Genomic DNA, 105,153 nt, shown 5'->3' with positions numbered 1-105,153 from the left:
GGCCGGGGTGGGGGTCGCCTTGCTGGCGCTGGCGGGGTTCCTGCGGTCGCCGGTCGCGGTGGGGGCGGTGGTCGTGGCGGCGACGGCGGGGCGGGCGGCCGGCGCGGCGGGGGGCGCGGCGCTGGGGTACGCGGGGGCGCCCGCGTTGTTCGCCTACGGGGCGGCGGCCGGGGGCGCCGTCGTGCTGGTCCACCGGTTCCGGGAGCGGCTGGCGGCGGGAGACCGGGCGGACGACGCCGTGCGGACCGCGCTGGAGCGGACCGGTGGCGTCATAGCGACGACCTGCGCGGCCTGGGCGGTCGCCTGCGCCGCGCTGCCGCTGGTCGACGCGGGGACCGGGGGGCTCGGCCCCGCGCTCGCCGTCACGGCGGCGGCCGCCGCCCTCGTGCCGCTCACGCTGCTGCCCGCCCTGCTCGCCGTACTCGGCGACACCCTGGCGTGGCCGCCGCGCCGGCGCCGCGGCGGCGACCCCCCGCCCGTCACCGCCCGGCTCGGCCTGTCGGTGGCCGCCCGCCCCCGCCCATGGACGGCCCTCGCGGCGTCGCTCATCGCCGCACTGCCCGTGACCGGCGTGCTGCTGACCCGGTCCCCCCCACCGTTGGTGGTCGTCGCCGTGGCCGGGGTACTGACCGCGCTGGTCCTGGCGCTGGCCCTGCGCACCCTGATCGCGCCGGTCTACATCACGGCGGGCGCGCTGCTGGTCGCGTCGGGCGCCGGCACGGTGGCCGTGACCCCGCGCGGCCAACTGACCGTCTTCTTCTTCACCCTGGTGACGAACGTCTGCGCCGCCCTGCTGATCCTGGCCCGCGTACGCGAGACCACCCGCACCGGCCGCGCCCCCCGCACCAGCGCGTCCCTGTCGGTCAAGTACGCCGGCCCACCCGCCCTGGCCGTCCTCCTGGCATCCGGCGCTCTCATCGCCGGTACCTACGACCTGCTCTCCGCCGTGATGCTCACCATCGGCGGCACCGCCCTGGCCCTGATCATCGTCCCCACACTCACCACGCTTCTCGGCGAACGCGCCTGGTGGCCCGACACGCCCCCACCTCCCTCCTCCGCGAGACGCGAGGCCGGTGGGGGCGCCTTCGTGAGGTGAAGGGCCCCCGGCGGGGACGGGCCAAAGGGGTGGGTCAGTTGTTGTTGCCGGCGAGGAAGGCCAGGAGGTCCTGGCGGGTGATCAGGCCCACCGGCTTGCCGTCGTCGAGGACCACGGCGGCGTCGGCCTTCTCCAGGGCCTCGATGGCGACGGACAGGGGCTCACCGGAGCCGATGGTCGGCAAGGGGGCGGACATGTGGTCGGCGATGGGGTCCTCGGCCTTGACGCGGCCGTGGTAGAGCGCCTCCAGCAGGTCGCGTTCGACGATGGAGCCGACCACCTCGGCGGCCATGACGGGGGGCTCCTCCTTCATGACGGGGAGCTGGGAGACGCCGTACTCGCGCATGATCGCGATGGCGGTGCTGACGGACTCGTGGGGATGGGTGTGGACGAACTCGGGGAGGCCGGGGCCCTTGCGGCCGAGGACGTCGCCCACCAGGGCCTCGTCGCTCGTCGTGGTGAGGAAGCCGTAGTCGGCCATCCAGTCGTCGTTGAAGATCTTGGAGAGGTAGCCGCGGCCGCCGTCGGGGAGGAGGACGACGATCACGTCGTCGGGGCCGGCTTCGGCGGCGACGCGGAGGGCGGCCACGACGGCCATGCCGCAGGAGCCGCCGACCAGCAGGGCTTCCTCGCGGGCCAGGCGGCGGGTCATGCCGAAGGAGTCCTTGTCGGAGACCGCGATGACGCGGTCGGCCACGGTGGTGTCGTACGTGGCGGGCCAGATGTCCTCGCCGACGCCTTCCACCAGGTACGGGCGGCCGGTGCCGCCGGAGTAGACCGAGCCTTCGGGGTCGGCGCCGATGATCTGCACGCGGCCGCCGGAGACCTCCTTGAGGTAGCGGCCGGTGCCGCTGATGGTGCCGCCGGTGCCGATGCCGGCCACGAAATGGGTGATCCGGCCTTCGGTCTGCTCCCAGATCTCCGGGCCGGTGGAGTGGTAGTGGCTGGCCGGGTTCTCCTCGTTGGAGTACTGGTCGGGCTTCCAGGCGTTCGGCACCTCACGGGCCAGGCGGTCGGACACCGAGTAGTACGAGTCGGGGTGGTCGGGGGACACCGCGGTCGGGCACACCACCACTTCGGCGCCGTACGCGCGCAACACGGCGATCTTGTCGGCGGCCACCTTGTCCGGCACCACGAACAGGCAGCGGTAGCCCCTGTTCTGGGCCACGATGGCCAGCCCCACCCCGGTGTTCCCCGAGGTGGGTTCCACGATGACGCCGCCGGGACGCAGCGCGCCCGAGCGCTCGGCGGCCTCCACCATGCGCAGCGCGATGCGGTCCTTCACCGAACCGCCGGGGTTGAAGTACTCCACCTTGGCGAGAACCTGGGCCGGCAGTCCCGCCGTCACCTTGTGCAGCTTGACGAGCGGGGTGTTGCCCATGAGCTCGATGAGCGAGTTGTGTACGCGCACCGGGAATGTCTCCTCGATCACATGAATTGCAAGATTTGCGAGCTTGGTCGCCTAGCCGGCCGGACTGGCGAAGCTTGGTGGCTGTTCCCCGGCCGTTCAACTCCTCACCGTACCGTCACGACTACGACAGCAGCGGACATGTCCCGCGAGTCCCGCCCCCGTCCACCCGGAGGAGCGGCGACCATGGACGACGGACCGCCGGGGGCCCCCTGAGGAGCCCGGCCGCCACCCCGGAAAGCATCGAGGCGGCACGGGGCGAAGGATCTACTGGTCACCGTGGAAGGACTGACGAAGGAGATGTGGACGCCGGGAACCGCGCGAGCGGCCCGCCGGATCGCGACAGCCGCCGCCGTGGGAGGCGGCGGGGTCACCGCGCTCGGCGTGGCGGTGTACGGGCTGCTCCAAGTGGAAGCGTTGATCGCACGCAAGTCCATCGGCACGAGGTACGGCATGGACGGCCCGCCGGCCGACGGCCTGTACGGCGAGTGGCACGACCCTCGCGACCCGGGTGATCCGGGCGCGGAGGCGAGCCGCCCCATCAGGCTCGTCATGCTGGGCGACTCCACGGCCGTCGGCCTCGGTATGGACGGCCCTGAGACCACCCCGGGCGTCGTGATCGCCCGCGGCCTGGCCGAGGTGTCGGGCCGCCCGGTGAAGCTCGGTGTGCACGGCCGGTCCGGCTCGGTGTCCGCCGATCTGGTCTGGCAGGTGGACCGGGCGCTGAAGGCCGAGCCCGACGTCGTGGTGATCTTCGTGGGGGCCAACGACGTGACCACCAAGACCAAGCCCGCGCACGCCGTGCGGCACCTGCAGAAGGCCGTGCGCCGCCTGCGGGAGGCCGGGGCGGAGGTGGTGGTGGGCACCTGTCCCGACCTCGGCACGGTACGGCCCATCGGCCAGCCGTTGCGGTGGATGACCCGCGTGTGGAGCCGTCAGCTCGCGGCGGCGCAGACCGTGGGCGTGATCGAGGAGGGTGGACGCACGGTGGCGTTCGCCGACCTGCTCGGCCCGGAATTCGCCTCATATCCCGGCGAAATGTTCGGACCCGATCGTTTCCACCCATCTGCCAGAGGTTATGAACGCGCCGCACACGCGGTGCTACCGTCTGTATGCGCCGCGTTGGGGCTGCGGCCGGAACCGCAGCCGGAGCGCGGCGAGGGATCGCAACCGATTTACCTCGCGGCGGCCATCGCCGCGGAGGAGCCCGGCACCGAGGTCACCGCGGCCCGCGTCGCCGGCCGGGCGACCGGCCCCTACGGAAGATGGGCCACGCTACTTCGCCGACGGCCGGGAGCGATGCCCCACGGCGCCTAGATCCGGTCACACTCCGCGACGGGGTCGTCACTTTCTCCCCGCATTGGAGTGGAATGCCCGTGATCCGGCCTCTCGCGACACCGGTCGTCGCGCTCGCGGCCACCCTCGCCCTCGCCGGCTGCTCCGGCAGCGGGGCGGCCGCCGAGGCGCCCCGACCGGCCTGGCACAACACCGAGGTGAACGCCGTCAGCCGCGCCGCCGTGGCCGCCGGGGTCGCCGCGGTGACCTCGATGAAGCCGGACGGCACCCTGGAGACCGTCGCGCTCGACCTCACCGCGGGCCGCGTGTCGTGGCGGCGGCCCGCGACGCTCGCCGGGCGCCTGCCCGGCATGGGCGTGCCGCCGCCCGCCGCCGTCCAGACGGCCGGCGGGCAGGGCGTCGTGGCGGCCGCCGCCCCCGGGGGGCCGGGCGGCAAGGAGGCCCTGCTGGTGGCCACAGACGCCCGCACCGGGCGTGAGCTGTGGACCCGCCCGGTGCGCTCGACGTTCGGCCCGCAGCGCTGCGGGCCGTACCTCTGCGTGTCCGAGCACACCGCGCTGGCCGGCGCCCGCATGGTGGTGCTCGACCCGCTCACCGGCGCGGCGGTGTGGCGGCTGCCCGGCATCGCCGAGGCCGAGTGGTCCGACGCCTCCCGGGTCGTGGTGCTGCGCCTCGCCAAGCACCCCGCCCTGTCCGCGCACGATCTCAAGACCGGCAAGACGATCTGGGAACTGCCCGTGGAGCAGGCGCTGGCCCCCGGGGTGGACATGTCCGGCGGGTGGTCGTTCGGCGCCGCGGGCGGCGACCTGATCGGCTACGTCGCCCCGTACACCAGCCCGCGCACCGGCCGCGCCTCGACGTTCGGCGTCTTCTCGGTGCGGCTCGCCGACGGCACGGTCAACTGGCTGCGTCCCTCGGTCGTGCGTGTCTACCCGAGCGGCAGCCCCGGGTTCGCCCCCGTCGTGCGCCCGGTGGACGAGCAGGGCCGGTACGGCGGCTTCGCCCGGCTGGACCCCGGCTCGGGGCGGGTGCTCGGGCAGATCACCGCCGACCAGGTGCCCGGCACCGGCTGGTGGCTGGCGTTCCCGCGCGACATGACGCGGCTCGGTTTCCTCAAGCCGAGCCGCCCCGGGGCGTCCTTCGAGCTGGCCTCGGGGCGGCCGGTGCCGGTCGCCGGTCAGCGCGGCTGGTCGTTCTGCGTGACCGATCCCAAGCCGCTGGCGCTGGTCAAGGAGACCCAGGGTTTCTACCCGGTGGCGTCGCTGTGCGAGTTCGACCTCGCGACGGGCGCGCGGGCGGCCTCCGGCGCCGTCCCGCCGCAGTGGTTCACCGGCAGCCAGGACGGCTGGCGGTTGTGGCGCGACGAGAAAGGCGGCCTGCACGCCGTCAGGGACGCCGCGGGCACCACACCGGGCATGTACGGCTGACCCGCGCCGCGGGCGAGTGGCGCCTCCTGCCGTCGCGACGCGGCAGGGGGCGCCTGTGCTGTAGTACAAAGTTCTGTTTCTGGCGGCCCCGGCCGTGGTATCCGCACTACGGCGCGGTAACCTCCGCAACAGGGAGCCTGCCACGAACCCAGGAGAGCCAGATGCCCGAGGCAGTAATCGTCGCGACCGCACGTTCGCCGATCGGCCGAGCCTTCAAGGGGTCGCTCAAGGACATCCGTCCCGACGACCTGACCGCTCAGATGATCAAGGCGGCGCTGGACAAGGTGCCGCAACTCGACCCGCACGACGTCGACGATCTCATGCTGGGGTGCGGCCTGCCCGGCGGCGAGCAGGGCTTCAACATGGCCCGGGTGGTCACGGTGCTGCTCGGCCTGGACGACGTGCCCGGCACCACCGTCACCCGCTACTGCTCCTCCTCGCTGCAGACCACCCGCATGGCCTTCCACGCCATCAGGGCGGGCGAGGGCGACGTGTACATCTCGGCCGGCGTCGAGACCGTCTCACGGTTCGCCAAGGGCAGCAGCGACTCGTTGCCGGACACCACCAACCCGCTGTTCCTGCGGGGCAAGGAGCGCACCGACGCGCGGGCGGCCGGCGGCGCGGCCGAGTGGCACGACCCGCGTGAGAACGGCGAGCTGCCCGACGTCTACATCGCGATGGGCCAGACCGCCGAGAACGTCGCCCAGATCAAGGGCGTCAGCCGCCGCGAGCAGGACGAGTTCGGCGTGCGGTCGCAGAACCTCGCCGAGAAGGCCCTCGCCAACGGCTTCTGGGAGCAGGACATCACCCCGGTGACGCTGCCCGACGGCAGCGTGGTCGGCAAGGACGACGGGCCGCGGCCGGGCACGACGTACGAGGCCGTGTCGCAGCTCAAGCCGGTGTTCCGCCCGGACGGCACGGTCACCGCGGGCAACTGCTGCCCGCTCAACGACGGCGCCGCCGCGGTGATCGTGATGAGCGACGTCAAGGCCGCCGAGCTCGGCATCACGCCGCTGGCCCGCATCGTGTCCACCGGCGTCACCGGCCTGTCGCCGGAGATCATGGGCCTCGGCCCGGTCGAGGCGTCCCGCCAGGCGCTGAGCCGGGCCGGCATGTCCATCGACGACGTCGACCTGGTCGAGATCAACGAGGCGTTCGCCGCCCAGGTGATCCCGTCCTACCGGGAGCTCGGCATCGACCTCGACCGGCTCAACGTCAACGGCGGCGCCATCGCCGTCGGGCACCCGTTCGGCATGACGGGCGCCCGGATCACCTCGACCCTGCTCAACGGCCTGCGTTTCCACGACAAGACGATCGGGCTGGAGACGATGTGCGTCGGCGGCGGCCAGGGCATGGCCATGCTGCTGGAGCGCCTGAGTTAGGAGGCTCAGCCCATGTAGTCGGGGCCGGCCCGCTTGATGTTGATGCGGACCAGCACGTTGCGCTGCGTCCGCATCGCCTCGCGGTACTCGTCCCAGTTCGGGTGCTCACCCGAGACCGCGCGGAAGTACTCGACGAGGCCCTCTTCGGCCTCCGGCATGGGGATCACCTCGGCGACCCCCTCGATCTGGACCCACTCCCCGAGGAACGCGTCGACCATCACGCACAGGGAGACGTCGGGGTTGCGGCGGAGCTGCTTGGCCTTGGCCGCGCTCTCGCGGGTGCTGACGACGGCGTAGCCTTCGGCGTCGATGCCCACGACCACAGGGGACATCTGCGGGTGGCCGTCGGCGCGCCAGGTCTGAATCACCGCGCGGTGGTTGTTCCTGATGAAATCACGGGCCTTGTCGAGATCCATGTGCCCATGATGACCGATCATCCGGCAGAACAGCGCCCACGCCACTGGGCGGCGTGGGCGCACTGGGGTGGGCAGGGGCTACAGGAAGCCCATGCGGGAACGGCGGTTCCGCTCGTGCTCGATGACGATCGCGGCGGCGTAGCCGTGGGTGAGCCCGTGCTCGTCGGCGAGCCAGTTAGCCCGCTCGTCACACCGTAGGAAAGCCGGGCCGTTGTCGATGGCTTGGAACCACTCTGGGAGTGCGCGTCCGGTGATGTCCGGAACCCTGGCGATCAGTTTGTTCTGCATCTCCGGTGAGTGGTTCAACGACATGGGCACCTCCATGAGTGAAGCCTCTTTGGGACGACACTGCATCACCGAGGCTCCGATGGCAAGCCCCAAATGGCCAGCCTTCTCTTACAAAACGTAGATCGTCGGTGGCGGAGCGTGCGACGACCAAAGGTTCACCTGGGTCCCGGCAAAGCGTGTGCCCCGCCGGGGACCGGCGGGGCACACGGTATGCCAGAGTGGATGAGGCCCGAAATCAGCCGTTAATCGTTGTTGAAGAAGTAGCTGAGGAAGCGAAGGATCTCGAGGTAGATCCAGACGAGGCTCACCGTGAGGCCGAACGCCATCAGCCAGGAGTACTTCTCCGGCACGCCGGCCCGCAGGCCCTGCTCCACCGCGTCGAAGTCGAGGAGCAGGAAGAAGCAGCCGAGCAGGATCATCGCGATGCTGAAGATCCAGCCGAGCGGGCTGTCGGTGCGCAGGCCGAGACCGCCCGGCACGAAGAGACCGAAGATCAGGTTGAGAACGATCAGGCCCATGGCGGCGAACGCCGCCCCGATGACGAACTTGGTGAACTTCGGCGTGGGCCGGAAGATCTTCAGGGCGTAGACCGCCAGCACGCCGCCGAACGCCACCATCGTGCCGAACGCGGCGGCGATGACGATGCCGTCGAACGCCGTGTTGTACAAGCGGCTGATCACCCCGATGGCCACGCCGTACGAGACGGAGTAGCCGAGGATCAGCACGGGGTTGGTGCTCTGCCGGAACGAGACGATCAGGCCGAGCACCAGGCCGACGATCACGCCCGCGACCGCGAAGCCGATGCCCAGGTTGAAGTACCAGGCGAGGGCCGCGGAGAGCACCAGGGTGCCGAGCGTGATGAAACCGCGGACGACGACGTCGTCGATCGTCATCGGCCGCGCCGCCGTCGGCGGGGAGTACGAGGGCGCGTCGTACATGTCTCGCAGATGCTGCGGGCTGGCCATCGGGCCCGCCCCGTACTGCTGGCGGTTGTTCTGACCCAGCCGGCCGATGACCGGGTTCCTGCTCTGCATCACTGCCTCCACTGCGACCTGCGATCAGCCTGTTCGGTCGAGTCGGTCGAGCCGCACAGGGAGTGCCGCGAGTTTCCTTAAGGATTACATCAGCCGCGGCCACCCGGAAGGAGCCGGCCGCGGCAGGCCGCCGGATGATCGGTCCAGCGGCACCGGATACAACGAAGGAGTCCCGCGAGGAGTTCCGAGGCCCCAGATTGCGTTTCGGTCACTTCGCGACGGCCACGGCCGCGCGGGGCGGCGGACCCTCCGCGAGGGCGGTCCGCCGGACGTCCGGAAGCGCGGGGACGGGGGCGCCCCGGGAAGGGCTCAGGCGGGGCGGCGGGGACGGGGCGGCGTCCGGGGACGTGGGGGATGAGAGGACCCGGCCGATATTCACCTCTACGGAGGAAATTTCCCTATGTTCGGCGATAATCCGTTTTTCACTTACTAGCGCGGGATTAGCGGAGGACTCACTTACTGGCAGGGGCACACCCAGGGAGGGCCGGATCGGATCGGCACGGAATGGTAACGATTTCCCCGGGACAGGGAGCAACCAGGCGCTTGACCAGCGGAGAACCCCTGCGATAAAGCCTGACGGGGTGTGCTGAACCATCGAGGATATCGGAACTTCAGGCGAGATGTGCGGCAGGGCGTTTCTTTAGACGGCCGAGGGTGCCCCCGGTGGGACTCGAACCCACACTGGAACCCTTTTAAGGGGTTTGCCTCTGCCATTGGGCTACGGGGGCGCCGTAATCATACGTAACGGACCACACTTGCGTAACGGGTCAGAGCCCACGTCTACCGACTTCTGTCTGTAGTCCGCTGGATAACGATATACGGCGCGTGCCCCCACGACTCGGGCAATGAACAACAGACCGCTCAAGTGGCCCATTTTTCTCCGCGCCCCCCGTTCCCCCGTGCTTCCCCTTGTAAGGCCTCCGACAGAACAGTACGGCCCGCGCCACACGGCGCGGGCCGTACCCCGTCCCGACGGCGTCCCCTCAGCCGGTCGCGGCGGCCGCGCGGAACTCGTCGCGCGGGGTCTCGATCTCGCCGAGCGAGACGGTCTCCCGCTTGAAGAACAACGCGAGCGTCCAGTCGGCCACCACCCGCACCTTGCGGTTCAGGGTGGGCACCCGCGACAGGTGGTAGGTGCGGTGCATGAACCACGCCGGGAGGCCGTGCAGCTTGACGCCGTAGACGTTGGCCACGCCCTTGTGGAGGCCGAGCCCGGCCACCGACCCGGCGTACTTGTGGCGGTAGGTCTTCAGCGGGCGGCCGGAAAGGTGGCGCACGATGTTCTCGGCGAGCACCTTGGCCTGCCGCACGGCGTGCTGGGCGTTCGGCGCGCAGTACTTGCCGGGGTTGGTCACGTCCGGCACGCCCGCCACGTCGCCCGCGGCGAACGCGTCGTCGGTGCCGGCCACGGTGAGCTGGGCGGTGGTCTTCACCCGGCCGCGCTCGTCCAGCGGCAGGTCGCCGGCGTTCACCACCGGGTTGGCCTTCACGCCGGCCGTCCACACGATGGTGGCCGACTCGAACTCGTCGCCGTCCGACAGCTTCACGAGCCCGCCGACGCAGGACTTCAGGAGCGTCTGCATCTTCACGTCGATGCCCCGGGCGCGCAGTTCCTCCAGCGTCCACAGGCCCATCTCCGGGCCGACCTCCGGCAGGATGCGGTCGCTGGCCTCCACCAGCACCCAGCGCAGGTCCTTCTCGCTGAGGGTGCCGTAGTACTTGACGGCGTCCCTGGCCATGTCCTCGAGTTCCGCCAGGGCCTCGACGCCGGCGAAGCCCGCGCCGACCACCACGAAGGTGAGCGCGCGGCTCCGTACCCGCTCGTCGTCGGTGGCGTCGGCCCGGTCGAGCATGCCGAGCACCCGGTTGCGCAGGGCGATGGCCTCGCCGACCGACTTGAACCCGATCGCGGCGTCCGCCAGCCCCGGGATCGGCAGCGTGCGCGACACCGAGCCGGCGGCCATCACGATGACGTCGTACTCCAGGTCCATGGCCGGCCCGACGAGGGGCTGGAAGGTGACGGACCTGTTCTCGTGGTGCACCTTGGTGACCTTGCCGTTGAGCACGCGGACGCCCGGCAGCACGCGCCGCAGCGGCGTGACGACATGACGGGGGGACAGGTTGCCCGCCGCCGCCTCCGGCAGGAAGGGCTGGTAGGTCATGTAGGACTGCGGGTCGACGATGCTGATCCGCACCTTCCCGGACCGCAGCTCCCGCCGCAGCATGCGCTGCAACCGGAGCCCGGTGTACAGCCCGACGTATCCGCCGCCGACGATCAGGATGTGCTTGGCCTTGTGGTTCACGTCAGTGCCCCTTCGCGGCATGGTCGCTTGTGAAACCATTCACAAGCTTACGTCACGTACAAGCCTCGGGGCCAATCGGATATTCCTGATTTGGTCGATCAACGGGCCAGGGCCGCGGCGCGGGTGAAGACCGCGTCGAGCATCGGCGCGGTGACCCGGCCGGTGAAGGTGTTCTGCTGGCTCGGGTGGTAACACCCGAGCAGGTGGACGGCGGCGCCGCCGAGGCTCAGCGGGACCTCGGCGCCGTGACCGAAGGGCGGGCGGGTGCGGGGTAAGGCGTACCCGGCGGCCCTCAGCGCGGGCCAGACGGCCTGCCAGGCGTAGCCGCCGAGGCAGACGACGACCCGCAGCGACGGGGCCACCAGCTCCAGCTCACGCGCCAGCCAGGGGTAGCAGGCTGCCCGCTCCTGCGGCGTGGGCTTGTTGGCGGGCGGGGCGCAGCGGACGGCGGCGACCAGGCGGGCGCCGATGAGACGCTGGCCGTCCCCGGCGTGCGTGCTGGTGGGCAGGGCCGCGAAGCCGGTGCGGTGCAGGGACGCGAACAGCCAGTCGCCGCTGCGGTCCCCGGTGAACACCCGCCCGGTGCGGTTGCCGCCGTGCGCCGCCGGGGCGAGCCCCACCAGCAGCACCCCCGGCGCGTCGTCGCCCCACCCCGCGATGGGCCGCCCCCAGTACGTCTCGTCGCGGTACGCCCGCCGCCGGACGTCCGCGACCTCCTCCCGCCATTCGACCAGGCGCGGGCAGGCCCGGCACACCGACTGCCGCGCCGTCAGCTCCCCGAGCGTGCCGCTGGCCCGCGCCAGCTCCCGCACGTCCTCCGGGGTCCGCGCCACCGGGGTGCCAGGACCGGCCGGATCCTCCGGCCAGCCACTCCCAGGTGGGACGAAACTCACACCGCCCCCACCCGGACCGCCTCCCGGCGGACGGCCCCCACCCGGCTCTCCCGGCGGACGGCCCCCACCCGGCTCTCCCAGCGGACGGTCCCCACCCGGCTCTCCCGGTGGACGGCCCTCCGGCGGGTGTCCGGGCTCGTCACGACGGGGACTCCTGGCCGAGGCCGCGGGCGATGCCGTCGAGGATGTCGTGCTCGCTGACCAGCACGTCGTCGAAGCCGAAGCGCCGCACGACACGGTCGAGGATCAGCGCGCCCGCGCCGATCACGTCCACCCGGCCGGGGTGCATGACGGGGATCGCCGCGCGCTCGTCGTGCGTCATGGCGAGCAGCCGGCGGGACACCGCGTGGACCTCGGCCGCCGGCACGCGTGAGCCGTGGATGCGGGCCGGGTCGTAGGCGGACAGGCCGAGGGCGATGCCGGCGACGGTGGTGACCGAGCCGGCGAGGCCGATGAGGGTGCGCGCCCGGGACACCGGCACCTCGGCCGCCACCCGATCCAGGGCCGCGTCGATGTCCGCGGTCGCCGCCGCCACCGCCGCGCCGGTCGCCCCGTCGGAGAAATGGCGCTCGGTGAGACGTACGCACCCGATGTCCACCGAGATGGCGACGTCCACGTCCGCGGTGCCGAGCACGAACTCGGTGGACCCGCCGCCGATGTCCACCACCAGCACCGGCGGCGCCGCCCCGGTGAGCCCGGCGGTGGCGCCGAGGAAGGACAGGTGGGCCTCCTCGGCCCCGGTGACCACCTCGGGCCGCACGCCGAAGATCTCGCGCACGCCGTCGGCGAACTCGGCCCGGTTGCTGGCGTCCCGCGTGGCGCTGGTGGCCACCACCCGCACCCGGGTCGCGCCGTGCGAGCGTACGAGCTTGGCGTAGCCGCGCATCGCGGTGAACGTGCGTTCCAGGGCCTCGGGGGCCAGCCGCCCCGTGCGGTCCACCCCCGCGCCGAGGCGCACGATCTCCATGCGCCGCTCGACGTCGGACAGCTCACGCCCGGCGAGATCGGCGATGAGCAGCCGCACCGAGTTGGTCCCGCAGTCGATGGCCGCCACCCGCGTCATGCGTCCTCCTCCGGCTCCCCGTGCGCCACAACGGGCACGCCCTGCACGCAGGGCCCGTCCTTCCACCAGTCGGGCAGCGCGTCCAGCGCCTCCCGGCCGAGCGGATTGCTTCCGGGCACCGCCAGCTCATGCCCCACCAGGGCGTGCAGACACTTCACCCGGTCCGGCATTCCGCCCGCGCTCTGCGTGCCGCGCGGCAGCGGCTCGACCCCCTGCTCGGCCGCCGCCCGGTCCCGCCGGGCGATGTAGTCCGCGTGCGCGGCGGCGTACGCCTCGGCGAGGGCCGGGTCCCCGGCCAGCCGGTCCCGCATGTCGGCCATCATGCCGGTCGACTCCAGCGTGCCGATCGCCGAGGCGGCCCTCGGGCACGTCAGGTAGTACAGGGTGGGGAACGGCGAGCCGTCGGGCAGCCGCGGCGCCGTCTCGACCACGTCGGGCAGGCCGCACGGACAGCGGTGCGCCACCGCGCGCAGCCCCCGGGGCGGCCTGCCGAGCTGCCGTTCCACCGCGGCCGCGTCGGCCGGATCCATCATCTCGCTCCCGTCACGGGGCGGGTGTGCGGCCCGCCTCCACTCGCCGCCCGTCCCCGCGGTCGGCGGCCTCGATCGACTCCCACAGCGTCTGGTACCACGGCGCCTTGGCCCGCGGGGTCGCCCCCGCCTTCGGCCGGCCGGCCTGCCGCGCGGGGTCCCGCACGACGTAGCACTTCTCGCCGGTGCCGCAGTAGTGCAGCCGCAGCCGGGCCTGCTGCCGGATGTACGCGGGATCGTCCAGCTGCTTGCTGCGTTCCGCCAGCTCCGCGAGGTCCTTGAGCGCCTCGGCCTGCTGCCGCTCCAACTGGGCGATCTGGCGCCGCTGCGCGACGTACTCACGGATCGGGTAGGCGAGGCTCATGGCGATGGCGCAGACCACGACGGCGAGGATCGCCGCCCGGCCGGTGAGCTGCGGACGCTTCTTCATGCTCCTCCCAGGGTCGGTACGGCCCGCGCGCCGGGGTCCGGCGGCGCGGGCCGCAGGAGGAACAAACTAGCCCTGGAAGCGCGGGAAAGCTCCGCGACCCGCGTAACGGGCGGTGTCATCGAGGAGTTCCTCGATGCGCAGGAGCTGGTTGTACTTGGCCACGCGGTCCGAGCGGGCCGGGGCGCCGGTCTTGATCTGGCCGCAGTTGGTGGCCACCGCGAGGTCGGCGATCGTGGTGTCCTCGGTCTCGCCGGACCGGTGGCTCATCATGCAGCGGTAGCCGCTGCGGTGGGCCAGGTCGACGGCGTCGAGGGTCTCGGTGAGGGTGCCGATCTGGTTGACCTTCACCAGCAGCGCGTTGGCGACGCCCTGCTCGATGCCGCGGGCCAGCCGCTCGGGGTTGGTGACGAACAGGTCGTCGCCCACGAGCTGCACCTTGCTGCCGAGGGAGTCGGTCATGGCCTTCCAGCCCGACCAGTCCTCCTCGTCCAGCGGGTCCTCGATGGAGACCAGCGGGTAGGAGCGGACCAGGTCCTCGTAGAAGGCGATGAGCTCCTGCGCGCTGTGGCCCTTGCCGTCCAGGGTGTACACGCCGGCCTCGTGGAACTCGGTGGCCGCGACGTCCAGCGCGAGCGCGATGTCGGTGCCCGGGGTGAGGCCGGCCTTCTCGATGGCCACGAGGATCAGGTCGAGCGCGTCGCGGTTGCTCGGCAGGTTGGGGGCGAAGCCGCCCTCGTCGCCGAGGCCGGTGCCGTAGCCCTTGGACTTGAGCACGCTCTTGAGCGCGTGGTAGGTCTCGGCGCCCATGCGCAGCGCCTCGGAGAACGTGGACGCGCCGATCGGCGCGATCATGAACTCCTGGATGTCGACGTTGCTGTCGGCGTGCGCGCCGCCGTTGAGGATGTTCAGCATCGGCACCGGCAGCACGTGGGCGTTCGGGCCGCCGAGGTAGCGGAACAGCGGCAGGTCGGAGCTCTGGGCGGCGGCCTTGGCCACCGCCAGGGAGACGCCGAGGATGGCGTTGGCGCCGAGGCGGCCCTTGTTCGGGGTGGCGTCCATGTCGAGCATCGTCTGGTCGACGAAGCGCTGGTCGGTGGCCTCGATGCCGAGGATCTCCGCGGCGATCTCGTCGGTGACGTTCAGCACGGCCTTCTGCACGCCCTTGCCGCCGAACCGCTCGTCGCCGTCGCGCAGCTCCACGGCCTCGAACTGGCCGGTGGACGCGCCGCTCGGCACCGCGGCCCGGCCCTCGCTGTCGTCGTCGAGCAGGACGTCCACCTCGACGGTGGGGTTGCCCCGGGAGTCGAGGATCTCGCGGGCGGTAACAGCCTCGATCGCAGCCACGAAGCTCTCCTAGAAGATGTCAGGCCGGGGGCGCCCCCCGGTCACCGCGCCATCGTGCGCGATGTGGTTTTGGATGTTTTGCCGCACGAGCCTATCGGGACCCGCGACGTGTCACGCGACCGCTCCCCACCCGGGTACGTTATCGCAGCTCGCGCCGCCTTCCGTCACCCGCCGGAGCCGCGCGAACGCTCCCAGGCGCGCACCCGGTCGCGGTAGTCGCGGGCCGCGGCGCGCAGTTCGGCCTCGGGGTCGAGACCCGCGGCCCTGGCCCGGCCCACCAGGTCGAACAGCTCGCGGCCGACGCCCTGGCCGACGGCGCGGGCCAGCGAGGACGGCACGCCTGCCCGCTCGGCGCGGCTCTGCAGGCCGTTGGCCAGTGACAGGGCGGGCTGGCCCATCGGCACGCCGTCCAGCAGGGACTCCCAGCCCTTGGCGGCCCGCTCGGCGGCCTTGATGGTGTCCCAGTTGTCGCTGACCTCGTCGGCGCCGCTCACGGCGGTGCCGGAGAACACATGGGGGTGGCGGCGCACCAGCTTGTCGACGATGCCGGCCGCCACGTCGTCCACGTCGAAGCCGCCCTCGTCCGGGGGGCGCTCCTGGGCCAGGCGGGCGTGGAAGACCACCTGGAGCAGCAGGTCGCCGAGCTCCTCGCGCAGCGCCGCGTGGTCGCCTTCCTCGATGGTCTCCAGGACCTCGTAGGCCTCTTCCATGAGGTACGGCACCAGCGACTCGTGGGTCTGCTTGCGGTCCCACGGGCACGAGCGGCGCAGCCGGTCCATCACGGTGACCAGGTCGAGCACGCGCGAGCCCGGCAGGTCGTACGACCCGGGGACCACCTCGATCACCGGCGGCTCGGGCAGCGCGAGCGCGGCGTGGCCGACGGCGCGCATGAGGGCCTCGTCGCCCTCCGGCGAGGCCAGCCACACGACGTCGCCCTCGGTGCCCCGGCGGGCGAGGGCGGCGGCGTCCGGCGTCACGACCTCGACGGCGACGCCCTCCTCGGCGAGGTACGGCAGCGCCGGATGATCGGGCGTGCCGGTGAGCACCGGGCCGTCCTTGAGCACCGCCCACGCCCGGCCGCTGAGCAGGCCGGGCGCCACCCGCGGCGAGGTGGTGACAAGGACGAGCGTCACGAGCCCGACTGGCCCGACTGGTCGGGCTGCCCGGCGGCGGGGTCCTGCGGGTTCGGCGGCTGGGAGGCCGGGGTGCCGAAGCGGTTGCTGTCGACCAGGCCCTGCTGGAGGTTCCACTCGCCGAAGCGGTGGGAGACCGCGACCGGGATCTTGTCCATCTGCTCGAACAACTTCTGCTGCGCGACCTGCGTGGAGGCCTGGTCGCTCAGGTTGGCGCCGAACTTCTCCAGGGACCGCTGGTAGATCACCGCGGTGCGGATCCAGTGGCGGGTCTCCGACGGCGGCACGCCACGCGTGAGCGCCGCGGGGCCGATGCGCTCGAGGCCGCCCTGCTCGGCGATGAACTTGTCGACGTCGCCCTCGGTGACCGTGACGCCGTTGAGCGCGGCGAACTGCTCGAACTGCCGGAAGTTGATCAACTGGAGCAGGACCGCCTTCGGCACCGACTCCATCTGGAGCTGGCTCTCCGGGATCTTGGCCTTCTGCAGCGCGGCACGGTACTCGGTGACGTCCGCGGTCAGCTCCTTGGAGGTGATCCGGGCGTCGCCGACCGTGGCCGCCGTGCCGACCCCGACCGGGGACGAGGAGCAGGCGGTCAGCGCGACACCCGCGGCCACCGCGGCCAGCAGCACGCGCACAGCGTTCGACTTCACGTGAGGTCCCTTCAACAGACGCGGGTAACTCTACTCAAACCCGCGAGTGGGGTCACCGGCCGTACCCGGGGCGCGGCGATCACCGTCCGGCCACCGGAGCGGGCTGGAGGAACATGGCGTCCACCAGGTCGCCGCACCACGTGAGCAGCTCCAGATCGTGCAACGGGCGGCCGCCCACCGGCTTGGTCTTCGGCACCGGCACCAGCAACGTGCCCGCGGCGGCCTTGTAGACCGCCTTCGGGTAGAGCCGGTCCAGCCGCACCCGCTGCGAATCTTTCAGGTCCACCGGGGCGAACCGGATGTACTGCCCCTGCAGCGCGACGTCGGTCAGCCCGGCCCTGCGGGCCCGCACCCGGAAGCGGGCGACCTCCAGCAGGTTGTCCACCTCCTGCGGCGGGCGGCCGTACCGGTCCACCAGTTCCTCGTGCACCGCCGTGATGTCGTCGTCGCCGCCGACCGCCGCGAGGCGCTTGTAAGCCTCCAGGCGCAGCCGCTCGGAGGTGACGTAGTCGTGCGGGATGTGCGCGTTGACCGGCAGCTCCACCTTGACGTCGGCGCGTTCCTCGACGACCTCCTCGCCGGCGAGCTTGGCCTTCTGCTCCTGCACCGCCTCGGCCATCATGCGCACGTACAGGTCGAAGCCGACGCCCGCGATGTGGCCGGACTGCTCGGCGCCGAGGATGTTCCCGGCGCCGCGGATCTCCAGGTCCTTCATGGCGACGTACATGCCGGCGCCCATCTCGGTGTGCTGCGCGATGGTCGCGAGCCGCTCGTGCGCCGTCTCGGTGAGCGGCGCCTCCGGCGGGTACAGGAAGTAGGCGTAGCCCCGCTCGCGGCCCCGGCCCACGCGGCCGCGCAACTGGTGGAGCTGCGAGAGGCCGTAGTTGTCGGCGCGGTCCACGATCAGGGTGTTGGCGTTCGGGATGTCGAGGCCGGACTCGACGATGGTGGTGCTCACCAGCACGTCGTACTCGCGCTCCCAGAAGCCGACCATGATCTTCTCGAGCTGCGACTCGTTCATCTGGCCGTGCGCCACCGCGACGCTCGCCTCGGGCACCAGCTCGCGCAGCCGCGCGGCCACGCGGTTGATGGACGACACGCGGTTGTGCACGAAGAACACCTGGCCGTCGCGCATGAGCTCGCGGCGTACGGCCGCGGCGATCTGCTTCTCGTCGTACGGGCCGACGAAGGTCAGGATGGGGTGGCGCTCCTCCGGCGGGGTGAGGATGGTGGACATCTCGCGGATGCCGGTGAGGCCCATCTCCAGCGTGCGCGGGATCGGCGTCGCGGACATGGCGAGCACGTCCACCTGGGTGCGCATGTGCTTCATGGCCTCTTTGTGCTCGACGCCGAAGCGCTGCTCCTCGTCCACGATGATCAGGCCGAGGTCCTTGAAGCGCACGTCGGGGTTGAGCAGCCGGTGGGTGCCGATCACGATGTCCACGCCGCCGTCGCGCATGCCCTCCAGCGTGGCGCGCACCTCGCCGTCGCTCTGGAACCGCGACACCGGCCGCACGACCACGGGGAAGCTGGCGAACCGCTCGCCGAACGTCGAGAGGTGCTGCTGCACCAGCAGGGTGGTGGGCACGAGCACCGCGACCTGCTTGCCGTCCTGCACGGCCTTGAACGCCGCGCGCACCGCGATCTCGGTCTTGCCGTAGCCCACGTCGCCGCAGATCAGCCGGTCCATCGGGATCGAGCGCTCCATGTCGCGCTTGACCTCGTCGATGGCTTCGAGCTGGTCGCCGGTCTCGGCGTACGGGAAGGCGTCCTCCATCTCGCGCTGCCACGGGGTGTCTGCGGCGAACGCGTGGCCGGGGGACGCCATGCGGGCGCTGTAGAGGCGGATCAGCTCGCCGGCGATCTCCTTGACGGCCTTGCGCGCCCGCGACTTGGCCTTGGCCCAGTCGGCGCCGCCCATGCGGTTCAGCGTGGGCGACTCGCCGCCGACGTACCGGGTGACCTCGTCGAGCTGGTCGGTCGGGACGTACAGCCGGTCGCCCTTGGCGTACTCGATCACGAGGTACTCGCGGGTGGCGCCCTGCACCGAGCGCTGCACCATCTCGACGTAGCGGCCGACGCCGTGCTGGGTGTGCACCACGTGGTCGCCGACCTTGAGCTGGAGGGGGTCCACCATGTTGCGGCGGCGGGACGGCAGACGGCGCATGTCCTTGGTGGACGCCTTCTGGCCCACGAGGTCCAGGTGGGTGAGCACGGCGGCCGTGGCGGAGACGAAGCCGTGCTCTATGCGGCCGGTGGTGACGTGCACCACGTCCCTGCCGGGGGCCTCGTCGAGGCCCGGCACCAGGCGGGCGGCGACGTCCACGCCGCGCAGCAGCTCCACGATGCGCTCGGCCGGGCCGTGGCCCTCGCTGAGCAGCACCACCGCGCGGCCGTCGCCGAGCCAGCCCTTGATGTCGCCGAGGGCCCGCTGGGTGTCGCCGCGGTACGACTCCACCTCGCGGGCCGTGAGCTCCACCCGGTCGCCCCGGTCGAGCGCGTCCTCGTCGGCGGGACGGCCCGTGCCCTCGCCGTCGGTGGCGGCGAACGGCGCGATGGTCCACCACGGCTGGCCGAGCTCGCGGGCGTGGTCGCGCACCTCGCGCAGGGTGCGGAACGCCGCGGCGCCGAGGTCGATGGGGGCCTCGCCGCCCGCGGCGGCGTTGATCCAGGACGCTTCGAGGAACTCCTGGCTGGTGGCGACCAGCTCGACCGCACGGCCGCGGATGCGCTCGGGGTCGCAGACGAACACCGACGCGCGGGCCGGGAGGTGGTCGATCAGGAGCTCCATGCCGTCCACGAGGGCCGGGGCGAAGGCCTCCATGCCCTCCACGGGGATGCCGTCGGCGAGCTGGTCGAGGATCTCCTTCAGCGCCGGGTAGCGCTCGGCGAGATCGTCGGCGCGGGCCCTGACCTGGTCGGTGAGCAGCAGCTCGCGGCACGGCGCGGCGAACAGGCCGTCCTGCGCGACCTCCAGGGAACGCTGGTCGGCGACCTTGAACCAGCGGATCTCCTCGACGGTGTCGCCCCAGAACTCCAGGCGCAGCGGGTGCTCCTCGGTGGGCGGGAAGACGTCGAGCAGGCCGCCGCGCACGGCCACCTCGCCGCGCCTCTCCACCATGTCCACCCGGTGGTACCCGCCGGCGACCAGGTTGTCCACGACCTCGTCGAGCTCGGCGTCGTCGCCCGCCCGCAGGCGTACCGGGGTGAGATCGCCGAGGCCGGTCACCAAGGGCTGCAGCACGGCGCGGATCGGGGCCACCACCACGCCGAGAGGGCCCGCGGCGGGGTCGCCCGGCACCGGGTGGGCCAGCCTGCGCAGCACGGCGAGGCGCTGGCCCACAGTGTCGCTGCGAGGGGACAGCCGCTCGTGCGGCAGGGTCTCCCAGGCGGGGAAGACCGCGACGGTGTGCTCGCCGACGAGGCCGGTGAGCGCGGCGGCGAGGTCCTCCGCCTCGCGGCCGGTGGCCGTGATCGCCAGCACCGGCCTGTGCCGGGCCAGGGCCGCCACCGCGAACGGGCGCAGAGCGGGCGGCGCGATCAGGTCGATGTCCTCCCCGGTGCGTTGCAGCACGCCGGCGAGGGGTGGTTCGGCCACGACAAGGTCGAGCAGTCCGGAAAGACTCATTTCAGAAATGCCCCCACAAGGTCACGCTCGCCTCTGCTCGCCTCGCGGACGGCCTGGTACGGCCGCGAACGTTCCACGTGGCGACTTGGCCGCGCGCCACCGGCCGGCCACAGCGCAGGGGCGGCACGCGTGATCCCCGGGTCCGTCGGACCGCCGGGGCTTCCTCAAGGCTACTTCCCCACGGACCGCGCCACGCCGTGAACCACCTCTCCGCCCGGCTCTCTCCCCCATCTATTGAAATAACGCCACATTACGGGCGGGCCGCTGGAGGGCCGCCGCCGACCGCGTATGGTAAATCCCCTACAGAGAGAATTTCACTGACTACCCTGTGTACATGTCTGAGGTTCGATGGTGGCCCTCCACCCAAGGCGACGTGTTCAGCCTGCGCGTCCGCGAGCTGTGGACCGAGCACCTCGGCCGCCGGCTCGACATCCTCATCGCCGGCTGCGGCCGCGGCGACACCATCGACCTCGACCGCGTGGAGACCCGCGTCACCGGCATCGACGAGGACCTCCCGCGACTGCGCGAAGCCGTCCACGCCCGCACCGACCTCGACGCCCGCTTCCTCGGCGACCTCCGCGCCGCCCCCCTGCTCCCCCGCACCTTCGACGTGGTCCACGTGGCTTTCCTGCTGGAACGCGTCCGCCACGCCGAGCTGGTCCTGGACCGCATGGTCAACGCCCTGCGCCCCGGCGGCCTCCTGCTGATCCGCATGCGCGACCGCACCACCGCCTACGGCTTCTACGACCGCCACCTCCCGCGCTGGGCCCGCCGCCTCCTGTGGCCCCGCCTCGCCCCCGCGGGCGCCGTGGGCCCGCTCCCCGCCATCTACGAACAGGTGGCCTCCCGCGAGGGCATCCACTCCTACTGCCTGATGCGCGGCCTGATGATCGCCGAGGACTACTCGGCCACCAGCGGCCCCGCCCTGAGAGGCCCGCACGCCCCCCTCACCCGAGCCGCCTGCCGCGTCCTGTCCAAACTCACCGCGGGCCGCCTCCCCACCACCCACGACGAAATCACCCTGATCATCCGCAAACCCCAAAACCACTTCGCCCGCCTCATCTGACCCCGAGCGCCAATATCCTGGGCCGGTGGCTGATCTGGAGTGGACTCCGGGCGAGCGGGAGCTCGCTGATCTCGAGTTGCTGGTGTCCGGTGCGTTCGCGCCGCTGACCGGGTTCATGGGGACGGCGGACGCCGTGTCGGTGGAGGAGACCGGGCGGCTCGCGGACGGCACCCCGTGGCCGGACGCGATCACCCTTGAGGTGCCGGACGATCATCCGGTGGCGGTGGGGCAGGAACTCACGCTGCGCGACCCCGAGGGAGCCGCGCTCGCGACGCTGGCCGTGACGGAACGGTCGCACGGGCTGGTGGCCGGGCCGGTGACGTCCCTCGGCGCGTCGGAGCACGGGCCGTTCGCGCGGCTGCGCCTCACCCCCGCGCAGATCAAGGAGCAGGCCACCGGGCCCCTCCTCGCCGTCACCATGCGAGGCCCGCTGGACGACCTCGACGAGATCACCGCCACCGCACGCGAGCTGGACGCCACCGTCCTGCTCCTCCCGCTGGCGTACGGCGAGCGCGGCCCCGCCGTGGTCCGCGCGGCGCTCAAGGCCCGCGACCGCCTGCCCGCCGGCACCCTGCTCGCCGCCGTCCCCCTGGCGCCCCGGGAGCCCGAGATCGACCTGGAGCTGCGCGAACACATCGCCACCGCCTACGGCGCCGAGGACCACATCGCCGCCCCTGAGCCGGTCACCCTTCCCGGCCCGCCGCACCGCCGCGGCGTCGTCGTCTTCTTCACCGGCCTCTCCGGTTCCGGCAAGTCCACCGTCGCGAGAGGCCTCCGCGACGCGCTCCTGGAGGACGGCACCCGCGCCCTCTCCTACCTCGACGGCGACGAGGTGCGCCGCCTGCTCTCCAGCGGCCTCACCTTCTCCAAGCAGGACCGCGACCTCAACATCCGCAGGATCGGCTTCGTCGCCTCCGAGGTCGCCAGGCACGGCGGCCTGGCCATCTGCGCCCCCATCGCGCCGTACGCCGCCACCCGCGCCGAGGTCCGCCACATGGTCGAGGCCGTCGGCGCGGACTTCCTCCTCATCCACATCTCCACCCCCCTGGAGGAGTGTGAGCGCCGCGACCGCAAGGGCCTCTACGCCAAGGCCCGCGCCGGCCTCATCCCCGAGTTCACCGGCATCTCCGACCCCTACGAGGAGCCGGAGGACGCCGACCTGTCCATCGACACCACCGGCGTCCCCGTCGGCCACGCGGTCGACTCGGTCCTCGCGCTGCTCCGCTCGGGCGGCTGGCTGCGGTAGATCCGGCCGGGAATGATCGCCCCGTCCGGGGCGCCGACGCACGATGATGGATTCATCCCATGCGCGCACAGCGGCAGGACGGACGGATCATGATCGATTCGAATGGACCGACCCTCCATGTGCTCCCCGCCGGAGACGGCGACCCGGAGGAACTGGCGGAGCTCACCGGCGATCTCCGCGGCGAACTGCTCGACCTGGACGATGTGCTCTCCGCCGGACCGCCCCCGCCGGAGGACGTCCCGGGCACCGCCAAGGGCTTGGGGGCCGTGGTGGGCTGGCTGGTGGTCCAGCTCGGCACCCTGGAAGGGCTCCGGGCCGTGGTGGACGCCGTCCGGAGCTGGGTCTCCCGCAGCGGCAGGACCGTGGAGATCAGCATCGACGGCGACACGCTCAAGCTCACCGCCGTCACCGCCGAGCAGCAGCAACGGATCATCGATGCCTGGCTCGCCCGGCACGCCGCCCCCTGACCCGTTCGGGGGTCCCCGCCTGGCCCTGATCGTGGCCACCATGTCCCACGACGACCCGGCGCTGCGCCGGCTGCGCGCCCCCGGCCGGGACGCCGCCGCCCTCGCCGAGGTGCTGGCCGACCCCGGCGTCGGCGGCTTCGCGGTCACCCCGGTGATCGACCGGCCGACGTGGGAGATCCGCCTCGCCGTACAGGACTTCCTGCACGACAGGAGCCCCCGGGACCTCATCCTCGTGTACCTGTCCTGCCACGGGCTGCTGGACGCGTACCGCCGGCTGTACTTCGCGGCCACCGACACACGCAAGGACCGCCTCGCGGCCACCGCCGTGGAGTCGGTGTGGCTCATGGACCTGATGGAGCACTGCCGGGCCCGCCGCCAGATCCTCGTCCTTGACGCCTGCTTCAGCGGCGCGTTCGCCCGCGGCGCCAAGGCGGCAACCGGGGCCCTGGACCTGCGGCACCGCTTCCTCGGCGAAGGCCGCGGCCGGGTGGTGCTCACGGCGTCCACCGCCACCGAGTACTCCTTCGAAGGGGAACCCCGCGCCGAGGCCGGCTCGGTCTTCACCGGCGCCCTGGTCGAGGGCCTGCGCACCGGCGCCGCGGACCTCGACGGCGACGGCCTCGTCACCGTGGACGAGGCCTACCACTACGCCTTCGACCAGGTGCAGGCGTCGGGAAGCCCCCAGACGCCGCAACGCTGGCTGTACGGCGCCGAGGGCCACATCGTGCTGGCCCGCAGCCCCGCCGGCCCGAGACCACAGAAGGCTCCACCGTCCGCCCGGCACCAGGACCCGCCGCCCCCGCCCGGCCGGCGCGTGGGGCGGCGGGGCCTCTCGCTGATCGCCGCCGGTGCGGTGGCCGCCGGGGCCGCGATCGCCTGGTCCCTGAACGGCCTCCCCGGCGGCGCCGCGCCCACGTCCACGCCCGCGCCGAGCCGGAAGGTCACGCCGAACCCGGTCGACACCCGTACCCGCACCATCACGTGGGAACTGCTCCCCGAGGCGCCGCCCGTCACGGGCGAGGTCAGGTACACGATCGACTTCACCCGCTCCACGACCGGCTGGGTCACCGGTCGCGCCGGGATCGGCACGGCGCGCCGGTCGGAGGGCGGCCTGCGGGTGCACCCCACCCAGAACAAGCAGATCTTCACCCTCCCGGTCCCCGGGCCGCCCACCGGCACGCGGGCCGAGCACATGACGTCCGTGACCCGGTTCCACTCCGGGCAGGGCGCGTGGGGGCTGTGGTGCCGGGGCGCCGAGCCCGGCGGCGGCGCGCGGTACCGGTTCCTCATGAGCCACTCCGGCGCGGTCGGCGTCTTCGCCGGGACCGGCTACCGCGACGGGACGGGCTTCTGGACGCTGAAGGGCATCGACCTGAACCGGCCGGTCGAGCTGCGCGCCCGGTGCGCGGACGTCTCCGGGAACGGCCCGGTCCGGCTGGAGTTCGCGGTCAACGGGCGTACCGTCCTCACCCACCGGCCGGCGACGCTCCTCGGCCCCGGGTACTCCGGCATCGAGACGTGGGGCTTCAGCGACGTCGCCGGGCCGACCGCCGAGGTGACGTTCCGCGGGCTGAGGATCGTCGGCTCCTGAGCTCAGTGGTCCGGCACCGGGGTGGAGCTGAAGTACGGTGCGCGGGCCAGCTCGGTGAAGGCGTGGGCGGCCGCCGGGGTGGGGTCGAAGCGGGTGTCGCCTCGCGGGGCCCGCGGGGAGTCGAAGTAGACGAGGGCCTTGATCTGAGGGTAGCCGCGGATCTGGCGGCGGACGGAGTTGAAGAACGTGGTCTTGAAATCGTGGTCGTCCTGGCGGGGGAAGACGCCCCACTCGGCGACCATGATGGGTTTGCCGGGGAAGCGGGTCTGGGTCCAGCGGTAGAAGCCGGGCCATCTCGCGTGGTCGGGGCGGACCTTGTCGATCAGGGTGGCGAAGTCGTCCACCCGGTGGTCGGCGTAGGGGTCGACACCGATCCAGTCGACCACGTCGTCGCCGGGGTACAGGCGCTCGAACCACGGCTTGGCGGCCCAGTTGGGGGCACCCATGTACGTCATGACGGTGACGGCGTTCTTGACCCCTTGGGCGCGCAGGCGCAGGACGACGTGGCGGTACATGGCGGCGTAGTCGTCGGCGGTCATGCCGGAGCCGGGGCGGGGGCGTACGTCGTTCTCGGGCTCGTGGTGGACGGTGAGGAAGAACCTGCCCTGGAGGTGGCGCCTGATCGACGCGGCAAGGCGGTCGACGCGGCGGTCGACGGCGCCGGCGGCGATCTCGGCCCAGGTGTGGCGCAGGGACGGCTTCCAGTTGACGAGCAGCAGTCGCGTGCGGGCCAGGCGGCGCTCGGCCGGGGTGGGGAAGGCGTCGCCGCCGCGGTGGTAGACGTGCACGATGTCGGCTTTGCGGCCCATGCGCTCCTCGGCGGCGGCGAGGGCCTCGGCGGGGGGCAGGCCGCCGAAGACGTCCGGCGCGACGCCCCACCAGGCGCCGCAGCTCGGGATGAGCTTGGCGGTGGCGGCGCAGCCGGGGGCGCCGCCGGGGATGTTCGCGGCGGTGACGGGTGGCCGGTCGGCGGCGGTGTCCCGGTCGGGGCGGATGGCGGCCATGGAGTAGGCGAGCAGGCCGCAGGAGGCGAGGATCCCCGCGCCGAAAACCCATATTCCCGTCACTTTTCGCAAGGCGGCCAAACCCCCTTATGCCGTTTTCCTGGATGGCTGGTAATCACCTTCCCACTAACCGGCACGGGAGTGGGGGAAACTCGGCATCCTTGCGATGAGCTGGGCATCCGCAATTATGGAAATGTCCGTGTATAGGCGTGTGAGGTGACCGGTATGGGCTCCAGGTAAAAGCCGGTATCGGGCCCCCGGACGTGCCACCGTGCCTATAGTTCTCTCAATCCCTTGCCGCCCCGAAACACCCGAGTACCCCCCCGCCGAGCGGGCCGGCACGATCCAGTTCACCGAGAGGCACGCCGAATCCATGAGCCAGCCGGCGCCGGCCACCGCCCGCCCCACGGCCGACATCGGGCCGATGCTGCTGCGGCGGCGCGCGGCCGTCGCCGGGTGCCTGATCGCCGGGCTCTGCGGCGGCGGGCTCGCGCTCGCGGCCACCGCGCCGTCCTACGTCGCGACCGCCGAGGTGCTCGTGTCCCCCACCGGCGTGCAGGACCAGACCAACCCGGTCACGCCCCGCCAGCGCGAGGCACTCAACCTGGACACCGAGGCGCATGTCGCCCGCTCAGCGGTGGTGGCCGCCCGCGCCGCCCGCCAGTTGAAGAGCGACGACCCCACCGCCCTGCGCGAACAGGTCACCGTCACCGTGCCCCCCAACTCGGCCGTCCTCACCGTGTCGTACACCGCGGGCGACCCGGTGAGCGCCGCCGCCGGCGCCCAGGCGTTCGCCAGGGCCTACCTGGCCCAGCGCGCCGCCACCGCCTCCCAGGCACTCACCGCCCAGGTCAAGGTCCTCGCCGCCAAGCTACGAGAGGCCAACACCCAGTTGTCGGCCACCATCGGCGCCCTCCCCCGCCTGCCCGCCGGCTCCACCGACCGCGCGATCGCCGTCCAGCGTCAGAACGTCCTGAACCGCCAGATCCTCACCCTCACCGCCAAACACGACGCCCTCAGGACCATCGCCGTCACCCCCGGCGTCATCATCACCGACGCCCGCCCCCCCACAGCCCCCACGGCCCCTCGCCCCCCGCTGTACTTCGGCACCGGCCTCTTCCTCGGCCTGCTCACCGGCGTGAGCGTCGCCATGATCCGCGACCGCTTCGACACAAGACTCCGCACCGCCGCCGACGTGGAGCGCCTGACCGGCCTCCCCGTCCTCTGCGAAGGCGAGAACGCCCGAGAACTCCGCGAACTGGCCATGGCCGTGGCCGCCCACCTCCGCGACGGCGGCGAGCTCCTGGTCCGCAGCGTCACCCCCGGCACCGACCCCGAACCCATAGCCGACGACCTGAGAGTAGCCCTGACCGGCCTGGCCCCCATCTGGGTCCGCACCGACCGAACAGCCCGAGCCGACGCCGCCCTCCTCCTGGTGGAGACCAAGGCCGCCCGGGCCACCCACCTGTCCCACGCCCTCCGCCAACTCCGCCGCACCGCCACCGCCCCCCTCGGCGTGATCCTCCTCCCCTCCCACCCCGAACTCCCCCACACCCAACCATGACCCTCGACCCCCCGACCCGCCCCTTCCCCGCTCCCGCCTCCGCCCCGGCGAATGGAGAAGCGAGCACCAGGCCTTCCAGGCGAAGCCACGCGGACCACGACTGGGAGACGGGCCCCTGGCCGCCCGGCCAGGGGCCCGTGGATCAAGACCGGGAGGCGGGTGCCTGGCTCCCCGGTCGAGGTCACATGGACCTGGATCAGGAGGTGGTCCCCTGGCCGCCGGGTGGGGGTCGCGTGGATCGGGGCGTGCTCGGGCTCTCCCCCTCCTCCCCCCTCCCGCCACCCGCCGTCAGGCGGGGGGCAGGGAGAGCGGCGTGGCCCATCGCGGCGCTGGTGGTGGGGTATCCGGTTTGGTGGGCGCTGGGGTTCGGGGGGCTTGCTGTCGTGGTGGTGGCGGTGCCTATGGGGGTGGTGCTGGTCCGGCGGCGGCCGGTCGTGGTGCCCAAGGGGATGGGGTTGTGGTTGTTGCTGGTGGCGGGGTATCTCGTCAGTGCGGCCATGCTCGGGGAGTCGCCGCCGGGGACGTACGGGGAGTTCGGGGCCGGCCGGCTGATCGGGTACGGGATGCGGCTCGTGCTGTACGTGTCGCTGGTGGTCGTGGTGCTCTACCTGGCGAACCTCTCCGAGAGGGAGCTGCCGCAGCGGACGCTGGTGCGGATGATGGGGGGGTTGTTCCTCACCACCGTGGCGGGGGGGCTGCTCGGGGTGCTGGCGCCGCGGTTCGAGTTCACCTCGCCGGTGGAGATGGTGCTTCCGGACTGGATCAGCGGGAACCCGTTCGTCCAGAACCTGATCCATCCGACGGCCGCGCAGACGCAGCACGTTCTCGGGCACGCCTCACCGCGGCCGGAGGCGCCGTTCGAGTGGGCGAACGCGTGGGGGGGAAACTGCTCGGTGCTGCTCGTCTGGTTCGTGGTCGGGTGGTGGGTGTACGGCGGGCCGGCGCGGCGGGTGGTGTGCGCCGTGGTGGTCGCGGTGGCGGCCGTGCCCGTCGTGTACTCGCTGAACCGGGGGTTGTGGATCGGGCTCGGGGTCGCGCTGCTGTACGTGGTGGTCCGGGGCCGTGCCCGGCTGGCCGCCGGGGTGGTGCTGGTGGCGGTCGCGGGGGTGCTGGCAGGCCCGCTCGGGTCCATCGTGGCGCAGCGGCTGGACAGCCCGCACAGCAACCAGATCAGGGCGTTCACGGTCGCGGCCACGGTGGCGGCGGCCACCCACTCGCCGGTGATCGGGTACGGCAACACCCGCAACGCTCACGGCAACTACCGCACCGTCACGACCGGCAAGACGGCCTGGTGTCACGAGTGCGGCCATCCCCCGCTCGGCAGCGACGGGCAGTTCTGGCTGCTGCTGATCACGCAGGGCTTCACGGGAGCACTGCTGTACGTCGCGTTCTTCGCGGGGGCGATCCGCCGCTTCTGGCGCGACCGCACACCGATCGGGCAGGCGGGCACGCTCGTGATGATCCTCGCGCTGCTCTACATGTTCATCTACGACGGCCTGATCACCGCCCTGACCCTGTACCTCATCTCCTTCGCCATCCTCTGGCGCAACGCTGGGGAGCACCGCCCATGAGCGACTTCCGGGCGCGGCTGCGCCACCTGGACGAGGTGACGGCCCTGCTGTACCCGCCGTCCGCGGGCCCCGGCCGCGCGGCGTACGCCATCGTCCCGTCCCGGCTGCTGCCCCGCCGCCTGGTGCCGCGGTCACGCTGGCTGCCGGGGCGGCGCCGGCTCCCGCACGGCCCGGGCACCATCGAGGGCCATCTCGGCGAGGTGTTCGGACGGCGCGTCCGCGTCGTGACGTACGTCCGCCCGGCCCGTCGCGCCAACCGCAAACCGGTGCTGGCCGCGTTCGGGACGGAGGGCGACCTGCTGGCCTTCGTGAAGGTCGGGCACACCGAGTGCTCCCGGGCCCTGGTACGGCACGAGAGCACGACCCTCACCATGCTGGCCACCGCCCCGCTGCGCACCGTGGTGGCGCCCACCGTGCTGTACCACGGCCTCTGGCGGGACATGGACGTGCTGGCCCTGGCGCCCCTGCCCGTCACCCGCGCCCGGGTACGGCCCGCGGTTCTGGCCCGCGCGGCCGAGGAGATCGCCCGGCTCCCCGCCGGCGACGCGTTCTGCTGGCACGGGGACTTCGCGCCGTGGAACATGGCCGCCGCCGCGGACGGACGCCTGCTGGTGTGGGACTGGGAACGCTTCGGCACCGGCGTGCCACTGGGCTTCGACGCCCTGCACCACTTCTTCCAGCGCGCCCTGCGCCGCATGCCGCCCCGCGTCGCCGCCGAGGCCTGCGTGGCCCAGGCGCCACGCACGCTGGAGCCGTTCGCGGTGCCGGCGCCAAGCGCCCGGCAGACGGCCGTCCACTACCTGATCACCCTCGCGGACCGCTACGAACGCGACGGCCACCAGCCACTCGGGCCGCCGTCCGGGTGGCTCACCCCCGTCGCCGACAACCAGGAGGTGTTGTGGTGACCACAAGCCCTGCCCGTGCGGTGCCGGTCTCCGTGGTGAAACGGTCGGCGCACGCCGTGGCCCAGGCGGCGGGGCGGCTCACCGCCGGGGCGCGGGTGACGCCGTCCTTCCTGATCGTCGGGGCGCAGCGCTGCGGCACGACCTCGATGTACCGGGCACTGGCACGGCACCCCCTGGTGCTCAAGCCGAACCTGCGCAAGGGGGTGCACTACTTCGACATGGCCTACCAGCGGGGGGCGGCGTGGTACCGCGCGCACTTCCCGCTGGAGGCGACGGCCCACCGCCTGGAGCGGCGGTACGGCATGCGTCCGGTGGCGTTCGAGTCGGCGCCGTACTACCTGTTCCACCCGCACGCGCTGACCCGCGCCGCGCGGGACCTGCCGGGGGTGAAGCTCATCGTGCTGGTCCGCGACCCGGTCGAGCGGGCGTACTCGGCGCACGCCCACGAGTACGCCAGGGGTTTCGAGCCCGAGCCGTCGTTCGAGCGTGCCCTCGCGCTGGAGGAGGAACGGCTGGCCGGGGTCGCCGAGAAGCTGGCCGAGCAGCCGTACGCCGTCAGCCACGCCCACCGACACCACGCCTACCTCGCCCGGGGCCGGTACGCCGAGCAGCTCGCGCGGGCCGAGGCGCTGGTGGGCCGGGACCGCGTCCTGGTCGTCGACAGCGGCCACTTCTTCGCCGACCCGGAGCCGTCGTACGACCGCGTCCTTGAGTTCCTCGGCCTTCCCCGGCTCGGCGACCCGCTCTTCGAGCGTCACAACGCCCGCCCCCGCCCGGCCCCCCTGCCCGCCTCTCTGCGTGCCGACCTCACCGGGCGTTTCGCCATATGGGACCACCGACTGGAACTGTGGCTGGGCACCCGCCCGTCATGGCGTCCCTGAACGCCACGCACGGCACCGCGTCCCGCTGGGCGCGGGGTGGTGCGGCCGGGGTGGTGGCGGCGGTCGCGGGGGCCGGGTCGCAGTTCCTTCTCGTGGTGGTCGTCACCCGGGCGGCGGACACCCACACGGCGGGCGTGCTGTTCACCACCACGACGTTGTGCCTGATGACGGCCACCGTGCTGCGCCTGGACGCCGGCAACGGGCTCGTCTACTTCCTGGCCCGCTCCGGCGGCCCCCCGCTGCGGGTGGCCACGGGGCCCGTGCTGGCGTGCTCGTGCGTCGTCGCGATGGTCGTGTACGGCTGCGCGGACGGCGCCGCCCGGCTGCTGCTCCCCGATTCGCCGGGGGTTCCCGCGGCGCTGCGGGTGCTCGCCGTGGCCCTGCCGGTCGTCACCTGCGCGGACGTCCTGGTCGCCGCCACCCGGGGGTACGGCGTGATGCGGCCCACCGTGCTGCTCAGCGGGGTGCTCCAGCCGGGCGGGCAGCTCCTGCTGGTCGGGACGGCGGTCGTGCTCGGCGCGCCGCCCTGGCTCCTCGCCGCGGCCTGGGCCCTGCCGTACCTGCCGGTCCTGCTCCTCAGCGGGCTGTGGCTGCGCCGCCACGCCCCGGGTGCCGGCTCCGCGCGGGAGTTCTGGCGGCACACCGCGCCGCGGGCGGTGGGCGGGGCGGTGCAGGCGGTGTTCCAGCGGCTCGACATCGTGGTCGTCGCGGTGCTGGCCGGGGCCGGGCAGGCCGCGGTGTACACGGCGGCGACCCGCTTCAAGGTGGTGGGGCAGCTCGTCAACCAAGGGCTGGCCCAGGCCGCCCAGCCGGAGCTGGTGCGGGCCATGGCGGACGGCGACCTGCCGCGGGCCCGTGAGCTCTACCAGGGCACCACCATCTGGCTCGTCGTGCTCACCTGGCCCGTCTGGCTGGGCTACGCGGCCCTCTCCCCCTGGCTGACGGCGGTGTTCGGCGAGGAGTACCGGCACGGGACGGCGGTCGCCCTGGTGCTGGCCGCCACGATGACGGCCGCCACCGCCGCCGGCATGGTGGACGTCGTGCTGATCGCCGCCGGTCACACCGCGGCCAGCATGGGATGCGTCCTCACCGCCGTCACCGTCACCGTGGCCGTCGACCTGGCCCTGATCCCCTCCCACGGCGCCCTCGGCGCCGCCCTCGGCTGGTCGGCCGGAGTACTCACCAAGAACCTCCTCCCCCTGCTCCACCTGTCCCGCCGCTACGCCCTGCGCCCCTTCGGCCCCCACACCCTGCCCGCCCTGCGCTCCTTGAGCCGCCGCCCCGACCCGCGTCCCTGGAAGGACGGCCGATGACCGTACTGGTGACGGGCCTGCCCCGCAGTGGCACGAGCTGGGCCGGGGCGATGCTCGCGGCGGGCGGCGCCGCGGTGTACGTCAACGAGCCGCTCAACCCGCAGCGGCCCCCCGGCCGTTCCCCCGGCGTGCTGAACGCCACCGTCGCGCACCGCTTCCAGTACATCTGCCGCGACAACGAGGAGCCGTGGCTGCGCGCCTTCACCGACACCGTGGCCCTGCGGTACCGCTTCGCCGCCGAGGTGCGCCGCAACCACCGGCCCCGTGACCTGGCCCGCCTGCTCAAGTACGGCGCGGCGTTCACGTACGGCAGGCTGCGCGGCAGGACGGCCCTGCTTGACGACCCGTTCGCGTTGTTCTCCGCGGCGTGGTTCGCCGAGCGGCTGGCCTGCCGGGTGGTGCTGCTGGTCCGCGACCCGGTGCCGTTCGTCGCGAGCTGGCGCCGTCTCGGCTGGCGGGTGCGCTTCACCGACCTGCTCGACCAGCCCCTGCTCCTGCGCGACCACCCCCACGTGGCCGCGGCCCGCCGGCTGAACGGCTCCCCCGACCACCTGGCGAGCATCGCGACCCTGTGGACGCTGGCCCGCACCACCGCGCACACCCTGGCGGGCCACCCCGGCATCAGGGTGGTCCGGTACGAGGACCTCGCCAGCGACCCGGTCCCCGCCTACCGCGACCTGTACGCCTGGTGCGGCCTGCCCTGGACCCCACGCGCCGAGCGTCGCGTGCTGCACGCCTGCACCGCGCCGTCCGGGAGCCGGGACACGCCGTTCGCGTGGACCGGCCTGTCCCGCACGGCCTACCGCCCGATGAACTCCCGCCAGGCCGCGACCGCCCGCCCGGGCAACCTCACCGCGGCGGAGGTCGCCCGGGTGCTCGCGCTCACCACGTAAGAACGCCTGATACGGGCCAGCACGGCACCGGCCAGCATGCACAGGGCGAACGGCAGGTCGTGCACAAGGTACCGGCGGGCCAGCCGGGCGGGCTCGGCGGCCAGGCGGAACAGCCACTCCAGCCCGGCGCGCCGCATCCACTCGGGTGCCCGCCGGACCGCACCGGCGGTGAAGGCGATGGCCGCACCGCAGCCCACGAACCACGTGCCTGGCAGGTCGGCGCGCAACGTGGCGATCAGCCGGTCCTGCTTGGGGAACCCGAGCCCGACGAACACCAGCCGCGGCGCCGCCGCGACCAGCGCCGTGCGGACTTCACGCACCCCCTCCGCTGACGCCTCGAACCCGTACGGCGGGGCCGCGACCCCCGCGATCCGCAGCCCGGGGTAGCGGCCACGCAACACCTCGGCGGCGCGGCAGGCCACCCCGGGTGGCCCGCCGAGCAGATAGATGGGCATGCCGGCGTGGGCGGCGGCCTCCGACAGCGACCAGATGAGATCGGCACCGGTGATGCGCTCAGGCACAGGAGCCCCGATCAGCCGGGACGCCCACACCAGCGGCATGCCGTCCGGCACAGCGATCTCGGCACCTGCCACGATGCCCCGCACGGCGGGGTCGCGGGCACAGGTGCGGCAGATGTCCACATTGGGGGTGACCACGTGCCCACCCTCGCCACGCAGCGACGCGACGACGACCCGATCCACCACCTCCTGCGCGGTGAGCCGGTCGACCATGACCCCACCGACCCGCACCCGCGTCGCGGTGGACCGGGGGTCGTGCGGCATCCCGGTGAGCGTTCTCTGCGACATCAGATCCCGTACCCCCAGATGTGCAGCCGGTGGAGAACCAGACGGGCGGGCAGGCCCAGGGCGACCGCCATCGCGATCGGCACCCGGGGCTCGCCCCGGCGTGTGGTGAAGGCCCGCAGTGCCCAGCGGCCCGCCTCGCGGCGGTGCCCGAGGGCCGCGTGCAGGAAGGCGAGCTGCCCGTACACCCGGGCCGCCCCGCGTGCGTCGCGGGCCAGGGCGGGATGCCGGGCGAGCATCCACTCAAGGCCGGCGATGCGTTCCGCCCAGCGTGTCACGTACGCCGACGCCCCCCAGCGCACCCGCACCAGGGGCCGGTCGACGTACACCAGGGGCCGCCGCCCCGCGGCCCGCAGCGCGAGGTCCCAGTCCTCGTTCTGCCCGCCGGGTGCGCTCTCGTCCGCCCACACCACCCCGCGCCGGAACAGGAACGTCGAGGAATGCACCATCACCATGCGCGACCGCGTCAGGTCCCCCTGCGTCACCCGGGACGCCCCCGCCAGCCGCACCACCCGCCGCCCCCCGTACTCGACCTCGATGGCACACCCGCAGAACTCACCCCCCGGCTCCTCACGCAGCGCCGCCACCTGCGCCACGAGCTTCCCCGGCAACCACACGTCGTCGTCGTCGCAGAACGCCACCAGCTCGGTGTCCAGCGTCGCGATGCCGGTGTTCCGCGCTCCCGGCAGCCCAGGGCTGAACCGGTTGGCCAGCACGACGACCGCCCCGTCCCTTCGAGGCGACTCCCCGTCCCTTGGAGGTGACTCCGCGTCCCTTGAGGGCGACTCCGCGTCCCTTGGGGGCGACTCCCCGTCCCTTGAGGGCGACTCCCCGTCCCTTGGGCATGACTCCGCGAGCTGCCGCTCCACCGCCGCCACGTCCCCGCCGTCCACCACCACCACGACGGACAGCCCCGGGTATCCCTGCGCCAGCACCCCGCGCACCGCCTCGCGCAGCATGGACGGCCGGTCGCCCCGGGTCGGCACGACCACCCCGACGGCCGGCGAGCTCATCGGCACCCCGAGGCAGGCACGCCCGGCGGCAACCAGGGGGGCGACACGGCACCCGGACCGCGCGGGTCACCGGGCCGGTAGCCGTAGCGGATCATCAACGGCCAGGTCAGCGCGGTGACGAGCCACCGGTGGTGCCGGGGCAGCCGCTCGCACCACGTGTCGTCCCGCCGCAACTCCAGCGGCCCCGCCGTGAAGCGCATCGGGTTCCCCGAGCAGGTGTGCGCCACCGACAACTCGGCGACCCGGTGCCCCGCGGCGGAACGACCGGAAGGCTCCCCGCAGGACCCGGCCGGCACCCCGAGGCGTGCCAGCAGCGGGACCAGCACGGCCGGCGGATCGGCCAGCAGGTCCTCGTACCGCACCCGCACCACCGCGCCGTTCCGCAGCGCCAGCAACTCGAACGCGAGGTTCTGCACCACCCAGTGCACCGCCGTGCGCCACGGCCGCCACCGCGTCATCGGCGCCCCGTCCTCAGGCCGCCGCACATGCCGCCGCCACGAATGGGCCACCGCCCGCGGATCGCGCACCACGTGCACCACACTGAGATCGACCACCGGCGACGTCAGCAAGCAGAACGCCAGCGAGGCATGCTTGCTCGAATCGACCACCACCGGCCGCGCCGACACCTGCGCCGCCGCCTCGTACACCCTGGAATACGCCCGCGTGTACCCACTGAGCCCCGGATGCCGCCGCCGCGCCACCAGCGCCGGAATCCGCCGCGTCCGATCCACCCGCCGCCGCAAGGTCAGCACCCGATCCGCCAGCCCCGGCGACCACCCCCCGAACGCCCGCATCCCCACCCGCCGCCAGAACGCACAAGCAGTGAACGGCTCCCCACACCCACAAGGCTCCCGCCCCAACACCCCCCGCTCCCAGAGATGCACAACCTCCCCCAGCGGCGCCACCCCGGGAAACTCCCCCAGCAACCGCTCCAGCAGGGTCGTCCCACTACGCCCCAGCCCACCAATGAAGATCACCCGAACGGCCACAGACCGACTCCCAGAGGCGACGCCGAACACGAAACGTTGCGACCATATCGCGGAGAGTAATCAGCGGGTGCCTGAACGGTAAAGGATCTATCTTTCGCGGCGCGTCAAGCTGTCCCGCAACGCCCGCAGCCCCGCGTCGGACCCTGACACCCGCGCCACAAGCGCGTCCCGTCCCGCGATGATCGCGAGCGCCCGCCCCGTAGGCTCCCCGCATTGCAGCCAGTACGTAGGCTGCCGCCCCGCCGTACGAAGCAACGCCTCACCAAGCGGAACGTCCCAACTCGCCGACCACCCGCAGACCAGCAGCGGCGCGGCACTGAGCACCCGGTCGAGCAACGCGTCCACCACCGGATGGTAGGTGTGCAGAGCAGAGGCGCTGTCACGGATCGCGAGATCCCGATAGTCCCCGTGCAACTTCACCACCAGCCCGGTCTCAAGCTCGGCGCCTGCCATGCCTTCGATGTCATAGACCGCCCGGACCACCACCCCCGCCTCCGCGAGCGCACGCTCAAGCAGCCGATCGAAGTTGGTGGTGAGAAACGGCCCAGCCATCCCCCACCCGGCCATCTCAGCGAGCACCCGATGCGCAGGCGTAGGCCCACCCCCCTCGAACAGACGCGGAGGCAGCGAAAGCCCGCCCCCCGCCCCTCCCTGCACCATGGCGAAGTAATCGGGGAACCGCCCAAACCTTCCGACATACCAGGCAACCGGATCGCTCCCGGCGTCCTCACCACACTCGGCGGCGATACGACGCAGCAGCTCCTCCCCGGTGGCCACTCCCGCGGAGTGGGACGTCCCGGCCCCCGCGAGCACGGCCACCGGCCGGGTGGACGAACGGATGCCGTCCGCCAGCGCCTCGATGGGCGCCGTCCTCATGCGCCGTGCCGCACGCCCGGCGCGCCGGCGCCATGTGCCACGAAGCTCACCGGGAGTACCACGCGCGCCGCAGGCCCGCCAGCCTCGCCGCCAGGGTGTCCACCTCGGAGTTCTCGGGGAACGTCACGCGGTCCCACCAGGACGGGGCGGACTGGCCGGAGACTCCGCCGAGCACGCCGCCCGCGATGGCGGCCACGGTGTCGGTGTCGCCGCCGAGGGAGACGGCGTACGGCAGGGCTTCGGACAGGTCCGTCGAATGACGGATGACGTGGACGACGGCGGCCACGGTCTGCGCGGCGTCGAGGGTGACGCCGGCCGGCGGCGGGGTCCAGGCGCCGTCGGCGGCGCGGCGGACGTCGTCGAACTCGGGGCGGCCGAGCCACTCGGCCTCCGCGACGGCGGCGGGCAGGATGGCGTCGGCCGACTCCAGCGCCCAGGTGGCCATCGCGGACGCCACGCAGGCCGCGCCGATGGCGATGGGGCTGGGGTGGGTGCCGCGGGCCAGTTCGCGGACCAGGGCGCGCCGGCGGTCGGGGTCGGTGGCGGGCACGATCCAGCCGGCGGGTGTCATGCGCATGGCCGCGCCGTTGGTGGCACCGTCGGCCGGGTCGTCGGACGGCTCGGGCAGTTCCCCGGTCTCGGCGAAGCGCGCCAGCGACCGCCGGGTGGTGGGCCCGATGCCGCGGATGGTGTCGGCCGCCTCCGCGAGCCGCCGGGTGAACTCCTCGGCGGTGGGACGCCCGGAGGTGTCGGCTAGCAACCGGCTCACCAGCAACATCTGCCCGGTGTCGTCGGACGTCGCCCCTTGAGGCCACCCGTGCGCGGCGGGCAGCTCGAACAGCCGGTCCCGGTCGACGTCCTCCGGCGGCCCGCCCTCCCACGGCACCCCGAGCGCGTCCCCGGCGACGAAGGCCCGCATGGCGGCGGCGACGCGCCCGGCGTCCGGCACCCGGACCTCCGGGCAGCGCACGTACAGGCTGTCGAAACCCTCGGTCTCGATGGTCCGCCGGGCCCGGTCGGTCAGCTCCATCGCGCCAACGTGGTCGCCGCGGGCCTGCCGCACGCGGGCCAGCGTGACCTGGCCGTGCGCGATGTCGTACGGGATGCGGCACCGCTCGAAGCCCTCGATGGCGGCCTCGGCCAGCTCGCGCGCCTCGTCGAGGTCACCGGCCAGCACCGACGCCTCGGCCTGCCCTCGAAGGATCTTGGAGAACAGCAGGTCGTCCCCGAGGTCGCGGGCGATCCGGGCGGCGTCGGTGAAGTGCGTGCGGGCTTCGGCCAGCTCGCGCATCTGCAGCGCCGCGAGGCCGAGCCCGTTGGTCGCGTTGGCCACCCCGCCGATGTCGGACACCTCGCGGTAGATGGCGAGCGCCGCGGCCTGCCCGGCCCGCGCGTCCACCGGCCGGTCCTCCGCCTCGGCGACCACCGCCTCGTTGACCCGGATGACCGCCTCGACGGACTTGTCCCACTGCTCCTCGGGTAACGTGTCCAGCCGCCGCTGGGCGAGGGCGAGCTCCGACTTGGCGGTCTCGATGTCGCCGCCGAAGAAGCTCAGGCGGGCGATCAGCGCGTGCCAGCGCGCCGAGTCGTTGGCGTCGCCGTCCGGCCCGACGATGGCGAGCCCTTCCTCCGACAGCCGGGTGCCCTCGGCGAACCGCCCGAGGAACAGCCGGAGCTCGGCGGCGCGGAACAGGAACGGCAGCCGCTCGGCGCCGCTCCCCGAGCGCTCCAGCGCCTGCTGGGACAGCTCGTAGGCCGCGCCGAAGTCGCTGCGGGCGAAGGCCAGGTCGGCGCGCAGCAGCAGCGCGTACGGCGCGTCCGCGCGCAGGCCGTCCAGCAGCCGCTCGGCCTCGCCATGGTTGCCGAGCGCGATCTCCGCCTCGGCCGCGAGGTACGTCATCGCCTCTGCGTCGGCCTCGGTGGGCGCCTCGATGTCGGCCATCAGCGTGATGAGCGAGCGGCACCGGTCGTACCGGCTCTGGTCGAGCGCGGCGCACATCTCCTCGCGCCACATGCGCACGCCTTCGGCCGCGTCCAACTGGGCTTCGTGGTAGATGCGTTCGAGACGCGCGCTGAACCCGTCGGCTTGAGACACGGTCCGATAGTAGTCCGCGAGCGCCCGGTGGGCCCGGAGGAGAATGTCAGGGGCGACCCGGCGCAGCGCCCGCCGCAGCAGCAGATGGATCGTGAACCGCTCCCCCTGCGGCGACACGAACGAGAAGTTGACGAGCCGACGGAACGTCTCGGTGTCGGCGGGGAACCCGAGGCCGGCGCCGAGCCGGTCGAACAGCTCCCGGTCGAACGCCCGCGCGGCGGACGCCGAGACGATGGCCAGCTCCAGGTCGCCGCTCACCCACTGCATCAGCCGCGCGGCCAGCTCGCGTTCCTTGGCGCCGAGTTCGTCACTGGCCACGAACCCCTCGGGCCGCAGCGGCACACCGTGACGTTCGGCCGCCAGCGCGACGTCGGCGCTGAGGCCGAGCAGCAGCGGGTGCACCAGGCCGGCCTCCACCGTGGCGTACCGGATCAGCGCGTCGCGCAGCTCGGCGGCCCCGACGCCGGCCTGCACCAGGTACTCCTCGGCGAACTCGGCGTGCAGCGGGCCGAGCGCCGTGACGGCCACGAACCGGTCCGGGATGGGGTCGGTGAGCGCCTCGGCCCAGCGGGGATGGCTGCGTGAGGCGACCCCGATCACCAGCCCGTCGTCCAGCGGAAGGCGCCCGGCGAGCTGGCGGAACCAGCGCGGCCCGCCGCGGTCGGCGAACCGGGCGGCGCCGTGCTCGCCGGTGAGCGCCTCGAAGGTGTCGAACAGCAGCACGATGCGGCCGGGCCCGCCGCGTTCGGTCAGCGCGGCCCGCAGGTCGGCGGCGAACAACCGGGGCAGCGCGGCCATCAGGTCGGGGTCGGGCGGCAGCCGCAGCACCTCCTCGATCACCTCTGGCGGCACGCGGCGGCGCAGCCTGCGGCGGCTGAGCAGGTCGTCCATGCGGTCGCGCATCACCTCGACCAGGGCGGTGCCGACCTGGAAGACCGGCAGGGTGAGGAAGGTGTCGGCGATGGTGGCGGCGACGGCGATCTCCGAGCGCGGGAAGTTGTCCTCGATCAGCCTCCTCACGTCGCCGCCGGACTTGTGGAGGTACGCCACGGCGGCGAAGTCGAACCGGGGCGTGCGGACGTCGAACTCGGCGAGCTGCCGTTTGAGCAGGAACAACGCACCCATGGCTTCTTGGGGCCGGGTGCCGTCGAACGGGGTGGTGCTGAAGTCGAGCAGCGCGACCGGTACCCGCACCGCGCCCGGGGCCTGCCCCAGAGCCTCGACGAACAACTCCGGCGGACGGCCCTTGACCTCGGCCCACTGCGCGTCGGGCAGCTTGACGCAGCAGTGGTCGCGCAGGTGGCGCAGCAGGGCGCTCTTGCCGTTGCCGCCGACGCCGACGTAGAAGGCGATGGTGCGCTGCGGCGGCGTCGCGTGGATCCGTTCGGCGAACTCGCGGCTCAGTTCGTACCGGTCGGCGAACAGCCGGGCGCCGGCTGTGCCCTCATGGCCCAGCTCATCGAAGATCGACATCTGGCCACCCCTGGGGTAAGAGGCAAAGCAACCGTCAAGGAAGTGTATTGACGATCACCCGGAAAGGCACGGCCATGCGTGTCCTGTACGTCCGCCCCTACACGCACCGGGACACCGGCCGGGCCGTCACCGCGAGTGACAGCCTCGGATTCAACGTCACCTGCGCCGACGCCCTGCAGGCGGGGCTCACCGGACGAGGGGTGGAGGTGACGTCCGTGACGGGCGGCGGCGAGGGACGGACGGCTTGGGTCGGCGAGGTGCTGACCGCGTTCGAGCGGCAGCTCACCATGCGCCCGCCGGACGCGGTGCTGGCGTTCCACGCGTTCTGGCCGTTCACCGTGGAGCTGCGGCGCGTCATGGACGACGCCGGGTTCGGCGGGCCGCTGGTCACGTACACGCACGGCAGCCACTGGGACCCGACGGACCTGTTCCGCTTCGAGCGGTACCCGCGCCTGGCGTGGGCCGACCTCGGCAATCTGATGTGCGCCGACCGGGTGCTCGTGGTCAGCGAGTGGATGGCCGCCACGATCGCCGCCGAGGTGCGCGCCGCCGCGCCGTCCGCCGCGGCGGAGTTGGTGCCGCGGCTGCGCCGGGTCGGGCTGCCGCTTGACCTGCCGCGCATCGACGCGGCCCGGCGCCCCGAGGATCCCGGGGCGCCGGTCGTGGTCTTCAACCACGCGCCGGTCGCCGCCAAACGCCCCGAGGTGTTCTTCGAGCTGGCCGCCGAGCTGATGCGCCGTACTCCCGCCCGCGTGCTGGTCACCCGGCGCTTCCCCCCGGCATCCGCCCTGGAGCGGCTCGACCCGGCCCGGGTACGGCTCGGCGGCGACCTGCCGATCGACGACTACTACGCCGCCCTGTGGGGCGCGCACCTGCAGGTCAGCACGGCCACCCACGAGAGCCTCGGCGTGGCCACCCTGGAGGCGATGGCCACCGGCACCTGCTGTCTGCTGCCCCGCGTCGGCGCCTACCCCGAGATCACCGACCCCGACGCCCTGTACGGCGACACCGGCGAGCTGCTGTCCCGCCTGGTCGAGCTGGTCGGACACCCGGAGCCGCGCCGCGACCTGGCCGCCCGGCAGATGGCCCGCACCCGGGCGGCTTACAGCCCCGAGCGGGTCGCCGCGGCCGTCCACGAGGTACTGCTGGAGGTCGCCCGGTAGAGGCCGTGCTCACGGATGTAGGCCTCGACCACGGACGGCACCAGATGGCCGATGGACGCCCGGCTGCGTACCAAGGAGCGCACCAGAGTGGAGGACACCTCGGGCACCGTCAGGTCCACCGGTGTGACCGCTCTGTGCTGAGCCGGCCGCGGGTGGCCGTGCCGGGCGCACACGACGACCTCGGCCAGCTCGAACAGCGCCTCCGGCTCCCGCCAGCCCCCGATACCGGCGTAGGAGTCCGCGCCCATGACCAGGAACAGCCGCGCCCGGTCGCCGTACCACCCGCGCAGGTCCCGCAGCGTGTCGACGGTGTAGCTGGGCCCCGGCCGGTCGATCTCCATGCGGCTGACCCGGAACCGGGGGTCCCCCGCCGCGGCGAGCGCCACCATGGCGTGCCGGTGCTCGCCCGAGGTCTCCGGCGACGATTTGTGCCACGGATCTCCTGCCGGGACGAACAGCACACAGTCGAACGCCAGGGCGTGCGCGACCGCCGCGGCCTTGGACAGATGCGCGTTGTGGATGGGGTCGAACGTGCCGCCCAGAATGCCCAGGCGCAGGAGATCTCCGTCAATGTTTGGAATTGTTAATCGAGACGTTCATCCGGACAAGGGGCTCTTTCTCCTCACGTCCGGGACAGGTGCCGGGTGATCGCCACCCACCGCTGCCGCACGTGAGCAGTGACAGGAAGTGCCCGGTGGCCTCCAGCCAGTACGCGACGCCACAGTAGATGACCGCCTCGCTCAGCCGGCGCTGGTCGCGTCCAGCAACATCCCCCGCACTCCGGCCCGGCCCTGCAGCCAGGTGAGTTCCCCGTCAAGCACGTCAAGCGGCAGCGTCACCGCCGACAGCACCGCGGCGAGGAGCGTGTGCCCGGGGGCGATGAGGACGGCGATCGGGACGTGACTTTGCCTTATCTGGTCCGCGCATGACGTTCGCCGCTCTGGGGCCGGGCATCTCCATGTCAGGCCCGGTCGGTCGCCGAAGGGAGATCACCATGACGTTCCGTCTTCCTGACTCGTGCGAAGCCGGGCCACGGCCCGCCCGTACCCGCGTCGCGGTGCTGTACGGCGGGCGCAGTCCAGAGCACGCCGTCTCCGTCGCCAGCGGGCGCGCCGTGCTGGACGCGCTGAACCCGCGGGTGCACGACCCCCTCCCGGTGCTCATCACCGCCGAGGGCCGCTGGACCACTCCCGGCCACAGCTCCGCCGTCGTGCTCGACCCCTCCACAGGGGAGTTCCTGCGGCACCGCCCCGGCCGGCCTGGGTACTCCCTCGGCCGGCCCGACGTCGTCTTCCCCGTCCTGCACGGCCCCATGGGTGAGGACGGCACCGTGCAGGGGCTGCTGGAGCTGGCCGGCGTCCCGTACGTCGGCTGCGGCGTGTTGTCGAGCGCCGCCTGCATGGACAAGGAGTGGAGCAAACGAGTGGCGGCCGCGGCCGGCCTTCCCATCGCCCCGTACGTCGTGCTGGACGGCCCGCGGCCACGCGCCGAAGGCCTGCTGGCCCGCTTCGGCGCACCCGTATTCGTCAAGCCGGCCCGCTGCGGCTCCAGCCTCGGCGTCTCCCCTGCCACCGACCCCGCCGAGCTGGACACGGCCATCAGGGTCGCGTCCGCCTACGACATCAAGGTCATCGTGGAGGCCGGTGTGCGAGGCATGGAGGTGATGTGCGGCGTGCTCGAACTGGCCGGCGAGCCCGTCGCCAGCCCGCTGGCGGAGATCGCTCTGGACGGTGCCGCGTTCTTTGACTACGCGGCCAAGTACGCGGCGTCGCGGCCGCAGTTCACCGTGCCGGCGCGGTTGGACCACGACACCACGCGCAGGGTGCGGGAGATGGCGGTGGCGGCGTTCCGGGCTCTTGGGTGCCGGGGGCTGGCGCGGGTCGACTGTTTCGTGAGTGGTGAGGGGGAGGTGGTGCTCAACGAGGTGAACACCATGCCGGGGTTCACTTCGGGGTCGTTGTTCCCGCAGATGTGGAAGGCGGCGGGGTTGTCGTACCCGGAGTTGATCGACCACCTGATCAGGTCGGCGCTGGGCTCGCCCGCCAGTCTGCGGCCGGCCGCCTGAGTCACACGGTGGTCTGGGCCAGGCGGTAGCGGGACGGGGGGATGCCGTAGCGGTCCACGAAGGCCTGCCGGAGGGTCTCGGCGGTGCCGAAGCCGCAGCGGGACGCGATGGCGGCCATGGGCAGGGAGGTGGAGGCCAGGAGGTGGGCGGCGGCCTCGGTGCGGGCTCGGCGGACGTAGCGGCCTGGGGTCTGGCCGAGGTGTCTGAGGAACAGGCGGGTGAGGTGGCGTTCGCTGACACCCGCGTCCGAGGCGAGGGTGGCCGTGGTCAGGTCGGCGTCCAGGTTGGCGGCGATGTGGTCGACGACGCGTTTGACCAGGTCGTCGCTGAGGGGTGGGGGTTCGGTGAACATGCTCATCTGGGCCTGGTTGCCGGGGCGCTGCATGTACGTCACGAGCTCGCGGGCCACCTGGCGGGCGAGGGCGGCGCCGTTGTCCTCCTCGATGAAGGCGAGAGTGAGGTCGATGGCGGCGGTGACGCCGGCCGCCGTGGCGACGTCGCCGTCCCTGATGAAGATCGGGTCGGCGTCCACGCGGATCTCCGGGTGGCGCTCCGCGAGGGTGCGGGCGTACTTCCAGTGCGTCGTGGCCCGCCGGCCGTCGAGCAGCCCTGTGGCCGCCAGCACCGCCGCCCCCGTGCAGACCGACGCCACCCGCCGGCTCTCCCGCGCCAGCCGCCGGACATGCCCGACGACGACCTTGTTGTCCGCCGCGTCCTCGTACCCGATGCCCCCCGACACGATGAGCGTGTCCAGCGGCCCCGTGACCTTCTCCAGGGCCTGCTGCCCCTGCAGCGTCAGCCCGGTGCCGCACACGATGGGCCGCCCCGACGGCGTGGCCAGGGAGACGTCGTACAAGTGCCTGCGCGCGTAGTAGTTCGCCACGATCAGCGGCGACGTGACGCACGCGATGTCCAGTAACTCCGCCGCGTGGTACCCGACCACGACCACCCGCCGTACCGTCATGCCCGAGACCGTATGTCAGAAGGACGGGGATCCCAAGTATCCGGACTTACCTGACTTCCTTACCTAGGCGCTCCACCCGCGCGCCCGGACAGTGGACCCATGACCGACATGACGCTCCCCCCTCAGGCCCGCAGCTGGCGCCGCTTCGCCTTCCACTACGTCGAGATGATCATCGCGATGTTCGTCGGCATGTTCGTGCTGGACCTCGGGTGGTCCGCCTTAGGCGTGAACCTGTCGTACACCGCCGACCCCGAACTGGCCTACCTGCTGATGGCCTTCAACATGTCGGTGGGAATGGCCGCGTGGATGCGCGTCCGCGGCCACTCCTGGCTCCCCGTCCTGGAGATGTGCGGCGCGATGTTCGTCCCGATCGTGCCGCTGTTCCCGCTCCTGTGGGCGGACGTCATCGACGGCATGACCGTGATGATCGTCTCCCATGTCGCGATGTTCCCGTTGATGCTCGCCGCGATGCTGTGGCGCCGCGACGAGTACACCCACGCGCACCACTGAGCCGCTAACAGCCCTTCAGATGCCCGACGAAGGCCACCCACGCACCCGAACCGACCACGACGGCGGGCCCCCCGGGATCCTTACTGTCCCGCACGGCCCGCCGTCCGCCGTTCAGGGCAGCCACCTCGACACAGTTGCTCCCGTCGTCGCCGGAGTAGCTCGACTTGCGCCACTGCGCTGCGGCGAGTTCCTCGTTCACGTGGACCATCTCCGCGTTGCCTCCCTGATCATGTCGCTCGACTCGTGCCGGGCCAGTGCGTCCACCCGGATGAGGTCGTAACGGAGCGCTAAGTGCTTCACCTCGTCTGAGCGGACGCTCACCCGGTCCTCCGTGCTCTGCGACTCGATATAAGCCGCAGGCGGGGTTCCCTTGGGCATGTCCGCGACGACGAAACCACCCATCAACCCAACCACGCTCCGCGCCTTATGCGGTAGCACCTGTAGGGATATATGGGGGTTTTCGCCCATTTCGAGAAGGTGCGCAGACTGCGCCTTCATGATCTCCATATCGGCGATGGGACGGTGGAGAACGCCTTCGTCGAGAATGACCCAGAGCAGTGGCGGCATCGGCCGCTTCAAGATGTTCTGCCGCTCCATTCTGGCCGCGACATGCTCCTCCACCTGCTGGGGCGTGACCGCAGGGCCACGGCTCAATATCGCCCGCGCGTAGTCCTCCGTCTGCAGCAGACCGGGAACCATCAACGGCTCCCACATCCGCAGGGCCTCCGCCTCGCGTTCGAACTCCAGCCAGGGCCGGAACCATCGCGGCAACTGCGCCGCCGCCCGGTTGAGCCGGTCGAGCAGCCCGGTCAAGGTGCTCCCCAGCCCCAGCGCCTCGTCCATGCGCCGCGCCAGATCAGGAGTGGGCCCCCGGTGACCGTTCTCGATCATGCTGAGCTGGCTGATCGACAGGTGCACCGCCTCACACAGCCGCCGCTGCGTAAACCCCTGAGACAACCGAAATTTCCGTAATTCCGTACCAAATTGCAAACGCGGCGATACGGACGGATCAGGCTCAAGGGGGACGGTCATCACCCGGCTCCTCTCTCGGGCTCGGCACGAACTCACCGCCCATCATCAGGCAGTTCGCCATCCCCCGCGACCGAGTCCACACAACTGTGAATGAAATGCGAACCCGGAAAGCCATTCCCCTTCCCCCTCTATTTGCGACCGTGTGATGGCCACCGCCGAACCCATCCACAATTCCCCGGGAAAGGCTTTCCATGACCCCGGACACCCACCGCGAACTGACCCTCCCCGCCACCCCGGAGTCGGCCTCCCGAGCCCGCGAGGAAGTCCGCACCTGGCTGGGCGAAACCCACCCCGCCTACGAACAGACCCGCCTGGCCGTATCGGAACTCGTCACCAACGCCATCCGCCACCCTCGCCACGATCCGTCCCTCACCGTGACCCTCCGCCTCATCCCCACGAAGGATCACCTCCGGATAGAGGTGACCGACCACGGCCGAAGCACCGCCGCGACCCCGGCCCTCCACCCCCATGACTCCAGCACATTGCGCGAAGGCGGCCGAGGGCTCCTGATAGTCGACCTCCTCTCCCAAGGCCGCTGGGACACCCACCCCAACCCGGACGGTCCCGGCCGCACCGTCTGGTGTGAGATCCCCGACGGAAGCTCGTCACGACGTGGCCGCGGAGCGTGTGCGGTCGCGCCGAACCCATGAGAACAGTGCGGCACTCCGCGGCAGGCCGGCACGACCTCACCCAGAGCGCCACCACCGTCGAGCGTGACCGCGCGGGCCGCCGGTGACGCTCGGGCTAGCGGGCTTCGACGATCATGCCGGCGGCCACCGTGGTGTTGGTGGACTCGTCGATGAGGATGAAGCCGCCGGTGAGGCGGTTTCTGGCGTAGTCGTCGACGAACAGCGGTTGGGTGACTCTCAGGGAGACGCGGCCGATCTCGTTGAGGCCGAGGGTGGTGGCGGACTCGTCGCGGTGCAGCGTGTTGACGTCCAGGCGGTACTGGAGGTCGCGGACCATCGCTCTGGCGGTGCGGGTGGTGTGTTTGATGGTCAGCTTGGATCTTGGACCCAGTTTGGGGGTGTCGGTCATCCAGCAGACCATCGCCTGGAGTTCCTGGGCGGTGTGGGGCTGGTTGTGGGGGCGGCAGATCATGTCGCCTCTGGAGATGTCGATGTCGTCCTCCAGGCGGAGGGTGACGGACATCGGGGAGAAGGCTTCGTCGCGGGGGCCGTCGAAGGTGTCGATGGCGGCGATTCTGGTGGTCAGGCCGCTCGGGAGGTGCATGACCTCGTCGCCGGGTTTGAGTACGCCGCCCGCGACCTGGCCGGCGTAGCCCCGGTAGTCGTGGAAGTCGTGGTCGTTGGCGCGCTGGGGGCGGATGACGTACTGCACCGGGAAGCGGACGTCCACGAGGTTGCGGTCGGAGGCGATGTGGACGTTCTCCAGGTGGTGGAGCAGCGAGGTGCCCTGGTACCAGGGCATGTTCTCGGAGCGGGAGACCACGTTGTCGCCGTGGAGGGCCGAGATGGGGATGAAGGTCAGGTCGCCGATGTTGAGTTTGGCGGCGAACTGGGTGAACTCCTCGCGGATCTCCTCGAAGCGCTCGTGGGAGTAGTCGACCAGGTCCATCTTGTTGACGGCCAGCACCAGGTGGGGGACGCGCAGGAGGCTCGTCAGGAAGGCGTGGCGGCGGGACTGCTCCAGCACTCCCTTGCGGGCGTCGATGAGGACGATGGCCAGGTCGGCGGTGGAGGCGCCGGTGACCATGTTGCGGGTGTACTGGATGTGGCCGGGGGTGTCGGCGATGATGAACTTGCGCTTCGGCGTGGCGAAGTAGCGGTACGCCACGTCGATGGTGATGCCTTGCTCGCGCTCGGCGCGCAGGCCGTCGGTGAGCAGCGACAGGTCGGTGTACTCGGTGCCGCGGTCGCGGCTGGTGCGCTCCACGGCCTCCAACTGGTCCTCGAAGATGGCCTTGGAGTCGAACAGCAGGCGGCCGATGAGGGTGGACTTGCCGTCGTCGACCGAGCCCGCGGTGGCGAAACGCAGGATGTCCATCAGAAGTAGCCTTCCTTCTTGCGGTCCTCCATCGCGGCCTCCGATGTCCGGTCGTCGGCGCGGGTGGCGCCGCGCTCGGTGATCCGGGTGGCGGCGATCTCGGCGATGATGTCCTCGACGGTCGCGGCGGTCGACTCGACCGCGCCCGTGCAGGTCATGTCGCCCACGGTGCGGTAACGCACGACGGCCTCGAACACCGGCTCGTCGTCGCCGCGGTGGGTCACCGGGTCGTCCGGCAGCAGCATGCCGTCCCGCTCGAAGACCTTGCGGGTGTGGGAGTAGTAGATCGACGGGATCTCGATGCGCTCACGCCGGATGTAGTCCCAGACGTCCAGCTCGGTCCAGTTGGACAGCGGGAACACCCTGATGTGCTCGCCCTTGCGGATGCGTGCGTTGTAGAGGTTCCACAGCTCGGGCCGCTGGTTCTTCGGGTCCCACTGGCCGAACTCGTCACGGAACGAGAAGACCCGCTCCTTGGCGCGGGCCTTCTCCTCGTCGCGGCGGGCGCCGCCGAAGACGGCGTCGAACTCGTTGTCCTCGATGGCGTCGAGCAGCGTGGTGGTCTGCAGCCGGTTGCGGCTGGCCCGGCGGCCGGTCTCCTCGACCACCCGTCCCGCGTCGATGGACTCCTGCACGGACGCGACGACGAGCCGCGCGCCGAGCTCGGCGACCCGGCGGTCCCGGAACTCGATGACCTCGGGGAAGTTGTGGCCGGTGTCCACGTGCATCAGCGGGAACGGGATGGGGGCCGGCCAGAACGCCTTCTCCGCGATGCGGAGCATGACGATGGAGTCCTTACCGCCGGAGAACAGGAGACAAGGACGCTCGAACTCCGCCGCGACTTCTCGCATGATGTGGATCGCCTCGGCTTCGAGGACGTCCAACTGCGACGTGGTGTAGTCGCTCTGCAGCATCTCCTGGTTCCTCCGGAAAATGGGTCGGCCCGTCGGCCTAGCGGTGCACGTCTCGGATGCCGGCGAGCAGCGTCGGCGCCAGATCCGGTAGGGAGACCAGGATATCCGGCAGCGACGGGATGCTTTGGTTGTACTCCAGCGCCGAGCCGTCGATCCGGCTCGCGTGGGCGCCGGCCGCGAGGGCTACGGCGACCGGCGCGGCCGAGTCCCACTCATACTGCCCACCGGCGTGGATGTATGCCTCGACCTCCCCGGTGAGCACGGCCGCGATCTTCGCACCCGCCGAGCCCATGGGCACCAGGTCGGCGCCGATCAGCACCGCGAGCTTGCGGACGAACTCCGGCGGGCGGGTGCGGCTGACCGCGATTCGCACGCGGCCGTCGCCGGGGGTGGGGAGGGCAGGCGGGTCGGCGGTGGTGAGGGTGACGCCCTGGGCGGGCAGCGCGATGGCGCCGGCGGTCAACGTGCCGGCCCCCGTGGCTCCCGCGCTCCGGCCGTTGGGGCCCCGGCCGTCCGTGCCCGGCTGCCCGGGGGAACGCTGCCACAGCGCGACGTGGACGGCCCAGTCGGCGCGGCCCTCCTCGCCGAACTCGCGGGTGCCGTCCAGCGGGTCGATGATCCACACGCGGTCCGCACCCTGGCGGCGGGGGTCGTGCCGCTCCTCGCCGGTGCCCTCCTCCGACAGCACCAGGTCACTCGGGCGCAGGCGGGACAGGGACTCGATCAGGTAGGCGTGGGACTCGCGGTCTCCGGCGCCACGCAGCGCCGTGGGGTCGCCGAAGCCGTCCCTCGACCGCAGGGCCAGTAGCCGCGCACCCGCCTCGGTGGCCAGGTCCCCTGCGAGCGCGTGGTCGTCGCGTATCGTCACGATGCCCTTCCTCTAACGTCTGCCGATTGTCCCGGGTCAGTAGGCTCCCGAGCCGCGCGCCACGGCGGACCAGGTCTTCCAGAGGATCTGCAGGTCCAGGGTGAGAGACCAGTTCTCGACATAACGCAGGTCCAACCGTACCGATTCCTCCCATGAAAGATCAGACCTACCGTTCACCTGCCACAGACCGGTCATGCCGGGCCGGACCACCAGCCTGCGGCGCACGTCGTCGCCGTAGCCCGCGACCTCCTCGGGGAGCGGGGGGCGGGGGCCGACGAGGGACATGTGGCCGCTGAGGACGTTGACGAGCTGCGGGAGCTCGTCGAGCGACAGGCGGCGTAACCAGGCGCCGAGGGGGGTGACCCGGGGGTCGTCCCTGATCTTGAACAGCACGCCGTCGCGGTCGCTGACGAGGCCCACGCGGTGGCGTTCGGCGTCCACGCGCATGGTGCGGAACTTGAGGATGGTGAACTCCGCACCGTCCCTGCCGACCCGGGTCTGGCGGAACAGGGCCGGGCCGGGGCTGGTGGCGCGCACAGCCACCGCCAGGGCGATGAGGAGGGGGGCGAGGACGGCGAGGGCCACCGCCGCGCCTGTGCGGTCGAAGAGGCCCTTGAGGAGGCGGCGCACCCCGGACAGCTCGGGGTGCTCGACGTGGAGGAGCGGGAGCCCGGCGACCGGCCTGATCGTGGTGCGGGGGCCCGCGACCTCCATCAGGGCCGGGGCGACCACCAGGTCGGTGCGGGTCTTCTCCAGGCGCCACGCCAGGCGGCGCAGCGCGGTGCCGTCCAGCTCGGGGCACGCGAGCACCGCCACGGTGTCGGCCCCGGCCTGCCCCACGACCAAGGGGACGTCGCTGAAGTCGCCCAGCACCGGCACGCCCTCCACGTCGTGGCCGGTGTCGTGCCGGGGCAGGCAGGCACCCACGACGTGCATGCCGTGGTAGGGCTCCCTGCGGAACCTCCTGACCAGCTCCGCGACGGCCGACCTGTGCCCCACCGCCACGACTCTGCGCATGCACATCCCTCTCGCCCGCAGCAGATGCAGCCGCCGCCTCAGCCCGTACCGGCAGGCCAGCGTGAGCACCGTCGTCAACGGCAGGGCCACGACGACGTACCCCCTGGCGAGGTCGGTCTTGGTGACGTACGCCGCGATCGCCACGCCCGCCGTGAGCAGGAACCCGCACTGGCTGATGCGGCGGAACTCCTCGGACCCCACGCCGATCAGCCGCGCCTCGTACGCCCGGTTGAGCCCCACCATGCCGACCCAGACCAGCGGCAGCACCAGGCTGAGCACGACGTACGGCACGACATAGGGCGTGATGTCCCCGAACCGCACGGCCAGCGCCGCGCCGCCCGCGAGGAACCCGCAGCCAAGGTCCCCCGCCACCGCGGTGACCCGGTACCGGAAGGCCCAGCCGGGCAGCGCGGGATGCCCCGGCCGCAGGCGGGGTGTGCTGATCTCGGCGGCCGTCTCGGTGTCCAGGACCGATCCCTCCCCGTAGCCGGGCGGATACTTACGGTGAGGGATGCTAGCCGCACCGTGACCCGGTCTTGGGGAAATCCTGAAGAACTGTGGATATCAGCGCGGCGGCTTCAGCGGCTTCAGATCTCCGGCGTGGAAGGTGTTCTGCGTGGCCTCCAGGCCGGCGGTGATGAGGGACTCGACCACGTCGGCCGCCCGGTCCACCAGGAACGGCAGGTCCTTGCGCTCGGCGGTCGCGAAGTCGCGCAGCACGAAGTCGGCCGGGTCCTGACGCCCCGGGGGCCGCCCGATGCCGAAGCGCACCCGCAGGTAGTCGCGGGTGGAGAAGGACTTGGTGAGGGACCGCAGGCCGTTGTGCCCGTTGTCCCCCCCGCCGATCTTGACCCGCAGAGCGCCGTACGGGATGTCCAGCTCGTCGTGGACCGCGACGACGTGCGCCGGATCGACCTTGTAGAAGTCGGCCAAAGCCTTCGCGGGCCCGCCGGAGAGGTTCATGAAGGAGAGGGGCTTGGCCACGACCACGGGCTGCCCCGCGAGGCGCCCCTCCACGATCTCCGCCCGGGACTTGTGGGTCTTGAACCGCCCGCCCATGCGGGCCGCCAGCTCGTCCGCGACCATGAACCCGGCGTTGTGCCGGTTGCCCGCGTACTCCGGACCGGGGTTGCCCAAGCCGACGATCAGCCAGCGGTCCACGACGACACCTTTCCGCTCACACGGCACGAACGAGACGGCTCAGACGGAAACGGACGGGGCGGCCTGGCCGTCCCCGTCCGCCCATGGATCGTTGTTACTCGGCCTGCTCGGCGGAGCCCTCGGCCGCGCTCTCCTCGCCGCCCTCGGCCTCCCCGGCCTCGGCGGCCGTCGGGACGACCGTCACCTGGAGCACCACGGTCTCCGGGTCCGCCGCGAGCGTGGTGCCCTTCGGCAGCTTCAGGTCCCCGGCGGTGACGACCGCCCCGACCTCAAGCCCCTCGATGTCGACCTCGACACCGGTCGGGATGTGCGTGGCCTCGGTCTCCACCGCGACCGTGACGAGCTGCTGGTCGAACAGCCCACCCGGCGCGATGTCCCCGGTGGTGGTGACCGGGATCTCGACGGTCACCTTCTCGCCGCGCTTCACCAGCAGCAGGTCGACGTGCTCCAGGAACCCCTTGATCGGGTCCCGCTGCACACCCTTGGGCAGCGCCAGCTCGTCGACACCCTCACCCTCGAGGCGGATGAGCACGTTCGGCGTCCGCAGCGCGAGCAGGAGGTCGTGCCCGGGAAGCGTGAAGTGCTTGGGCTCGATCCCGTGCCCGTACAGAACGGCCGGCACCTTGTCGGCGCGACGGATCTTACGAGCGGCACCCTTCCCGAAGGTGGTGCGAGGCTCAGCGGCGAGACGTACTTCAGACACGGGATCTCCAGGGAATCTAAGAACGGAAACCGCGCTCCCCCTCACCCGCCCTAGCGGAAGGCGTTACGAGCACGGACAACCCCACCAGGCTACCCGACACCACGCCGTGATCGCCCATCCACGCCCGCCAGGTACCTGGAGAACGCAAGGGGTTCACCGTGGCGAACCCCGATCGCCCGATCAGTACGAGCCGAAGCCCTGGGCTTCACCCCACCTCGTGGCGTACGTGTCGACCATCCATCGGTTGACGCGCCTCATGTCCGGCCGGTCCGGCAACCCGGAGGTGACGAGGAGCCGTTCCAACCGTGATTCGAGGTCCGCGGTCAGGTCCAGGGCCTCGTCCTTGGTGTGCTTGCCCTGCCGGAGATCCACGATCCAGGAACGCCACGGCTCGGGCATCGGCAAGGTGACGCGTCCGGTCTCCAGCAGTTCCACCCCTTGGAGGCCGAGGCGGATCATGTGGCCCGCGTACTTGACGTCGAACCCGTAGAGGGCGATCAGTTCGGGCCGGTTGGTGCGCTTGCCGTCCGGGTGCGCCAGCATGTGGTTCCGCTGGGATCGCAGGTAGCCGAGGAAGCGGTGACCGGCCCGCCGGGAAAGGATCATGTCCGCGTTGGCACGCAGCGACTCACCGGCACCGGTGACGGACACGATCTCGTCCGGCGGGACGAACAGCGGCAGGAGGACGGTGGGATTGCCGCTCACGGCCAGGCGCATCCACTTGCGGAGCGAGTACACCGTCAGATCCAGGTCACCGGGCCCGGAGCGCACGCCTTCAGGCTGGGTGCGGTAAACGTACTGATCGAAACGGTCGAGCCCGATGACGTACTCCGGTGGCTCCAGGCAGATACCCATCTCGTCACGGTCGTCGGTACCGACGATGTTGGTCCCGTGGACGCCGGATCCGACCTGGCACCGCAGGATCGTGAAGTCGTCCACGATGGCCTGGAATTCCGGGGTGGAGTGTTTGGTCCAGCTCATGCCCCTACCTCCAGCCGAGCCCTCTGATCGACACCTCGCTCTCCGCCGCCACCCTACAAAGCACTCGATACACAAAGCGATCAATTAACGATCGCCCCGGCCCCCGGACAATCCCACCGCACCATTGCGGGGGGTCGTGTTGGTCGGAGGTGGGTCAGGCGTCGCCTTCGAAGAGGCTGGTCACGGAGCCGTCGTTGAAGACTTCGCTGATGGCTCGGGCGATCAAGGGGGCGATCGACATGACCGTCAGTTTGTCGAAGCGCTTTTCCTCCGGGATGGGGAGGGTGTTGGTGACCACTACCTCGGAGATCTTCGAGTTCTTCAGGCGGTCCACGGCGGGGCCGCTGAAGATGGCGTGGGTGGCGGCGACGATGACGTTGGTGGCTCCCTGTTCGTACAGGGCGTCCGCGGCTTTGCAGATGGAGCCGCCGGTGTCGATCATGTCGTCGATGAGGACGCAGGTGCGGTCCTTGACCTGGCCCACGACCTCGTGGACCTTCACCTGGTTGGCCACGTCGAGGTCGCGGCGCTTGTGGATGAAGGCTACGGCGGTGCCCAACTGGTCGGCCCAGCGTTCGGCGAGGCGGACGCGGCCGGTGTCGGGGGAGACGACTGTGGTGGTGGCGGGGTCGATCTTGCCGCCGATGTAGCGGTGGAGGACGGGCATGGCGAACAGGTGGTCCACGGGGCCGTCGAAGAAGCCCTGGATCTGGGGGGTGTGCAGGTCCACGGACATCAGGCGGTCGGCGCCGGCGGTCCTGAACAGGTCGGCCATCAGGCGGGCGGTGATGGGCTCGCGGCCGCGGCTCTTCTTGTCCTGGCGGGAGTAGCCGAAGAACGGGAGGACCACGGTGATGCGCTTGGCGGAGGCGCGCTTGAGCGCGTCCACCATGATGAGCTGCTCCATGATCCACTTGTTGATGGGCACGGTGTGGCTCTGCATGACGAACGCGTCGCTGCCGCGGACCGACTCCAGGTACCGGGCGTAGATCTCGCCGTTGGCGAAGTCGTGCATGCGGGTCGGGGTGACCTCGATGCCGAGGTGGCGCGCGACCTCCTCGGCCAGCTCGGGGTACGCCCGGCCGGAAAGGAACATCAGGTGCTTCTCACCGGTGGTCTTCTTACCGGTCATGCGCCCTTCCTCATCTGACGGTCCGCTTGACACCGGGCACCTCGCCTTCCGGTCGACTGGCTGACCTGCCGCTTCACTGGACTTCTTCCCTCGCGTCGGCGCCTGATCCACTGCCGGCCTCCGCAGCCGCCCGCGCCGCCTCGGCGGACTTCGTGCCGGCCCGCCTGCGGGTCACCCACCCTTCGATATTGCGCTGCCGCGAGCGGGCGACCGCCATCGCCCCCGGCGGAACCTCGTTGGTGATGACCGACCCGGCGGCGGTGTACGCGCCGTCCCCGACGGTGACGGGGGCGATGAGCATGTTGTCGCTGCCGATCCGCACGTGGTCGCCGATCGTGGTGTGGTGTTTCTCCACGCCGTCGTAGTTGACGAACACACTGGACGCCCCGATGTTGGTGCCCTCGCCGATGGTGGCGTCGCCGACGTAGGTCAGGTGGGGCACCTTGGAGCCGTCGCCGACCCGGGAGTTCTTCATCTCGACGTACGCGCCGGCCTTGGCCTTGCGCCCGAGCACGGTGCCGGGCCGCAGGTAGGCGTACGGCCCGACCGAGGCCCCCGGGCCGATCTCGGCGCCGTCGCACACCGCGTTGCGCACCACGGCGTCCGGCCCCACGGTGGTGTCGGTGAGCGTGGTGTCCGGCCCGACGTGCGCCCCCGTGCCGATGGACGTGCGCCCGTGCAGCCGGGTGCCGGGGTGCAGCACGGTGTCGGCCTCGATGGCGACGTCCACGTCGACCCAGGTGGTGGCGGGGTCCATGACGGTGACCCCGGCGCGCATGTGGGCCTCCAGCAGCCGGTCGTTCAGCACCCGGCGGGCGAAGGAGAGCTGCACCCGGTCGTTGACGCCCTCCACCTCGACGTGGTCGGCCGCGACGTACGCCCCGACGCGGTGGCCGTCCTCGCGCAGGATGGCGAGCACGTCGGTGAGGTACTCCTCCCCTTGGGCGTTGGCGGTGGAGACCCGCTTGACGGCGTCGGCGAGCAGCAGCCCGTCGAAGGCGTACACCCCGGAGTTCATCTCGCGGATGGCCCGCTGCTCGGGCGTGGCGTCGCGGTCCTCCACGATGGCGAGGACGGCGCCGGCGGTGTCGCGCACGATGCGGCCGTACCCGGCGGGGTCGGGCACCTCGGCGGTGAGCACGGTGACGGCGTTGCCCTCGGCCCCGTGGGTGGCGAGCAGCTCGGCCAGGGTCTCGGTGCGCAGCAGCGGCGTGTCGCCGTACGTCACGAGGACCGTTCCGTTGATGGTGCCGACGGCCTCCAGCACGCAGCGGACGGCGTGCCCCGTGCCGTTCTGCTCCTCCTGCACGACCGGGCGGGCGTCAGGCCCGGTGGCGGCGAGGTGGGCCTGGACCTGCTCACGCGCGTGCCCGACGACGACGATCAGCCGCTCGGGGGCGAGCCCGCGTGCCGCGTCGAGCATGTGGTCGACCAGGGCGCGGCCGCACAACTCGTGCAGGACTTTGGGGGTGGCGGACTTCATGCGGGTGCCCTCACCGGCGGCGAGGACGATGACGGCAGCCGGGCGCGGCACACTCACGGACTGAGCTCCCTCGGCGTCGCTATGACATTGCGGCCGGCGCGGCGTGGCCCACTACCGGGCACCGGGGCGCCACCCGCCCGACACCGCGAGGATACCTGGACCCCTGCCGTGACCTCGCCCCGCCCCGGCCGATGGGGATGGCCTGCCGGGGACGCCAGGGGTGAGTGATGAAAGTTCCGGCGCCTGGACTCGAACCAGGACAACCCTGCTCCAAAGGCAGGTGGGCTGCCAATTACCCTACGCCGGACCGCTTCGGTGACCATCCGAACCGCGGTGACAAGGATACCCATCGCACCCCTGCCGCGCTCAACGCATTACCACTCCAGCTGGGGGCAGACCTCTGCCTTGGGGCGTCTGCCAGCGGGAACCTTCCGTGCCCGCCCTCCGTTGAGACCCGCCAGGGGGTGGTGCCGATGGATTCGCACAGATATCGGCACTCCCTTTGCCCTGGCTCGGAGCATCCCTTTACCAGACAGGGGCATGATTCCGCAAGGCACGGATCCGCCACCGGAAGCCACCGGAAGCGTCATCTTCCCCACATTCCGAGCTTAGAGATTCCTAACTTACGATGGCGTAGGTTACGGTTACGTAGCTCCGGACACGTCCTTGTTCGCACATTCGAGAATCACGTGAGGTAGCCCATGACCGTCGTCGCCGATCGCGCAACTCCTCCGCCGAGGCCCGATCTGGAGCCTGAGCCCAAGAGCAACTTCGAGCGCGTCCTTCTCGCCGTCTTCGTCGCGGTCCCGTTCCTCGCGCTGATCGCGGCCGTCCCCATGGCGTGGGGCAGCTTCCTCGGCTGGAGCGACGTCGTGATCGGCCTCGTCTTCTACGTGGTGACCGGTCTCGGCATCACCGTGGGCTACCACCGGTACTTCACGCACGGGTCCTTCAAGGCCAACCGCCCGCTCAAGATCGTGCTGGCCATCACGGGCAGCCTCGCCATCGAGATGGGTGTCATCGACTGGGTGGCCACCCACCGCCGCCACCACAAGTACTCCGACAAGGAGGGCGACCCGCACTCGCCGTGGCGCTTCGGCAACGACTGGAAGGCGCTCACCAAGGGTCTGCTCTTCGCGCACGTGGGCTGGATGTTCGCCTCCGAGCGCACCAACCGCGAGCGCTTCGCCCGTGACCTGATCAACGACAAGGACATCAACCGCATCCACCACGCGTTCCCGTACCTGGTCGCCACGTCGCTGCTGCTGCCCGCGCTGCTGGGCGGCCTGTTCACCTGGTCGATCACCGGCGCGCTCACCGCGTTCTTCTGGGCCAGCCTGGTGCGCATCTCGCTGCTGCACCACGTCACCTGGTCGATCAACTCGGTGTGCCACGTGTTCGGCAACGAGGACTTCGAGGTGCGCGACAAGTCCCGCAACGTGTGGTGGCTGGCCATCCCGTCCTTCGGCGAGTCGTGGCACAACCTGCACCACTCGGAGCCGACCTCGGCGCGGCACGGCGCCCTCAAGGGCCAACTCGACCCGAGCGCCCGGGTGATCCGCTGGTTCGAGCAGGCCGGCTGGGCCTACGACGTGCGGTGGCCGACCTCCGAGCGTCTGGCGGCGAAGCGAGTTGCCTGAGCCGGGCACTCGGGCGGGCCGCCCCGTGGCGGCCCGCACCTCCCCCCGAATATCCAGCAGGAATACCGACGTAACCCCCCAAACCCGTACGTTGACGTTTGCCGCTCCTCCACGGCCAGCCATTATGGAACCCATGACCGAGTCCCGCTCGCGCGTACGCATGACCGGTAAGGAGCGCAGAGAGCAACTCATCGGGATCAGCCGCACCCTGTTCGCGGAGAAGGGGTTCGACGGCACCTCCATCGAGGAGATCGCGGCCAGCGCGAGAGTCTCCAAGCCCGTCGTGTACGAGCACTTCGGCGGCAAGGAAGGCATCTACGCGGTCGTCGTGGACCGCGAGATGCAGCGGCTGCTCGGCCTGGTGGCCGGGGCGCTGGTCGCCGGCCACCCGAAGATCCGCCTGGAGCGCGCAGCGATCGCGCTGCTGCAGTACGTCGAGGAGTCCAGCGAGGGGTTCCGCATCCTGGTGCGCGACTCCCACGCCGCGTCGGGCACCGGCACGTTCGCCAGCCTGATCAGCGACATCGCGAGCCAGGTCGAGGACGTCCTCGCCGACCAGTTCGCCGAGCGCGGCTTCGAGCCCACGCACGCGCCGATGTACGCCCAGATGCTGGTCGGCATGGTCGCGCTCACCGGCCAGTGGTGGCTGGACGCCCGCAGCCCGGACCGCAAGGAAGTGGCGGCCCACCTGGTCAACCTGGCCTGGAACGGTCTGACGAGCCTGGAGCCGCAGCCGCGCCTCACCGCGGCCTCCGAGCGCGCCGTCATCACGCCCCCGCCGGGCCTGGTGTTCCCCCCGCTCGTCCCGGCCACCGAGAAGGAGGCCAGGGAGCTGGAGAAGGCCCGCGCCAAGGAGCTGCGCGAGCTGGAGAAGGCCCGCGAGCGGGAGCTCAAGGAGCAGGAGAAGGCCCGCGAGAAGGAACTGCGGGAACAGGAGAAGGCCAGGGAGCGCGAGCTCAAGGAGCAGGAGAAGGATCTCAGGGAGCAGGAGAAGCTGCGCCAGCGCGAGCAGCGCGAGCAGGAGAAGCTGCTGCGTGAGCAGGAGAAGGCGCGGGCCAGGGAGTTACGCGAGGAGGAACGGCTGCGCGCCCAGCAGCGCCGCGAGGCGGAGCGGCTGCGCGCCCAGGAGGCTAAGCTCGCTGAGCAGGGCACCCGGCAGGCCGAGGAGACACAGCGGCAGCTCGGGGTGTGCGAATAAGTAAAGGCCCTCGTTGCTAGGAAGTTAACGTTTCGTTCAATTAAGTAGGGCATTTTGGACATATGTCCGCAGATACCGCTTCGCTGACACCCGAGCAGCCGGAGGAACCCCTACCCGACCACGAGCGCTTCCTCAACCGTGAGGAGAGCTGGCTCCAGTTCAACGAACGTGTGCTGGAACTCGCCGAGGATCCCTCGATCCCCCTGCTGGAACGGGTGCGCTACCTCGCGATCTTCGCCGGCAACCTCGACGAGTTCTTCCGGGTTCGTGTCGCGGGCATGAAACGCCGCATGGCCACCGGCCTGCTGCTGCGCACCAAGAGCGGGCTGAAGCCTCGTGAGGAGCTGGCGAGGATCGCCCGCATCGCCGACGAGCTCGCCCAGCGCCACACCGCGGCCTTCCACAAGCAGATCTCGCCGCAGCTCGCCGCCGTCGGCATCGAGGTGGTCCGCTGGGACGACCTCGGACGCGACGAGCGCACCGCGCTGCGCAAACTGTTCCGCGAGCGCATCCGCCCGGTGCTCACGCCTCTCGCGGTGGACCCGGCGCACCCCTTCCCGTACATCTCGGGCCTGTCGCTCAACCTCGCCGTCACCGTACGCAACCCGAGCAACGGCCACACGGTGTTCGCCCGGGTCAAGGTGCCCTCCCAGCTCCCCCGCTTCGTCGCCGCGTCCACCGAGCGGTTCGTGCCGATGGAGGACGTGATCGCCGCGCACCTCGGCCAGCTCTTCAAGGGCATGGAGGTGGTCGAGCACCACGTCTTCCGTGTCACCCGCAACGAGGACCTCGAAGTCGACGAGGACGTCACGGAGAACCTCATGCAGGCGCTGGAGAAAGAGCTGCTGATGCGGCGCTTCGGCCCGCCGGTCCGCCTGGAGGTCGAGGACACCATCACCCCCGAGGTGCTGGACCTGCTCGTGGAGGAACTCGACGTCTCCGAGCACGAGATCTACCGGCTGCCCGGTCCGCTCGACCTGTCCGGCCTGCACGCCATCGCCGACCTCGACCGCGGCGAGCTGCTGTTCCCGCCGTTCGTGCCCGCCGAGGCCGTGCCGGGCGAGGACAGCATCTTCTCCACCATGCGTGAGCGGGACATCCTGCTGCACCACCCCTACGACTCCTTCTCCACGAGCATGCAGCGCTTCCTTGAGCAGGCGGCGGCCGACCCCCACGTGCTCGCCATCAAGCAGACGCTGTACCGCACCAGCGGCGACTCCCCCATCGTGGACGCGCTGATCGACGCGGCTGAGGCGGGCAAGCAGGTCGTGGTGGTCGTCGAGATCAAGGCGCGGTTCGACGAGCACGCCAACATCTCCTGGGCACGCAAGCTGGAGCGGGCCGGCTGCCACGTCGTGTACGGGGTGGTGGGCCTGAAGACCCACGCCAAGCTCTGCCTGGTCGTCCGGCAGGAGCCCTCGGGCGAGCTGCGGCAGTACTGCCACATCGGGACCGGCAACTACAACCCCAAGACCGCCCGGCAGTACGAGGACTTCGGCCTGCTCACCGCCGACCCGCTGGTGGGCGAGGACCTCACCGACCTGTTCATCCACCTCACCGGCTACTCCTACCACTCGGCGTACCGCCGGCTGCTGGTCGCGCCCCATTCGCTGCGCGGCGGCCTGCTCGCGAGGATCGAGCGCGAGATCGCCCACCACATCGCGGGCCGCCCGGCGCACATCCGGATCAAGACCAACTCGCTGGTCGACGAGCCGGTGATCGACGCGCTGTACGCCGCGTCCACGGCGGGCGTGCCGGTGGACCTCGTGGTCCGCGGCATATGCACGCTGCGGCCGGGTGTCCCGGGCCTGTCGGAGAACATCCGGGTGCGCAGCATCCTCGGGCGGTTCCTGGAGCACTCGCGCATCTACGAGTTCGGCTTCGGGCGGCGGCCGGAGATCTGGATCGGCAGCGCCGACCTGATGCGCCGCAACCTCGACCGCCGGGTCGAGGCACTGGTGAAGGTCAGCAGCCCGCAACACCGGGCGTACCTGTCGGAGCTGCTCGACCTGTCCATGGCCGACACGACGAGCACGTGGTGGCTCGGCCCGGACGGCACCTGGACCCGCCACCACACCGGCGAGGACGGCAAGCCGCTGATGGACCTGCAGTCCCACCTGATCGGGACCAGGCGGTGGAGGACCGTCGATGACTGATCCACAGGTACACCCCACCGCCCTGGTCCACGCCGCCGGAGGGCTGGTGTGGCGCGGCGAGCCGGCCGAGCCGGAGATCGCGGTGGTCCACCGGCCGAAGTACGACGACTGGACCTTCCCCAAGGGCAAGCTGAAGGCCAGTGAGCACGTCATCGCCGGGGCGCTGCGCGAGATCGCCGAGGAGACGGGGCTCAGCGTCGCCCTCGGCCGCCATCTGCCGCCTGTGCACTACCTGAAGGGCGGCAGGCTCAAGCGGGTCGACTACTGGGCGGCGCGGGCCGTCGAGCAGGTCGCGTGGGAGCCGTCCGACGAGGTGGACCGCATGGACTGGCTGCCGATCGAGGAGGTGCGGTCCCGGCTCACCTACGAGTGGGACGCCGCGCTGCTGCGGGCGCTGATGGCCGCCCCCCTGGACACCACGCCGTTCCTGCTGGTCAGGCACGGGTACGCCGGGGCGCGGCACGAGTGGGCCGGCGACGACGACCTGCGCCCGCTGGACGAGAGCGGCGTCGCGCAGGCCGTGACGATCGCCACCGTGCTGCCCGGGTACCGCCCGGGGACGCTGATCAGCTCGCCGAGCAAGCGGTGCGTGCAGACCATGCTGCCGTACGCCGCCACCCGCGACCTGCGGATCCGCACCGAGCGGCTGCTCAGCGAGACCGAGTACGACGCCGGGCACTCGCCGGACGTGGTGCTCGGCTGGATGGACACCGAGGGACCGGCCGCGCTGTGCGGGCACGGCAAGGTGCTGCCCGAGCTGATCGCGACCATGACCGAGCGGCGCTACGACGGCCACGTGGAGGACACCCACCTGCGCAAGGGCGCCATCGCCGTGCTGCACCACAAGGACGGGCGCGTGGTGGCGGTCGAGCGCTACAACACCTGACCGGCCGCCGGGGCCGCGCCCTGCCCGGGCGCGGCACCCGTCAGCTCTGGGCCTCCGCCCACACCCGCGGGAACTCCTCGTGGGAACGCTTCGCCTCGGCGTGCTCCAGGCCGACCAGCACGCCGTAGGTGAAGGTGTCCTCGCCGGCGGCGCGGGCCCTGGCGGCCTCCTCGGAGAGGATCTCCTGGGCGACCACGCCGTCCTGGTGCAGGCCGAGCACCTCCTGCACGGTCTTGGCGCGCTTGGCCATGGCCGTCGCGCGGTCGCCGAGCAGGGACTTCAGGGCCTCGGCGGTGTAGCGGGCACGCTTGGCGGCCTTGCGCACGTCGTGCATGGCGACCTCCCGCTTGTCGGGGTCCTCCATGCTCTGCGCCGTGTCGTACTTCTTCACCACGCGCATCCAGCTCTTGACCGCCACCTTGTCCAGCACCTTGTCGGCCTTCTTCATGGCGAGCGGGGTGAGCGGCGGGTTGGCCACCAGCGCGTCCAGCCGGTCGAGCAGCGAGTAGTAGCGCTCCGAGCGCATCGCCGCGTCCACCCGGACCAGGGCCTCGCGGTGCCGCGCGAGCAGGTCCTCGTCCAGGCGCACCCGCACCGGCCCGACGACCATGTCGGGGGCGAGGGTGCCCAGCAGCTTGCCGAAGCGCTCGTGGATGACCTCCAGGTCGCGGGCCTCGCCGAGCACGCCCGCGATCCAGCGCAGTTCCTCCTGGAGGTCATCGGTCTCGGCGACCACGCTGTCGAACGACTTCATCGCGCTGCGCAGGCGGCGGCTCGCCACCCGCATCTGGTGCACCGCGTCGTAAGCTTCCCTGCGCACCTGCGGGTCCTGCCCGGTCAGCGCGTCCACCTGCGACTTCAGGTAGTCGATCACGACCCGGCCCGCGGTGTCCTCGGGGGGCCCGGCGAGCTCGGAGACCGGGACGGCGTCGCCGAGCAGGCGGCCGAGCTTGCTGCCGGACGCCGCGGGAGCGGCGCCGGCCTTGCGCAGCGCCTTGCCGGCCCGTTTGAGGTGGATGAGCTCGCCTTCCTTCAGCTCTGCCTCGACCTCCCGCCACCGCTCGACACGCTCCTCGCCGCCGAACACCTGGCCGTAGACCGTGCCCTTGACCGAGTCGTCGGCGATCTCCACCAGGTCACGGCCCTCCGCGTCGCGCAGGACCGTCACCTCGCGGCGGGTGGCCAGCTCGGCGACCGGCACCAGCGGCTCGCGGCGGCTGTAGGCGAGGACCAGGTCCGCGATCTCCGGCGGCACGACCTTGACGCTCCGGGTGAGCGGGACCGCGATCTCCTCACGGGCGCCCTTGACCTTCGGGAGCTTGAGGTGCCACCCGGCGTCGTCCCCGCCCCTGCGGCGGCGCAGCGTGATGCCGCGGGCCGCGAGGCGCAGGTCGGGGGTGTCGAAGTACAGGGCGACCATGCGGTACGACCTGGGCCCGGCTACCACGGCGCAGTCCGGGACGCGCGACATGTCCGGGATCAGGAAACCAGGGGGGACGTCGAACTTGTCTTCCACTTCGAGCGCCATGCGCATCACCAATCACCGTTTTTGTCGATATACCACCTTTATCATTCGGTGTGCGCCACCACGAACACGCGGCGGAACGGGAACGCCGTGCCGAACGGCTCGCGCGGGTAGTCCTCGGCGAGCGCCGCGGCGCAGTCCGCCAGGAAGTCACGGCTCCGCTCCGGGCCCAGCCGGTCGAGCATGGGCCGCAGCGCCGTGCCGCTGATCCACTTCAGCACGGCGTCCTCCCCCGGGAGCACGTGCACGTACGTCGTCTCCCAGGCGTCCACCGCGCAGCCGAGGCCCGCCAGCAGCCGCAGGTAGCCCTCCGGGCCGTCCACCGGGTCGTCGCGCACCAGGTCGCCGAGTGCGTCCTTCCACGCGGCGGAGCGGCACACCTCGCGCACCCGCGCGTGGCTCGGGGCGGAGAAGTTGCCCGGCACCTGGAACGCCAGCCAGCCGCCCTCGCGCAGGAAGCCCGTCCAGCGGGCCAGCAGCTCGCGGTGCTCGGGCACCCACTGCAGGACGGCGTTGGAGAAGATCACGTCCACCGGGGCGTCCGGGCGCCAGTCGCGGACGTCGCCCACGCCGAACGACGGCCCCGGCGGCGCCTTCGCGATCATGGCGGGGGAGGAGTCGAGCCCGTGCACGGCGGCGCCGGGCCAGCGGCGGGCCAGCTCAAGGGTCAGCTCGCCCGACCCGCAGCCGAGGTCGACCACCCGCTCGGGATTCTCGGCGCGCACGCGGGCGAGCAGCTCGAAGAAGGGGCGGGCACGCTCGCCGGCGTACCTGCCGTACAGCTCGGGGTCCCACATATCTCTTGACATCAAGATAATTCTTAGCGAGCGAGATGTCTCGATGTCAAGAGAGATAGACTCCCGTCCATGACGACGCGCCGACGTGACGACGCCGACGGCGGGCCCGTGCGGGACGAGGTGGACCAGCTCGTGGCCTCCTGGCGGCAGGAGCGCCCCGACCTCGACGTCACCCCGCTCCAGGTGCTGAGCCGGGTGTCCCGCCTGGCCCGCCACCTCGACCGCGCCCGGCGGGCCGCGTTCGCCGAGCACGACCTGGAGCCGTGGGAGTTCGACGTGCTCACCACGCTGCGCCGGTCCGGCGAGCCCTACGAGCTCAGCCCCGGCGCGCTGCTCCGCGCCACCCTCGTCACCTCCGGCACCATGACCAACCGCATCGACCGCCTCGCCGCCGCCCGCCTCGTGCGCCGCCGCCCCGACCCCGAAGACCGCCGCGGCGTGCTGGTCTCGCTCACCGACGCCGGGCGCGAGCGCGTGGACGCCGCCTTCGCCGACCTGCTGCGGCGCGAGCGCGACCTGCTCGCCGGCCTCGCCCCCGCCGACCAGCACACCCTGGCGGGCCTGCTGCGCACCATCCTCGCGCCGTTCGACGCGGCGCAGAACGGCGCCTGACCTCAGCCTTCCAGGCGTTCGGCCAGTTCCATCCACTCCAGCTCGACCGACTCCCGCTGGGACGCGAGATCCTTCAGCTCGGCGTCCATCTCGGCGAGCCTGCCGTAGTCGGACGCGGACTCGGCCATGGCGGCGTGCAGGACGGCCTCCTGCTCGCCGATGCGCTCCAGGCGGCGCTCCAGGCGGGTCAACTCCTTCTGGGCCTCCCGCAGCTCCTTGGCGGTCATCTCCGGCGCGGCGGCGGCCGGGGCGGCCCCGTCCGGCACGGCCGCGGGCGCCGGGGACGACGCGCGGGCGGTCAGGGCGGTGCCCGCCGAACGGCGCTGGAGGTACTCGTCCACGCCGCCGGGCAGCAGCGACAGGCGGCCGTCGCCGAGCAGGGCCACGCAGCGGTCGGTGACCCGCTCAAGGAAGTAGCGGTCGTGGCTGACCAGCACCAGCGTGCCCGGCCACGCGTCGAGCAGGTCCTCCAGCTCGTTCAGCGTCTCGATGTCGAGGTCGTTGGTCGGCTCGTCCAGCAGCAGCACGTTGGGGTCGTCCATCAGCAGGCGCAGCAACTGCAGGCGGCGCCGCTCGCCGCCGGACAGGTCGCCGACCACCTTCCACTGCGCGTCGCCGCGGAACCCGAGCCGCTCAAGCAACTGCGAGGCCGTCCACTCGCGCTTGCCGACCTTGATGAACGCCCGGATCTCCTCGACGGTCTCCAGCACCCGCCGTGTGGGGTCCAGCTCGGCCAGCTCCTGGGACAGGTGCGCGAGCCGCACCGTGCGGCCCCGGACCACCCGGCCCGAGTCCTGGTCCACCGAGCCGGACAGCAGCCGCAGCACCGACGACTTGCCGGAGCCGTTCACGCCGATCAAGCCGATGCGGTCGCCCGGGCCGAACTGGAAGGTGCAGCGGTCCAGCACCAGCGGGCCCTGGCCGGGGCCGCCCGCGTGCAGCGTGACCTGCTCCAGGTCGTACACCGTCCTGCCGAGCCTGGCGGAGGCGAACGACAGCAGCTCCACGGTGTTACGCGCCGGCGGCTCGTCCGCGATCAGCGCCTGGGCGGCCTCGATGCGGAACTTCGGCTTGGACGTGCGCGCGGGCGGGCCGCGCCGCAGCCACGCGATCTCCTTGCGCATGAGGTTCTGCCTGCGCTCCTCGGTGGCCTGCGCGATGCGGGCCCGCTCGGCCTTGGCCAGCACGTACGCCGCGTAGCCGCCCTCGTAGCGGTGCACGGCGCCGTCCACGACCTCCCACGTGCGGGTGGACACCGCGTCGAGGAACCACCGGTCGTGGGTGACCACCAGCAGCGCCGACCGGCGCGCGGCGAGGTGCCCGGCGAGCCAGGCGATGGCCTCGATGTCGAGGTGGTTGGTCGGCTCGTCCAGCACGATCAGGTCGTGCTCGCCGATCAGCACCCGCGCGAGGGCCGTACGGCGCCGCTCGCCGCCCGACAGCTCGCCGGCGCGGGCGTGGAGGTCGATGCCGCCGAGCAGGTTGCCGAGGATCTCGCGGACCCCCTGGTCGCCCGCCCACTCGTGCTCGGCGCGCTCACCGAGCACCACCTCGCCGACCGTCAGGCCGGGGTCCATGTCGTCCGCCTGGGCGACCACCCCGACCCGCAGGCCCCGGGTGTGCGTGACACGGCCGCCGTGCGGGGCCACCAGCCCCGCGATCACCGAGATGAGCGTGGTCTTGCCGTCGCCGTTCCGCCCCACGACACCGATGCGGTCCCCCGACTCGATGCCGAGGGAGACGTCCCGCAGCAGCGGCTTGGGCCCGTAGGAGAGGAAGACCGATTCCAGATTCACCAGATTCATCGCACTCAAAGCCTAGTGGCCCGCCCGCGAGCCTTCACCGGTGCGCGGCGCGGCCCCGCTCAGGCGGTGGTGGCGATCACGGTGGCGCCGGGGACCGGGCCGTGCGCGGTGACGGTGGCGCGGCAGACGCCGACCGCGGTGAGGGCCAGGGCGAGCTCCTGGGCGTGGTCGGGAGAACCGGCCAGGAAGGCGCAGGTGGGGCCGGAGCCGGAGACCAGGGCGCCGAGCGCGCCGTGGTCGCGGCCGGCGGACAGCGTGCGGGACAGGGGGCGGTGGAGCAGCACGGCGGCGGGCTGGAGGTCGTTGGCGAGGGACTCGCCGAGCTCCTTGGCGTCGCCGGCCTCCAGGGCGGCGAGCAGGCGCTCGGAGATCTCGGGCCAGGCCGCCAGGTCGCCGGTGGCCTCGCGGAGGCGGTCGCACTCGGCGTACACCTTGGCGGTGGACAGGCCGGTGTCGGCGAGGGCGAAGACCCAGTGGTACTCGCCGGTGCCGGGCAGCGCGGTGAGCTTCTCGCCGCGGCCGGTGCCGACCGCGGTGCCGCCGAGCAGGGCGAACGGGACGTCGCTGCCGAGGTCGGCGGCGATCTCCATCAGCTCGTCGCGCGGGAGGGCGAGCCCCCACAGCTCGTCGCAGGCGACCAGCGCGGCGGCGGCGTCCGCGCTGCCCCCGGCCATGCCTCCCGCCACCGGGATCGCCTTGCGGATGTGCAGCGCGACGTCCACCGGCCGCCCGGCGCGGGCGCCGGCCGCGAGGGCGGCGCGGACCGCGAGATTGTTCTCGTCCAGCGGCACCTGGCCGGCGGCCTCGCCCTCGACGCTCACACGGGCCGTCACGTCACCCACGGTCACCGGCTCGCCCACGCCGGGCCCGGTGGAGGCCGTGACCTCGTCGAACAGGGAGACGGCCTGGAAGACGTTCACCAGGTCGTGGAAGCCGTCGTCTCGCCGGGGACCCACGGCGAGCTGCAGGTTCACCTTGGCGGGCACGCGGACGGTCACGGAAGTCACAGGCACCGATCGTAGTCGGCCGTCCCGCCTCCGCAGGGGAACGACCCGGCCGCCGCGGTCGCGCCGCCTCGCTCTCGGCCCACGGCCGCGGGCGATCAGGGGTGGCGTCCGCTGATCAGGAACGGTGTGCGGTGCTCAGGGGCGGTGTGCGGTGCTCAGGGGCGGTGTGCGGTGCTCAGGGGCGGTGTGCGGTGCTCAGGGGCGGTGCTCGGCGATGCGGGCGAAGTCGGTGATGGCGAGGCGTTCGCCGCGCAGGGACGGGTCGACGCCGGCGGCGCGCAGTGCCTTCTCCGCGGCGTCCGCCGAGCCCGCCCAGCCGGCGAGGGCGGCGCGCAGGGTCTTGCGGCGCTGGGCGAAGGCGGCGTCCACCACGGCGAACACCTCCTCGCGGGACGCGGACGTGCGCGGCGGGTCGCGGCGGGTGAACGCGACAAGGCCGGAGTCGACGTTCGGCACCGGCCAGAAGACCGTGCGGCCGACCGGGCCGGCGCGGCGCACCTCGGCGTACCACGCGGCCTTGGCGGACGGCACGCCGTACACCTTGGAGCCGGGCCCGGCGGCCATGCGCTCGGCCACCTCGGACTGCACCATGACCAGGCCGCCGCGCAGCGAGGGCAGCACGTCGAGCAGGTGCAGCACCACGGGGACCGCCACGTTGTACGGCAGGTTGGCCACCAGCACGTCGGGCTCGGCGCCGAGCCGCTCCGGCGGCACCCGCATCGCGTCGGCCTCCACGACGGTGAGCCGGCCGGCCAGCGACGGCGCCCGCTCGGCCACGGTGAGCGGCAACCGGTCCGCGAGCACGGGATCGATCTCCACGGCGACCACGTGGCGCGCCTCGGGGAGCAGGGCGAGCGTGAGGGAACCGAGGCCGGGGCCGACCTCGATCACCACGTCGGCGGGGGTCACCTCGGCGAGGCGGGCGATGCGCCGCACGGTGCCGCCGTCGATGACGAAGTTCTGCCCGAGCCGCTTTGTCGGACGAAGACCAAGCTTGTCCGCCAAATTACGTATTTCGGAGGGCCCGAGCAGGTTCACAATTGAGCTCCCCATCCACCCAGTGTCTCGCACCGAAGACATGGGCGAGGCAGGTGACGAACCACCTCGAAAGCCGTACCAGCCGTAACCGATCTTCAAGCCAGAGGAAAGTGGGCATGGGTAACGTGACCGCGCCCGTCAGCGAGGAGGCGTCGTCAATGGACCGCACCGGTGCGCACCCCCTGCGCCCGCACGATCCCGAGCGGATCGGGCCCTACGCGCTGCGCGGCCGGATCGGCGAGGGCGGCATGGGAACGGTCTACCTGGCCGAGGCCCCCGAGACCGGCAGGCTCGTCGCGGTCAAGGTCGTCAAGGCCGAGTTCACCGTGGACGAGGGCTTCGCGGCCCGGTTCCACTCCGAGGTGGCGAACGCCCGCCGGGTGGCGTCGTTCTGCACCGCGCAGGTGCTGGACAACGGGAACGCCGACGACGGCCGGCCGTACATGGTGACCGAGTTCATCCCCGGCACTCCCCTGTCCCGGCAGATCACCAAGTACGGCGCGCTGGAGGCCGGCACGCTGCACGGCGTCGCGCTCGGCGTCGCGGCGGCGCTCGCCGCCATCCACGTGGCCGGGCTGGTGCACCGCGACCTCAAGCCCGCGAACGTCATCCTGTCCATGTCGGGCCCGAGGGTCATCGACTTCGGCATCGCGCGGGCGCTGGACGCGACACAGGGCGTGACCCGGTCCGGCGAACTGCTCGGCAGCCCCGGGTGGTGGGCGCCCGAGCAGGTGCGCGGCGAGGAGATCACACCCGCCGCCGACGTGTTCGCCTGGGGGTGCCTGGTGGCGTACGCGGGCAACGGGCGGCACCCGTACGGGCGGGGCGACATGCTGACGCTGGCGTCCCGGGTGCTGAACGGGCGCCCCGACCTCGGTGAGCTGCCCACGCCGCTGGACCGCCTGGTGCGGCTGGCCACCGACGCCGACCCGTCCCGGCGGCCGACGGCGCAGGACCTGCTGATCGCGCTGGTCGGCGGGGGCGCGCTGACCGAGCCCGTGCCGGTGGACCCGCCCACCCTGATCGCGCAGCCCGAGGCGCCCACGCTGGTGGCCAGCGAGCTGCTGGAGTCCTGGCAACCGCCCGCGAACCTCGCCACCCCTGACCCGCCGACACCCACACCCGCCCCGCTCCCGGCCGTACCGCGACAGACCGTCCCGGGACAGGCCGTTCCGGGACAGGCCGTTCCGGGACAGGCCGTTCCGGGACAGGCCGTTCCGGGACAGGCCGTTCCGGGACAGGCCGTTCCGGGACAGACTTTCCCCTATCAGGCCGTCCCGCAGCAGGCCGTCCCTCAGCAGGCCGCCGTCCCCATGGCGCCGCCGCCCGCGACAGCTCTGCCGTACCCGTTCAACGCGACCGAGCCCGTGGCGCCGGTCGAGGACGAGACCCGGCCGCCGGAGATCGGGAACATGCCCACCATGCCAGGGACGGGCACCAAGGAGCGGGCGCGCAAGTGGCTGGTGCCCGCGCTGGCCGTCGTGGGAGCGCTGGTGGTGTCGGCGGCGGTGCTCTCGATGGTGGTACAGCAGGACCGGCGACCGGGGCGGGCCGTGGCGGCGAGCGCCGCGGCCGTCGCGCCCACGCGGGTCACCGACGTGGCCCGGTGGTTCTCGTTCGACGCCCCGTACGCGGGAGCGCAATTCGTCGTGCCGAGCGCGCCCCGGTGCGGGCTGACCTCCTACGAGGGGGTCACGCCGGACGAGGGGCGGCTCTGCTTGGTGCCGTGGACGCTCTCCAACCCCGGCGGCACGGAGGCGCGGATCACCCCGGCGCCGCCCACGCTCCTGGACGACCGGGGGGCCGAGCACCAGCCGCTGCCGGTCTCCACCGCGTTCCCCGCCACGATGACACCCGGTGCCAAGATCGACGGTGTGCTGGTCTACGACCTGGCGCCCGCCCGCGGGCCCGCCACGCTCATGTTGAAGGTCTCCGAGAGCAAGACGATCGAGGTACGCCTGTGACCTCGCGCCACGTCCTGGCGGCCCTGCTCACGGCGGCGCTGCTCGTCGCCTGTGCCGGGCCGGCCACCGGCGCCGCCGACGGAGGCGCGGCCTGCGCCGGGGCGCGGGACTTCGACGCCGACGGGCAGGACGACGCGGTGGCCGGCGACCCGCTGGCCGAGGTGTCCGGGACGTGGGGCGCCGGTGCGGTGCGTGTCGTCCCCGTCGGGAGCTCCGCCACCGCCCGGAGCATCGTGCTCACCGCCCCGGAGCCACGGGCCGGTGACGCCTTCGGCTGGTCGGTCCGCGCCGCGTACCTCGACGGCGACGCGTGCATGGACATCGTCGTGGGCGCGCCGTACACCACCGTGGACGGCGAAGCCGGAGCGGGCGCCGTGTACGTCTTCTACGGCCGCGCCGGGACGCGCCGGGCCCCCGTGCGGCTCACCGCGCCGTCCCCCGAGCGGGACGCGCACTTCGGCTGGTCGCTCGCGACCGGCCAGATCCTGGGGCGGCCCGACGCGCTCGTGGTCGGCGCCCCGTACCAGGACGCCGACGGCGTGACCGACTCCGGCGCCGTGTACGTGTACCAGCCCACTGACCTGTCCCGCCCGCGGACCGTCACCCAGGAGACCGAGAACGTCATCGGCAACAGCGAGGAGGGCGACCTGTACGGCTGGTCCCTGGCCCTCGGGCTCATGGGCGGCCGGCACACCGCCCTGGACCTGGCCGTCGGCACCCCGTACGAGAACGACGACGGTGCCGGCCGGCAGAAGGGCGGCGCCGGGACCGAGAACTCCGGCGCGGTTGTGTTGCTGCTCGACGTCATGACCGACGATCTCTCCTCCGTCAAGTGGACCCTCTCCGAGGCGGCCCGCGGCGTGAAGGACGCCACCGGCGACCGCTTCGGCCACGCCCTCGCGTACGGCGGGTACGGGGGAAAGCCCTACCTGGCGGTCAGCGCTCCCCTGGCCGACAACGGCGACGCCCCGGACTCCGGCGTCATCCAGCTCTTCCGGCCCGCTTCCAAGGGCGAACTCGCCCCGGCCGGCACCATCCGCTCCGGCGAAGGCCCCCTGTCCTCCGGCTCTCCCGCCGCCGGCTCGGCCCTCGGCTGGTCCCTGACCCTGCTCACCACCGCCACCGGCCTCTCCCTCGCCGCGGGCAGCCCCTTCGAGTCCCGTGACGGCCCCGAGAGCGGAGCGATCCACCTGATCCCCCTGACCGGCGGCGGCGCCTCGAGTGTCCTCACCGCCCCCGACCCCCGTCCGTACGACCACTTCGGCTGGTCGCTGGCCACCTCAGGCTCACCGGCTCCGTACGCCCCCGGTACGGTCCTGCTCGCCGGGTCCCCCGACCAGTCCTCCGGGCAGGGCGCCCTGACCCTGGCGAGGGCGGGAGGCACGGCCCACATGCTGTACCCCGGCGAGGGTTCACCCGCGGCGGATGTGGCGCCCGCCGACCTCGGTGCCTCTGTCGGTGGCTGAAAGGGGCTACCAGGCGCCGAAGACGCGCTCGCCGTTGACGCTGATCGTGGCGGCCAGCTCGGACTCGGGGACGGACTTCAGCTCGGCCAGGCAGCGCAGCGTCAACGGGATCAGGTAGGGGGCGTTGGGCTTGCCCCGGTGCGGGGTGGGCGGGAGGTACGGCGCGTCGGTCTCGACCAGCATGAGCTCCGGCGGGGTCACCCGGGCGGCCTCGCGAAGGGCGGCGGCGTTCTTGTAGGTGACCGGGCCGGAGAAGGACAGGTGGTAGCCGGCCCGCACGCACCGGGTGGCGTAGCCGGCGTCGCCGGAGAAGCTGTGGAAGACCACGATGTCCGGTGCGCCCTCCTCGCTGAGGACCTTGAGGACGTCCTCGTGGGCGTCGCGGTCGTGGATCACCAGGGCCTTGCCGGTGCGCTTGGCGATCTCGATGTGGGCGCGGAACGATTCCTGCTGTGCGTCCTTGGGGGACCAGTCGCGGTAGTAGTCCAGCCCGGTCTCGCCGACCGCGCGCACGTGGGGCTCGCGGGCCAGCTTCTCGATCTCGCCGAGGGTCTCCGGGGTCGCGTGGTGGGCCTCGTTCGGATGGACGGCCACCCCCGCGTAGACCCCGTCCACGGCCTCGGCGGTGGCGGCGTTCCACCGGGAGGACCGCAGGTCGTACCCGATGGTCACGAGGCGCGTCACGCCCACGGACCGGGCCGCGTCGAGGATGCGCCGCACGTCCGTGCCCGCCGCCTGCGCCGCCGTGCCGACGGGATCGGCGGTGGACGCCTGCCGCTCCCCCACCATGATGTCCAGGTGGCAGTGACTGTCGAACACCTCCCCGTCCAGCGGCCGCGGGACGGGGGGCGGCGTGGTGTCGCGGCTCATCGGCCGAGGCGGGACAGTTCCTCGTCCACGACCTTGGGGTCGAGTTTGGGGAACAGCGGGGTGGGCGGGGCCAGCGGGGTGCCGGGGCGGACGGGGCGCGACTCCCAGGTGGCGGCGCCGGTGTAGTCGCCGCTGATCACCGGGTAGGCCGGGCCGCCGTCCTCGTCGACCTCCTGGATGGCGGGCATGCCGGACCAGACGCCCTCGCCGCCGAGCATGGCGTGGATCTTGTTGGAGGACGTCGGGAGGAACGGCGTCAGCAGGGTCTTGGCGTCGTCCACGACCTGGAGGGCCACGTGGAGGATGGACTTGACCCGCTCGGGATCGTCCTTGAGCTTCCAGGGCTCCTGCTCGGCGAGGTAGCGGTTGGCGTCGCGCACCACGTCGAACGCCTCGGTGACGGCGTTCTTGAAGCGGGACCTGCCGAGCTCGGCGCCGACGGCCGGGAAGGCGTCGCGGCTGCGGGCCAGCAGGGCGCGGTCGGCGTCGGTGAGGTCGCCGGGCTCGGGCACCTCGCCGAAGTTCTTCGCGGCCATCGAGATGGAGCGGTTGACGAGGTTGCCCCACGCCGCGACCAGCTCGCCGTTGTTGCGGTTGACGAACTCCGACCAGGTGAAGTCGGTGTCCTGGTTCTCCGGGCCGGCCACCGCGATGTAGTACCGCAGGGCGTCGGCGTCGTAGCGGGACAGGAAATCGCGCACGTAGATGACGACCTGGCGGCTGGAGGAGAACTTGCGGCCCTCCATGGTGAGGAACTCGCTGGACACCACCTCGGACGGCAGCGCCAGCGTGCCGAGCGACCCCGGCGTGCCGCCGCGCGCCCCCTCGCCGTTGTAGCCGAGCAACATCGCCGGCCAGATCTCGGAGTGGAAGACGATGTTGTCCTTGCCCATGAAGTAGTAGCCGCGGGCGTCGGGGTTCTGCCACCACTGCCGCCACGCGTCCGGGTCGCCGGAGCGGCGCGCCCACTCGATGGACGCGCTGAGGTAGCCGATGACGGCGTCGAACCAGACGTACAGCCGCTTGTCCTCACGGTCGCGCCAGCCGTCCAGCGGGATGGGCACACCCCAGTCGAGGTCGCGGCTGATGGCGCGCGGCTGGAGGTCGCCGAGGAGGTTGAGCGAGAACTTCAGGACGTTGGGCCGCCACTCGCCCTGCTTGGACTGCAGCCACGTGCCGAGGGCCTCGCTGAACGCCGGGAGGTCGAGCATGAAGTGCTCGGTCTCGATGAACTTCGGCGTCTCGCCGTTGATGCGGCTGCGCGGGTTGATCAGGTCGATCGGGTCGAGCTGGTTGCCGCAGTTGTCGCACTGGTCGCCGCGCGCCCCGTCGTACCCGCAGATGGGGCAGGTGCCCTCGATGTACCGGTCGGGCAGGGTGCGCCCGGTGGTGGGGGATACAGCGCCCATGGTGGTGCGCGGGAAGACGTAGCCGTTGGCGTGGAGCCCCTTGAAGATCTCCTGGGCCACGGCGTAGTGGTTCTTCGTCGTGGTGCGGGTGAACAGGTCGTAGGACAGGCCGAGGGCCGTGAGGTCCTCGGCGATCACCCGGTTGTAGCGGTCGGCCAGCTCGCGGGCGGTCACGCCCTCCTTGTCGGCCTGCACCTGGATGGGCGTGCCGTGCTCGTCGGTCCCGCTGACCATCAGCACCTTGTTGCCCGCCATCCGCTGGTAGCGGCTGAAGATGTCGGACGGCACGCCGAACCCGGAGACGTGCCCGATGTGGCGGGGGCCGTTGGCGTACGGCCACGCGACGGCGGTCAAGATGTGCTGGGACATGCCACCAAGACTAGAGGCCCTTCCACCGGACCTCGAACCGATCGCCCGGGTTCTGTGGACAACCGCACCGGGACAGGGGCGCTCGGCGCGGCGTGCGCGCGGTGCCGCCCGGGGCGCCGGAGGCAGACGGGTGCGGCCCGCGCCGGGCCGGGTTCGGCACCCGGCCGACGTGGCCGGGCGCCGGCGCCAAGCGGGTGTCAGGCGGTGGCGGACTCCCGCTGCACGGCCTCGGCGGCCTCCTCCGCGGCGGAGGCGGCGACGTCCGCCGGGGTCTCCTTGGTGCGGCGGATGCCGAGGATGCTGATGAACAGGGCCGCGAAGATGGTCTGGAAGCTCATGATCAGTGCGGTGGCCGACGGCACGACCAGGCGCAGCGACTCGGCGGGGATCAGCGGCCCGAAGTCGCGCACCTGCCAGTGGGCCAGCGAGGCGACCAGCCCGCCGAGGCCCGCGAGGGCCAGCAGCCCGCCCGCGATCAGGCCCTTCTCCAGCGTGACGATGTCGACAAGCCGCCGCACGCGGCGGTCCTCCGGCAGGAAGCCCTCCTCGGCGGCGTACACCTTGGTGAAAAGCCCGAACAGCAGGGCCTGGAAGCCGATCACCAGGATCGCGGACGCCCCCACCAGGGTGTCGATGTCGAAGGCCAGCTTGCCGATGTACACCGGCCCGAACGTCAGGGCCGTGCCCGCGACCAGACCGAGGAGCATCAGGACCGCGCCGGGGATCAGGAACAGCCAGCGCGGGCTGTACAGCAGCAGGAAGCGCAGGTGGCGCCAGCCGTCCCGCCAGGAGCGCAGGTGCGGCGGGCGGGACCGGCCGTCGGGGCTGAGCGTGGTGGGCACCTCACGCACGTCGAGCCCCTGCAGGGTGGCCTTCACGACCATCTCGCTGGCGAACTCCATGCCGCCGGTCTGCAGGCCGAGGTTCAGGATCGACTCGCGGCGGAACCCGCGCAGCCCGCAGTGGAAGTCGCGGATCTTGCTCGGGAAGAACAGGCGCCCGACGAACGACAACACCGGGTTGCCGAGGTAGCGGTGCAGAGGCGGCATGGCGCCGGGCGCGATGCCGCCGCGGAAGCGATTGCCCATGACGAGGTCCGCGCCGGCGCGCAGCTCCTCGACGAACGGCAGCAGCGCGGTGAAGTCGTAGGAGTCGTCGGCGTCACCCATGATGACGTACCGGCCGCGCGCGGCCCGGATGCCGCCCATCAGCGCGTTGCCGTACCCCTTGGCGTCGACGTGCACCACACGGGCGCCGGCGTCGCGGGCGAGCTGCTGGGAGCCGTCGGTGCTCCCGTTGTCCGCGATCACGACCTCGCCGTCTATGCCGTGCTCGGCCATGCACGCCAATGCCTTGCGGATACACGTCTCGACGGTCTCCGCCTCGTTCAGGCATGGCATGACCACGGTCAGTTCCACGGAGAAACCCCTCGTTCGCGCCTCGATCATCGTCTGCGTAGTTCAACCATGATGCCCTCTGCCCTCCGGTGCTCGGGTCAAGACCCCGAAACGGCTGGCATCCTGTAATCCATGGTGACCGTTGCCGACCAGGCGCACGCCGACGCGGCCGCGCCGGGCAGAGGAGCGCGACTGCTCGGTTTCCTGCGGCGGCGGCGGCTTTTCGTGATCGCCCTCACCCTGGGCGCGGCGCTGCGCGTGATCACGATGCTCGGCTACCGGCCGGCCATGTGGTTCAACGACTCCTACGAGTACGTCTCGGTCGCGCTGCACCTGAGGCCCCACCCGATCCGCCCGGACGGGTACAGCTTCTGGCTGCTGGCCCTCAAGCCTTTCCACAGCTTCGCCCTCGTGGTCTTTACGCAGCACGTGATGGGCCTGGCGACGGCCGTGCTGATCTATGCGCTACTCAGGCGCAAATTTGGCCTGCCCGACTGGGGCGGCACGCTCGCCGCCGCGCCGGTGCTGTTCGACGCGTACCAGATCCAGCTCGAACAGCTCATCATGTCGGACACGATGTTCACGCTGCTGATCGTGGCCGTGATCACGCTGGTGCTGTGGCACCGCACGATGTCGTGGAAGGTGGGCGCCGCCATCGGCCTGCTGATGGCCCTCACGGCGCTGACCCGCAGCATCGGCCTGCCCATCCTCGCCGTCGTCGCGGTCTACATGCTGATCAAGCGCGTCGGCTGGAAGCCGATCCTCGCCATGGTGACCGCGTGCGCCGTGCCGGTCATCGCGTACATGGGGTGGTTCTCCGCGGCGAACGGCCAGTTCGCGCTGACCCAGAGCGACGGCCTGATCATGTACATGCGCACGGCCAAGTTCGCCGACTGCAAGAAGATCAAGCCCGACCTGCAGCGCGAGCAGGACCTGATCCCCCTGTGCAACAACCCGAGCATCGCCCGCAGCCCGTTCTCGCAGCTCTACCTGTGGTGGAAGGGCGAGGGCGAGGTGCTGCACCGCTGGGGCGCCGACAAGTGGGACCGGTCGATCAACGACACGGCGGGCCGGTTCGCCCGGCGCGCCATCCTGGCCCAGCCCGGCGACTACCTCTCGGCCGTCACCGGGGACCTGTTGCGCAGCTTCCGCTGGGACCGCCCGGTGTTCCCCGACGCGCTGACCTGGAACCAGTACCAGTTCGACGCCCGGGGCGTGAGCGCCCGCGATCCCGTGCGGCTGCTGAAGTCGCCGCCCTCGTGGCCGTCCTACGCGGGAGGCACGGTCGACCGCGACATGGTGGCCTACGAGCAGGGCCGGGCCAGCACCCGGGTCTACTGGCCGTGGGCGACGATCATGGAGCGCTACCAGCGGTTCGCCTACCTGCCCGGCCTGGTGCTCGGCATCGCCCTGCTGGTGTCCGCGGCGGGCATCGTGGCGCGCTGGCGCGAGCTCGGCGGCCCCGCGCTGCTGCCGTGGGTGGCGGCGGCGGCCCTGGTGGTGGCCCCGGCCGCCACGGCCGAGTTCGACTACCGCTACCTGCTGCCCGCGATGCCGGTGGCCTTCCTGGCCGCCGCCATCACGCTGCGCCGGGGCCTGCGCCCGGCGCGCGAGAAGAAGGAGTCCTAGCCCACCTTCCGCACGTCACCCTGGAGCACACAGGGACTTTCTGGCTCGTGCGGAAGACAGGCCTAGATCCAGCTCCGGAACAGCATGCGGCGGTACCAGTCGTCGTAGGGGATGGTCTCGGCCGAGATCACCGGGTACAGCCACCAGAAGTTGATCAGCGCGAGCAGCATGAACGCCCCGACGCCCGCCGCCCCGGCCGCGCGCCGGGTGGAGGCGAGGCCCTCCGGCCCGATCATCATGCCGGCGATCAGCACCAGGGCGAGGATCATGAACGGGATCATGGGGGCGGTGTAGAAGAGGAACATCGTGCGCTGGTCGGCGATCGCGTAGTAGAACCACGGCAGCCACCCCACGCCGAACCCGAGCAGCACGGCACCGGCGCGCCAGTCGCGGCCGGAGAAGTACCAGGCGATCAGGCCCACGAGGGCGACCACCGCGCCGTACCAGATGATCGGCGTGCCGACGCCGACCACGGCCTCGGAGCAGGTGCCCGTCGGGCACGGCGGGCTCTTGTAGTGGAACGCCACCGGCCGCACCAGCAGCGGCCACTCCCACGGCCACGACTGGTAGGAGTGCTTGCTGGCCAGCCCGGTGTGGAAGCCGAGCACCTGGAACTGGTAGGAGAACCAGGACCGCAGGGAGCTGAACACGAAGTAGGCCGGGCCGGCGGAGGTCGCCTGCGTCCAGTTGCGGCCCCAGCCGAGCGCGGAGGCGAACCACCCGAACCAGGTCAGCATGTACACCGCGGCCGGGACCACGGCCAGGGAGAGGAACGCCGCGGGCGCGTCCAGGCCGAGCGCGCCCCGGTACGGCCGCCGCAGGCCGATCGCCCGCCGGGCCCCGGCGTCCCACATGACGCTCATCACGGCGAACGCGATGAGGAAGAACACGCCGCTCCACTTGACGGCGCAGGCGGCGCCGAGGCACAGCCCCGCGCCGATCCGCCACCACCGCACACCGAGCCTCGGCCCTGTGCCGGTCAGCGGGGAGCTCTCGTACCACTCCACCAGCCGCAGCCGTGCCTGATCCCGGTCGGCCACCAGGCAGGCGAACCCGGCCAGCACCCACAACATCAAAAAGCCGTCGAGCAGCGCCGTGCGGCCCAGCACGAACGCCATGGCGTCCAGAGACAGCAGCAGGCCCGCCATGCAGCCGAGGATCGTCGAGCGGGTCATGCGGCGCGCCACCCGCGCGATGATCAGGACCGACACGATGCCGGCCACCGCCGCCGCGAACCGCCACCCGAACGGCGTCCACCCGAAGATCCACTCACCGGCGGCGATCATCCACTTGCCGAACGGCGGGTGCGCCGCGTACATGGCGCACGGGTCGACGTTGTCCGGCGCGCAGGTCACCCAGAGATCGGTGCGGCCCTCGAGCAGACGTCGGTCGGCGATGGGGTCCTCCGCCGAGCCGAGCATGCTGCGCTCGACCATGTAGCGCAGCAGGGACAACCCGTCCTTGGCGTAGTAGGTCTCGTCGAAGACCACCGCTCTGGGCTCGCCGAGCCGGTACAGGCGCAGCACCGCGGCGAACGCCGTCACCAGCAGCGGGCCGGCCCACCCCCACAGGGGACTGCCTTGGAACGGCGGGACCAGACGGTCGCGTACGGAGCCCGGGGACGGGGAAGCCGGATCGGGGGGAACCGGTGAATCCCCGAAGAGCCGCGACACGCCGGGAATTCGTCGAGGGAAGGCGCGAACAGCCACCTGCGCACCTTAAGGGGCGAGGGGCCTTCTCAACCAGAGGACCTTGGAACCGTGCCGGGCGGCACCGCTCTAAGCTGGGCGAACGCCGCCGGCGCCATGAACGGCGTCGTACAAAGTGCGCCGCGCGACACCCGCGGCCCGCGCGACGTCCACGATGGCCTGCTTGCGCGGCACCCCCGCCTCCTGCATGCGGGCCACCTCGGCCACCAGTTCCCCGATGTCGGCGGTCACGTCGCCCGGGTCGTGCCCGGCGACCACCAGAGTGATCTCGCCGCGCACCTCACCGGCCGCCCACCCGGCCAGCTCGGCCAGGGGGCCGCGCCGCACCTCCTCGTAGGTCTTGGTGAGCTCGCGGCACACGGCGGCCCGCCGGTCGGGGCCGAACGCCTCCGCCATCGCCTCCAGGGTGGCGGCCAGCCGGTGCGGGGCCTCGAAGAACACCATGGTGCGCCGCTCGTCGGCCAGCCCGGCGAGGCGCCGTGCCCGCTCGCCGGCCTTGCGCGGCGGGAACCCCTCGAAGCAGAACCGGTCGGACGGCAGCCCGGAGACCGCCAGCGCGGTGGTGACGGCGGACGGCCCCGGCAGCGCGGTCACCTCGATGCCGGCGTCCACCGCGAGCCGCGTGAGGCGGTACCCGGGGTCGGACACGCCCGGCATGCCCGCATCGGTGATCACCAGCACGGTCTCGCCGTCACGCAGCGCGCCGAGCAGCTCCTCGGCCCGCACGGCCTCGTTGGCGTCGTAGTAGGAGACCACGCGACCGCCGACCGTGACACCGAGGTCGGCCGCCAGCCTGCGCAGCCTGCGGGTGTCCTCGGCGGCCACGACGTCCGCCCCGGCGAGCGCGTCGCGCAGCCGCGCGGACGCGTCGTCCGCCCTGCCGATGGGGGCGCCCGCCAGCACCAGCCTGCCCTTGCCGTTCACCCGTCCATCTTCTCCCATGGTGTCCGAGGTCATCCCTGGGCCACTTTCCGCCAGGACTCCCCCAATTGGGGCCGTTAGAGGTGTTTCTTAGGTTGGCCGTAGAGACCGCCCCGTACGATGTCCGGGTGGCCGTGACGGACTACCCTAACCAGGACTTCGAGCAGCCGGAGTCGCAGAACGACCCGGCGGAGCCGGGCTCGGTGCGCGACCGGCTGGTCCCGCCGTTCCGCGGCAGCCCCCTGTGGGCGTGGGTCGGGCCGCTGCTGGTGGCGGCGTTCGGCGCGGTGCTGCGCTTCAAGGACCTCGGAAACCCCCGCGCGGTCGTGTTCGACGAGACCTACTACGCCAAGGACTCGTTGTCCCTGGTGCGGTGGGGCGTGGAGCGGGTGGCGCTCAAGGACGCCGACAAGATGCTGCTCGGCGGCAACCCGAACATCTGGCAGCAGTGCGCGCCCAACGAGCTCGACAAGTGCGCCTCCTACGTCGTGCACCCGCCGCTCGGCAAGTGGATGATCGGCGCCGGCGAGTGGATCTTCGGCGCCAACCCCTTCGGCTGGCGTTTCGCCGCCGCCGTGGTGAGCGTGGTGTCGATCCTGATCATCGCGCGGGTGGCGCGCCGCATGACCCGCTCGACGATCCTCGGCTGCATGGCCGGGCTGCTGCTCGCCGTGGACGGGCTGGCCTTCGTGCTCGGCCGCACCGCGCTGCTCGACGGCTTCCTGATGATGTGGGTGCTCGCCGGGTTCGCCTGCCTGGTGGCCGATCGCGACCAGGCACGGCTGCGGCTCGCGGAGTGGTACGAGAGCTCCCCGCTGAACGACACCGGGCCGAGGCTCGGCGCGCGGTGGTGGCGCGTCGCCGGCGGCCTGTGCCTCGGCGCCGCCTGCGCCACCAAGTGGAGCGGCGTGTTCTTCCTCATCGCGTTCGCCGTGATGAGCGTCATGTGGGACGCCGGGGCCCGCCGCGCCGTCGGCCTGCGGCGGCCGTACCGCGGCGCGCTCGGCCTCGACGTCCCCCAGGTCGTCCTCGCCATGGGCGTGGTGCCCGCGGCGGCCTACCTGGTGACGTGGACCGGCTGGTTCGCCACCGCCTACGGGTACGGCCGCAACTGGGCGCAGGCCACCTCGAGCGGACCCGCCTACTTCGTGTTCAACTCCCTGCGCTCCTGGTGGGACTACCAGTGGATGGTCCTGAGCTTCCACACCGGCCTGGACTCGACCCACCCCTACCAGTCGAAGCCCTGGGAGTGGCCGCTGCTGCTGCGGCCCGTGGCGTTCTTCTACGAGAGCCCGTCAGGCTGCGGCACGGACAAGTGCTCCCAGGCCGTGCTCGGCGTCGGCACCCCGGTCATCTGGTACGGCGCCGTCGCCGCCCTGGTGGGCTTGATCGCCTGGTACGTCTCCACCCGCGACTGGCGCGCCGGTGCCGTGCTGCTGGCCTACGCGGTGGGGTGGCTTCCGTGGTTCTATTACGCCATCGCCGACAACCGCACGATGTTCCTGTTCTACACCGCCCCCATGATCCCGTTCATGATCCTGGCGCTCACGCTGATCGCCGGGCTCGTCATCGGCCCGGTGAACGCGCCGCCGGTGCGCCGGGCCGCCGGCGCCGCCGTGGCCGGGGCCTTCGTCCTGGTGGCGCTGGTGAACTTCTGGTGGCTGTACCCCGTACTGGCCGCCGAGATAATTCCCTACGACGATTGGCACCGCAGGATGCTGCTCGACCGCTGGATATGACGTCCTGCTCCGTACCCGACAGCTCTTTTGGAATACCGTTCTTCACAGGTGGGTGACGTGGGAATCGTCCGTGGCGGAAGCCGTCGTCAGGGCCCTGGCCTATACGGCAGACTGCGAAACATGCCCGCACCCGACGTCGCCGCGCTCCTGACGGAGCTCGAACGCGTCGCCCCCGCCGCCGCCGACCGCGCGCGGGTGGCCGTCGAATGGCTCACCGGCGGTGAGCCCCTGGAGACCGTCACACAACTCGACGTGTGCGAGTTCCTCTGGTACACCCTGCCCGTCAAGGTGAAGGACGACCACACCGCGGTCGCCGCCGCGCTCGGGCGTTTGCTGCGCCTCGGCGGGCTCGACCGCTACGCCGCGATCTGCGGCTCGGCGTCCACCTCGCGCATCCTGCGGACCTACGAGACGGAGGGCGAGGAGGCGGGCGCGGCGGCGTACCAGCGGGCGCTGACCGCCACGGGGGTGCTGCCGCCCGACGTGCCGGAGCTGCGCTGGAGCTCGATCATGGGCCCCGAGGAGCTCGGCGCCCACATCGCCTGCTCGGCGGCGCTGGAGCTCGCCGTGGTGGCGGGCGACCTGCGTCCCGCCACGAGCGCCTGGAAGGTCCGCGCCGAGGCGCTCACCCGCCGCTGGCTCACCGCGCCGCGCGCCGAGCTCGGCGGGGACAACTGGGTGGACCGCGTGCACGGCGAGCGCCTCAACCGGTGGGTGCTCGGCCGGGGCGCGGCCCGCAGGGAGCTGGCCCAGCCCTTCGAGGTGCGGCTGCACGCGCCCATCCCGGCGCCGGAGGGGGCCCACTTCGCCGCGCTGCGCCTGCTGCTCGAGGCCGCGGCGCTGCCCGGCGGTCTCGCGCTCACGCCGGGCCACGGCGTCGCCGGGCCGTTCGCCGCCGAGGCGGCCGAGCGGTTCGGCTGGACGGACACCGAGGGCGGCTCGCTCGCCACGCTGCACCGCATCGCCGAACGTGAGATGCGCGCGGTGCGCCGCACCGGCGGGGCGCTCACCATCACCACGGCCGGGCGGCGGCTGCTTGACGACCCCGCGGCGATGTGGCAGGCGGCGGCGTCCGCGCTGCTCGCGCCCGCCGGCGGGGAGCGCGAACTGGAGACGTCGGTGCGCGAGGCCGGCCTGATGCTGCTCACCGGCGGTGAGCCGCTGACCTGCACGGCGCTGGCCGAGCGGGTGGCCGAGGTCGTGAGCGGCGAGGGCTGGCGCACCGCCACCGCCGCCGACGTCACCGGCGCGGTGACCGACCTGTGCCACCGGCTGGACGCCCTGCACCTGTGCACCTCATCGGCGCACGCGGGCCACCCCGACCAGCCCCACGTGGCCGGGCTCACCCCGGTCGGCCGTGCCGCCGCCCTCACCGCCCTCCGCGGCCAGGCCCTGCGGCCCCGCACGTACGTCGCCTCGAACTGACCGCACCCGGGGCCGGCCGGCGCCGTCCCCCGCGGCCCGGCCGGACGGGCCCGGTGACCCGCCCGCCGGGTGTACGGCCCGCACCGGGCCGGCGCCCGGTGCGCGGACCGGCTAGATGCGGGCGGTGGTCCGGCCGCCGAGGCGGCGGGCCGTGCGCTCGTCCACGCCGCCCATCTCCTCGTAGCCCGGCCCGCCCATGCCGGACATGATCATTTCCTGCCGGTTCTCCTCCATGCGCAGCGCGACGCCCAGCGCGAAGAAGGTCGGCGCCCACTCCCCGACGAACAGGCCCCAGCGGTCGGCCCGCGCCAGGTCCCTCTCGACCTCCTTGGACAGGAGCCAGGACAGGAACGACGCCCCCACCGACATCATCCCCGCCGTGTACATCATCCCGGAGCGGATCCCCATCTTGTGAAGAGTCCTGATCATCCGGCCCCCCTGTGTGGTGACGTGCTTGACGCCTGACTCCTTCCCTTTTGTCCAGACTCACCACCGTAAGAGGGCGAATACTCACACTCAGCAGGAATGGAGATGACCGTCGGCTACTTCTCCGCACTGGCGAGCCGCAGCGGGTCGGAGGGCGCCTCGGCCTTGGCCTTCTCCATCTGCTCCCCGAGCTCCTGCAGCCGCTTGCGCCCCATCGCCTCACGCACCTGCGGGAACCACTCCTGCTCCTCCTCCTCGACGTGGTGCCGCACGTTCTCCATCAGCACGGTCATCTTGGCGTCGTACCGCTCGTCCTGCGGGTCCAGGCCCTTGAGCTCCGACAACATCCAGACGACCACGTGGTGCTCCTCGACGCTCTCCAGCACGTGGCTCTCGGTGTCCGGCACGCTCTCGCGGGCGGCGGGGTAGAAGATCTGCTCCTCGATGTAGGCGTGTGTGGTGAGCTCCTCGATGACCTTCTCCACGATGCGCCGCTTCTCCGCGTACGCCTTCTCCCCGGCCTTCTCGAACTCCTTGAACAGCTTCTCGACGGTCTTGTGGTCGTCCTTGAGCAGAACTATGGCGTCCATCGTGTTCCTCCCTGTGTGATGCCGGACCGGCTACCTTCCCCGTGATTCGCGGGTATCACCACCGGCCCCCGAGGGGAGTGACCACGCCCTCCAGGGGTAGCTCGCGCGGCGAGGCCGGCACGCGCGGGAGGGACTCATGAGCGAACGTCCACCACGAGACGACGAGGCGCCCGACCGGCCGGGGCAACTGTCGCGGCGGTCGTGGTGGGGAGTCCTGAAGCGCACCGTCAAGGAGTTCCAGGAGGACAAGCTCACCGACTGGGCGGCCGCGCTCACCTACTACTCGGTGCTGTCGATCTTCCCGGCGCTGCTGGCCGTGGTGTCCCTGCTCGGGCTGTTCGGCCAGTCGGCCACCAAGCCGCTCACCGACAACCTGAGCGCGCTCGCGCCGGGCGCCGCGCGGGAGATCATCGACACGGTGCTCACCGCGCTGCAGAGCAGCAGGCAGGCCGCGGGGATCGCGACCGCCCTCGGCATCGGGGTCGCGCTGTGGTCGGCGTCGGGGTACGTCGCGGCGTTCATGCGGGCCTCCAACGTCATGTACGAGATGCCGGAGGGACGGCCCATCTGGAAGACCCTCCCCCTGCGCCTGGCCATCACCGCGATGCTGGTGATCCTCATGGCCGCGGGCGCCGTCGCCGTGGTGTTCACCGGCGGGCTCGCCGACCAGGCAGGACGGCTGCTCGGTATCGGCCAGACGGCGCTGACCGTCTGGGGGATCGCCAAGTGGCCCGTCCTGGTGATCGTGGTCACGCTGGTGCTGGCGCTGCTCTACTGGGCCGCACCCAACGTCAGCCACCCCGGCTTCCGCTGGGTGACCCCGGGCAGCATCCTGGCCGTCGTCACCTGGATCGTCGCCTCGGCGGCGTTCGGCTTCTACGTCGCCAACTTCGGCTCCTACAGCAAGACCTACGCCGCCATGGCCGGGGTCATCGTCTTCCTCGTCTGGCTGTGGATCACCAACATCGCGGTCCTGCTCGGCGTGGAGTTCGACGCCGAGCTCGCCCGCGGCCGGGCGATCGAGGCCGGCCGGCCCGCGGGCGAGGAGCCGTACGTGGAGCCGCGCGACACCACGAAGATGGACCGGCCCCGGACATGACTGTGCGCGCCCCGGGGTTCCCGGGACGCGCACAGGGAGGTCAGGTCAGTTGACGCGGCAGGTGTAGCCGCTCGCGACCGAACTGTCACTGCCACCGCGGGCGACCTGGAAGCCGAACGTCGTGGTGCCGTTCGGTGCCAGATTGCCGTTGTACGCGGCGTTCCTCGCGCTCATGGAGCCACCGCTGCCGGAGATGCTGGCGTTCCACGAGCCGGTGAGGGTATGGCCGGACGGGAAGGAGAAGGTCACCGTCCATCCACTGATGGCCGCGTTACCGGTGTTGCGTACCGTGACCGGCTGGATGACGTATCCACCCGCCCACTGGGTCTGTGTCGTCGCCGTGACACTGCATCCACCGGGGGGCGGCGTCACCGTGGGCGTCACCGTGGGCGTCACGGTAGGCGTGACCGTGGGTGTCACGGTAGGCGTCACCGTGGGCGACTGAGTCGGCGACGCGTTGTTGAGGGCGTTGAGCACCGCGTCGTAGGCAGGCTTCTTGTTGCCGCCGCTGAACAGCAGCGGGGTGTCGCCCGAACGCCAGGAGTCCTGGTCACGGACGCCCCAGACGGTGATGCCGGTGCAGCGGGGCACCGCCAGGCAGTCGTTGGTGATGGCGGCGTAGGTCTGCGCCGAGGCACCCTGCACGTCCAGCTCGGTGATCTGCACGTCCACCCCGAGGGCGGCGAAGCTGGAGATCGTGGTGCGGAAGTTGCTGTTGTAGGGGCTGCCGCTGTTGAAGTGCGCCTGCAGGCCCACGCAGTCGATCGGCACACCGCGCTGCTTGAAGTCGCGGACCATGTTGTAGACGCCCTGCGTCTTGGCCCACGTCCAGTTGTCGATGTTGTAGTCGTTGTAGCAGAGCTTGGCGGCCGGGTCGGCGGCGCGGGCCGTACGGAACGCGACCTCGATCCAGTCGTTGCCGGTGCGCTGCAGGTTGGAGTCGCGGCGCCCGCCGTTGCCGTCGTCGAAGGCCTCGTTGACCACGTCCCAGGCGTAGATCTTGCCCCGGTAGTGGGCCATCACGCCGTTGATGTGGTCGATCATCGCCTGGCGCAGGCTGCTGCCGCTGAGCGACTGCATCCATGGGGGCTGCTGCGAGTGCCAGGCCAGGGTGTGCCCGCGCACGCGCTTGCCGTTCTGCACGGCCCAGTTGTAGACCCGGTCGGCGTTGGTGAAGCTGAACTGCCCCCGGTTGGGCTCGGTGGCGTCGATCTTCATCTCGTTCTCGGCCGTCACCATGTTGAACTCGCGGTTCGCGATGGTGGTGTACTGCGAGTCGCCGAGCTTGCTCGCGCTGATGGCCGTACCGAAGTACCGGCCGCTGATCGCGGCCGCCTCACCGAGGGTGCTTGCGGCGGCGGCCGGGGCGGTCGTGGCCGCCACGGCCAGGCCGGCGGCCAGGACGCCGACCGTACCGATGACGAGCGCGCTGCGGACGCCGAGCGTGAGCCGGCGACCTCCAGCACGCGGGGTGGCGTTGTCGATCATGCCTGTTCCTCCACTGGAACACAGTGATCGGGGGGACGTCGGGGGCACGCGACCGCCGCGACGCCCCGAAAACGTGGAGACGTCGCCGGACACGTCGCCGGCCACCCGGGGCGAGGCATGAGAACCGCCGCCCAGGGACAAAGTCTGTGTAGGCCCACAGAAAAGTGTCAACATTGGGCTGAAACGTTTCGGACGGCGGAGTCCTTCTCCACGTTGTCTTACTGGGACAACCGCCAACAACGCCATCGAAAGTTTCATGTCTGCGCCTGTTTCAGCTCGTTTCACCGAGCAGGCACCGCACCGCCGTGTTCCCCGTGGTGAGCCCCGTGCCGCCGTGCAGGCACAGGACCAAGCATTGTGCCCCTCGTACCCGCTGGTTACGTTCAGCCGGTCGCCCCAGTAGTCGTTGTGCCTTCTCCTGTCGATCTCTCCCGTGCCCCCGTCGAACCACCACGGCCCGACCGCCGTGGGAAGGAGAACCGTGCGACCCTTCCGTGTGACCGCAGTGCTCGCCGCGCTCCTCAGCGCCACAGTGCTGTCCGGCACCGCCCACGCCGCCCATCCCTCCACCGGCGTCCTGTCCACGACCCACACCGCCGGCCGCGTCCAGGACGGCGGCCACTCCGTCCGGTACAGCTGGCCCGGCGTCTACTTCGAAGGCCGCTTCCGCGGCACCGGCGTCGGGATCGTCCTCAACGACGCCGACGCCGACTACGACGTCCAGATCGACGGCGCGACCGTCACCACGCTGGTGACGCCCGGCCGGACCACGTACTGGGTCCGCGGCCTGGCCAAGGGCGTGCACAGCGTGCGGCTCGTCAAACGCAGCGAGAGCCCCTGGGCCACCAGCGCGTTCGGCGGCTTCGTGGCCGTCCCCGGCGGGGCGATCCTTCCAGGACCGCCCCCGCGCCACCGGCAGATCGAGTTCATCGGCGACTCCTACACCGCGGGCTACGGCAACGTCTCCGACACCCGCGACTGCACCACCGACCAGGTCAACCGCACCACCAACGCCGACCTCGGCTTCGCCGCCCTCACCGCGCGCCGCCTTTCCGCCGACTACCAGATCAACGCCTTCTCCGGCCGCGGCATGGTGCGCAACTACAACGGCATCGAGCCCGGGACCGACTTCCGCACCTACTACGACCGGGCCCTGCTGAACGTCGAAGGCGACATCTGGCGCAACCCCGGCACGTGGCGTCCCCAACTGGTCGTCGTCGGCCTAGGCATCAACGACTTCTCCACCGCCATCAACCCCGGCGAGCCGTGGACCCCCGAGAGCCTGGTGGCCGCCTACCGCACCGCCTACCACGGCTTCCTCGACAAACTCCGCGCCCGCTACGGCCCCCGCACCGTCATCGTGGTCACCGCCACCCACGTGTCCGGCACCACCGCACTCGCCGACGCCGCGCAGCAGATCGTCCGGGAACGCCACGACCGCGTCCGTTACTGGTACTACGCCGAGACCGGCCTGGACTACCAGGGCTGCCACTGGCACCCGTCGCTCCACGACCACCAGATCATCGCCGACCGGCTCGGCGAGTTCATCACCACCCTGCGTCTGCGCTGGTAGGCGGGCGTCACTCCAGCACCCTGCCGAGGGCCATCGGGCGATCGGCCACCGGGTGGAAAGCGGACTCGTTCGCGCCCCACCAGTAACCGGTCGGCCGGTTGTCCACGGTCTGGACGAAGATCCATCCGCGGCCCGCGCCGTTGTACTCCTCGTCGTCGCCGACCCCGCCGAAGTCGGGGACCGACCGGGTGTCGGGGTAGGCCAGGTACGGCGAGCCCGGGCCGGCGCTCTCCGCCGCGCCGTGCGGGTTGCTCGTGCTGTCGATCACCCGCACGGCCCACTCGGTGGTGGCGGGATTCCCGTCGCGGTCGTGGAGATGCTTCTCCTGCACGATCATGACGTGCCCGGTGGCCTCACCGGTGCCGCCGCCACCGTTGCCGTACTTGACGGCGATGATGTCCCCGTGCCGCAGGATGCTGAAGCTCCCGATGCGCGCGAAGTGGTCGGCGGCCGACGCGGTCCTGATGGTGTCGTAATGGTCCGCGGCGTACGGGCTGGTGCTGTCTAGCGTTGCTTGAGGCGGAGTGCTTCTTTGCGGGCCTCGGCATGGATGGTCCGCTCGCGCTCCAGCCACGGCGGGTTCTCCGCCTTCAGCTCATCGATCTCCGCGGTGGTGAGCGGCCCGGTGATCCCGCCTCGGATCAGGCCCGAAGTGGAGACCCTGAGCTTCGCGGCGATGACCTGCTTGGGATGTGGGCCGTTGCGGCGCAGGTCGGCCAGCCAGGCGGGGGGCGTCGACTGCATCTCGTTCAGCTCGTCCCTGGAGACGACACCCGCCTGGAACTCGGCGGGAGTGGCCGAGAGGAGGACACCCAGCTTCTTGGCCGCGGTCGCGGGCTTCATCGTCTGGACGGTCTTCGGTTTGGGCGAGGGCATGGCGCCAAGAGTAGTCAGTCGGAACGGTTCCCCTGACATCGCTACGCTGAGGAAGTGACTGAGCGAGAGACCGGCGAAGTGTTCCGACTGGCGTACCCGCCCGGGGTGACCCCCGCGAAATGGGTCAACATCTGGACGGAGCGGATGCCCGGCGTGCCGATCACCCTGGTCACGGTTCCCGCCGCCGAGGTGGTGGAGCTCCTGCGAAACGGCGGCGCCGACGCGGGATTCGCCAGACTTCCGTTCGACCGGGACGGGCTCAGCGTGATTCCTCTTTACGTGGAGAACACCGTGGTCGTGGTCCCCAAGGATCACGCGGTGACCGCCGCCGACGAGGTGACCATCGCCGACCTCGCCGACCAAGAGCTGCTCCATCCCCTGGACGACACCCTCGAGTGGACGGCCCGGCCCGGCCTACCCGCGTTCACCCGACCGGCAACAACCGCTGAAGCCATCGAACTGGTAGCAGCCGGTACCGGCCTCCTCCTGGTCCCCCAGTCACTGGCACGCCTCCACCACCGCAGAGACCTCACCTACCGCCCGGTACCCGACGCCCCCCAATCCCAGGTCACACTGACCTGGCCCACCGACGCCACCACTGACCTGGTGGAAGATTTCATCGGCATCGTCCGCGGACGAACGGCGAACAGCTCACGGGGCCGCGCCCCCGCCCCCTCGCCGAAGAAACAGACACAGCGACAGACAACAAAACCCCCACAGGGCTCCAGCCGCCGCCCCGTACCCGCCAACCGCAAACGCAAGGGCAACCGACCTCGGTGACCCGCAGCCCCGGAAACACCGAGTTCAGTTCGTCACCCAAGGAGCTCCTGCGGGCTCACATAATCGACCGCCGGCCGCAACCGCCGGCGAACCCGCTCTATTCGAACCCTGCCTTCCTCCGGATCCTCGATACCCAGATCCACACGCCTGGCGATCTTGTACTGAAGGATCTCCCCCAACGGCGCGTCACGGTACTTCTGCCACGACTTCGGACGCTTCCTCAGGAGGCGCTCCTCCACCGCCGACTCGGCGAAGTCGTCCACCGCGCCTTTGGCAGCTTCAAGAACCTGGGCCGCATGATGCCGGTTGGCGCGATGCGGCGCCTTCTTGTTCCGGCGGATGTTCTTCCGAGAGCTCTTGTCGTTCTCGCCGTAATCATTGCGGCGATCCTTGGCATAGCTCAGTAGCTTCTTCTCCTGGGGCGTCCTACGCTTCATGACCGCTCTCAGAAAGGTGTGCTTGTCGTCATAAGCACAGTACCGAGCGGGGATGATGCCGGGCGAGGCAAATAACCCACACGACCATCGGCCCCCGATAACAGGCGAGCCGACCGGCGTCACCGGTAAGGGTGGTCGATTGCCAGGTCCGCGAGCCGTGGACTGACTTCAGGAAACGAGCCGTCGCCGAACAGGACCCGCGCCGCCAAGGCACGACCCGCGCGACCGCGTAGCACGGTCACCGCCGCCTCCGCCGCAGCGGGGGATCGGATGCCGGCGAACACGCGGCGCAACAACAGCCGGCCTCGGAACCGGGTCCGCAACGCGTCCCCGTCATACCGGCTCAGCACACGCTCGTCGCCGGTACGCAGGTACCCGGCGATGACCGCCGCGGCCAGTTCCGACATGCGTAGACAGGGATCCAACCCACCGGCCGTCAGCGGCGACACCGCCCCCGCCGCATCTCCGACGAGCAGTCCGGCGGGGCACGCCAACCGTCGCAGCACACCACCGACCGGAATAGGACCACCTCGGCGCTCGACCGGCCCGGCCGGCGGTGTCCTGCCGGGCGCATCCGCGGCGAAGGCGTCCAGCAGGTGTCGGATGCCGGTGCGCATCGCGTTCGGATATCCCGCGACGCCGACATGCGCGTTCCGGCCGTCGTCGATGACCCATCCCAGGTATCCCGGAGCGATCCGGGGGTCCAGCACGCAGTGGAACGCCGGGGTGGTCGTGACCGGCGCGATCGGATGGACGATCTCGGCACCGACGAGGAAACGCCGGTTGACATCAAGGCCGAGATCGCGGGCCACCCGGGAGCGGGCGCCGTCCGCGCCGACGATGAACCGGGCCCTCACCGGTTCCGCACCCGCGAACCGCACAGAGCCCATCGACGCGCCGACATACCGTACGCCCAAGAGAACCCGTGCCCCCGCTGACTCCGCCGCGCGGTGCGCGTGCTCGTAGACGGCCGCCATGTCGGCCACGCGGAACTCGTCCCGGTCGCTGGTGAGCCTGATCGGTGCCCGCCGTGACGGCGGATACAGCAGCACGTCCCGGACACCTGGCCCGAGCAGGTGATCCGGCACGTCGAAGTCATCGAGGGTGCGGCGTACGAAGATCCCCGTCGTGCGGATGCCCGTCGACAGCGACCTGCGTCGGTCGACCACCATCACGTTCAGTTCCCGTCGCGCGAGCAGGCGAGCCGTGCGCAGGCCTGCCAGGCCCGCGCCCACGACCAGTACATCCACTGTCTGCATACCATGCGACGGTAGGGGCGACGCCTCATCCGTACGACGGTTTGCACACTACCTGCCTCATACCTCCACACCGTCGCGACAAGCGCGCCTACATCTTCCACGGCACCGTCATCGTCGCCTCGATCCCGCTCTGGCTCCGCTCGCGGTCCACGACTGCCTAGTCGTCCGAGCCGGTAGCCGACAGCGGTACCTCGACGACGAAGAACAGGAAGGTGGGTTTGCTCGAAAGGACATGGAAGTCGTCGGGGAACAGCTCACGGGCGGCCGGGTCGGGCTGTGGCTCGCTGATGACGGCGAGGCGGAAACCGGCGGTGGTGAAGGCATCGGTCATCGCGTGCAATGGCTTGCGCCAGAGCCTCATCGGGGTGGACTGCCCGTTAAGCCTCCAATCGAAGGTATAGCTGGTGGTCGCAAAGTAGTCGGGCCGAGGATCCTGGAACGTGTAGGCCACGAACGGGTGGTCCACCGACGCGATCAGCCGGCCGCCGGGCCTGAGCACTCGCCGCAACTCGGCCAGCGCCGGTCCCCAGTCCTTCAGGTAGTGCAGTACCAGCGACGCGACCACGTCGTCGAACGCATCGTCGGCGAACGGCAGGGGGTCGCTCAGATCGACCACGTGCAGGTCCGCGTCGTCACCCAGCCGCCGTCTTGCCAAGGCCAGCATCGCGGCGCTGGAGTCGATGCCGGTGACGACCGCCCCGCGGTCGCGTAGTGCAGCGGACAGGGGGCCCGAGCCGCAACCGGCGTCCAGGATCCGACGGCCGGCCACGTCTCCGGCGAGAGCCACCATCGCGGGCCGCTCGTAGTACGCGTTCACGAGGTTGTTCTCGTTCTCCGCCGAGTACGCCTCGGCGAAACCGTCGTAGTCATTCACCTGGTCCCGGTCTGCGGACCGGGCGAAGCTCTCGGGCACGTCGGTTACGCGTTCCATCGTCGCAGGCTAGTGGTCACATGATCCGCCGGACAGGCCCTTAGTCACTCAGTTGGTCACCCAGAAGATCAAAAAGGCCGTTTCCGATCAGCGGAAACGGCCTTTGACCTGGGTGGAGCTGAGGGGATTCGAACCCCTGACCCCTTCGATGCGAACGAAGTGCGCTACCGGACTGCGCTACAGCCCCTAGGACCCGACCAGGTTAGCAAACTTTGGGACTCGTCCGCGCCACCGGAGGGGGGTGATCAATCTCCTGCGGCGCGGCGGTGGTCGGAGTACTGGTCGAAGAGCTTGATGCGGGCGCGGAACTCCAGGACGTCGGCCTCGGCCTGCTGGGCGGCCAGTTCCTCGGCGTCGTGGAGTTCGCGGGCGCGGCGTTCGCGTTCGGCGCGGGCGTGGGCGGCGGCGCGGCGTTCGCGGTCGGCGATCACGGAGATACGGAGCATCCAGAGGTAGCCGGCGAGGACGAGCACGGTGGGGCTGACGGCCCACCAGGGGAGCAAACCCGCGGCGGCGGCGGTGAGCATGCTCACGTGGACGAGAACGCTCCACAGGAGGCCCTGGCGGCGGCGGGCCATGATGCGGGCGCGGCGGCGGGACTCGGGCGAGCGGGTCTCGTCCCGGTGGGTGGTGTCGTCCTGCTGGGCGGCGGCGTCCTGGTGAGCGGCGGCGTCCTGGTGAGCGGCGGCGTCATCCCGGAGGGCGGCGGCGCCTTGGTGGGCTGTGCCGTAGGCCCGGTGGGCTGGGCCGTCGTTCCGGTGTGTCGTGTCGCCGGCCGGGGCGGTGATGCCGGCACGCGGGACGGCGGCGGCCTCGCCCTGCGGCTCGGGAAGGTTCCCGGCCGCTGCCATGACACCGGTGGTGGTCCCTTGACCTGAGGGGAGGGGGAGGTCCATGGTGTCGTCGTCGGGGTGGACGGTGGCCGGGGTCGGGGTGATGGAGGCGTCGGTCAGGGTGTCGCCGTCCTCGGAGTACGCGTCGGCGGCGTGTTCTACGGCGTGGCGGTCGCGGCGTAGCCACATGGGCACGAGCACGCACAGCCACATCACCACGATGCCCAGGTAGAGGAAGGCACTGCTCATCGGGCCTCCTCGGGGCAGCGTGAACACAGCGTGGGGCTCGGTGCCGCGGCGAATGTGTTCACGTGACGCACCGTAGGACCGGGTGTCACTGGTTGACGAGCATTCGGTGCGGTGTGTCGCGAGATCGTCAACCTGTTTATGGCCAAGCGTCGGTCAAAGCTGGTTATGCCGCGCTACGCCATGCCATCGTGGGGCGCCTTCTGGCTGTTCTGCCGCCACTGGGCCAGCAGCCCGCGCGGGACGTCCTCCAGCGTGAGGGCGTAGCAGATGTGGTCGCGCCAGGCGCCGTCGATGTGCAGGTGGCGGCGGCGTACGCCCTCCTCGCGGAAGCCGAGCTTCTCGACGACGCGGCGGCTCGCGTGGTTCTCCGGGCGGATGTTGGCCTCCAGGCGGTGGAGGCCGACGGTGAAGAAGCAGTGGTCCACGGCCATGGCGAGCGCGGTCGGGATGATGCCGCGCCCGGCGAGGGCGCCGCTGACCCAGTAGCCGACCTGGGCAGAGCGCGCCGAGCCCCACACGATCGCGCCCACGGTGAGCTGCCCGGCGAACGCGCCCCGCCAGGTGACCACCCATGGCAGGGCCAGCCCCTGGCGCGCCTCCCTGCGAAGGGTGCCCACCATGGAGATGTACGGCCCGAGCCCGGTGCGGAACAGCGGCGTCTCGGGGTTGCTGGGCTCCCATGGCCTGAGCCAGTCGGCGTTGCGCAACCGCGTCTCCCGCCACACGCCGACGTCGCGCAATCGGAGCGGCCGGAGCCCCACCGGCCCCTCCACCAGGGTCGCCGGCCAGCCGCGTAGTCGATCCACGGGTCAATCATCCCCTGTCGAACCCTATGTTCGCCATGGCGTACCTTATGTCCTCTGTTGCCGGGGTGACGGCCGGTGCCGGGAGGTGCCGGGCCGATGGCGCAGCGTATCGGGTAACGCCCCCTTCGGGGGAGGCGTAACGGAACAACCGTCATGATCAGTCACCGGCCGGAGCCGGCGCCGGATCAGTGGTCGCCGCCCCGCATCTGGTCGACGGCGTGCCGCAGGATCGGGGCGAGCACGGCCATGCCGTCCCGCACCCCGCCCGAGGAGCCCGGCAGGTTGACGATGAGCGTGCGGCCCGCCTGCCCGGCGATGCCCCGGGACAACACCGATGTGGGCACCTTGTCGCGGTTGGCCTGGCGGACGGCCTCGGCGATACCGGGGACCTCGCGGTCGATCACGCGGCGGGTCATCTCGGGTGTGAGGTCCTGGGGCGTCAGGCCGGTGCCGCCGGTGGTGACGATCACGTCGTACCCTTCGCGGACGCCGGCGCGCAGGGCGTCCTCGACCGGCTCGCCGTCCGGCACCACGTGCGGGCCGTCCACCTCGCAGCCGGCCTCGGCGAGCAGCCCGGCCAGCAGTTGCCCGGATTTATCCGGATATATACCAGCAGCGGCCCGGTTGGACGCCGTCACCACCAGCGCCCTCACGGACGGCTCCAGACGCCGGTCTTGCCACCGGTCTTCTCCTCGACCCGGACGTCGGTGATGACCGCCGCCGGGTCCACCGCCTTGATCATGTCGATCATGGCGAGCGCCGCCACCGTGACGGCGGTCAGCGCCTCCATCTCCACCCCGGTGCGGTCCGCGGTCTTCACCCGCGCGGTGATCCGCACCCCGTCGTCCTCGACCTCGATCTCCACCTTCACGCCGTGCACCGCGATCGGGTGGCACAGCGGGATGAGGTCCGGGGTGCGCTTGGCCCCCTGGATGCCCGCGATGCGCGCCACCCCGATGGCGTCACCCTTCGGCACGTCCCCCGCGCGCAGCACCGCCACCGCCTCGCGCGACAGCAGCACGCGCCCGCTCGCGAGAGCCGTACGTGCGCTGACGTCCTTGCCGGACACGTCCACCATGCGGGCCGCGCCGGACTCGTCCAGATGTGTCAGCTCACTCACAGCGGGATCACCTCCACGGCCGTGCCCGCGGGCACCTCGGTGGTGTCCTCGGGCACGACGATCAGGGCGTCGGCGCCGGCCAGCGCGGCCAGTTGGTGGGAGCCCTGCCCGCGCACCGGCGCGACCTCGTCGCCGTCCAGCACGCCCCGCAGGTAGGAACGCTTGCCCTTGGGCGAGCGCAGCGCCGCGGTCGTCGTGGCGGTCACCGTCCGCGGGAAGCCGGCGGGCAGCCCGCGCATGCGGTCCAGCGCCGGGCGGACGAAAAGCACGAAGGAGACATACGACGACACCGGGTTGCCGGGCAGCGTGAAGATCGGTGTGTTCCGCTCGCCGATCACCCCGAAGCCCTGCGGCATACCCGGCTGCATGGCGACCTTCTCGAACCGGACGGTGCCGAGCGGGGTCAGCGCCTCCTTGACCGGCTCGTACGCGCCCATCGAGATGCCGCCGCTGGTGATCACCGCGTCGGCTTCGCCGAGCAGGCCGGTCAGGGTCTCGAGGAACGCCGCAGGGTCGTCGCCCACGGCGCTCCTGCGGCGCGACTCGCCGCCCGCCTGCCGCACCGCCGCGACCAGGGTGAAGCTGTTGGACTCCCAGATCTGCCCCGGCCCGAGCGGCAGCCCCGGCTCCACCAGCTCGGCGCCGGTGGACAGCACCAGCACCCGGGGGCGGGGGCGGGCCCGCACGGAGCGGCGGCCCACCCCGGCCAGGATGCCGAGCTGGGCGGGGCCGATGAGCGTGCCCGCGGCCAGCACGACGTCCCCGGCGCGGACGTCCTCACCCGAGCGCCGGATCGCGTTGCCGGGCTCGGGGGCCCGGTGGATCGCGACCCTGATCGTGCCGCCGTCGGTCCACTCGACCGGCACGACGGCGTCGGCGCCCTCGGGCAGCGGCGCCCCGGTCATGATGCGGGTGACCGAACCCGGCTCCACCAGGCGCGGCGTGTTCTCGCCTGCCGGGACGTCCGCGGCCACCGGGAGCAGCGCGGGCCGCTCCTCGGTGGCCGCCTCGACGTCCTCGACCCGCACGGCGTAGCCGTCCATGGCGGAGTTGTCGAACGGCGGCAGCGCGACCGGCGAGGTGACGTTCTCGGCCAGCACGGCGCCGAGAGCCTGCTCGAGGTCGAGCTCGGCCGGGTCCAGCGGCCGTACCGTGCGCAGGATCTCGTCCAGGTGCGCGTCCACCGGTTTCATGGGGTCACCTCGCGCTGTCGTCCAGGAACTCGCGCAGCCACGGGATGAAATCGGGCGCCAGGTCGGGCCGCTCCGCGGCGAACTGCACGACCGTGCGCAGGTAGTCGAGCTTGTTGCCGGTGTCGTACCGCCGCCCGCGGAACAGCACCCCGTGCACCGGGCCGCCGCCGTCGTTCTCCCGGCCGGCCAGCTCAAGCAGCGCGTCGGTGAGCTGGATCTCGCCGCCCCGGCCGGGCGGGGTGTTCTCCAGCACCTCGAACACCGCGGGGTCGATGACGTACCGCCCGATGACGGCCCAGTTGGACGGCGCCTCCTCCGCCGGCGGCTTCTCGACCAGGCCGGTCACCCGCACCACGTCGTCCTCGGAGGTGGGGGCGATCTCGGCGCAGCCGTACAGGGAGACCTGCTCGCGCGGCACCTCCATGAGCGCCACCACGCTGCCGCCGTAGGTGTCGCGCACCTCGATCATGCGCTTGAGCAGGTTGTCGCGCGGGTCGATCAGGTCGTCGCCGAGCAGGCAGGCGAACGGGTTGTCGCCGACGTGCTGCTTGGCGCACAGGACGGCGTGGCCGAGGCCCTTCGGCTCGCCCTGCCGTACGTAGTGGAACGTGGCGATCTCAACCGGTTCGAGCACCTGGGACAGGCGTTCCTCGTCGCCCTTGGCGGCGAGCACGTCCTCGAGCTCGTACGCTCTGTCGAAGTGGTCCTCGATGGAGCGCTTGTTGCGGCCGGTCACCATGAGGAGATCGAGCAGCCCTGCGGCGACCGCCTCCTCGACGACATACTGGATGGCCGGTTTGTCGACGATCGGCAGCATCTCTTTGGGGGTCGCCTTGGTCGCGGGCAGGAACCTCGTGCCGAGCCCGGCGGCGGGGATGACGACCTTGGTCACTGGATCGTAGTCAGCCATGTGAAGCACCTTAATGGAGGGCCGAGTGGACAAAGCGGAGCTGCGCCGCAGGATCGTCACCGCACGAGCGGACGTCGCCGATCCGCGCGGCTCCGCGACAGCGATCAGGGAAACGCTACTCGACCAGCCTTGGGTGCAGATGGCCGGGTTGGTCGCGGCGTACTGGTCGACCGGCACCGAGCCCGCGACGCACGGGCTCGTCTTCGCGTTGTGGAAGCACGGCGCCACGGTGATCCTGCCGATCCTGCGGCCCGACAACGACCTGGACTGGGCGGTGTACGACGGCCCCGACTCGCTGGCGCCCGGGCCGCGCAAGCTGATGGAGCCGGTGGACACCCCGCGGGGGGTGGACGCCATCCGCACGGCGGCGCTGGTCATCGTGCCCGCGCTGGCCGTGGACCCGGTCACCGGCATGCGGCTCGGGCGGGGCGGCGGGTCGTACGACCGGGCCCTGGCGCGGGTGGGGCCGAACGTGCCGACCGTGGCGCTGCTCCACGAAGGGGAACTGGTGGACGTTCCGGGCGAGCCGCACGACCAGCCGGTGTCGATGGCGGCGCTTCCCTCCGGGATCGTACGGATTCCCGGGAAACTTTCACATTAGGGGAGAATCGTCAGGTCGTTGAGGCCGCCGCTCGTGTCGAAGTACTCGGTCAGCTTGTCGTCCCTGATCGCCGCGAAGAACTTCTCCCCGGCCCGCTTGTCCAGCCGTACGACGCTCGCCCCCCGCACGGTGACCGAGCCCAGATTGGGGACGGTGGCCGAGTCGACCTTGTCCGGCCGGAGGTCCCGCAGCTCCAGCGCGAGATCACGCAACGTGCTCAGCGTCACGCCGTCGTCCACGCTCACCGCGCGGGTGAGGGCCTCCAGGAAGCCGTTCAGCTTGAGCGGGTCGGTGAGCAGGTCCCGGCTGACGATCTTGCGCCCCATCGCGCCGATGAACGCCTGCTGGCGGCGGATGCGGTCGAAGTCCCCGCCGGGCAGGTTGTAGCGCTGCCGTACGAACATCAGCGCCTTCTCGCCCTCCAGGTGCACGGTGCCCTGCGGCCAGGTGACCTTGTTCGCCGGGTCGTAGACCTTTCTCGCGACATATACGTCCACGCCGCCGATGGCCTTGGTCATCGTGACGAACCCCTGGAAGTCCAGAGCGGCGAAATGGTCGATGCGGACCTTGGTCAGGTTCTCGACCGTGCGGATCAGCAGTCGCGGGCCGCCGAAAGAGTACGCGGCGTTGATCTTGTTGTTTCCGTGCCCGGGGATACGGACATAAGAGTCGCGGGGGATGCCGATGAGGGTGAGCCGAGCCCGGTCCGCGGGGACATGCACGATCATGATGGTGTCGGCCCGCTGATTGCCCGCCTCGCCCGGCCGCTTGTCCGAACCGATGAGCAGCCAGTTCTGCGCCTCGCCCACCGTCTTGGCGGGACGGCCCGCCTCCTCGGGGAACGCTCCAGGTATGCGCTCGATGTTGCCGTTCAGTGTGAACTGACGCTCCATCACCAGCGCGAACCCCGCAGCGGCCAACATCGCCACACCGAGCGCGGTCACGATGAGTAACCGGCGCAGCAGGCGGGGACGCTTCTTGGGCTCCGCCCGGACGATCTTCTCTTCGTCGGCGTCCACCGTACTTTCCGCGACCGGGGAAGTCTCGTCCGTCACCTGATGACCCGTCTTGATGTGTAACGCGAGTGTCGCGTGTGACGGTAGCTGTTCATCGTGGTAGGGGGCTATACGAATACGACAGAATGGCCCGAAAACGCGAGATCGGAGGCCGGTGAATCTGGATACCTGGCTGCTGCTCGCGTCCGCCGTCGTCATCGTCGCCATCGCCTCCGTACGTGTCGCGCACCGCACGGGACTGCCCAGCCTGCTGATCTACCTCGGCCTCGGCCTGCTGCTCGGTGAGGCCGGGCTCGGCATCGAGTTCGAGAACGCCCAGCTCGCCCAGCAGATCGGGCTGATCGCCCTCGCGGTGATCCTGGCCGAAGGTGGCCTCACCACCAACTGGGAGCACGTGCGGCGGGCCGTGCCGACGTCCCTGGTGCTCGCCACCCTCGGCGTCGCGGTCAGCATCTTCGCCCTCGCCGGGGCCGTGCACTGGCTGCTCGCGATGGACTGGCGGTCCGCGCTGCTGCTCGGCGCGGTCCTCGCGTCCACCGACGCCGCCGCGGTGTTCTCCGTGCTGCGCCGCCTGCCCCTGCCGCCGCGGCTCGCCGGGATCCTGGAGGCCGAGTCCGGGTTCAACGACGCCCCCACCGTCATCGTCGTCATGATGCTCAGCACCACCGGCCCCGGCGCGCTGCCCACCGTGGGGCACGTCGTGCTCGACGCCGTGCTGGAACTCGCCATCGGCGCCGCCGTGGGCCTCGTCGTCGGGCCGCTCGGGGCGTACACCCTGCGCCGCGTGGCGCTGCCGGCGTCCGGCCTGTACCCCATCGCGGTGCTCGCGCTCGCCCTCGTCACCTACAGCGGGGCCGCGCTGCTGCACGGCAGCGGGTTCCTCGCGGTGTACATCGCCACACTGGTGCTCGGCAACGCGCGGCTGCCGCACCGCGTGGCCACCCGGGGCTTCGCCGAGGGGGCCGCCTGGCTCGCGCAGATCGGGCTGTTCGTCATGCTCGGCCTGCTCGCCAGCCCGTTCGAGCTGCCGTCCACCGTGGTGCCCGGCATGATCGGCGGCCTGGCGCTGGTGCTGCTCGCCCGGCCGCTGTCGGTGGTGGCGTCGGCGCTGGTGGTCCGGCTGGGGCGGATCGACGTGCTGTCCGCGCGCGAGCAGGTGTTCCTGTCCTGGGCCGGGCTGCGGGGCGCCGTGCCCATCGTGCTCGCCACCATCCCGTGGGCGGCCGGGGTGTCCGGCGCCAAGGGCATCTTCAACGAGGTCTTCGTCATCGTGATCGTCTTCACGATGGTGCAGGGCCCGACGCTGCCGTACGTGGCCCGCGTGCTCGGCATCAGCGCCCCCGGGGAGGCCCGCGAGCTCGACGTCGAAGCGGCCCCGCTGGAGGAGCTCAACGCCGACCTGCTCCAGGTGACCATCCCACCCGGGTCCGGCCTGCACGGCGTGGAGATCTTCGAACTACGGCTTCCCTCCGACGCCGCCGTCACCATGGTCGTCCGCGACAACCACTCGTTCGTCCCCGAACCCACCACCCGCCTGCGCGCCGAGGACCAGTTGCTCATCGTCACCACCGCCCCGCTGCGGCAGACCGTGGAACGCCGCCTGCGCGCCATCAGCCGCCGCGGCAAACTGGCCGGCTGGTTCGGAGAACGCGGCGAATGACGCGGAGCCGCCTTCGGCGCTGCCCCCTGGCCGGACCGGATCGGCTCCCCCTGTCCCCTCTGACCCGTGCACCCGCCCTGACCAGCGCTTCCCCGCCCTGCCCCCACCCCTGAGACCGGGATTACAAATCATCCGGGTGGCGTTTACCCTAGTCGGCTGCGTACCATTAGCAGTCGCAGAGGTAGAGTGCCAAACTACGCTGAGCCATATAAGGAGGAGTGCGTGCCTACCTACCAGTACGCCTGCACCGCATGCGGTGAGGGCCTCGAGGTCGTCCAGCGCTTCACCGACGACCCGCTGACCACCTGCCCCCAGTGCCAGGGCCAGCTCCGCAAGGTCTTCTCCGCCGTAGGCATCGTCTTCAAGGGCTCCGGTTTCTACCGAACCGACAACCGCTCCTCGACCTCTTCCTCCACCACGAGCTCCGGCAACGGCTCGTCCCCCGCGACGACCGACTCCACCCCCAAGAAGGAACCGGCCACCACAGCCTCTTCCTCCTCCACCTCGTCGTCGCCCTCCACCACCACCAGCTCCGCCGCCTGACGCCGGTTGTACGGCCCCCGGCCGTACAACCACCCCACGGTGCACGTCTCCCGTGCAGCCCGGCACCTCGACGAACTCGGGCGCCCCCGCCGGTACCACCCACCCACAAGGCACAGGCACGGCGCCGACGCGGTGGGACGTCGTACGGCGAATCCGGCGCCGCGATACGGCGGGCACCCGGCTGCCCACCCACCTCAGGTAGAGGCAGGACAGGGGCCGAGAGTTATCCACAGGTAGAGCCTCAGCCCTCTTCCCACCTCCCCCAGCGCGCTAATGTCTCGCCCATGGTCATGACAGCGGACATCGGCGTCATCGGCGGCTCAGGGTTCTACTCCCTCCTGGAAGACGCCAAAGAGATCGAGGTAACGACCCCGTACGGCCCACCGAGCGACATCATCACAGTGGGCCAGATCGGCGACCATTCCGTGGCATTCGTCCCCCGCCACGGCCGGGACCACCGCTACCCACCCCACCGCATCCCCTACCGCGCCAACCTCTGGGCCCTCCGCTCCCTGGGCGTCCGCCAAGTGGTGGCCCCGAGCGCCGTGGGCTCCCTCCGCGCCGACTACGGCCCCGGCACCCTGGTGATCCCCGACCAACTCGTCGACCGCACCTCCGGCAGAGAGCAGACCTACTACGAGTCCGGCGGCGCCGTCCACGTCCCCTTCGCCGACCCGTACTGCCCCCGAGGCCGAACCCTCGCCTATGACAAAGCGGTAGCGGAAGGCTGGCCGGCAGTGGACGGCGGCACCCTGGTCATCATCGAGGGCCCCCGCTTCTCCACAAGAGCCGAGTCCAAGTGGTTCAGCTCCAACGGCTGGTCCATCATCGGCATGACCGGCCACCCCGAAGCCGTCCTGGCCCGCGAACTGGCCCTCTGCTACACCCCCCTGGCCCTGGTGACCGACCACGACGCCGGCGTGGAAACCGGCGAAGGCGTGACCCAAGAAGAGGTCCTCTCCTTCTTCGCCGCCAACAGCCAACGCATGCGCACCCTGGTAGGCGCCGTGATCACCGACCTCACCCTGGACCGCACCTGCCCCTGCCCCGACGCCCTGGCAGGCATCCCCCTCCCCATCGCCCTCCCCTGACCAACACCCCTCACCGCCCCACCAGATCAAGCGCCCCCCGCCTACGGGCCCCTGATTGAACCCCCTGACCAGGCGCCGCTGACCAGGCGCCGCTGACCACGGGCCCGACCACGGGCCCTGAAAGCACCCAAGTCACCCCACAAGCCACCCCACCGCCGTCCAGGAGCCAGCGAGATGCGGCCGACATCACCCCCACTCCGGCTGATCACCCGCCATCGCCGGCTCCTGGCCGCCCTCCTGGCCGCCACCGCCCTATGGTGCGTGACCCTGGCCGTCCAGCCACCTCCCACCACCCCCGTCCTCGCCGCCGCCCACGACCTGAGCAGCGGCCCCCTGACCACCACCGACCTCACCGTCGTGAACCTCCCCACCACAGCGGTCCCCGACGGCGCCCTGCTCCCCGGCACCGACATCACAGGCCGCGTCCTCGCCGCCCCCCTCCGCCGCGGCGAGCCACTGACCGACGTCCGCCTCCTCGGCCCCGCCCTCATAGACACCTACGGCCCAGGCATGCGCGCCACCCCCGTACGCATCCACGACGCGACCGCGGCCACCCTCCTCCACCCCGGCGACACCGTGGACGTCATCGGCACCACCAGCCAATGGGACGACACCCCCACCCAGGGACCCCCCACCGTCATCCGCTCACTCAAGGTGATAGCCACCCCGAAGCCGCCCCCCGACCAGCTCACCGAGACCGGCACCCTCATAGTCCTCGCCACCACCTCCGACCAGGCCACCACCCTGGCCCACGCCGCCACGACCTCCCGCCTCTCCGTAACCCTCCACGGCAGGACCCACTGACCCCCTAAAGCAGCGACCCAAGCTTCGGGTCGTACTCCCAGTGCCACGGCTCGAACGGACTGCTGTACGCCCAGTCCGGATGTATCCACCCGAACCTCTTCCCGTTCGCCTCAAGCCAGTTGAACTGCGCCGACCTGAACACATCCACCCCACCACAAAGATCAACCGCCAGCCCGAGCCCGTGGTTGCTCCTCCCCGGCACCGCCGCGAACCCCGGCCGCCGATAGAAGACCGCCTGCTGGTCCCCAAGGCTCCGATAGCTGTCCGTCACGCACATCGGCTTCCCGAACTGCTTCCGATACGCCTCGTTGAGCGCCACGAACGCGATCGCCGCGTCCGCCCGAAGCTCCTGCCCCCGCTGCTGCAACGGGCACAACACGTTCACCGGCAGCAACCCGTTGGGAAAGTCGTCCGCCGCACTCACCTGCGTAGGATCACACGCCGCCCCCGTACGCCCCTTGGAGTTCACCTTCACCCCAAGCTTCACAAGCGTCCGCGTCAGCGTCTTCACCACACTCGCCGACCGCTTCCGCAACGTGTCGATCTCCATGTTGAGCTGCGCCTCGACCAGCAACTTGTTCGCCCGAAGATCCTGCGCCTGCCCCGCCAGCCTCTGCTGCTCCTGATACAACCGCCCCGCGTCGGCCAGCACCTCATCGCGCCCCGACACCAGATAGGTCATATCGCTCAACGCCCGAAGACTGCCCTCGTCCTGCCCCGAGAAGAACGGCGCCAGATCCCCCCCGGACGGCGCCTGATACAGCGACTGCACCAGATCGGCCAACGGCTTCCGCACCTTGGAAAGCTCGACATTGGCCTTCTGCAACTCCGCCAGCTTCCCCTTCAGCTCCTTGTCAGCCTTGAGGAGTGTCGCCTGCCGCTCCTCCAACGCCTTGGTGGCCTCCGCCAGCCCCTTGGACGCCTTCTCAGCCTCCCGCCGAAGCTCAGTCAGATCCCCCGGCACATCCAATACCGTGACCGCCCCAACAGGCCGAACCCCACCTCGCCCCTCCCCAGGCTCCCCCCCGACGGCAACCACCGAAACCACCGTCATCACCAAAGCAACAAGGCCCACCACCCGAGGAGCCGGCACCTTCGCCCCCTCCTTTTGCACCCGATTGACCCGCGCCCGGCACGCACGTTACTACAGCCAGCAAGCCCTCGCCCCCAACTCCAGCCACCCGATATGTACGCCTAACGCCACTTATCCCCCACCCCACCACCCCCAAGAC

The 105,153-nt window shown here is 71.5% G+C and carries 95 protein-coding genes and 3 tRNA genes; 36 read left to right on the top strand and 62 right to left on the bottom strand.

Annotated features, from left to right (window positions below):
• Positions 1-1,096: MMPL family transporter (locus tag ABGB17_RS24355; protein ID WP_347633347.1), on the top strand; the 1,096-nt coding region annotated here is incomplete at its 5' end.
• Positions 1,097-1,130: 34 nt separating this feature from the next.
• Here ABGB17_RS24355 and ABGB17_RS24350 read toward each other — a convergent pair.
• Positions 1,131-2,507 carry a cystathionine beta-synthase gene (locus tag ABGB17_RS24350; protein WP_347633345.1) on the bottom strand — a complete coding sequence of 459 codons (1,377 nt, stop codon included), beginning with the start codon at positions 2,505-2,507 and terminating at the stop codon, positions 1,131-1,133.
• Positions 2,508-2,783: 276 nt separating this feature from the next.
• Here ABGB17_RS24350 and ABGB17_RS24345 point away from each other — a divergent pair, with 276 nt between their 5' ends.
• From ABGB17_RS24345 to ABGB17_RS24335, 3 genes are all read left to right on the top strand, one after another.
• A complete protein-coding gene (locus ABGB17_RS24345) occupies positions 2,784-3,821 on the top strand; it encodes an SGNH/GDSL hydrolase family protein (protein ID WP_347633343.1) in 1,038 nt (345 codons plus the stop codon).
• A gap of 53 nt (positions 3,822-3,874) precedes the next feature.
• On the top strand, positions 3,875-5,227 hold the full coding sequence (locus tag ABGB17_RS24340; protein ID WP_347633341.1) for a PQQ-binding-like beta-propeller repeat protein: 1,353 nt from the start codon (positions 3,875-3,877) through the stop codon (positions 5,225-5,227).
• Between the two features lie 161 nt (positions 5,228-5,388).
• Complete coding sequence (locus ABGB17_RS24335; protein ID WP_347633339.1) at positions 5,389-6,609, top strand: acetyl-CoA C-acetyltransferase; 1,221 nt, start codon at positions 5,389-5,391, stop codon at positions 6,607-6,609.
• A 5-nt stretch (positions 6,610-6,614) separates the two neighbouring features.
• Here ABGB17_RS24335 and ABGB17_RS24330 read toward each other — a convergent pair whose 3' ends face one another.
• From ABGB17_RS24330 to mfd, 14 genes are all read right to left on the bottom strand, one after another.
• Positions 6,615-7,025 (bottom strand): PPOX class F420-dependent oxidoreductase, encoded by a 411-nt coding sequence (locus ABGB17_RS24330; protein WP_347633337.1) that lies wholly within the window; start codon positions 7,023-7,025, stop codon positions 6,615-6,617.
• A 78-nt stretch (positions 7,026-7,103) separates the two neighbouring features.
• Positions 7,104-7,337, bottom strand: coding sequence for a DUF4287 domain-containing protein (locus ABGB17_RS24325; protein WP_347633335.1), 234 nt, complete (start codon positions 7,335-7,337; stop codon positions 7,104-7,106).
• Between the two features lie 218 nt (positions 7,338-7,555).
• Positions 7,556-8,347, bottom strand: a complete 792-nt coding sequence (locus ABGB17_RS24320; RefSeq protein WP_347633333.1) for a Bax inhibitor-1/YccA family protein — start codon at positions 8,345-8,347, stop codon at positions 7,556-7,558.
• 655 nt (positions 8,348-9,002) lie between these two features.
• Positions 9,003-9,075: transfer RNA gene (locus ABGB17_RS24315), tRNA-Leu, on the bottom strand.
• 255 nt (positions 9,076-9,330) lie between these two features.
• On the bottom strand, positions 9,331-10,689 hold the full coding sequence (locus ABGB17_RS24310) for an NAD(P)/FAD-dependent oxidoreductase (protein WP_347633331.1): 1,359 nt from the start codon (positions 10,687-10,689) through the stop codon (positions 9,331-9,333).
• Between the two features lie 59 nt (positions 10,690-10,748).
• Positions 10,749-11,543: a uracil-DNA glycosylase gene (locus ABGB17_RS24305; RefSeq protein WP_347633329.1), complete on the bottom strand. Its 795-nt coding sequence runs from the start codon at positions 11,541-11,543 to the stop codon at positions 10,749-10,751.
• Positions 11,540-11,686, bottom strand: a complete 147-nt coding sequence (locus ABGB17_RS24300; RefSeq protein ID WP_347633327.1) for a hypothetical protein — start codon at positions 11,684-11,686, stop codon at positions 11,540-11,542. Before ABGB17_RS24300 ends, ABGB17_RS24305 begins: the two co-directional genes overlap by 4 nt.
• Positions 11,683-12,606, bottom strand: coding sequence for a Ppx/GppA phosphatase family protein (locus tag ABGB17_RS24295; protein ID WP_347633325.1), 924 nt, complete (start codon positions 12,604-12,606; stop codon positions 11,683-11,685). Before ABGB17_RS24295 ends, ABGB17_RS24300 begins: the two co-directional genes overlap by 4 nt.
• Positions 12,603-13,139 (bottom strand): DUF501 domain-containing protein, encoded by a 537-nt coding sequence (locus ABGB17_RS24290; RefSeq protein ID WP_347633323.1) that lies wholly within the window; start codon positions 13,137-13,139, stop codon positions 12,603-12,605. Before ABGB17_RS24290 ends, ABGB17_RS24295 begins: the two co-directional genes overlap by 4 nt.
• A 10-nt stretch (positions 13,140-13,149) precedes the next feature.
• Entirely contained in the window at positions 13,150-13,566 is a 417-nt protein-coding gene (locus tag ABGB17_RS24285) for a septum formation initiator family protein (protein ID WP_347633321.1), read from the bottom strand.
• A gap of 66 nt (positions 13,567-13,632) precedes the next feature.
• A complete protein-coding gene (gene eno, locus ABGB17_RS24280; protein ID WP_347633319.1) occupies positions 13,633-14,910 on the bottom strand; it encodes a phosphopyruvate hydratase in 1,278 nt (425 codons plus the stop codon).
• A 164-nt stretch (positions 14,911-15,074) separates the two neighbouring features.
• Positions 15,075-16,043 carry a MazG family protein gene (locus ABGB17_RS24275; protein WP_347633317.1) on the bottom strand — a complete coding sequence of 323 codons (969 nt, stop codon included), beginning with the start codon at positions 16,041-16,043 and terminating at the stop codon, positions 15,075-15,077.
• Positions 16,040-16,696, bottom strand: coding sequence for a SurA N-terminal domain-containing protein (locus ABGB17_RS24270; protein ID WP_347633315.1), 657 nt, complete (start codon positions 16,694-16,696; stop codon positions 16,040-16,042). The genes ABGB17_RS24275 and ABGB17_RS24270 overlap by 4 nt, the downstream gene beginning before the upstream one ends.
• Positions 16,697-16,775: 79 nt before the next feature.
• Entirely contained in the window at positions 16,776-20,324 is a 3,549-nt protein-coding gene (mfd, locus tag ABGB17_RS24265) for a transcription-repair coupling factor (protein ID WP_347633313.1), read from the bottom strand.
• Positions 20,325-20,658: 334 nt separating this feature from the next.
• On the opposite strand from mfd, the gene ABGB17_RS24260 reads away from it, so the two are divergent.
• The 4 genes from ABGB17_RS24260 (at position 20,659) to ABGB17_RS24245 (ending at position 24,694) form a co-directional block, all read left to right on the top strand.
• On the top strand, positions 20,659-21,390 hold the full coding sequence (locus tag ABGB17_RS24260; protein ID WP_347633311.1) for a class I SAM-dependent methyltransferase: 732 nt from the start codon (positions 20,659-20,661) through the stop codon (positions 21,388-21,390).
• Positions 21,391-21,424: 34 nt separating this feature from the next.
• Positions 21,425-22,636: an adenylyl-sulfate kinase gene (gene cysC, locus ABGB17_RS24255; protein WP_347633361.1), complete on the top strand. Its 1,212-nt coding sequence runs from the start codon at positions 21,425-21,427 to the stop codon at positions 22,634-22,636.
• 89 nt (positions 22,637-22,725) lie between these two features.
• Entirely contained in the window at positions 22,726-23,103 is a 378-nt protein-coding gene (locus ABGB17_RS24250; RefSeq protein WP_347633309.1) for a hypothetical protein, read from the top strand.
• Positions 23,072-24,694 (top strand): caspase family protein, encoded by a 1,623-nt coding sequence (locus ABGB17_RS24245; RefSeq protein ID WP_347633308.1) that lies wholly within the window; start codon positions 23,072-23,074, stop codon positions 24,692-24,694. Before ABGB17_RS24250 ends, ABGB17_RS24245 begins: the two co-directional genes overlap by 32 nt.
• A 2-nt stretch (positions 24,695-24,696) precedes the next feature.
• Here ABGB17_RS24245 and ABGB17_RS24240 read toward each other — a convergent pair whose 3' ends face one another.
• Positions 24,697-25,761 (bottom strand): hypothetical protein, encoded by a 1,065-nt coding sequence (locus ABGB17_RS24240; protein WP_347633307.1) that lies wholly within the window; start codon positions 25,759-25,761, stop codon positions 24,697-24,699.
• Positions 25,762-26,071: 310 nt separating this feature from the next.
• Between ABGB17_RS24240 and ABGB17_RS24235 the strand changes: the two genes are divergently transcribed.
• The 6 genes from ABGB17_RS24235 to ABGB17_RS24210 all read left to right on the top strand — a co-directional run bounded on the left by ABGB17_RS24235 (position 26,072) and on the right by ABGB17_RS24210 (position 32,825).
• Positions 26,072-27,262 (top strand): hypothetical protein, encoded by a 1,191-nt coding sequence (locus tag ABGB17_RS24235; protein ID WP_347633306.1) that lies wholly within the window; start codon positions 26,072-26,074, stop codon positions 27,260-27,262.
• Positions 27,263-27,663: 401 nt separating this feature from the next.
• On the top strand, positions 27,664-28,833 hold the full coding sequence (locus ABGB17_RS24230; protein WP_347633359.1) for a hypothetical protein: 1,170 nt from the start codon (positions 27,664-27,666) through the stop codon (positions 28,831-28,833).
• Positions 28,830-29,738, top strand: a complete 909-nt coding sequence (locus tag ABGB17_RS24225) for a hypothetical protein (protein ID WP_347633305.1) — start codon at positions 28,830-28,832, stop codon at positions 29,736-29,738. The genes ABGB17_RS24230 and ABGB17_RS24225 overlap by 4 nt, the downstream gene beginning before the upstream one ends.
• Positions 29,735-30,619, top strand: a complete 885-nt coding sequence (locus ABGB17_RS24220; protein WP_347633303.1) for a sulfotransferase — start codon at positions 29,735-29,737, stop codon at positions 30,617-30,619. Before ABGB17_RS24225 ends, ABGB17_RS24220 begins: the two co-directional genes overlap by 4 nt.
• The gene (locus ABGB17_RS24215; protein ID WP_347633301.1) at positions 30,607-31,932 is read left to right on the top strand and encodes a lipopolysaccharide biosynthesis protein; all 1,326 of its coding nucleotides are present in this window, start codon (positions 30,607-30,609) and stop codon (positions 31,930-31,932) included. Before ABGB17_RS24220 ends, ABGB17_RS24215 begins: the two co-directional genes overlap by 13 nt.
• Positions 31,929-32,825, top strand: a complete 897-nt coding sequence (locus ABGB17_RS24210; protein ID WP_347633299.1) for a sulfotransferase — start codon at positions 31,929-31,931, stop codon at positions 32,823-32,825. Before ABGB17_RS24215 ends, ABGB17_RS24210 begins: the two co-directional genes overlap by 4 nt.
• Here ABGB17_RS24210 and ABGB17_RS24205 read toward each other — a convergent pair.
• From ABGB17_RS24205 to ABGB17_RS24185, 5 genes are all read right to left on the bottom strand, one after another.
• Positions 32,732-33,631 (bottom strand): WecB/TagA/CpsF family glycosyltransferase, encoded by a 900-nt coding sequence (locus ABGB17_RS24205; protein ID WP_347633297.1) that lies wholly within the window; start codon positions 33,629-33,631, stop codon positions 32,732-32,734. The genes ABGB17_RS24210 and ABGB17_RS24205 overlap by 94 nt on opposite strands.
• Positions 33,631-34,641, bottom strand: coding sequence for a glycosyltransferase (locus tag ABGB17_RS24200; protein WP_347633295.1), 1,011 nt, complete (start codon positions 34,639-34,641; stop codon positions 33,631-33,633). Before ABGB17_RS24200 ends, ABGB17_RS24205 begins: the two co-directional genes overlap by 1 nt.
• Entirely contained in the window at positions 34,638-35,618 is a 981-nt protein-coding gene (locus tag ABGB17_RS24195; protein WP_347633357.1) for a sulfotransferase, read from the bottom strand. Before ABGB17_RS24195 ends, ABGB17_RS24200 begins: the two co-directional genes overlap by 4 nt.
• Before the next feature lie 99 nt (positions 35,619-35,717).
• Positions 35,718-36,506: an SIR2 family protein gene (locus ABGB17_RS24190; protein WP_347633293.1), complete on the bottom strand. Its 789-nt coding sequence runs from the start codon at positions 36,504-36,506 to the stop codon at positions 35,718-35,720.
• 46 nt (positions 36,507-36,552) lie between these two features.
• Positions 36,553-40,074: an ADP-ribosylglycohydrolase family protein gene (locus tag ABGB17_RS24185; RefSeq protein WP_347633291.1), complete on the bottom strand. Its 3,522-nt coding sequence runs from the start codon at positions 40,072-40,074 to the stop codon at positions 36,553-36,555.
• A 47-nt stretch (positions 40,075-40,121) separates the two neighbouring features.
• On the opposite strand from ABGB17_RS24185, the gene ABGB17_RS24180 reads away from it, so the two are divergent.
• Entirely contained in the window at positions 40,122-41,237 is a 1,116-nt protein-coding gene (locus ABGB17_RS24180; RefSeq protein ID WP_347633289.1) for a glycosyltransferase family 4 protein, read from the top strand.
• Here the strand turns inward: ABGB17_RS24180 and nadD are convergent.
• Complete coding sequence (nadD, locus tag ABGB17_RS24175; protein ID WP_347633355.1) at positions 41,177-41,779, bottom strand: nicotinate-nucleotide adenylyltransferase; 603 nt, start codon at positions 41,777-41,779, stop codon at positions 41,177-41,179. The genes ABGB17_RS24180 and nadD overlap by 61 nt on opposite strands.
• A gap of 452 nt (positions 41,780-42,231) precedes the next feature.
• On the opposite strand from nadD, the gene ABGB17_RS24170 reads away from it, so the two are divergent.
• Positions 42,232-43,302, top strand: coding sequence for a D-alanine--D-alanine ligase family protein (locus ABGB17_RS24170; protein ID WP_347633287.1), 1,071 nt, complete (start codon positions 42,232-42,234; stop codon positions 43,300-43,302).
• A gap of 1 nt (position 43,303) precedes the next feature.
• Here the strand turns inward: ABGB17_RS24170 and ABGB17_RS24165 are convergent, their stop codons facing one another.
• Positions 43,304-44,266 carry a DJ-1/PfpI family protein gene (locus ABGB17_RS24165; protein ID WP_347633285.1) on the bottom strand — a complete coding sequence of 321 codons (963 nt, stop codon included), beginning with the start codon at positions 44,264-44,266 and terminating at the stop codon, positions 43,304-43,306.
• 99 nt (positions 44,267-44,365) lie between these two features.
• On the opposite strand from ABGB17_RS24165, the gene ABGB17_RS24160 reads away from it, so the two are divergent.
• On the top strand, positions 44,366-44,776 hold the full coding sequence (locus ABGB17_RS24160) for a hypothetical protein (protein WP_347633283.1): 411 nt from the start codon (positions 44,366-44,368) through the stop codon (positions 44,774-44,776).
• A gap of 4 nt (positions 44,777-44,780) precedes the next feature.
• Here the strand turns inward: ABGB17_RS24160 and ABGB17_RS24155 are convergent, their stop codons facing one another.
• Together ABGB17_RS24155 and ABGB17_RS24150 are read right to left on the bottom strand one after the other, a co-directional pair.
• Positions 44,781-44,984 (bottom strand): DUF397 domain-containing protein, encoded by a 204-nt coding sequence (locus ABGB17_RS24155; RefSeq protein WP_347633281.1) that lies wholly within the window; start codon positions 44,982-44,984, stop codon positions 44,781-44,783.
• Entirely contained in the window at positions 44,972-45,808 is an 837-nt protein-coding gene (locus ABGB17_RS24150; protein ID WP_347633279.1) for a helix-turn-helix transcriptional regulator, read from the bottom strand. Before ABGB17_RS24150 ends, ABGB17_RS24155 begins: the two co-directional genes overlap by 13 nt.
• A gap of 191 nt (positions 45,809-45,999) precedes the next feature.
• Here ABGB17_RS24150 and ABGB17_RS24145 point away from each other — a divergent pair, with 191 nt between their 5' ends.
• Entirely contained in the window at positions 46,000-46,458 is a 459-nt protein-coding gene (locus ABGB17_RS24145; RefSeq protein ID WP_347633277.1) for an ATP-binding protein, read from the top strand.
• Positions 46,459-46,552: 94 nt separating this feature from the next.
• Here ABGB17_RS24145 and cysN read toward each other — a convergent pair whose 3' ends face one another.
• The 10 genes from cysN to ABGB17_RS24095 form a co-directional block, all read right to left on the bottom strand.
• Positions 46,553-47,815 carry a sulfate adenylyltransferase subunit CysN gene (cysN, locus tag ABGB17_RS24140; protein ID WP_347633275.1) on the bottom strand — a complete coding sequence of 421 codons (1,263 nt, stop codon included), beginning with the start codon at positions 47,813-47,815 and terminating at the stop codon, positions 46,553-46,555.
• Positions 47,815-48,729, bottom strand: coding sequence for a sulfate adenylyltransferase subunit CysD (cysD, locus tag ABGB17_RS24135; RefSeq protein ID WP_347633273.1), 915 nt, complete (start codon positions 48,727-48,729; stop codon positions 47,815-47,817). Before cysD ends, cysN begins: the two co-directional genes overlap by 1 nt.
• A gap of 37 nt (positions 48,730-48,766) precedes the next feature.
• Positions 48,767-49,600, bottom strand: a complete 834-nt coding sequence (locus ABGB17_RS24130) for an inositol monophosphatase family protein (protein WP_347633353.1) — start codon at positions 49,598-49,600, stop codon at positions 48,767-48,769.
• A gap of 33 nt (positions 49,601-49,633) precedes the next feature.
• A complete protein-coding gene (locus ABGB17_RS24125; protein ID WP_347633351.1) occupies positions 49,634-50,935 on the bottom strand; it encodes a sugar transferase in 1,302 nt (433 codons plus the stop codon).
• 243 nt (positions 50,936-51,178) lie between these two features.
• A complete protein-coding gene (gene pth / locus ABGB17_RS24120) occupies positions 51,179-51,775 on the bottom strand; it encodes an aminoacyl-tRNA hydrolase (protein ID WP_347633271.1) in 597 nt (198 codons plus the stop codon).
• Between the two features lie 94 nt (positions 51,776-51,869).
• Complete coding sequence (locus ABGB17_RS24115; protein WP_347633269.1) at positions 51,870-52,478, bottom strand: 50S ribosomal protein L25/general stress protein Ctc; 609 nt, start codon at positions 52,476-52,478, stop codon at positions 51,870-51,872.
• A gap of 180 nt (positions 52,479-52,658) precedes the next feature.
• Complete coding sequence (locus tag ABGB17_RS24110; protein WP_347633267.1) at positions 52,659-53,459, bottom strand: nucleotidyltransferase domain-containing protein; 801 nt, start codon at positions 53,457-53,459, stop codon at positions 52,659-52,661.
• Between the two features lie 154 nt (positions 53,460-53,613).
• Positions 53,614-54,591, bottom strand: coding sequence for a ribose-phosphate diphosphokinase (locus ABGB17_RS24105; protein ID WP_347633265.1), 978 nt, complete (start codon positions 54,589-54,591; stop codon positions 53,614-53,616).
• Between the two features lie 73 nt (positions 54,592-54,664).
• Positions 54,665-56,131 (bottom strand): bifunctional UDP-N-acetylglucosamine diphosphorylase/glucosamine-1-phosphate N-acetyltransferase GlmU, encoded by a 1,467-nt coding sequence (gene glmU / locus ABGB17_RS24100; protein ID WP_347633263.1) that lies wholly within the window; start codon positions 56,129-56,131, stop codon positions 54,665-54,667.
• A gap of 177 nt (positions 56,132-56,308) precedes the next feature.
• Positions 56,309-56,381 (bottom strand) — tRNA-Gln (locus ABGB17_RS24095).
• 394 nt (positions 56,382-56,775) lie between these two features.
• Here ABGB17_RS24095 and ABGB17_RS24090 point away from each other — a divergent pair.
• The 4 genes from ABGB17_RS24090 (at position 56,776) to ABGB17_RS24075 (ending at position 61,954) form a co-directional block, all read left to right on the top strand.
• Positions 56,776-57,714, top strand: a complete 939-nt coding sequence (locus tag ABGB17_RS24090; protein WP_347633261.1) for an acyl-CoA desaturase — start codon at positions 56,776-56,778, stop codon at positions 57,712-57,714.
• Between the two features lie 133 nt (positions 57,715-57,847).
• Complete coding sequence (locus ABGB17_RS24085) at positions 57,848-58,912, top strand: TetR family transcriptional regulator (RefSeq protein ID WP_347633259.1); 1,065 nt, start codon at positions 57,848-57,850, stop codon at positions 58,910-58,912.
• A gap of 62 nt (positions 58,913-58,974) precedes the next feature.
• Positions 58,975-61,068, top strand: coding sequence for an RNA degradosome polyphosphate kinase (locus ABGB17_RS24080; protein ID WP_347633257.1), 2,094 nt, complete (start codon positions 58,975-58,977; stop codon positions 61,066-61,068).
• Positions 61,061-61,954, top strand: a complete 894-nt coding sequence (locus ABGB17_RS24075) for an NUDIX hydrolase (RefSeq protein ID WP_347633255.1) — start codon at positions 61,061-61,063, stop codon at positions 61,952-61,954. Before ABGB17_RS24080 ends, ABGB17_RS24075 begins: the two co-directional genes overlap by 8 nt.
• A 40-nt stretch (positions 61,955-61,994) precedes the next feature.
• Here the strand turns inward: ABGB17_RS24075 and ABGB17_RS24070 are convergent, their stop codons facing one another.
• Together ABGB17_RS24070 and ABGB17_RS24065 are read right to left on the bottom strand one after the other, a co-directional pair.
• Entirely contained in the window at positions 61,995-63,482 is a 1,488-nt protein-coding gene (locus tag ABGB17_RS24070; RefSeq protein ID WP_347633253.1) for a CYTH and CHAD domain-containing protein, read from the bottom strand.
• 41 nt (positions 63,483-63,523) lie between these two features.
• A complete protein-coding gene (locus ABGB17_RS24065; RefSeq protein ID WP_347633251.1) occupies positions 63,524-64,288 on the bottom strand; it encodes a trans-aconitate 2-methyltransferase in 765 nt (254 codons plus the stop codon).
• 96 nt (positions 64,289-64,384) lie between these two features.
• On the opposite strand from ABGB17_RS24065, the gene ABGB17_RS24060 reads away from it, so the two are divergent.
• Positions 64,385-64,888, top strand: a complete 504-nt coding sequence (locus ABGB17_RS24060; RefSeq protein WP_347633349.1) for a MarR family transcriptional regulator — start codon at positions 64,385-64,387, stop codon at positions 64,886-64,888.
• Between the two features lie 2 nt (positions 64,889-64,890).
• On the opposite strand, the gene ABGB17_RS24055 is transcribed toward ABGB17_RS24060, so the two are convergent.
• The 3 genes from ABGB17_RS24055 to rsmA form a co-directional block, all read right to left on the bottom strand.
• The gene (locus tag ABGB17_RS24055) at positions 64,891-66,693 is read right to left on the bottom strand and encodes an ABC-F family ATP-binding cassette domain-containing protein (RefSeq protein ID WP_347633249.1); all 1,803 of its coding nucleotides are present in this window, start codon (positions 66,691-66,693) and stop codon (positions 64,891-64,893) included.
• Positions 66,694-66,752: 59 nt separating this feature from the next.
• The gene (locus tag ABGB17_RS24050; RefSeq protein WP_347633247.1) at positions 66,753-67,700 is read right to left on the bottom strand and encodes a 4-(cytidine 5'-diphospho)-2-C-methyl-D-erythritol kinase; all 948 of its coding nucleotides are present in this window, start codon (positions 67,698-67,700) and stop codon (positions 66,753-66,755) included.
• Between the two features lie 195 nt (positions 67,701-67,895).
• Positions 67,896-68,753: a 16S rRNA (adenine(1518)-N(6)/adenine(1519)-N(6))-dimethyltransferase RsmA gene (rsmA, locus tag ABGB17_RS24045; RefSeq protein WP_347633245.1), complete on the bottom strand. Its 858-nt coding sequence runs from the start codon at positions 68,751-68,753 to the stop codon at positions 67,896-67,898.
• A gap of 101 nt (positions 68,754-68,854) precedes the next feature.
• On the opposite strand from rsmA, the gene ABGB17_RS24040 reads away from it, so the two are divergent.
• A complete protein-coding gene (locus ABGB17_RS24040; protein ID WP_347633243.1) occupies positions 68,855-70,702 on the top strand; it encodes a protein kinase in 1,848 nt (615 codons plus the stop codon).
• On the top strand, positions 70,699-72,168 hold the full coding sequence (locus tag ABGB17_RS24035; RefSeq protein ID WP_347633241.1) for a hypothetical protein: 1,470 nt from the start codon (positions 70,699-70,701) through the stop codon (positions 72,166-72,168). The genes ABGB17_RS24040 and ABGB17_RS24035 overlap by 4 nt, the downstream gene beginning before the upstream one ends.
• A 6-nt stretch (positions 72,169-72,174) precedes the next feature.
• On the opposite strand, the gene ABGB17_RS24030 is transcribed toward ABGB17_RS24035, so the two are convergent.
• The 3 genes from ABGB17_RS24030 to ABGB17_RS24020 form a co-directional block, all read right to left on the bottom strand.
• Positions 72,175-73,038, bottom strand: a complete 864-nt coding sequence (locus tag ABGB17_RS24030) for a TatD family hydrolase (protein ID WP_347633239.1) — start codon at positions 73,036-73,038, stop codon at positions 72,175-72,177.
• Positions 73,035-74,816 (bottom strand): methionine--tRNA ligase, encoded by a 1,782-nt coding sequence (gene metG / locus ABGB17_RS24025; RefSeq protein ID WP_347633237.1) that lies wholly within the window; start codon positions 74,814-74,816, stop codon positions 73,035-73,037. Before metG ends, ABGB17_RS24030 begins: the two co-directional genes overlap by 4 nt.
• Positions 74,817-75,013: 197 nt before the next feature.
• Positions 75,014-76,234 (bottom strand): glycosyltransferase family 2 protein, encoded by a 1,221-nt coding sequence (locus ABGB17_RS24020; RefSeq protein WP_347633235.1) that lies wholly within the window; start codon positions 76,232-76,234, stop codon positions 75,014-75,016.
• Between the two features lie 111 nt (positions 76,235-76,345).
• On the opposite strand from ABGB17_RS24020, the gene ABGB17_RS24015 reads away from it, so the two are divergent.
• Complete coding sequence (locus tag ABGB17_RS24015; protein WP_347633233.1) at positions 76,346-77,842, top strand: hypothetical protein; 1,497 nt, start codon at positions 76,346-76,348, stop codon at positions 77,840-77,842.
• A gap of 62 nt (positions 77,843-77,904) precedes the next feature.
• On the opposite strand, the gene ABGB17_RS24010 is transcribed toward ABGB17_RS24015, so the two are convergent.
• Positions 77,905-79,551: a phospholipid carrier-dependent glycosyltransferase gene (locus tag ABGB17_RS24010; protein ID WP_347633231.1), complete on the bottom strand. Its 1,647-nt coding sequence runs from the start codon at positions 79,549-79,551 to the stop codon at positions 77,905-77,907.
• A 69-nt stretch (positions 79,552-79,620) separates the two neighbouring features.
• On the bottom strand, positions 79,621-80,508 hold the full coding sequence (rsmI, locus tag ABGB17_RS24005) for a 16S rRNA (cytidine(1402)-2'-O)-methyltransferase (RefSeq protein WP_347633229.1): 888 nt from the start codon (positions 80,506-80,508) through the stop codon (positions 79,621-79,623).
• Positions 80,509-80,606: 98 nt separating this feature from the next.
• On the opposite strand from rsmI, the gene ABGB17_RS24000 reads away from it, so the two are divergent.
• Together ABGB17_RS24000 and ABGB17_RS23995 are read left to right on the top strand one after the other, a co-directional pair.
• Positions 80,607-82,211 (top strand): phospholipid carrier-dependent glycosyltransferase, encoded by a 1,605-nt coding sequence (locus ABGB17_RS24000; RefSeq protein WP_347633227.1) that lies wholly within the window; start codon positions 80,607-80,609, stop codon positions 82,209-82,211.
• Positions 82,212-82,331: 120 nt separating this feature from the next.
• Positions 82,332-83,636: a hypothetical protein gene (locus ABGB17_RS23995; RefSeq protein WP_347633225.1), complete on the top strand. Its 1,305-nt coding sequence runs from the start codon at positions 82,332-82,334 to the stop codon at positions 83,634-83,636.
• Positions 83,637-83,747: 111 nt separating this feature from the next.
• Here ABGB17_RS23995 and ABGB17_RS23990 read toward each other — a convergent pair whose 3' ends face one another.
• Positions 83,748-84,065 (bottom strand): hypothetical protein, encoded by a 318-nt coding sequence (locus tag ABGB17_RS23990; protein WP_347633223.1) that lies wholly within the window; start codon positions 84,063-84,065, stop codon positions 83,748-83,750.
• 113 nt (positions 84,066-84,178) lie between these two features.
• Positions 84,179-84,652: a hemerythrin domain-containing protein gene (locus ABGB17_RS23985; protein ID WP_347633221.1), complete on the bottom strand. Its 474-nt coding sequence runs from the start codon at positions 84,650-84,652 to the stop codon at positions 84,179-84,181.
• Between the two features lie 136 nt (positions 84,653-84,788).
• Here ABGB17_RS23985 and ABGB17_RS23980 point away from each other — a divergent pair, with 136 nt between their 5' ends.
• The gene (locus ABGB17_RS23980) at positions 84,789-85,751 is read left to right on the top strand and encodes a YihY/virulence factor BrkB family protein (RefSeq protein ID WP_347633219.1); all 963 of its coding nucleotides are present in this window, start codon (positions 84,789-84,791) and stop codon (positions 85,749-85,751) included.
• A gap of 45 nt (positions 85,752-85,796) precedes the next feature.
• Here the strand turns inward: ABGB17_RS23980 and ABGB17_RS23975 are convergent, their stop codons facing one another.
• Positions 85,797-87,239, bottom strand: a complete 1,443-nt coding sequence (locus tag ABGB17_RS23975; RefSeq protein WP_347633217.1) for an endo-1,4-beta-xylanase — start codon at positions 87,237-87,239, stop codon at positions 85,797-85,799.
• Between the two features lie 481 nt (positions 87,240-87,720).
• Here ABGB17_RS23975 and ABGB17_RS23970 point away from each other — a divergent pair, with 481 nt between their 5' ends.
• Positions 87,721-88,812, top strand: a complete 1,092-nt coding sequence (locus ABGB17_RS23970) for an SGNH/GDSL hydrolase family protein (protein ID WP_347633215.1) — start codon at positions 87,721-87,723, stop codon at positions 88,810-88,812.
• Positions 88,813-88,819: 7 nt separating this feature from the next.
• Here the strand turns inward: ABGB17_RS23970 and ABGB17_RS23965 are convergent, their stop codons facing one another.
• On the bottom strand, positions 88,820-89,386 hold the full coding sequence (locus ABGB17_RS23965) for a hypothetical protein (protein ID WP_347633213.1): 567 nt from the start codon (positions 89,384-89,386) through the stop codon (positions 88,820-88,822).
• Complete coding sequence (locus ABGB17_RS23960; protein ID WP_347633211.1) at positions 89,317-89,688, bottom strand: DUF5997 family protein; 372 nt, start codon at positions 89,686-89,688, stop codon at positions 89,317-89,319. Before ABGB17_RS23960 ends, ABGB17_RS23965 begins: the two co-directional genes overlap by 70 nt.
• A 54-nt stretch (positions 89,689-89,742) precedes the next feature.
• Here ABGB17_RS23960 and ABGB17_RS23955 point away from each other — a divergent pair, with 54 nt between their 5' ends.
• Positions 89,743-90,468, top strand: coding sequence for a LysR family substrate-binding domain-containing protein (locus ABGB17_RS23955; protein WP_347633209.1), 726 nt, complete (start codon positions 89,743-89,745; stop codon positions 90,466-90,468).
• Between the two features lie 32 nt (positions 90,469-90,500).
• On the opposite strand, the gene ABGB17_RS23950 is transcribed toward ABGB17_RS23955, so the two are convergent.
• The 10 genes from ABGB17_RS23950 to galU all read right to left on the bottom strand — a co-directional run bounded on the left by ABGB17_RS23950 (position 90,501) and on the right by galU (position 98,206).
• Positions 90,501-90,905: a hypothetical protein gene (locus ABGB17_RS23950; RefSeq protein WP_347633207.1), complete on the bottom strand. Its 405-nt coding sequence runs from the start codon at positions 90,903-90,905 to the stop codon at positions 90,501-90,503.
• A gap of 119 nt (positions 90,906-91,024) precedes the next feature.
• On the bottom strand, positions 91,025-92,164 hold the full coding sequence (locus ABGB17_RS23945; RefSeq protein WP_347633205.1) for an NAD(P)/FAD-dependent oxidoreductase: 1,140 nt from the start codon (positions 92,162-92,164) through the stop codon (positions 91,025-91,027).
• Between the two features lie 157 nt (positions 92,165-92,321).
• Complete coding sequence (locus ABGB17_RS23940) at positions 92,322-93,095, bottom strand: class I SAM-dependent methyltransferase (protein ID WP_347633203.1); 774 nt, start codon at positions 93,093-93,095, stop codon at positions 92,322-92,324.
• A 113-nt stretch (positions 93,096-93,208) separates the two neighbouring features.
• Positions 93,209-93,282, bottom strand: a tRNA-Ala gene (locus ABGB17_RS23935).
• Positions 93,283-93,340: 58 nt separating this feature from the next.
• Positions 93,341-94,177, bottom strand: coding sequence for a hypothetical protein (locus ABGB17_RS23930; RefSeq protein WP_347633201.1), 837 nt, complete (start codon positions 94,175-94,177; stop codon positions 93,341-93,343).
• 173 nt (positions 94,178-94,350) lie between these two features.
• On the bottom strand, positions 94,351-94,983 hold the full coding sequence (locus ABGB17_RS23925) for a GNAT family protein (RefSeq protein ID WP_347633199.1): 633 nt from the start codon (positions 94,981-94,983) through the stop codon (positions 94,351-94,353).
• Positions 94,984-95,168: 185 nt separating this feature from the next.
• Positions 95,169-95,636 carry a MogA/MoaB family molybdenum cofactor biosynthesis protein gene (locus ABGB17_RS23920; RefSeq protein ID WP_347633197.1) on the bottom strand — a complete coding sequence of 156 codons (468 nt, stop codon included), beginning with the start codon at positions 95,634-95,636 and terminating at the stop codon, positions 95,169-95,171.
• Positions 95,633-96,103: a cyclic pyranopterin monophosphate synthase MoaC gene (moaC, locus tag ABGB17_RS23915; RefSeq protein WP_347633195.1), complete on the bottom strand. Its 471-nt coding sequence runs from the start codon at positions 96,101-96,103 to the stop codon at positions 95,633-95,635. The genes ABGB17_RS23920 and moaC overlap by 4 nt, the downstream gene beginning before the upstream one ends.
• Entirely contained in the window at positions 96,100-97,296 is a 1,197-nt protein-coding gene (gene glp, locus ABGB17_RS23910) for a gephyrin-like molybdotransferase Glp (protein ID WP_347633193.1), read from the bottom strand. Before glp ends, moaC begins: the two co-directional genes overlap by 4 nt.
• A gap of 4 nt (positions 97,297-97,300) precedes the next feature.
• Positions 97,301-98,206, bottom strand: a complete 906-nt coding sequence (galU, locus tag ABGB17_RS23905) for a UTP--glucose-1-phosphate uridylyltransferase GalU (protein ID WP_347633191.1) — start codon at positions 98,204-98,206, stop codon at positions 97,301-97,303.
• Positions 98,207-98,231: 25 nt separating this feature from the next.
• On the opposite strand from galU, the gene ABGB17_RS23900 reads away from it, so the two are divergent.
• On the top strand, positions 98,232-98,807 hold the full coding sequence (locus tag ABGB17_RS23900; protein WP_347633189.1) for a 5-formyltetrahydrofolate cyclo-ligase: 576 nt from the start codon (positions 98,232-98,234) through the stop codon (positions 98,805-98,807).
• On the opposite strand, the gene ABGB17_RS23895 is transcribed toward ABGB17_RS23900, so the two are convergent.
• Positions 98,804-99,862, bottom strand: a complete 1,059-nt coding sequence (locus ABGB17_RS23895) for an LCP family protein (RefSeq protein WP_347633187.1) — start codon at positions 99,860-99,862, stop codon at positions 98,804-98,806. The two genes, ABGB17_RS23900 and ABGB17_RS23895, sit on opposite strands and share 4 nt — an antisense overlap.
• Positions 99,863-99,977: 115 nt before the next feature.
• On the opposite strand from ABGB17_RS23895, the gene ABGB17_RS23890 reads away from it, so the two are divergent.
• The 4 genes from ABGB17_RS23890 (at position 99,978) to cpaB (ending at position 103,921) form a co-directional block, all read left to right on the top strand.
• Positions 99,978-101,483, top strand: a complete 1,506-nt coding sequence (locus ABGB17_RS23890; RefSeq protein ID WP_347633185.1) for a potassium/proton antiporter — start codon at positions 99,978-99,980, stop codon at positions 101,481-101,483.
• Positions 101,484-101,705: 222 nt separating this feature from the next.
• Positions 101,706-102,026 carry an FmdB family zinc ribbon protein gene (locus tag ABGB17_RS23885; RefSeq protein WP_347633184.1) on the top strand — a complete coding sequence of 107 codons (321 nt, stop codon included), beginning with the start codon at positions 101,706-101,708 and terminating at the stop codon, positions 102,024-102,026.
• A 284-nt stretch (positions 102,027-102,310) separates the two neighbouring features.
• The gene (locus ABGB17_RS23880) at positions 102,311-103,117 is read left to right on the top strand and encodes an S-methyl-5'-thioadenosine phosphorylase (protein WP_347633182.1); all 807 of its coding nucleotides are present in this window, start codon (positions 102,311-102,313) and stop codon (positions 103,115-103,117) included.
• Positions 103,118-103,291: 174 nt separating this feature from the next.
• Entirely contained in the window at positions 103,292-103,921 is a 630-nt protein-coding gene (cpaB, locus tag ABGB17_RS23875) for a Flp pilus assembly protein CpaB (protein ID WP_347633180.1), read from the top strand.
• 4 nt (positions 103,922-103,925) lie between these two features.
• On the opposite strand, the gene ABGB17_RS23870 is transcribed toward cpaB, so the two are convergent.
• Positions 103,926-104,885, bottom strand: coding sequence for a D-alanyl-D-alanine carboxypeptidase family protein (locus ABGB17_RS23870; RefSeq protein WP_347633178.1), 960 nt, complete (start codon positions 104,883-104,885; stop codon positions 103,926-103,928).
• Positions 104,886-105,153: the final 268 nt, after the last annotated feature.

Source organism: Sphaerisporangium sp. B11E5, assembly GCF_039871875.1.
Classification (GTDB): domain Bacteria; phylum Actinomycetota; class Actinomycetes; order Streptosporangiales; family Streptosporangiaceae; genus Sphaerisporangium.
The sequence above is the reverse complement of the archived record's forward strand: the minus strand, read 5'-3'. Positions and strand labels throughout refer to the sequence as shown.

Bases quoted from the DNA above. Each gene is read 5' to 3' on its own strand.
- ABGB17_RS24340 (WP_347633341.1), top strand. From the start codon at position 3,875: ATGCCCGTGATCCGGCCTCTCGCGACACCGGTCGTCGCGCTCGCGGCC.
- ABGB17_RS24335 (WP_347633339.1), top strand. From the start codon at position 5,389: ATGCCCGAGGCAGTAATCGTCGCGACCGCACGTTCGCCGATCGGCCGA.
- ABGB17_RS24330 (WP_347633337.1), bottom strand. From the start codon at position 7,025: ATGGATCTCGACAAGGCCCGTGATTTCATCAGGAACAACCACCGCGCG.
- ABGB17_RS24325 (WP_347633335.1), bottom strand. From the start codon at position 7,337: ATGTCGTTGAACCACTCACCGGAGATGCAGAACAAACTGATCGCCAGG.
- ABGB17_RS24320 (WP_347633333.1), bottom strand. From the start codon at position 8,347: ATGCAGAGCAGGAACCCGGTCATCGGCCGGCTGGGTCAGAACAACCGC.
- ABGB17_RS24310 (WP_347633331.1), bottom strand. From the start codon at position 10,689: ATGGTTTCACAAGCGACCATGCCGCGAAGGGGCACTGACGTGAACCAC.
- ABGB17_RS24295 (WP_347633325.1), bottom strand. From the start codon at position 12,606: ATGACGCGGGTGGCGGCCATCGACTGCGGGACCAACTCGGTGCGGCTG.
- ABGB17_RS24290 (WP_347633323.1), bottom strand. From the start codon at position 13,139: ATGATGGATCCGGCCGACGCGGCCGCGGTGGAACGGCAGCTCGGCAGG.
- ABGB17_RS24285 (WP_347633321.1), bottom strand. From the start codon at position 13,566: ATGAAGAAGCGTCCGCAGCTCACCGGCCGGGCGGCGATCCTCGCCGTC.
- mfd (WP_347633313.1), bottom strand. From the start codon at position 20,324: ATGAGTCTTTCCGGACTGCTCGACCTTGTCGTGGCCGAACCACCCCTC.
- ABGB17_RS24260 (WP_347633311.1), top strand. From the start codon at position 20,659: ATGTCTGAGGTTCGATGGTGGCCCTCCACCCAAGGCGACGTGTTCAGC.
- ABGB17_RS24250 (WP_347633309.1), top strand. From the start codon at position 22,726: ATGATCGATTCGAATGGACCGACCCTCCATGTGCTCCCCGCCGGAGAC.
- ABGB17_RS24245 (WP_347633308.1), top strand. From the start codon at position 23,072: ATGCCTGGCTCGCCCGGCACGCCGCCCCCTGACCCGTTCGGGGGTCCC.
- ABGB17_RS24235 (WP_347633306.1), top strand. From the start codon at position 26,072: ATGAGCCAGCCGGCGCCGGCCACCGCCCGCCCCACGGCCGACATCGGG.
- ABGB17_RS24230 (WP_347633359.1), top strand. From the start codon at position 27,664: ATGGGGGTGGTGCTGGTCCGGCGGCGGCCGGTCGTGGTGCCCAAGGGG.
- ABGB17_RS24225 (WP_347633305.1), top strand. From the start codon at position 28,830: ATGAGCGACTTCCGGGCGCGGCTGCGCCACCTGGACGAGGTGACGGCC.
- ABGB17_RS24215 (WP_347633301.1), top strand. From the start codon at position 30,607: ATGGCGTCCCTGAACGCCACGCACGGCACCGCGTCCCGCTGGGCGCGG.
- ABGB17_RS24210 (WP_347633299.1), top strand. From the start codon at position 31,929: ATGACCGTACTGGTGACGGGCCTGCCCCGCAGTGGCACGAGCTGGGCC.
- ABGB17_RS24205 (WP_347633297.1), bottom strand. From the start codon at position 33,631: ATGTCGCAGAGAACGCTCACCGGGATGCCGCACGACCCCCGGTCCACC.
- ABGB17_RS24200 (WP_347633295.1), bottom strand. From the start codon at position 34,641: ATGAGCTCGCCGGCCGTCGGGGTGGTCGTGCCGACCCGGGGCGACCGG.
- ABGB17_RS24190 (WP_347633293.1), bottom strand. From the start codon at position 36,506: ATGAGGACGGCGCCCATCGAGGCGCTGGCGGACGGCATCCGTTCGTCC.
- ABGB17_RS24185 (WP_347633291.1), bottom strand. From the start codon at position 40,074: ATGTCGATCTTCGATGAGCTGGGCCATGAGGGCACAGCCGGCGCCCGG.
- ABGB17_RS24170 (WP_347633287.1), top strand. From the start codon at position 42,232: ATGACGTTCCGTCTTCCTGACTCGTGCGAAGCCGGGCCACGGCCCGCC.
- ABGB17_RS24165 (WP_347633285.1), bottom strand. From the start codon at position 44,266: ATGACGGTACGGCGGGTGGTCGTGGTCGGGTACCACGCGGCGGAGTTA.
- ABGB17_RS24160 (WP_347633283.1), top strand. From the start codon at position 44,366: ATGACCGACATGACGCTCCCCCCTCAGGCCCGCAGCTGGCGCCGCTTC.
- ABGB17_RS24155 (WP_347633281.1), bottom strand. From the start codon at position 44,984: ATGGTCCACGTGAACGAGGAACTCGCCGCAGCGCAGTGGCGCAAGTCG.
- ABGB17_RS24150 (WP_347633279.1), bottom strand. From the start codon at position 45,808: ATGACCGTCCCCCTTGAGCCTGATCCGTCCGTATCGCCGCGTTTGCAA.
- ABGB17_RS24145 (WP_347633277.1), top strand. From the start codon at position 46,000: ATGACCCCGGACACCCACCGCGAACTGACCCTCCCCGCCACCCCGGAG.
- cysN (WP_347633275.1), bottom strand. From the start codon at position 47,815: ATGGACATCCTGCGTTTCGCCACCGCGGGCTCGGTCGACGACGGCAAG.
- cysD (WP_347633273.1), bottom strand. From the start codon at position 48,729: ATGCTGCAGAGCGACTACACCACGTCGCAGTTGGACGTCCTCGAAGCC.
- ABGB17_RS24110 (WP_347633267.1), bottom strand. From the start codon at position 53,459: ATGAGCTGGACCAAACACTCCACCCCGGAATTCCAGGCCATCGTGGAC.
- ABGB17_RS24105 (WP_347633265.1), bottom strand. From the start codon at position 54,591: ATGACCGGTAAGAAGACCACCGGTGAGAAGCACCTGATGTTCCTTTCC.
- ABGB17_RS24090 (WP_347633261.1), top strand. From the start codon at position 56,776: ATGACCGTCGTCGCCGATCGCGCAACTCCTCCGCCGAGGCCCGATCTG.
- ABGB17_RS24085 (WP_347633259.1), top strand. From the start codon at position 57,848: ATGACCGAGTCCCGCTCGCGCGTACGCATGACCGGTAAGGAGCGCAGA.
- ABGB17_RS24080 (WP_347633257.1), top strand. From the start codon at position 58,975: ATGTCCGCAGATACCGCTTCGCTGACACCCGAGCAGCCGGAGGAACCC.
- ABGB17_RS24075 (WP_347633255.1), top strand. From the start codon at position 61,061: ATGACTGATCCACAGGTACACCCCACCGCCCTGGTCCACGCCGCCGGA.
- ABGB17_RS24070 (WP_347633253.1), bottom strand. From the start codon at position 63,482: ATGGCGCTCGAAGTGGAAGACAAGTTCGACGTCCCCCCTGGTTTCCTG.
- ABGB17_RS24065 (WP_347633251.1), bottom strand. From the start codon at position 64,288: ATGTCAAGAGATATGTGGGACCCCGAGCTGTACGGCAGGTACGCCGGC.
- ABGB17_RS24055 (WP_347633249.1), bottom strand. From the start codon at position 66,693: ATGAATCTGGTGAATCTGGAATCGGTCTTCCTCTCCTACGGGCCCAAG.
- rsmA (WP_347633245.1), bottom strand. From the start codon at position 68,753: ATGGGGAGCTCAATTGTGAACCTGCTCGGGCCCTCCGAAATACGTAAT.
- ABGB17_RS24040 (WP_347633243.1), top strand. From the start codon at position 68,855: ATGGGTAACGTGACCGCGCCCGTCAGCGAGGAGGCGTCGTCAATGGAC.
- ABGB17_RS24030 (WP_347633239.1), bottom strand. From the start codon at position 73,038: ATGAGCCGCGACACCACGCCGCCCCCCGTCCCGCGGCCGCTGGACGGG.
- metG (WP_347633237.1), bottom strand. From the start codon at position 74,816: ATGTCCCAGCACATCTTGACCGCCGTCGCGTGGCCGTACGCCAACGGC.
- ABGB17_RS24015 (WP_347633233.1), top strand. From the start codon at position 76,346: ATGGTGACCGTTGCCGACCAGGCGCACGCCGACGCGGCCGCGCCGGGC.
- rsmI (WP_347633229.1), bottom strand. From the start codon at position 80,508: ATGACCTCGGACACCATGGGAGAAGATGGACGGGTGAACGGCAAGGGC.
- ABGB17_RS23995 (WP_347633225.1), top strand. From the start codon at position 82,332: ATGCCCGCACCCGACGTCGCCGCGCTCCTGACGGAGCTCGAACGCGTC.
- ABGB17_RS23990 (WP_347633223.1), bottom strand. From the start codon at position 84,065: ATGATCAGGACTCTTCACAAGATGGGGATCCGCTCCGGGATGATGTAC.
- ABGB17_RS23985 (WP_347633221.1), bottom strand. From the start codon at position 84,652: ATGGACGCCATAGTTCTGCTCAAGGACGACCACAAGACCGTCGAGAAG.
- ABGB17_RS23980 (WP_347633219.1), top strand. From the start codon at position 84,789: ATGAGCGAACGTCCACCACGAGACGACGAGGCGCCCGACCGGCCGGGG.
- ABGB17_RS23975 (WP_347633217.1), bottom strand. From the start codon at position 87,239: ATGATCGACAACGCCACCCCGCGTGCTGGAGGTCGCCGGCTCACGCTC.
- ABGB17_RS23960 (WP_347633211.1), bottom strand. From the start codon at position 89,688: ATGCCCTCGCCCAAACCGAAGACCGTCCAGACGATGAAGCCCGCGACC.
- ABGB17_RS23950 (WP_347633207.1), bottom strand. From the start codon at position 90,905: ATGAAGCGTAGGACGCCCCAGGAGAAGAAGCTACTGAGCTATGCCAAG.
- ABGB17_RS23945 (WP_347633205.1), bottom strand. From the start codon at position 92,164: ATGCAGACAGTGGATGTACTGGTCGTGGGCGCGGGCCTGGCAGGCCTG.
- ABGB17_RS23940 (WP_347633203.1), bottom strand. From the start codon at position 93,095: ATGGAACGCGTAACCGACGTGCCCGAGAGCTTCGCCCGGTCCGCAGAC.
- ABGB17_RS23930 (WP_347633201.1), bottom strand. From the start codon at position 94,177: ATGAGCAGTGCCTTCCTCTACCTGGGCATCGTGGTGATGTGGCTGTGC.
- glp (WP_347633193.1), bottom strand. From the start codon at position 97,296: ATGAAACCGGTGGACGCGCACCTGGACGAGATCCTGCGCACGGTACGG.
- galU (WP_347633191.1), bottom strand. From the start codon at position 98,206: ATGGCTGACTACGATCCAGTGACCAAGGTCGTCATCCCCGCCGCCGGG.
- ABGB17_RS23880 (WP_347633182.1), top strand. From the start codon at position 102,311: ATGGTCATGACAGCGGACATCGGCGTCATCGGCGGCTCAGGGTTCTAC.
- cpaB (WP_347633180.1), top strand. From the start codon at position 103,292: ATGCGGCCGACATCACCCCCACTCCGGCTGATCACCCGCCATCGCCGG.